Source organism: Aureimonas sp. N4 (assembly GCF_001463925.1).
In the GTDB taxonomy this organism is placed as follows: domain Bacteria; phylum Pseudomonadota; class Alphaproteobacteria; order Rhizobiales; family Rhizobiaceae; genus Aureimonas; species Aureimonas ureilytica_A.
In genome coordinates, this window is sequence record NZ_BBWS01000006.1 from 109783 (window position 1) to 221902 (window position 112120).

Sequence of the window (112120 nt, forward strand, 5' to 3'; positions counted from 1 at the left end):
CGGGTGCGAAGTCTTCGGCGACCTCCTCTTCCTCGTCCGGCACCGCGCTCATGACGGTATAGGCGATCTCGCGCGAGGTGTTGGCGTTGGCCTTATGATCCTTCAGGCGACGCTTGTAGCGACGCAGACGCTTTTCGATCTTCTCCATCGCCTCAATGTACGAGGACTCGGGATCATGCGACTCGGCCGTGGCCTGGAAATACACGCCGCTGTCGAGATGAAGCGTGACGTCCGCGCAGTAGCGGGCGGATTCCTTGGAGATGACGACGGAGCCGTTGAAATTGCCGTCGAAATATTTGGCGACCTGATCGTTCAGCCTCTCGTCGATCCGAGTGCGAAAGGCCTCGCCGACATCCATGTGACGGCCCGATACACGAATTGCCATTCGTTTCTCCTTCCTAACGTCCGGCGGCCCGTTCCTTCTCTGAACCATCGGCTCGCCGCCCTCTTCCAAGACGTTGCGATGCCTTTGGTTCCGGCCACTCGGAACCGTCATATTCCAGCGCAAAACGGAGCGGAGCGAAAGACTTGATCTGCGCCGGAAACAGGATCAGACTTCGCTCCAAATTCCCCCGACATGACGCTTGAGGACCTGTCGAACCGTACAGGGAAACCCTGCGGTTCTGGCTCGCCATGCGCCGATCATGCTCTGGCTCGACGGAGGATCGCGGTCAGCCCGCGAGGCGTCTGGCGTTGAGTTCGCGTCGGCGCTGAACCGACGACGGAAGGCCGAGGGCCTCGCGATATTTGGCGACGGTGCGGCGGGCGAGTTCGATGCCGTCTTCCCGCAACTGGGCGGCGATGTCATCGTCCGACAGGACATGATCGACGGTTTCGGAGGCGATCATGCGGCCGATTCGCAGCTTCACGCTTTCGGCCGAATGGGCGTCTCCTCCGCCCGACGCGGCGATCGCGACGGTAAAGAAAAATTTCATTTCGAACGTGCCGCGCGGCGTCGCCATGAACTTACCGGAGGTGACGCGGCTGACCGTCGATTCGTGCAGGCCCAGCGCCTCGGCAATGTCCATCAGCGTCATGGGGCGCAGACCCGCGACGCCCTCGGCCATGAACCCGTCCTGACGGCGCAGGATTTCGCCGGCGACTTTCTGGATGGTGCGGGCGCGCTGCTCCAGCGAACGCTGCAGCCAGCTGGCCGATTGCTGGCATTGGGTCAGGAAGCCGCGCTCACCGGCGCGGAATGCGCCAGCGGGCGCGATGCTGTCGGGCGCGCGCAGAACGAGGCGTGGAAAGGCGGCGGCGTTCAGCTCGGCCTGCCAAAGGCCGGTCTCGGCGTCCTCGCGCACCACGATGTCGGGCGTGACGGGCACGGCTTCGGGCTCGCCCAGCCCCGCGCCGGGGCGCGGGTCGAGCGTGCGGATTTCGCTCAGCATCTCGGCGACATCGGCTTCGTTCTCGCCCGTCAGCCGAGCGAGCGCGGCGAAGTCGCGCCGGGCCAGAAGCGGCAGATGCGCGAGCACGCAGGCGATCACCGGGTCGAAGCGCCCACGCCGACGAAGCTGAATGGCGAGGCACTCGGCCAGATCGCGCGCAAACAGCCCGGCCGGTTCGGCGGAAGCCTGAAGCCGCGCGAGAAGCGCCTCGGCTGCCTCGAGCGCTACGCCCAGCTCGGCGGCGCGCTCGGTCGGGTCGGCCGCGAGATAGCCGGCCTCCGTCAACTCGGCGAAGAGCGTTTCCGCCAGCGCACGTTCAGTGGTGTTGCCGAACGTATCGTGTATTTCGCCCAGCGCATGGTCGCGCAGGGACCCAACCCCTTCGCCGATGCGCTCGATGCCGTCGTCCTCTGCCGCGAAGCCGGACAAGACCAGCCCTTCGCCCGAAAAGGAGAGATCGTCCCGCGCGGCATCGGCATTGTCGCCGATGCGCTCGGCGGCGTCCGCGAAAACCTCGCCATCGTCGCGCGTGCCGGTCAGCGGCGCCAGATCGGCTCCCTGCGGCAGGGGAGCGAGGTCATCGGGGGCGTCGCCGCCCTCCGGGGCGCTTTGCGCCGTTCCGGCCTCGACCTCGATCAGCGGATTGGCCTCGGCCTCCCGTTCCAGAAAGGCCTGAAGCTCGGCATGTTGAAACTGGAGAAGCCGGATCGACTGGAGAAGCTGCGGCGTCATCACCAGGGACTGGCTTTGACGCATCTGGAGGTTCACAGACAGATTCATGCCTCCAGCCCTCCTTGGATACCGAAACGGCCGGCGCGGCAGGCCGGCGATGGGGTGGTCCGACCTCTCTGGATCGACCAGCGGACGGCCCCTCATGCTCGCGTCAGGAAACTGGTCCGCAACTTGCTTGTCAAGGGTGGGAGGCGATCACACGCTCAGTAGGTAAACTGCTCGCCGAGATAGATGCGGCGCACGTCGGCGTCCTCGACGATCTCCTGCGGCGCGCCATGGGTCAGCACCGCGCCGGCATGCATGATATAGGCGCGGTCGATCAGGCCCAGCGTTTCGCGCACATTGTGGTCGGTCACGAGCACGCCGATGCCCCGGCGCGTCAGATGCCGGACGAGCTCCTGAATGTCCGCCACCGCAATTGGATCGACGCCCGCGAAGGGCTCGTCCAGAAGCATGAAGGTCGGGCGCGACGCCAGCGCGCGGGCGATTTCGCAGCGCCGACGCTCGCCGCCCGACAGCGCCGTGGAAGGCTGCTTGCGCAGGTGCGCGATGCGAAACTCCTCCAGAAGCGCGGTGAGCTGGCGCTCGCGCTCCGCCTTGTCGGGCTCCACCATCTCCAGAACGGCGCGGACGTTGTCCTCCACCGACAGGCCGCGAAAGATCGAGGCTTCCTGCGGAAGATAGCCGATGCCGAGCCGCGCGCGGCGATACATGGGCATTTGCGTGATGTCGTGCCCGTCCAGCTCGATGCGCCCACCATCCACCGGCACGAGCCCGGTGATCATGTAGAAGCAGGTCGTCTTGCCCGCGCCGTTGGGGCCGAGAAGACCCACCGCCTCGCCGCGCCGTACCGCCACATCCACCGAATCCACGACACGCCGGCCGCGATAGGTCTTGGTGATGCCGCGCGCCACCAGCGTTCCCTCCGAAGGGTGACGCAAGGGGGGGTGGGAGGAGGGGGCGTTGGGATCGAGCAAGGAGGGGCGTCCAGATCAAGGCAGGGAGGGCGCTCGCGGGCCGAAGCACTGTTCGGCCCGCGAGCGGCGATTTGACGGCGAGCGGTGCCGCGTGGCGCGACAGCCGATCGCGGACCGGCCGGGCAGCTTTCGCGCGCCTTAGCGGCTCGCGCCCGGCTGCTGTCCCGCACCCGGCGACAGGAGCATGCGCACGCGACCCGCGGCGGCGCCCGGCGCGCCGCCACAGTCGCGGCTCTGAAGGCGGGCGACGCCCGTATCCATCTTGATGTTCAGAATGCAGCCCGTGGCGACGTTCTTGCCTTGGCTGAGCACCACATTGCCCCGGAGGACCGCGACCTGGGTCGCCATGTCGAAATCGGCCCGGTCGGCCGTGGCGACCTGATCGGCGGATTTGATCGTGACCTTGCCGAGCGCTTCCAGCTTGGAAATATCGTCAGAGCCGCCCGGCATGTTGGAGCGCGCGGCGGCCGGCTCGGCTTTGGCTGCCTTGCCGTTCGCCCCGTCCTGCTTGCGCACGTAATGAACCACCAGCTTCTCGGCGGTCATCGAGGTCGCGCCCTGCTGGACGCTGACATCGCCCGAAAAGGTCGCGACCGACTTGCCGTCATCGACGTCGAGCTGGTTGGATTCGATCGCGACCGGCTGGTCGCCCTGGACCTGAAGCCCACCGAACGAATTGCCGAAGCCTTGCGACTGGCTCTGGGCCAGCGCCGCGCCTGAGAGTGCGAGCGAGCCGGCCAAAGCCAGAAGCATGGCGCGGGAGCGATGGGTCGGGATCATGGTCTGGGCTCGCTGGATGGGGGCGTCGCCCCGTTGTTGGCGGTGGGCAGGAGGGTCAGTTTCACGCGGTCCCGAAACGAAACCTCGTGGCCGCGCTGGACGATCACGACGCTGCCCGCTTCGAGGGTCTGATTCGGGGTCGCGATGTTCACGGGTCCCTTGCCGGTCAGTTGCCCATCCTGAAGCGAAACGTCGGCGCTCGCCAGCTTGATGCGGATGCCGCTCGTCGTTTCCACGGTGATGTCGTCGTAAAGCCGGAGCATCTGCGTGCGCGTGTCGTAATGGCCCTTGGCGGCTTGAAGCTGGGCCTTGGTATTGTCGTCCACCGTCAGGTCGGCGCGCACGCCTTCCAGATCGACGCCCGAGCCGCCCAAGGTCTGAATGGCCCGGTTGGCCAGCATGGAATAGGGACGGTCGCGCCCGTCGACGCCCGACATGCGCGGGTCGGACATGACGAGGCGTCCGTCCTGGATCGAGGTGGACGCAAAGGCCAGATCGCCCGGCACGACGCGCGCCAGCCAGGTCACGCCGAGGCCCGCCAGCACGATCACGGTCGCGACCGTGGGAAGGCCGATCTTGAGCCAGCGCACCCAGCGCGAATGGCGGCGCGCGCGCCGGAACTCACGCTCGCGCCGCTCGTCCCCCTTCGGGTTCGTGCGACTGGCGAGCGCGGCATGGCGCGGATCCTGCGCGAACTGTGTCGAATCGATGCGAGCCTGCAATGGAATTCGATTCCTCGCCTGTCGCGGAAGAGCCTCCGAACCCGGATCGGTCGGATGCCTTCTGCGGTCAATCAACGTATCGTGTCGTATCTATAAGTGATATGGGGTTTTTGCGTGGTTAAGCGAAGGCCGGGCTGTGTCGATGCGCCCGGGACGATCGCGCCTCCGCTCCCCCGAATGGGCCGCCCGCTTGGCAGCGCCCGCGCCGCGTTCTATCGCTTGCCCGATATGGCGGGCCTCGATCCGCCCGGCAAGGAGCACTGGCGGATCATGAATGCGGACAGCCTGATCGATCGGCGGCGCTTGCGCCGCAAGCTGGGTTTCTGGCGGGTTCTTGCCGTGCTGGCGGTGATTCTGGCCGTGCTCGCGCTGACAATTGCCGGCGGTTGGCGGCCCGGCGCGACCGTCGCCACCGCCGCGCCTGAGATCGCCCGCGTGGAGGTCGCCGGCCTCATCACCGAGGATCGCGACAGGTTGGAACTTCTCGAAAAGTTGAAGACCGATCCGAACGTTCGGGCCGTCATCATCCGCGTGAACTCGCCCGGCGGCACCACGGTGGGCGGCGAAACGCTCTATCACGCCATCCGGGATCTCGCCGCCGTCAAGCCGGTGGCGGCCGAGGTCGGCACGCTGGCCGCCTCCGCCGGCTACATGGTGGCCATGGCGACGGACCGGGTCGTCGCGCATCATTCCTCCATCGTCGGCTCGATCGGCGTGATCTTCCAATATGTGGATGCCTCCGTCCTGCTCGGGCGGATCGGTGTCGAGGTGAACGCGGTGAAATCCTCACCGCTGAAAGCCGAGCCTTCGCCCTTCGCGCCGGCCGCCCCCGGCGCGCGCGAGATGATCGCAAGGCTCGTCAACAATTCCTATGACTGGTTCGTCTGGCTCGTCGCGGAGCGCCGCGCCCTGCCGGAAGAAGAAGCGCGGCGGCTGGCGGACGGCTCCGTCTTCACCGGCGAGCAGGGGCTTCAGAACAAGCTGGTGGATGCGCTCGGCGGCGAGCGCGAAATCCGTCGCTGGTTCGAGAGCGAGCGCGGCGTGCCGGCCGGGCTGAAGATCGAGGATCGCGAGCCCGAAAAGGACGGCTGGGGCCTGTTCGGCGCGGCGCGCTCGGCCTTCTGGGGGCTTCTCGGCTTCGATGCCGCGCCGGCCGATCTCATCGGCGCACTCGGCAAGGCGAGCGGGCACCTTGACGGCATGGTGTCGCTTTGGCAACCTTCGACGCCTTGACGCTGGGCCGCGAGTGATGCCGCTTTGCAATTGGAAAACAAGGGCTTGAAGGGCGGCCTCCGTGTCTTTATCCAAGACTCACGCCCGACCCGACGCCCGAGGATATCGCGTTGATCAAATCCGAACTCGTCCAGATCATCGCCAGCCGCAACCCGCATCTCTACCAGCGGGACGTCGAGACCATCGTGAACGCGATCTTCGACGAGATCACGCAGGCGCTCTGCGAAGGCAACCGCGTGGAGCTGCGCGGCTTCGGCGCGTTCTCGGTCAAGAATCGCCCGCCGCGCGCCGGCCGCAACCCGCGCACCGGCGAGTCGGTGGAGGTCGAGGAGAAGTGGGTGCCCTTCTTCAAGACCGGCAAGGAACTGCGCGAGCGGCTGAACGTCGACTGATCGAGCCGGGCGCAACGGGCTTGGCTCGTTCCCCCGACCTATGCTGCCATGATGGCCAACATGTTTGATCGGCGGCAGGCGTCGGCGGGGAGCGTTGTCACCCTTCCGGCGTGGATGCCGGCCTCGGATCGTGGCGGAAGATTCAAGACCTGTCGCGAGGCGGATTGACCTCTTCCCTCGTATGCCTCATTCCGATGGGACAGCTTGCCGGTTCGGTGCGGCGCACCATTCTCTCTGGGCGTATTCCAAGGTTCGAAGTGGCCATTCGATGATCCTGAAGATAATTTCTTTCCTCATCCTCGCGCCGCTGGCGGTCCTGCTCGTGGTGTTCTGCGTCGCCAATCGCGAGGCGATCGACGTGTCGTTCGACCCGATCGGCACCATGCCGCAATTCGCCTTCCAGGCGCCGCTCTTCGTTCTGCTCCTGTGCTCGTTGATTGTTGGCCTCCTGCTCGGCGGTTTCGGCACCTGGATGTCGCAGGGCCATCACCGCACCAAGGCGGCCAACCGCCGCCGCGAGATCGAGAATCTGCGCCACGAGCTGGAGCTTTCGAACGAGCGGATGCGCCGCCTGCGCGAAGAGCGCGACCGCGAACTGGCCGCCGCGCAAGGCCCCGCTCTCGCCGCCCCGACGCAGGGGCACGGCGCGCGCGCACTGGCCGGCCCCTCCGTCGCGGCCTGAGCTTTCTCATCCTTCCACGAAAAAGAGGCGGAGCGATCCGCCTCTTTTTTTTGCCTGATCGAGGGGCGATTAGGCCCCGGCCGGTTCGGAGACTTCCGCCGCCGTGTCGCCGGCGACGCGCGCGGCGAAACAGTCGAAGAACTGATGGGCGAATTTCTTGGCGGTGGAATCCACCAGCCGCCCGCCGAGCTGGGCGATCTTGCCGCCGACCTTGGCGTCTACCTCGTAGTGCAGGACCGTGTCCTCGCCGTCCTCCTCCAGCGACACATCGGCCCCGCCCGAGGCGAAGCCTGCGATGCCGCCCTTGCCTTCGCCCACAATGGAATAGCTGCGCGGCGCATCGATATTCTCGAGCCGCACCATGCCGTTGAAGGTCGCCTTGACCGGGCCGACCTTGGCCACCACGGTGGCCGACATCTCGTTCTCGCCGGTCATTTCCAGGCTTTGGCAGCCGGGAATGCAGCTTTTGAGGGTCTCGGGGTCGTTCAGCAAGGCCCAGACCTTCTCGCGCGGCGCGGCCAGTCGGTATTCACCCTTCAGATCCATCCTCGTCCTCCCATGGGCCGCGCCTTGTCGGATGCGAAGGCTGCGGCAATTCAGAAAGAATACGCCGGTCTCGGTGCTTGCCAAGCGGCGAGACGCGTTTCACCGTTCGGGACGTTTGCTCCAAAACGCCTCCATGCGCTATGAGCCGCCGATGACGAAGAACAGGACATCCCGGCCCGGCGCGCCCAAGCGGCCCGGCCGGCCCGCGAGCCCCGATATTGGCCCCGGCCATAGTGAGCCGCGCCGGCCCGGCCGCCGCGACGGAGCCGAGGCCGAGCGCGCCGAGCATCGCGCCGCTCCCAAGCGGCCCGAGCCGGCCGAGCGCCCGCGCGCCGCGCCCGAGGAGGCCGAGCGCCCACGCCTTTCCACCGACGAACTCGGCCGCGAAGGGCGACGCGATCGCCCGGCCGTGGAATGGCCGGCTGGCGCGCGCCCGGCCTTCCGCGCCCCGGTGATCCTCACGGTCGAGCCTGGCGCGGACTACGCGCTTCTGGATTCGGGCGACGGCGAAAAGCTGGAGCGTTACGGGCCGCTCACCATCCGCCGGCCGGAGAATCAGGCGATCTGGCCCCGCCGCACCGACGCGGCCGATTGGGACGGGGCCGACGCGATCTTCACCGGCGACACGGACGAAGAGGGCACCGGCCGCTGGCGTTTCCCGCGCGAGGCGCTGGGCGAGACCTGGCCCATGCGCCAGGATGGGCTCGCCTATCTCGGCCGCTTCACCTCCTTCCGCCATGTCGGCGTCTTTCCCGAACAGGCCGTCCACTGGCGCTTCATGACCGACCTGATCGAAGGGGCGGGGCGGCCGGTGCGCGTCCTGAACCTCTTCGGCTATACGGGCCTCGCCTCGCTTCTGGCGGCGCGCGCGGGGGCCGATGTCACGCATGTCGACGCCTCCAAGCGCGCCATCGGCTGGGCGCGGGAAAATGCCGAGATCGCTGGCGTCGCCGACAAGCCGATCCGCTGGATCTGCGAAGATGCCGTGCGCTATGCCGAGCGCGAGGTGAAGCGCGGCGCGACCTATGACATCATCCTTCTCGACCCGCCGAAATTCGGCCGGGGGCCGAAGGGCGAGGTCTGGCAGATTTTCGAGGATCTGCCCTATCTCCTGATGCTGATGCGCAAGCTCCTGTCGGCGAACCCCTTGGCGCTGGTGCTGACAGCCTATTCCATTCGTTCGTCCTTCTATTCGCTGTCGGCCCTCATGGGCGAACAATGCCGGGGCCTTGGCGGCGCGGTGGAATCGGGCGAACTCGTGATTCGCGAGGCGGGCGAGGATGCCCGTCTTCTTTCCACCTCGCTCTTTTCCAGATGGGTATCCGCTTGAGCCGTGACCGCGACGCCAATTCTTCCGCCCCGTCCGCGCGCCGGCCCGACACGGTCGCGCCCGGCCGGGTCAAGGAGGTTACGAGCGTTTCCAACCCGATCGTGAAGGACATCCGCAATCTCGCGCTGAAGAAGCATCGCGAGGAAACGGGTCTCTTTCTGGCCGAGGGGCTGAAGCTCGTTCTCGACGCGCTGGACGCGGGCTGGCGCATCGAGACGCTGGTGGCCGCCAAGACGCAGCTTCACTCCGAGCTTCTGCAAAAGGCCGCCGCGCGCACCGTCTCGCTCGGGGCCGACGTTCTGGAAGCGAGCGACAAGGTTCTGGCGGCCATCGCCCGGCGCGACAATCCGCAAAGCGCCATCGGCATCTTCCGCCAGCGCCTCTATCGCACGGACGAACTCGACGCGGGCAAGGACGGGCTTCTGGTGGCGCTCGACCGGGTGCGCGATCCCGGTAATCTCGGCACGATCCTGCGCACGGCGGATGCGGCCGGGGCCAAGGGCGTGATCCTGGTGGGCGAAAGTGTCGATCCCTTCTCGCTGGAAGCCGTGCGCGCCACGATGGGCTCGATCTTCGCCGTGCCGATCGTGCGCCTCAGCGAAGCGGAGTTTCTGCGCTGGCGCGGCACGTTCAAGGGTCTGGTGGTCGGCACCCATATGAAGGGCGCGGTGGATTATCGCGAGCCGCCCTATGGCAAGCGCCCGACCCTGCTTCTGATGGGCAACGAACAGAGCGGCCTGTCGGAGACGATGGCCGGGGCCTGCGAGACGCTGGTGCGCATTCCCCAGGTCGGCCGGGCTGACAGTCTCAATCTCGCGGTCGCCACGGGCCTCATGATCTTCGAGGCGCGGCGCGGGAGCCTCAAGCTGTGACGCGGCTTCTGAGTAGCGCGGCGCTGGTCGTGTCGTTTGCCGCGATCGACCAGATCGTGAAGCTCCTCGTCGTGCGCACCATGGGGCTGGGAGAGGCCATCGAGATCCTGCCCTTTCTGGCGCTGCTGCATGCGCGCAACGAGGGCATCGCCTTCTCGATGTTGGACGGATTCCACGATCTCGGGCTCGCTGTCATCTCGGCCCTGGTGCTCGGCTTCGTGGTCTGGCTCTGGTGGAATACGCCGGCTTCGCGCCGGCTCACCCATTGGGGCTTCGCGCTGATTGCGGGCGGTGCCGTCGGCAATCTGATCGACCGGGTGAGCCTTGGCTATGTCGTGGACTATATCTATTTCCACACGCCGGTCTGGAGCTTCGCGGTCTTCAACCTCGCCGACAGTTTCATCACGATCGGCGCGGCGCTGATCCTGATCGACGAGTTTCTGGTCGGCCGCCGACCCAAGACGTCGGGCGAGATGCCGGCTCAGGACAAGGGCTGACGCACATTCGGGAGGGAAAGCGCATGGGGAATGACAGGTTTCGGGCGATCCGTCTGACCCAAGGCGAGGGCGGGCAAACCCTGGTCGAGAACGTGACTCTCTCGGCTTCCGACCTGATGGACGGCGATGTCGATGTCGCCGTCGAGGCCACCACCATCAACTACAAGGACGCGCTGGCGCTCACGGGGCGCTCGCCCGTGGTGCGCCGCTGGCCCATGGTGCCGGGTATCGATCTCGCCGGCACGGTTCGCGCCTCGCGCTCGCCGCTCTGGCGCGAGGGCGATCAGGTTCTTCTCAATGGCTACGGGCTCGGCGAAACCCATTGGGGCGCCTATGCGGGCCTCGCCCGCGTCAAGGCCGAATGGCTGGTACCGCTCCCCGATCGCTTCTCTCCCAACGAGGCCATGGCCATTGGGACAGCCGGCTATACGGCGGCGCTCTGCGTGCTCGCGTTGGAGCGCTTCGGCCTCTCGCCCGAGCGCGGGCCGGCGGTGGTCACGGGCGCGGCCGGTGGTGTCGGCTCGATCGCGGTGGCGCTTCTGGCGAAGCGTGGCTGGCATGTCGTGGCGGTGACGGGGCGGCCGGGCGAGGCGGATTGGCTGCGCGGGCTGGGTGCGGCCGAGATTCTGGAGCGGGCGGACTTGTCCGCGCCGGGCAAGCCGCTCGGCAAGGAGCGCTGGGCAGCGGGCGTCGATTGCGTCGGTTCCCACACACTTGCCAACGTCCTCTCGCAGACGATGCGGGACGGGGCAATGGCGGCCTGCGGTCTGGCGAGCGGCATGGATTTGCCGGCTAGCGTCGCGCCCTTCATCCTGCGCGGCGTCGCGCTCCTGGGTGTCGATTCCGTCTATGCGCCGCAGGCGGAGCGCCGCCGCGCCTGGGCTCGTCTGGTCGAAGACCTCGACACTGCCGCGCAGTCGAGTCTCACCAGCCCCATCGGCTTTGCCGACATCGTGCCCACCGCGCAGCGTCTGCTGGCAGGCCACGTGCGCGGGCGCGTCGTGGTGTCGGACGTGGCGGCGGCCACTGTCATATGACCGTTTGCTTTGGTTTATGGTTTACGTCATGAAAGGGTCGCGAGTACGGCTTATGTCAATTCTTGGCAGAAGCAAGGCCCGGAGGTCGATCATATGGGTGCTTTCAAGCGTATCGACATGACGCAGGCCCAGCCTATCAGGCTCAAGCAGCCGATCGGCGTTCGCATCAAGCTCGGGCGTCCCGCGCCCTTCGATCCGCTGGCGCCGGTTCTCGGCCGCCTGTGCGAGCTGGAGGTGCGGCTGGCGCGCTCGCGCGCCGAACTGCGCGAAGCGCAGCAGCTCCGCTACCACGTGTTCTACGAAGAAATGAACGCCAAGCCCTCCGCCTTCCAGCGGATGACGCGGCGCGACCGCGATGTCTTCGACAAGTTCTGCGACCATCTGCTCGTGATCGACACGACGCGCCCGGCGGGCTCGCGGATCGTCGGCACCTATCGTCTTCTTCAGCAGGACAAGGCGGCTCTAGCCGGGGGCTTCTACACTGCCGGCGAATTCGAGATCGACGGGCTGATTAGCCGGCATCCAGGTGCGCGCTTCCTCGAACTCGGCCGCTCCTGCGTTCTCAAGAGCTATCGCGGCAAGCGCACGGTGGAACTGCTCTGGCAGGGTATCTGGGCCTATGTGAAGCAGCACCGGATCGACGTGCTCTTCGGCTGCGCTTCCTTGAGCGGTACCGACCTCACCGCGCTCGAAGCGCCGCTCGCCTTTCTGCGCGAGAACGCGCCCCCGCCGGAAGACTGGCGTGTGTCGGCCGTGGCCGGACGCCGAGCGCGGGTTGCCGGCTCCGTCTCCTGCCTCGATCCCAAGCGCGCGCTGGCCAGCCTGCCGCCGCTCCTCAAGGGTTATCTGCGCATCGGCGGCTATGTCGGCCTGGACGCGGTGGTGGATCACCAGTTCGGCACGACGGACGTGCTCGTGATCATGCCCGTCAAAAACATCAAGGCGCGTTACGTCCAGCATTTCGACACCGAGGGAACGCGCTCCGCCGCCTGACATCCTGGACGCGGACTTCAAAGCGCGTGCCTCAAAGTACGCCGTCGCCAATCTCTCGAGCCGGTCTGTAACACGCCTGTCACCGGGCTCCGGTAGCTCCTTTTCCAGCGAACGCGGCTTCTGCCGCGTTGATCCTCGGGGAAGGACATTGTCGATGCGCCGCTGCCTCCTGGCTTGCCTGATATCCATGGCCGCGATCGGCGGGGCGCGGGCCGAATATGTCATCTCGGCCTATGGCGGTTATAACTCCTCGTTCGACAGTACGGTGGATGTCGAACGCGGGCCGTCCACCCGGTCGCTCGATGTCGAATGGGATGGGCGCACCTTCGAAAGCGGCGCGCCCTATTACGGCGTGCGCGGCACGGCCTGGCTGAACGATCTCGGCCAGCCGCATTGGGGCGTCGCTCTGGATTACGCCCATGCCAAGGTCGCGGCCGATCCGTTGCCGGCGGGCGTGAAGGTTCTGGAATTCACCGACGGGCTCAACCTGTTGACGGTGAACGCGCTCTATCGCGCCGATCCGCTCATGGGCCGCGTCACGCCCTATGCGGGCCTCGGGGCCGGCATCGCCATTCCGCATGTCGAGTATCAGGAAGTCGGCGGCCCGCGCACCTTCGAATATCAGGTGACCGGGCCGGCGGTTCAGGCGCTGGCCGGCGCGGATGTCGCGCTCACGGATTTCTTGTCCGTCTTCGGCGAAGTCAAGCTGGCTTACAGCCACCACGACGCCGACCTGACGGGCGGCGGCTCGCTGAAAACCGACATCGTGACCAACCAGTTCGTCCTCGGCGCGAGCTTCCGTTTCGGCGCGCAGTAGACGCTGCATAGGGCAGGGCGATCCGGCAGCATGTGAAACGGTATGGCGGTGGAGGTGGGCCGCCTCAAAAAGGAGCGGGCGCGTCCTGAACGGCCGCTGTGACAGGAACGCAAGCCACACGTTCGTTGCGCGCGGTGGGGGCGAACGCGATGACATTTGGCCGTAAAGAAGCGAAGGGCGCGGCACCGGGCGCGCCGCGCCGCCGCAAGGCTTCGAGAAGCCGGCCCTGAAGAGGCCGACCCCTGCGAAGCCCGAAGCGTTCAGTCGATCCGCACGATGGAGCGGGTCGCCATGTCGACCAGCACCGGGCGGCCGTCATAGTAGAAATAGCCGAAATCCTTCGTGCCCTCGATGGTGGCGAGTTGCACCTGCGCAGGTACCGAGGCACCCAGCGTCGGCGCGAGGCGCAGCGTCACGTCGGGCACGGGATGGTCGACGGCATATTGATGGGCGTTCACCGGCATCTTGTCTTGCGCAAGGGCGGTCAGCGGAGCGGCGGCAAGGCCAAGGGCCACCAGCATTCCCGCAAGGCGGGCTCCGTTCCGTGTCATGGTCATTCCCGTTTCCAAAACTGTTCGCGTAGCGCATCGTCCGCGCTACCTTGCGGTGCATCATAGGCCTCACCGCCCCAGATGCCAACGCGCCAAGAGGGTAGGCCGATCGCTTCAATGAAAATAAGGGTTCGGCGCTGAACGGGCGCTGAATGGCCTGGGTTCCTGTCGGAGGGCTGATCTCATGCTGGAAAGGAGCGGAGGCTGGGTGCCGACGCGCAGTTCCATGGCATGGCTGGCGCTTCTTTCGTCATTGCCCCCCTTGCGGTGCGGTATAGGCTTTGGAGAGGGGCGCGTCTCGTGCAGCCGCCGTTGCTTAGGCCCTCATATGAGGTCGGCGTCCGCGCGCGGCTTGTGGATACCGGGTGCAAGCGCCGCCATGGTGGCTGCGTGACTTTCCTCCCCCTTATGAAAACCGATACGATCAGCGGATGCTGGACATGATCCGACCTGCCCCCGCCGTCCCTGCTGCCGCCTCGAAGGCGGAGGGTGAACCTATGCCCGAGATGCGCGGGACGGAAGCGAAAGGCGATGGCGGCGCGCCGACGCCGATGATGGCGCAGTTTCTGGAGATCAAGTCGCGCCATGCCGACTGCCTCCTGTTCTACCGCATGGGCGATTTCTACGAGCTGTTCTTCGACGACGCGGTGGAGGCCTCACGCGCGCTCGGCATCACGCTGACCCGGCGCGGCAAGCACGAGGGCGCCGATATTCCGATGGCCGGCGTGCCGGTCGTCTCCTCGGACGATTATCTGGAGAAGCTGATCGCGCAAGGGTACCGCGTCGCCGTCTGCGAGCAGGTGGAAGACCCGGCCGAGGCCAAGAAGCGCGGCGCGAAATCCGTCGTCAAGCGCGAGGTCGTGCGCCTCGTGACGCCCGGCACGATCACCGAGGAAACGCTGCTGGAGCCCGGCCGGCCGAACTTCCTCGCAGCGCTCGCGCGCCTCGGCGGGGAGGGCGGGTCCTTCGCGCTCGGCTGGACCGACCTGTCCACCGGGCAGTTTCGCATCGCGCCCTCGGCCGCTGATCGCATCTTTGCCGATGTCGTGGCGCTGGAGCCAGCCGAACTCGTGGTGGCCGACGCCCTGCGCGAGGACGAAGCCTTGCAGCCGCTTCTACGCCGCCTCGGCCGGCGCGTGCGCTTCGAGCCTGCCAGCCTGTTCGACGCGGCGACCGCCGCCGAGCGTCTGCAGAGCTTTTTCGAGGTCTCGACGCTGGACGGGTTCGGCGCGTTCGGCCGGGCCGAACTCTCGGCGGGCGCGGCGCTTCTCTCCTATCTGGAGCGCACGCAGCTGAAAGCCCGCCCGCCTTTGGAGCGGCCGGAGCGGGTCGAAGCCGGCTCCTTCATGGTGATCGACCCCGCGACGCGCGCGAGCCTCGAACTCTCGCGCACCGTCTCGGGCAAGCGGCAGGGCTCGCTTCTCGCCACGATCGACCGCTGCGTGACGGGCGCTGGCTCGCGGCTGCTGGCGAGCCGCCTCGCCTGGCCGCTGACCGATCCGCAGGCGATCGCGCGCCGGCAGGACAGCGTCGCCGCGCTTCTGGATGACCCGGAGCTTCGCGGCGAGCTGCGCGCCGCGCTGAAGGGAATGCCCGACACCGAGCGCGCGCTGTCGCGCCTCGCGCTCGACCGGGGCGGGCCGCGTGATCTCGGCGCGGTGTCCGAAGGTCTGGAGCGCGCGAGCCTGATCGGCGAGCTTCTCCAAGAAGGCGATTTCAGCTGGGAGCTAATGGAGGCCGGCCGCGCCATATCCGCGCTGCCGCAGGATCTGCGCTTCGCCTTACGCGCCACCTTGCGCGACGAGTTGCCCCTGCAAAGGCGGGACGGCGGCTTCGTGCGCGAAGGGGCCGATGCGGCGCTGGACGAGGCGCTGGCGCTGCGCGATCATTCGCGGCAGGTCGTGGCCAATCTCCAGGGGCGCTATTGTACGGAAACGGGCGTGCGCTCGCTGAAGATCCGGCACAACAATGTGCTCGGCTATTTCGTGGAAGTGCCCGAAGCCCATGGCGCGGCGCTCTTGGAGCAGGGCAGCGGCTTTTCCCATCGTCAGACGCTCGCCTCCGCCATGCGCTTCACCACGGTGGAGCTGTGCGATCTGGAAACGCGCATCGCCCAGAGCGCGGCCGAGGCGCTGCGCATCGAACTCACCCTGTTCGATCGGATGCGGGCCGAGGTTCTGGCCGCAACGGATGCGCTTCGCGCGGCCTCCGCTGCGCTGGCGCTGATCGACGCGACGGCGGCGCTCGCCGAACTCGCGCTGTCGGGCAACTGGGTGCGGCCGCTGGTGGATGCCAGCCTCGCCTTCCGGGTCGAATGCGGGCGTCATCCCGTGGTGGAAGCGGCCTTGAAGGCGGCGGGAGGCGGGCAGTTCGTGGCGAACGATTGCGATCTCTCGCCGCCGGCCGGCACGGGGACCAAGCGCGAGGCCGGGGCGATCTGGCTGATCACCGGGCCGAACATGGGCGGCAAATCCACCTTCCTGCGCCAGAACGCGCTGATCGCCGTGCTCGCGCAGATCGGCTCCTTCGTGCCGGCGACTGAGGCGCATATCGGCGTGGTGGACCGCCTGTTCAGCCGCGTCGGCGCGTCCGACGATCTGGCGGAAGGGCGCTCGACCTTCATGGTCGAGATGGTGGAAACCGCCGCGATCCTCAATCAGGCGAGCGAAAGGACGCTCGTGGTGCTGGACGAGATCGGGCGGGGCACCGCAACCTATGACGGGTTGTCCATCGCCTTTGCCGCCGTGGAGCATCTGCACGAAGTGAACCGCTGCCGCGCGCTCTTCGCGACGCATTTCCACGAAATGACGGCGCTGGCCGCGCGGCTCAAACGCCTCGCCAATGTCACCGTGCGCGTCAAGGAATGGGAAGGCGAGGTCATCTTCCTGCATGAGGTGACGGCCGGCGTCGCCGACCGCTCCTATGGCATTCAGGTGGCGCGGCTCGCCGGCCTGCCCCCTGCCGTTCTGGAGCGCGCGCGGCAGGTTCTGACCCAGTTGGAAAAGAGCGAGCAGGGCGAAAAGCGCACGGCCTTTATCGACGATCTCCCGCTCTTCGCCGCGCTGAACCGCAAGCCAGCCGAGCCCGAAGTGCCCTCGGCCTTGAAGGCGCTCAGCGAGGTGGACCCGGACGCGATGAGCCCGCGCGAGGCGCTGGAGGCGCTGTATCGGCTGAAGGCGCTGCTGCCGCGCTCGCCCAAGGCTTAGAACCGGGGACAGAACCCTTCGGGTCGATCGACCGGGTCTTGTTCCCGCCGGGCATCGTTGCCGGTGCTCGTCCATGCGCTGCATGGCCTGCGCCCGGCGCCTCGCCGACAGAAACAATCCCTCGCTCGCCCTCCGCCGAATGGTTCTGTCCCCGGTTCTTAGCGGCGGCGCTTCCACCGCAGACCTGTAGCCGGCTCACCGAAGCGAGGGCTCGGTCGGCCGCCATGCGGGAACGCATGGGCTTCCGCGTCTCTTCCCCTTTCATGAGCCGGCTGCAGCCGGCGTGCGAGAAGGGACCAGCCTCCATGTCGAATTTCCCCGCCCAGCATCAGGATCAGGAACCCGGCCGCGAGCACGAGATGAATCCTCGCCCGGACTACGAGCCGCGCTTTCCCGGATCGGGCCGGTTGAAGGGCAAGAGCGCCATCATCACGGGCGGCGATTCCGGCATCGGCCGCGCCACCGCCGTTCTCTTCGCGCGCGAGGGCGCCGATGTCGCGATCGTCTATCTCGAAGAGGACCAGGACGCCGAGGAAACCAAGGCGCTGATCGAGCGCGAAGGGCAGAAAGCGCTGCTGATCCGGGGCGATGTCCGCTCCAAGAGCTTCTGCAAACAGGCCGTGGACAAGGCTGCGGCGGAGTTCGGCAAGCTCGACATTCTCGTCAACAATGCCGCCCATCAGGAAGAAGCCGAAGACGTCCGCGATATCTCCGAAGAGCAACTCGCCAAGACCTTCGAGACCAATATCTACGGCTATTTCTACATGACGCAGGCCGCGCTCGACCATCTGAACTCCGGTTCGGCGATCGTGAACGTCACGTCGGTGAACTCCTACAAGGGCAACACGACGCTGATCGACTATTCCTCGACCAAGGGCGCGATCACGGCCTTCACGCGCTCCATGGCCTCCAATCTCGTGGAAAAGGGCATCCGCGTGAACGGCGTCGCGCCCGGCCCGATCTGGACGCCCTTCATCCCCATGTCGATGGACGAGGAAAAGGTCGCAAGCTTCGGCTCCCAGGTGCCGATGAAGCGCGCCGGCCAGCCCAACGAGGTCGCCTCCGCGCTGCTCTTCCTGGCTTCGGAGGACGGCTCCTATTTCACGGGCCAGGTCATGCACCCGAACGGGGGCACCATCGTCGGCGCCTGAAGACGCCCACGCCGGACGAGGCGCTCCGGGCGGTTAAGCTTTTGACAGATCGGGAAATGCACTATAGCGGCAACCACCCGATCAGAAGGCAGTGCCATGACCGCCCAAACGACCCTGTCCCGCCGCGAACGGTCCGGCGGCCAGCCGGCGCAAGCCCGGCAGGTCGTCGCGTCGCAAGCCGATCTGCGGCTGGGCGAGATCGTGGATGGCAAGGCGCTGCGCGATGCCATGGCCGCGCTGATTCCAGCCGGGGGCGATGCTTCCGGCTCGGATACGCGCAACGGGCTGCTGGCGCTGCTCAAGCGCGTTAACAGCGAAGGGCGAAAGGCCGCCGAGCGTCTCCTCTTCGAGGATGGCGGCGGACTTCTTTGCGCGGCCCGCATCTCGCATCTTCAGGACGAGCTGATCCGCGCCGTCCATGATTTCGCGCTGCATCATGTGTTCGGCTCGCCCAATCTCTCCAGCGGCGAGCGCATGGCGATCTGCGCCGTCGGCGGCTATGGGCGCGGGACGCTGGCGCCGGGCTCCGACATCGATCTTCTGTTCCTTCTGCCTTACAAGCAGACGGCCCTGGGCGAGCAGGTCGCCGAATATCTTCTCTATCTCCTCTGGGATCTCGGGCTGAAGGTCGGCCACGCCACGCGCTCGGTCGAGGAATGCGTGCGCCTGTCGGCCGAGGATTTCACCATCCGCACCGCGCTTCTGGAGCGCCGGCTGATCTGCGGCGAGGAGGCTCTCTTCACCGATCTCGGCCGCCGGTTCGACGCGGAGGTAACGGCCGGCACGGGCCGCGCCTTTATCGCCGCCAAGCTCGCCGAGCGTGATGTGCGCCACCGCAAGACGGGCGACACGCGCTATCTGGTCGAGCCCAATGTGAAAGAGGGTAAAGGCGGGCTCCGCGACCTTCACACGCTCTTCTGGATCGCCAAGGATCATTACCGCGTCGATACGCGAGAGGAACTGGTGGCGGCCGGCATCTTCTCGCGGCGCGAGGTGCGCCTGTTCGAGAAGGCCGAGGATTTCCTCTGGGCCGTGCGCTGCCACATGCACTTCCTGACCGGCAAGCCGGAAGAGCGCCTCTCCTTCGACCTCCAGCGCGAGATCGCCTCGCGGCTCGGCTACAACACCCATCCTGGGCTGACGGATGTCGAGCGCTTCATGAAGCACTACTTCCTGATCGCCAAGGATGTGGGCGATCTCACCGGCATTTTCTGCGCCGCGCTGGAAGAGGAAAATGCCAAGGACGCGCCGGGCTTCCGCGGCTTCGTGCGCTCCTTCCGCCGCCGCACCCGGCAGATTCCCGGCACGCTCGCCTTTCTGATCGACAACAACCGCATCACGGTGGCCAACCGCAACGTCTTCACCGACGACCCGGTCAATCTCCTGCGTCTGTTCAAGCTCGCCGCCGCGCACGATCTCGAATACCACCCCGACGCGCTGAAGCTCGTGCGCCGCTCGTTGCGCTTGGTGGACGGGGCGCTGCGCGCCAACCCGGAAGCCAACAGCCTGTTTCTGGACGTGCTGACGGATCGCAACAATCCCGAACTGCATCTGCGGCGGATGAACGAGGCGGGCGTTCTCGGCCGCTTCATCCCCGAGTTCGGCAAGATCGTGTCGATGATGCAGTTCAACATGTATCATTCCTACACGGTGGACGAGCACTTGCTGCGCACCGTCGCCGGCATGTCGCGCCTCGAACATGGGGAACTCGCCAGCGAACTGCCCATGACGAGCGGCTTCGTGGAGACGATCCGCGACCGCGTCCCCCTTTATGTCGCGCTGCTTCTGCACGACATCGCCAAGGGCCGGCCGGAGGATCACTCGGTCGCCGGCGCGGCCATTGCCGAGGAGCTTTGCCCGCGCCTCGGGCTGGACGAGCGCGAGACCGAACTCGTCGCCTGGCTGGTGCAGGAGCATCTCGTTCTCTCGATGACCGCGCAGCAGCGCGACCTGACCGACCGCAAGACGATCCGCGACTTCGCCGAGCGGGTGCAGACGCTGGATCGGCTGAAGCTTCTGACCATCCTGACCGTCTGCGACATTCGCGCGGTCGGCCCCGGCGTGTGGAACAACTGGAAGGGCCAGCTCATCCGCACGCTCTATGCGGAAACCGAGCTGCTTCTAACGGGCGGCTATTCCGAATCCTCGCGCCGCCAGCGCGCCGATTTTGCCCGTCGCGAATTGGCCGAGCGGCTGAAGGACTGGCCGGAGGAGCGCCGCGCGGCCCGCGTCGAGCAGCATTACGACAATTACATGCTGACCGTGCCGCTGGACGATCAGGTGCGCCATGCCGAGTTCATCGATGCCGCCGACGAAAAGGGCCAGAGTCTCGCCACCGTCGCGCGCACCGACAAGTTCCGGGGCGTCACCGAGATCACGGTTCTGGCGCCCGACCATCCGCGCCTTCTCTCGCTGATCGCGGGCTCGTGCGCTGCGGCCGGCGCCAACATCGCCGACGCGCAGATCTTCACCATGACCGACGGGCGCGCGCTCGACATCGTCACCATCACGCGCGACTTCGCCGAGGATGCCGACGAGCTGCGCCGCGCCGATCGCATCGCCAAGACGGTGGAGGCGCTGCTGGGCGGGCGCGAGGCCATCCCCGCGCTTCTGGCGCGCCGCCGCCCGACGCGCTCCACCCAGTCCTTCGCGGTCGCGCCGCGCGTCGAGGTGCGCAACGATCTGTCGAACCGCCTGACGGTGGTGGAGGTCGAAGGGCTGGACCGGCCGGGGCTTCTCGCCGATCTGACCGGCGCGATCTCCGATCTCTCGCTCGACATCCGCTCCGCCCACATCACCACATTCGGCGAAAAGGTGGTGGACGTCTTCTACGTCACCGATCTTCTGGGCCTCAAGATCATCGGCGAGGGCCGAGCCGAGCGCATCCGCCGCCGGCTTCTCGCCGTGTTCGACAGCCCGGAGGGCGAACTCTCCTCCGCCACCGCCAAACCCTCTCCGGTCGCCTTCGGAATCGTCTCTTGAGCCTATTGAAGAAGTTCGCCACGGTTGGTGGCGCGACGCTGATTTCCCGCGTCTTCGGTTTCACCCGCGAAATGATGATGGCCTCGGCGCTCGGCGTCGGGCCGGTGGCGGACGCGTTCAACCTCGCCTTCCGCTTTCCCAACCTGTTCCGCCGCCTCTTCGCGGAAGGGGCGTTCAACGCCGCCTTCATTCCGCTTTTCGCGCGCTCGCTGGAAGAAGAGGGCGAGGAGGGGGCCAAGCGCTTCGCGACCGAAATCTTCTCGACGCTCTTCACCGTGCTTCTGGTTGTCACGGTCGCGGCCATGGTCTTCATGCCCGCGCTGGTGAAGACGATCATCGCGCCCGGTCTTGCCGCCTGCATCGACGATCCGCAGACGCTCGGCCAGCAGATTTCCTGCGAGGACCGCTACGCGATCACCATCGCCTTCTCGCGCATCATGTTCCCCTATCTCGCCTGCATGTCGCTGATGGCGATGGTGTCGGGGATTCTGAACGCCTTCCGCCGCTTCTTCGCCGCCGCCGCCGCGCCCACCATCCTGAACTTCGCGCTGATCGGCGTTCTCGCCTGGTGCTGGTGGAACGGGTCCGACCAGCAGACGATCGGCTTCCTGATGAGCTGGGGCGTCCTGTTTGCCGGCGTCGCGCAGCTTCTGATGGTGACGGTCGCCATGCGCATGGCCGGCTTTTCCGTGGCGCTCAAGCGCCCGCGCTGGACGCCCGCGCTCAAGCGGCTTCTGATCCTCGCCGGCCCGGCCGCCCTGATCGGCGGCATCACGCAGATCAACCTCTTCGTGGGCCAAGCCATTGCCTCCTACAAGCCGGGCGCGGTGTCGATCCTGCAATATGCCGACCGGCCCTATCAGCTGCCGCTCGGCATGGTGGGCGTCGCCATCGGCGTCGTGCTCCTGCCCGAACTCGCGCGCGCCTTGAAGGCCGGCCGCGCCGAGGAAGCACAGCACACGCAGAACCGCTCGCTCGAATTCGCGCTGTTCCTCACCGTCCCGGCTGCGATCGCGCTGTATGTCATGCCGGAGCCGATCATCCGCCTCATCTACGAGCGCGGAGCCTTCCTGCCGGAGACGACGCACCAGGTCGCCGCCGTGCTCGGCCTCTACGCCCTCGGCCTGCCGGCCTTCGTGCTGATCAAGGTCTTCTCGCCCGGCTATTTCGCGCGCGAGAACACGCGCGTTCCGATGATCGTGACGGGCATTTCGGCCGCCGCCAACACCGTCCTCTCCTTCGTGCTCTTCTGGTTCTATGCCGAGCAGGGCATCGCGCTCGCCACCACGCTGGCCGGCTGGCTCAACGCGTGGCTCCTGTTCGAAGGCCTGCGCCGTCAGGGCCTTTGGCATGTGGACATGGCGCTGGTGAAGCGCTCCGTGCTGGTGATCCTGTCCGCCGGGGCGATGGGCGGCGTGGTTTGGTTCCTCCTGGAGCGCCTCGCGCCTTATCTCGCCAGCGGCACCGGCGCGCTGACGCAGGGACTCGCGATCCTCGCCATCGTGGCGGTCGCCATGATTAGCTATTTTAGTTTGGCAATCTTAACGGGTGCTGTTGACAGGAGGGTTGCAAAAAAGCTGCTTTTACGGCGGCGATAAAATGACATTTGGTATGGGCTGAATTATGAGTACGCTTTTAACGTTACCTTCCTTGAAGCGTTGGTTAATTGAATTGAATCTGGAGTTGGATCGCGTTCTATCATGTGTTTATGCTTGGGATGATCGGAAAACTTTAAATGATATCGAGTTCTATGTCGTCGTTCTGGAGGACAGGCGCTTTTTTCAGCATGACGGATTAGACCGAAAAAGTGTACTACGAGAAATTTGGCGCGCGTGTACATTGAGGCGCCATGGTGGTGCAAGCACCATAGATATGCAATTTGTTAGGACGGTAACCGGAAGATATGAAAGGACTTTAAAAAGAAAAATGAGAGAGGTGCTGATATCGAGGTTGCTCAGATATCATGTGAGTAAGCATGCTGTCCTAAGGTCGTATCTTGATATCGCTTATTTTGGGACGGGTCTAAGTGGAGTTTATTCTGTAGCTGATAGTTTATTTGATTGTGCGCCGTCGCAGTTAAGCGGAAAAGATGCGGCTTTCGTTGCTTCGATGTTGGTCAGTCCTCGGCCTCGTATGCCCAGCCAGGAATGGTTTGTTAAAGTATTGGCGCGGGCCGAGTACGCTCTAAGCGTTGGATCGGGGTTGGAAGAGAGCTTTCAAAAGATAGGTATGAGATAATATTTCGATATTTTCGATTGTCACTTCAGGACGTTGCTCAATGTATGTCTTATCTCTCTCCATAGTGCGTTGCATATCAGCTGACATATTTCGCGCTTCGGCGTTTAGGATATCTAATATTTGAACTGCTTCTTTGAGGTATATTTCATGGTTTCCTTTGGATGCTTCGATGTCCCGTCTTGCGTTTCCAAGAAGTGAGTCAACCTTGCTAAATTCTGGGGGGAAATAATGGTCAAAGTTGTAGGCTAGTTGATAGCTAAAACTCTCCTTCATTTCAGTGATGAGGGAATGGATTTTTGAATGCCATTCGTTGACGACTAATCTGTAGATTTTTCTTTCGTCACATATACTCTCCATTTTAAGCTCGCGTAACGCCCCTATATAAGTCCTGCTTGCTGTAATTCGAACGTCTATGAGTGAAAAGCTAGAAGATATTATTGATGAGCGGCGTAGATATCTTTCCTTCGTATATGTCATTTTCTGCTCGAATAACCATCCTCTACGACGCCAAGCATTCGCTACTATATTCGTGACGATTAAGCCCATTAAAAAAATAAAAGCCGCCCATAGACCATTGATTAGTGACATGATCGCTGGCCTTTCGATAACTAGGGAGACGCAATGCCGCTCAGGGAGATATAATTTAGCACATAGAACTCTCAAGAATGCATGGTTTTTAGATGGCGACGCTTCCCGCTCAGCCCGCTTGCGGCGCGGGCTTCGCTTCGCCATAAGCGCGCCAACCGGCGTTCGTCTCCGGGCCGCCGCTTTCGGAGTTTCCCCATGGCCGATTTCAAGCCCCTCGTCTTTTCCGGCATCCAGCCGACCGGCAATCTCCATCTCGGGAACTATCTCGGCGCCATCCAGAAGTTCGTCGCCTTGCAGGACACGCAGGACTGCATCTTCTGCGTCGTGGACCTTCATGCTCTGACCGCGCAGCTCGTGCAGGACGACCTCGCCCAGCAGACGCGCGAGATCGCCGCCGCCTATCTCGCGGCCGGCATCGACCCCAAGCGCCATATCGTCTTCAATCAGGCGGCCGTGCCCGGCCATTCGGAACTTGCCTGGATCTTCAACTGCGTCGCGCGCATCGGCTGGATGACGCGCATGACCCAGTTCAAGGACAAGGCCGGCAAGGATCGCGAAAACGCTTCGCTGGGACTCCTCGCCTATCCCAGCCTCATGGCCGCCGACATCCTTCTCTACCGCGCGACGCATGTGCCCGTCGGCGACGACCAGAAGCAGCATCTCGAACTCACCCGCGACATCGCGACCAAGTTCAATCACGACTTCTCCGCCCGCATCGAGGCCAAGGGGCTCGGCGTGCCCATGGCGATGGGCGACGAAACCGTCAACGGCTATTTCCCGCTGGCCGAGCCCCTGATCGAAGGGCCGGCGACGCGCGTCATGAGCCTCAAGGACGGCTCCAAGAAAATGTCGAAGTCGGACCCCTCCGACCTCTCGCGCATCAACCTCACCGACGACGACGAGACCATCGCCAAGAAAATCCGCAAGGCCAAGACCGACCCGGACGCGCTGCCCTCCGAACCCGCCGGCCTCGCCGGGCGGCCCGAAGCCGACAATCTCGTCGGCATATATGCCGCGCTCTCCGGTCGCTCGAAGGCCGACATCCTCACCGAATTCGGCGGTCGGCCCTTCTCCGAGTTCAAGCCGGCTCTCGCCGATCTCGCCGTCGACAAGCTCGCGCCCATCGCCGGCGACATGCGCCGCGTCCTCTCCGACCCCGCCGAGATCGACCGCACCCTCAAGGATGGCGCCGAACGCGCCCGCGCCCTCGCGGACCGGACGCTCGCCGACGTCAAGTCCATCCTCGGCCTCTTGGGCTGAGCTGGTAGGACGACGCGGGGGCGCTGCCCCCGCACCCCCGTCAGGGGAAATGATTTCCCCTGAACCCCTCATTCGTTTGGCATGTGTCCGAGATTGGGGAGGGCCAGCGGCCCTCCCCAATCTCGGAAAAGTCCCAAAAGAAGGGAATGGTCCGGGAAGTCTTTCCCGGACGGGGTTCGGGGCGGTAGCCCCGCCATCAACCCACCCGCTTGCCGGAGCCCAAGCAGGCTGGCATGGTCCGGCCATGGTATCCAAGCGACTCGGGCGCGACGCCGGTGGGCGGCGCAAATTTCTGGCGGTGGTCGATGAGACGCCCGAATGCGGGCGGGCGGCGGCCTATGCGGCGCGGCGCGCCAAGGCGAGCGGCGGCGCGGTCGTGTTTCTCTATGTGATTGACGCGGCGGATTTCACGCAATGGCTCGGCGTCGGCGACATCATGCGCGCCGAGGCCGAGGAAGAGGCGCAGACGCGCCTGTCTCGCCTGGCGGAGGACATCCGCACGGCGGTCGGCATTGAGGCCGAGACGATCCTGCGCGAGGGCAAGACGGCGGACGAAATCCGCACGCTGATCGAGGCGGACCGCGAAATCGCGATCCTGGTTCTGGCGGCGAGCGATGCCTCGGACGGACCGGGGCCGCTGGTCTCGGCGGTGGCGGGCTCCGGCTCGGCCTTCCCGATTCCGGTGACGATCGTGCCGGCGACCTTGAGCGACGAGGAAATCGAAAGCCTCTGCTGACGGATTTGCCCGGTGGGGAGCGGCGATGATCAGTCGCTCTGCTCTTCGATACGCCGGGCGCGCTCGGCGAAGGTGCGGTGCGTCTGCGGCTTGACGAAGAGAGTCGTGATCTCGGGATGCGCGGCGCGGATGGCCGCTTCGATGCGGTGAACGCTCGCCTCGATCTCGGGCGCGGTCATGGCGTCCTCGAACTCGGCGCTGAGGGCCGCGACGATCTGCGTCGGGCCGAGATGCACGGTGACGACGCCATTGGCGCTCTGTACGCCGGGATCGCTCTCCGCGATCGCCAAGATCGCGGCCTGCGTGGCGGGCGCGGCGGCTTCGCCGATGAGGAGCCCCTTGCTTTCGCGGGCTAGGAAAATGGCCGTGGCGGCAAGAACGAGGCCGATGCCGATCGAGGCCGCGCCGTCGAGTTCCGGCCTATCCAGCGCCTGCGCTAGAAAGATGCCGACGAAGGCGATGGCCAGGCCGATCAGCGCCGCGCTGTCCTCGAACAGGACGGTGAAGGTCGTCGGGTCCTTGGAGCGCTTCACCGCCTCGATATAGCCGAGCCGGCCCTTGGTAACGCGAAACTCCTTGAGCGCTACGACCCAGGAAAAGCCTTCGAACAGGAAGGACAGGCCGAGCACGACATAGGTGATGGTCGGGTCCTCGATCGGCTCGGGGGCCAGCATGTGCGAGATGCCCTCGTAGATCGAGACGCCGGCCCCCAGCGCGAAGACCAGAAGCGCGACGATGAAGGTCCAGAAATAGAGCTCGCGCCCGTGGCCGAGCGGGTGCGTGCGATCCGCCGGGCGGGCGGCGCGGCGCGTGCCGTAAAGAAGCAGGACCTCGTTGCCGGTATCCACCAGCGAATGGACGCCCTCGCTGACCATCGCCGAGGAGCCGGAATAGGCCGCCGCCACGAATTTGGTGATGGCGATCAGAAGATTTCCGGCGAGCGCGGCATAGATGACCTTTTGCGAGCCTCCGGACTGCGCCCCCGAATGTGATGCCATGACCTGTCCCCTCGATACTGTAGGCAGGGCGGAAATGGCGAGAGGGCCGCATCGTTGCGTCCGGCCGGTCTCTCTTCTGCGGAACTGTGGACGGAGCGGACACGGCTCTTGTGCTTGCGGGCGCGGGCGCAGGGGCTTATCTCGGGGTAAAGCCTTGTCCCGGAGGACAAAGCGTCAAATCCTCTTGGCGGACACAGCCCATGTTCATCCAGACCGAATCCACTCCCAATCCGCAGACCCTCAAGTTCCTGCCCGGCCGGGTGGTTCTGGAAAACGGCACGGCCGAGTTTCTGGAAGCCGCCGAGGCCGGCGCGCGCTCGCGCCTTGCCGGTAAGCTCATGGCGATCCAGGGCGTGACGGGCGTCTTCTTCGGCTACGACTTCATCACCGTATCCAAGGACGCGACCGACTGGGCGCATTTGAAGCCCGCGATTCTTGCCTCCATCATGGAGCATTTCCTGTCGGGCGAGCCGGTCATGGCGCCGAGCGCCAGCGGTATGGCGGCGTCGGATTCCGGCGAGGAATTCTTCGACGAGTCGGACGAGGGCATCGTCTCCACGATCAAGGAACTGCTCGACACCCGCGTTCGCCCGGCAGTGGCGCAGGATGGCGGCGACATCACCTTCCGCGGTTTCCGCGATGGCGTCGTCTTCCTCAACATGCGCGGCTCCTGCGCGGGTTGCCCGTCCTCCACCGCGACGTTGAAGCACGGCATCGAAAACCTCCTGCGCCATTTCGTGCCCGAGGTCGAAGCCGTCGAGGCGATGGAAGCGGCCTGATCGGAGCCGCTTTCGTGCCTGACAACAAGGACCTGCTGCTCGCGGTCGATACGGCGAACGAGCGCTGCTCGGCGGCGCTCCTGCGCCTGTCCGATGGCGGCTTCGCGGCCCTGCGCGAGGACGAGATCGGGCGCGGCCATGCTGAGCGGCTGATGGACCTGCTGCAATCCGTGCTGGCTGACGCCGGCGCGGACTGGAGCGAGGTGGCCAAGCTCGCGGTCTGCATCGGGCCGGGCTCCTTCACGGGCATTCGCGTGGGCGTCGCCGCCGCGCGGGGCCTCGAGATTTCGCTGGGCGTGCCCTCGGTCGGCATTTCCACGCTGGAAGCCTTGGCCGAGCCGGAATGGGGCGAAGGCCCGGTTCTGGCGGTTCACGACGCCAAGCGGGGCGAGGTCTATGCCGCGCTCTTCGCGCGCGGCGGCGAGATGTTGCACAAGCCGGAAGCGCTCGCGCCGGACGCCTTGCCCGCCTTCGTCGCCCAGTCGGGCGCGGGATTGCGCGTCGTCGGCACGGGCGTGGGAATCGCGGCGGGCGTATTGGGCGAGGGCGTGGCGCTGTTTTTAACCGAGCGGCGCTTCGCCTCGATCGGTGCCTTGGCGCGACTGGGCGCGGAGCGCGCGCCGGACGGGCCGCCGCTGCCGCTTTACCTGCGCGGGGCCGACGCGAAGGCGCAAGTGCCGCTCGGACTACGGGCCGCGCCCCTGTGATCAACATTTTCTAGAGCCCTCCCGCCAACATCGATCCGGCGGACTGGGCTCAGAGCGTTCACGGAAAGGCTCTAGCCCAAATGCCTGAGCCGGCGTCATAATGATGCGGAAAGGGGCAGCGCGCAGAATGGGCGCCTGAACCCTTCGCGGAGAGAAGCATGTACTGGTATCTCCCCCTTGCTTGGACCCTTTCGTTTTGGGACGGCCTCCTAGGCCCCTCGGGCTATGTCGCGGTGCCGCTCGGCCTCGACGATCTCGACGAAGCGGCCGAGATTCATTCCGAGGCCTTCACGCAGGCCTGGTCGGGAGACGAGTTCGCCTCGCTGCTCGGGCAGGGCGGCACGTTCGGCTTCGTCGTGCGCGCCGAGAGCGGGCACAAGGCGGTCGGCGTCGTGCTGGCGCGCCTGACCGTGGACGAGGCGGAAATCCTCACCATCGCCGTTGACAAGAGCGTGCGCGGCAAGGGCATCGGCCGTCTCCTGATGGACAATGTCCTGCAATATCTCCATGCCGAGCGCGCCGCCTCGCTGTTTCTGGAGGTCGAGGAAACCAACGCGCCCGCGCTCGCGCTCTATCGCAAGCTGCGCTTCGAGGAGGTCGGCCGCCGCCCGGCCTATTATGCGGGGGCGGACGGCACGCGCAAAAGCGCCCTGATCCTGAAGCGGAACCTGCGTGACTGAGGTGAGCCTTCCCGCTGGTGCAGACGCCCCACGTCGCCGCGACCCTCTGGGCACGGCGCGGATGCTCGGCATCGGGCTGGCGCTGGCGTTGATGACGCTCGTGCTGATGCCGCTTCAGCTGCTTGCGATCCGCTTGCGCTGGCCGCTCGCGCGCCGTCTGCCCTTTGTTTGGCACAGTGTCGCCGCGCGGCTCATCGGTCTTCGCCTGCATCTGAAGGGCCAGCCCGTCACGGAGCGGCCGCTGCTTCTCGTCGCCAATCATCAGTCCTGGGCCGATATCGTGGCGCTCGGCGCGGTCATGCCGCTGTCCTTCATCGCCAAGAGCGAGGTCGCCGGCTGGCCGATCTTCGGCCTGCTCGCCAAGCTCCAGCGCACCACCTTCGTGGAGCGCGAGGCGCGCGGGCGCACGGGGCAGCAGGCGGACGCGATCGGCGAGCGGCTGAACGCGGGCGACGCCATGGTGCTCTTTGCCGAGGGCACGACCTCGGACGGAAACCGCGTCCTGCCCTTCAAGACGGCCTTGTTCGGCGCGGCGCAGGCGTCGCTTCGCCGCTCGCAGGCCGAGGCGGTCTGGGTTCAGCCCGTTTGCGTCGCCTATACCAAGGTCAACGGAATGCCGATGGGCCATTACGGCCGCCCGCTCGCCGCCTGGCCGGGCGATGTCGAACTGATGCCCCATCTCCTGGCCTTCCTGCGCGAAGGCGCGGTGGATGCCGAAATCCGCTTCGGCGAGCCCATTCGCTTCGATGCGGCAAGTGACCGCAAGGCCGTGGCGCGGCGCTGCGAAAGCGTCGTCGCCGCCCTGATGGCGCGCAGCCTGCGCGGGGATGACGACCGCGCAGGCTGACTTCGGCAGCGCTCGGTTGAGGCGTTGTTTCGCTCTACCCCAAAGTCTCGGGCCGTTTCGCGGGAATGCCCGCTTGCGCGTTCCCCCCAACCGCCTGATATAGATAGGCCAGGAGCAACGATGGCCGTGGCGTTTTTCGAAAAGGACGTGCGGCTTTCGCGGGCGCCGGATCGACCCTGCCGGACATGATCTCGCCGGACGCAACCAGCGAGCATGAGGGATCGGCGGGGCCGCGATGGAAGTCTTTTCCGGCAGAAGCCGAAAAAGACGCTATGAAGGACGCATGAGCGAGACGATCGACGAACGAGGCGACGAGCAGGGCGACAACCGGCGCAAGGTCTTTATCAAGACCTATGGTTGCCAGATGAACGTCTATGACAGCCAGCGCATGGGCGATGCCCTCGCCAAGGACGGCTATCGGCCGACCGACAGCGTCGAGGAGGCCGACCTCGTGCTCCTCAACACTTGCCATATTCGCGAGCGGGCTGCCGAGAAGATCTATTCCGAACTCGGGCGTCTGCGCGTCCTGAAGGCCGAGCGCGCCGCGCTGGGGCAGGAGATGCGCATCGGCGTCACCGGCTGCGTGGCGCAGGCCGAAGGGCCGGAGATCATCGCCCGCGCGCCCGTGGTCGATCTCGTGGTCGGCCCGCAGACCTATCACCGCCTGCCGGACATGCTGGCCCGCGTCGCCAAGGGCGAGCGCGTGGTCGAGACCGACTATGCGGTGGAGGACAAGTTCGAGCATCTGCCGAACCCCTCCAATAAAGAGATTCGCCAGCGCGGCGTCGCCGCCTTTCTCACCGTGCAGGAAGGCTGCGACAAGTTCTGCACCTTCTGCGTCGTGCCCTATACGCGCGGCGCGGAGGTCTCGCGCCCGCGCGCGGCCATTTTGGAAGAAGCGCGGCGTCTGGCCGGGGCCGGCGTGCGCGAGCTGACGCTGCTCGGGCAGAACGTCAATGCCTGGGGGCCGGGCGAAGGGGGGCTTGCCTCGCTCCTGCGCGATCTCGCCGAGATTCCGGGCATCGCCCGCCTGCGCTACACGACCTCGCACCCGCGCGACATGGACGAGGCCTTGATCGAGGCGCATCGCGATTTGCGGGCGCTGATGCCCTATCTGCATCTGCCGGTTCAGTCGGGCTCCGACCGCATCCTGAAGGCGATGAACCGGCGTCACAAGGCCGCCGACTATCTCCAGCTTCTGGAGCGCATCCGGCAGGCCCGGCCCGATATCGCCCTCTCGGGCGATTTCATCGTCGGCTTTCCCGGCGAGAGCGACGAGGATTTCGAGGCGACGCTCGCGCTGGTGCGCGAGGTCCGCTACGCCGCCGCCTACACGTTCAAATATTCGCCCCGCCCCGGCACGCCGGGCGCGACGATGGACGGCCATGTGCCCGAGGACGTGAAGACCGAACGGTTGGAGCGGCTCCAGGCGCTGATCCGCGAACAACAGGTGGCTTTTCAGGAAAGCTTCGTCGGCCAGGATACGGATGTCCTGATCGAGAAGCCCGGCCGCCATCCCGGCCAGATGATCGGTCGCTCGCCTTTCCTTCTGCCGGTCGTGGTTCCCGCCTCGGCGGGGGCGGTCGGCGATATCGTTTCGGTTCGCGTCACCGCGAGCCTTGCCAATTCTCTCATGGCCGCCGGCGCCGAGCCGGCTGACGCTCCCCACGCGACCCTCCGGGCGCAGGAGCTTCTCGCAAGGAAGATCGCATGAAGGCAGCACGCGGCATGTCACCGGCTTCCGGCGCTTCCGACATGGCCCATCTCGTTCTGACCTTCGACGACAACCGGCTGGCCGGTGCCCTGTTCGGGCAGTTCGACGAGCATCTGGCCCTGATCGAGCAGAAGCTGCATGTCGATGCGCGCGCGCGCGGCAACAAGGTGGAGCTTCGCGGCGACCCCACCGCCAGCGAACAGGCCCGCCGGGCGCTGGACTTCCTCTATGGCCGGCTGCAGGGCGGGGCCGAGATCGGCGCGTCCGATGTCGAGGGCGCCATTCGCATGGCGGTCGCGGCCGACGACCAGCTCGTCCTGCCGACCCTGGAAAAGAAGGGCCGCATCTCGCTTGCCCAGATTTCCACCCGCAAGAAGACCATCCACGCCCGCACGCCGACGCAGGATGCCTATATGCGCGCGATGGACCGGGCGGAGCTCGTCTTCGGTGTCGGCCCCGCCGGCACGGGCAAGACCTATCTCGCCGTGGCGCACGCCGCCCAGCTTCTGGAGCGCGGTCAGGTCGAGCGCATCATCCTGTCGCGCCCCGCCGTGGAAGCGGGCGAGCGCCTCGGCTTTCTGCCGGGCGACATGAAGGACAAGGTCGATCCCTATCTGCGTCCGCTCTACGACGCGCTTTATGATATGATCCCGGCCGAGAAGGTGGAGCGGGCGCTCGCCGCCGGCGCCATCGAAATCGCGCCGCTCGCCTTCATGCGCGGGCGCACGCTCACCAATGCGGCGGTGATTCTGGACGAGGCGCAGAACACGACCTCGATGCAGATGAAGATGTTCCTGACGCGCCTGGGCGAGAATGCCCGCATGGTGGTGACGGGCGATCCCTCGCAGATCGATCTTCCGCCCGGCCAGACCTCCGGTCTCGTGGAAGCATTGCGCATTCTCGACGGCGTGTCCAACATCGTCTCCGTGCGCTTCGAATCCAAGGACGTGGTGCGCCATCGCCTCGTGCAGTCGATCGTCGAAGCCTACGAGGGCGACGCGAGCGAGAAGCGCGCGCAGCAGGCCAAGCGCACGTGACGGACGGGCGACAACGCTCCGCGCCGCGCATCCTCCTCTCGGAGGACAGCGATCTCTGGCGCGAGCTCCTGAAGGGCGACCCGGAACCTCTCGTGCGCGAGGCGATTTTCGCCGTAGCGGATGATCAAGGCTTTGCCGTCGATCTCGACACCGAAGTCTCCGTCACGCTGACGGACGACGCCGAGGTTCGGGAGGTCAACAAGGAATGGCGCGGCAAGGACAAGCCGACCAATGTCCTGTCCTTTCCCATGGCCGAGTTGGAGCCGGGCGAAAAGCCCGGACCGCTTCTGGGCGACCTCGTTCTGGCGGCCGAAACCTGCGGGCGCGAAGCGGCCGAGGAGGGGAAGACGCCCTCCGATCATGTGCGTCATCTGATTGTGCATGGCATGTTGCATCTTCTGGGCTTCGACCACGAGACGGACGAGGACGCGGAGGACATGGAAAGCACCGAGATCCGCATTCTGGCGGGGCTCGGGATCGCCGACCCCTATGCGGAATCCGAGCTATCGGTCGCGACCGACAGCAACGCCCAAGACTGACGGCAACGCCCGAGACTGACCAAAACGAAAGACACGCTTTATGAGCATGACCCATCACCAGGACGAGACGGCTTCGGGCGAGCGCCACGCTCCCGAAGCGCCTGATGTCCGAAGTCGGCGGCGGCCGCGGGAAGACGAGCCCGGTTTCTTCGAGCAGCTCGTCACCTTCCTGAGGCCCCGCGTTCCGCCCTCGCTGCGCGAGGAACTGGTGGACGCCCTGATGGGCGAGGGAACGGAAGCGACCGGCTTCTCTCCCGGTGAGCGGCTCATGCTCACCAATATTCTGGAACTCCACGACATGCGCGTGGAAGACGTCATGGTGTCGCGCACCGAGATCGACGCCGTGCCGGTCACCGCGACGCTCGCCGAACTCATGGCCCGTTTCGAGGAAACCGGCCGCTCGCGGATGCCCGTCTATGGCGACGGGCTCGATGATCCGCTGGGCATGGTCCATATCCGCGACATGGTCGGCCACATCACCCGCGCCGCCCTTTGCTTCGGCCACGACAAGGAGCAGGAAGGCGCGCCGGTTCGCTCCACGCTCGATCTCGCCCGCGTCGATCTCGACCATACGATCGCCGATCTCGGGCTCCTGCGTCAGGTTCTCTTCGTGCCGCCGTCCATGCACGCGGCCGAGCTGATGGCGCGGATGCAGGCGAGCCATATCCAGATGGCGCTGGTGATCGATGAATATGGCGGCACGGACGGTCTCGTCTCGCTGGAAGACATCCTGGAAATGGTCGTCGGCGACATCGAGGACGAGCATGACGACGAGGAAATCCTTGTCACCCATGCCGGCGACGGCGTTTACTACGCGGACGCGCGCGCCGAGCTGGAGGACGTCTGCAAGCTCGTCGGCCCCGATTTCGACGTCAGCGCTCATGAGGACGAAGCCGACACGATCGGCGGTCTCGTGGTGCAAGCCCATGGTGGCCTGCCTGAGATCGGCACGGTGATCGAGGCCGTGCCCGGCTTCGAGATCGAAGTGCTGGACGCCGATCCGCGCCGTGTGAAGCGCCTGCGCATCGTGCGCTTTCCAGAAGGCCCGTCGCCGGAACTGGCGTAGGAACGTATGAACTCGCCTTGCTGATCGCGGCCGCGACGGGCTCGGCTCTTGGCCGGCGCGTCTGGCTGGCGGGCCTCGAGGCGGCCCGCCTGTCCGCCGCGCGCGCATCCGCTTCGGTCTCGACGGATCGGTGCGGGCGGCGCAAGGCTCGTGCTCGCTTCATGACGGCCTCTGGACGTGGCGCGCCGACATCTTTATCGGCGCGGCAGGGACCGGGCCGGTCATGAAGGGGAAGCGGTTTGCAAACAGGACTTCAGCGTCTGGCGGGGCGCATCATTCTGTCGGACGGCTGGACGCGCGCCCTGATCGCCTTTCTGGCCGGCGCCGTCCTGGTGCTGGGCTTGGCTCCCTTCAACGTGCCGGCCGTCGGCTTCGTCTCCTTTCCGCTGCTCGTCTGGCTTCTGGATGGCGCGAGCGGAAAGCCGGGCGCGGGCCTGATCCGGCGCTCCTGCCCCGCTTTCCGCATCGGCTGGTGCTTCGGCTTCGGATATTTCGTGGCCGGTCTCTGGTGGCTGGGCGCGGCGATCCTGGTGGACGGGGCGGAGTTCTGGTGGGCGCTGCCGCTCGCCGTGTTCGCACTGCCCATGGCGCTCGCGATCTACTGGGGTTTGGCGGCCGCACTCGCGCGCTTGTTCTGGAGCGATGGCGCCCTGCGCCTGTTCGCCCTCGCGGCCTCGATCGCCCTGTTCGAGGACCTGCGCGGAATGCTCCTCACCGGCTTCACCTGGAACACGGTCGGCGCCATCGCCGCGCCCGTGCCGCTGCTCATGGGCTCGGTTTCGGTGGTTGGTCTCAACGGGCTGACGCTGCTGTCCGTTTTCGTGTTCTCGCTGCCGGCGCTCCTGGCGACCCCGGCGCGCGGGCGTGCCTTGGCGTCGGTGTTCGGCGTTGTGCTCGTTGGCGCCCATGTTGCCTATGGCTGGTGGCATGTTTCGAATGCGCCCGCCGGCCATGTCGCCGGCGTCACCCTGCGCCTCGTTCAGCCCAATATCCTGCAGGGCCAGAAATGGGACCCGGCCGAGGCCGAGCGCATCTTTTCGCGCCAGCTGGAACTGACCCAAGCGCCCATGCCGCCCGCGCCGATTCTCCAGGGCGATGGGAGCGCCCAGACGCCCTCCACGGAGCCCGGCCGACGCCTCGTGGTCTGGCCGGAATCCTCCTTCCCCTTCATTCTCACCCAGCGGCCGGACGCGGTGGCGAGCCTTGCCGAGGCGCTGGGCCCAGGCGACACGCTGATCGCAGGGGCGACGCGCATGGAAGGGGAGGGCGCCAAGGCCCGCTTCTTCAATTCGGTCTATGTGATCGGCGAGGACGGGACGATCCTCGACGCGCAGGACAAGCTGCATCTCGTGCCCTTCGGCGAATATCTGCCGTTTCAGGCGCTGCTCGAAAGCTGGGGCATCAATCAGTTGACGCATCTGCCAGGCGGCTTCTCGCCCGGTGCCTCGCGTCGCGATCTGGAGGCGGGGCCGGGCGGCCCGCGCTTCCTGCCGCTCATCTGCTACGAGATCATCTTTCCCGGCGAGATCGGCACGCGGGCCACGCGCCCTGACTTCATCCTCAACGTGACGAACGATGCCTGGTACGGCCGCACGCCCGGCCCCTACCAGCATCTGCGCCAAGCCCAACTGACGGCGGTGGCTTTCGGCCTGCCGCTCGTGCGCGCCGCCAATACGGGCATTTCGATCGTCACCGATTCGGTCGGGCGGCCCGTGGCCGGCTTGGCGCTTGGGCAAGGAGGGACGGTGGATGCCGACCTGCCCCTGCCCGGCGCGCCGACGCCCTATGCGCGATGGGGCGAAAAGGTCTTCTACGGGCTTCTGGCGCTGTTCGGCCTTGCGGCTGTTATCGGCTATGTCCGATTTCGCCGCTCCGCCGATTGACGCGCGCACGGGCACTCCCTAACGAAACCTCTGTAGGAATACATACAGATCAATCGTAGCGCCCGCCGACCGGACGTCATGCCGCTGCGGTCTGCGACGGCGGGGGCGGAAGGCACGGCGATGGTGGAAGCGAAGAAGACGCCGAACCCTGTGGATGTTCATGTGGGCTCGCGGCTTCGCCTGCGCCGCACGAGTCTGGGCATGAGCCAGGAGAAGCTCGGCGAGCATCTCGGCATCACCTTCCAGCAGATCCAGAAATACGAAAAGGGCACCAACCGCATCGGCGCGAGCCGGTTGCAGAACATCTCCGCCGTGCTCTCGACGCCGGTGTCCTTCTTCTTCGATGGGCTGGACTCCCAGCCCTCCGGGCTGACAGAGCTGAACGAGCCGGCCAGCGATTTCGTGCATGACGCACCGCACTCGGCCGAAATGCTCCAGCTGACACGCGCCTTCCAGCGCATTGCCGATCCCAAGGTCCGCCGGCGCGTGCTCGACCTCGTGCGAGCCTTGTCCTCCGCAGACGATGACGGCGAAAACGACTGAAACTGGTCGATTTTGGCGCGATCCGGCGGTTTCGCGCTGGAAATTTCGCTTGCGCGAAGAGCCCTCATTTCCTAACCCCGGCGAGCCCGCGACCGAAGTGGGCTGAAGCGGCAAGTCGGACCCTCTCCGACGGCACGGGAGAGTTCCAGGCACATGGCGCGCAGCGACTACCTCTTCACCTCGGAAAGCGTTTCCGAAGGACATCCCGACAAGGTTTGCGACCGCATCTCCGACGAGATCGTGGATCTTCTCTACAAGGAAGCGCGCAAGAGCGGCATGGACGCCTCGCTTCTGCGCGTCGCCTGCGAAACGCTGGCGACCACGAACCGCATCATCATCGCCGGTGAAGTGCGCTGCTCGGTCGAGGCGGGCCGGCTGAAGTCGAAGGTCCGCTCGGCGGCGCGCAAGGCCGTGAAGGCGATCGGCTACGAGCAGGACGGCTTCCACTGGAAGACCGCCAAGATCGACGTTCTCCTGCACGAGCAGTCCGCCGACATCGCCCAGGGCGTGGATGTGGGCGGTGAGAAGAACACCGAAGGCGCGGGCGACCAGGGCATCATGTTCGGCTATGCCTGCCGCGAAACGGCGGAGCTGATGCCGGCCCCGATCTTCTACGCGCAGAAGATTCTGGAGCGTCTGGCGACGGCCCGCAAGGCGGCCGAGGGCGACGCCGGCAAGCTCGGCCCCGATGCCAAGACGCAGGTGACGGTTCGTTACAAGGACGGCAAGCCGTCCGAGATCGTGTCGATCGTGCTCTCGACCCAGCATCTGGACGAGTCGCTGAATTCCAAGGACGTGCGCGCCATCGTCGAGCCCTTCGTGCGCGAGGCCGTCGCCGAACTGCCGATCGCGGCCGATTGCGTCTGGCACGTCAACCCGACCGGCAAGTTCGTGATCGGCGGACCGGATGGCGACGCGGGCCTCACGGGCCGCAAGATCATCGTGGACACCTATGGCGGCGCGGCCCCTCATGGCGGCGGCGCCTTCTCGGGCAAGGACCCGACCAAGGTCGACCGCTCGGCCGCCTATGCCGCGCGCTATCTCGCCAAGAACGTGGTGGCCGCCAAGCTTGCCGATCGCTGCACGATCCAGCTGTCCTACGCGATCGGCGTCGCCGAGCCGCTGTCGGTCTATGTCGATCTGCACGGCACCGGCACGGTGGACGAGGCGGCCGTCGAGACGGCGCTGCGCGAGGTCATGGACCTGACGCCGCGCGGCATTCGCGAGCATCTCCAGCTCACCCGCCCGATCTACGCCAAGACCTCCGCCTATGGCCATTTCGGCCGCAAGCCCGGCCGTGACGGTTCCTTCTCCTGGGAGCGCACCGACCTCATCTCCAAGCTGAAGTCTGCTCTTGGCCGCTGAACGACGCATCAACGGCACCAAGGCTCGAGTCCGCGAGAACTTCTTCGGCCGTTCTCGCGGCAAGACCCTGCGCCCTCTCCAGGCCGATCTCCTGGACGAGCGGATGCCCGTGCTCGGCCTCGACCTGTCGCAGCCCGCGCCGGGGAATCTCACGTCGCTGTTCGAGGCCGAGGTCTCAGGCGTCCGGCTGGAGATCGGGTTCGGCGGGGGCGAGCATCTTCACATGGAGTCCGGCCGTCATGCCGGCACGGGTTTCATCGGCGTCGAGCCGTTCCGCAACTCCATGGCCAAGATGCTGGTCGCGCTCGAAGAAGAGCCGCGCCCCAACCTGCGCCTGTTCGGCGACGACGCGACGCTGCTTCTGGATTGGCTGCCGGATGCATGTTTGAGCGGCATCGATCTGTTCTATCCCGACCCCTGGCCCAAGAAGAAGCACTGGAAGCGCCGCTTCGTGAACGAGCGCACGCTGCGCCGCTTCGCCCGCGTGATGAAGCCCGGCGCGCTGTTCCGCTTCGCCTCGGACATCGAGACCTATGTGGACTGGACGCTGACGCATCTGCGCGATCACGAGGCCTTCGAATGGCTGGCGCAGTCCCCGGCCGACTGGCATACGCCCTATGAGGGCTGGCCCGGCACGCGCTACGAGGCCAAGGCGCATCGCGAGGGGCGCAAGGGCGCCTATCTCACCTTCCGCCGGATCTGAGCTTGCGACCCTCCCGCCGCCCCGCGACATAGCGTGGGGCGAGGGCAGCGTCGTTCAGCGCTTGGTCCAGCTCTGCGTCTTGCAGAAGACCTTGAGGGCGCAGCCCGTCAGCTTCAGCAACGCGCCCGCCACCTCGGCCTTGCCGGCATAGGTGCGCTCCGCTTGCGGATCGGTGATCTCGCCCTCATAGGTTCCCGCCGAGCCGCTCATGCGCCCGATCTGGCGTCCCTTGAACTTGCCGGTGGTGAGGCTGATGCAGAAGGCGTCGCCGCAGGGCGCGATGCTGGCAATCTCGCCCGATGCCGTTCGCCAGTTGCCGACAACGGGTTCGGCCGCGCTCGCCGAACCGAAGGTCGCGATCAGCAGCCCGCTCGCGGCGATCAGGCGTGTCATCTGGTGTCTCATGCGCTTGGTCCTCCCGGCCTGTGGAACGGGCAGGTTGACCTGTTCCGCGACGTCTGTCGAATGGCGGCGATCTTGGATCAACAGCTTTGGCGAAAGTCCGGGACGGCGGGCGCTCGCCAGCGCGGCGCAAGGCTTGCCAGGAAGCGCGTTGAAGCGTATAGGAAACTCAAATTCTCTGCGATGCGATCGTGAGAGTGGGTCCACCCGGTCCCGCTCTTTTTTGTTACAAGGGGTCGGCGTCGCGACCGGGGCAGGGATCGGACGACACCGATCCGATCGCCTCGTGAACCATTCGGAGACTTCGTGACGGATCGCATCATCATCGAACAAGGCATCGAGGCGCGTGTCGCCGCGATCGTGGAGCCAGTGATCGAACAGATCGGATACCGGCTCGTGCGGGTGCGCGTGTCGGCGATGAACGGCGCGACGCTGCAGATCATGGCCGAGCGGCCGGACGGTTCGATGACGGTCGAGGATTGCGAAGCCGTCAGCCGGGCCGTGTCGCCGGTGCTGGACGTCGAAGACCCGATGGACCGCGCCTATCATCTGGAAGTTTCCTCGCCCGGCATCGATCGTCCGCTGGTGCGCAAGGGCGATTTCGAGACCTGGACAGGTCAGCTTTTGAAACTCGAGACCAACCGGCTCGTTTCAGGTCGCAAGCGCTTTCGCGGCCGCGTCACCGAGGTGAGTGCCGAGGGTATCCGTCTGGAGCGCGACGGCGTTGCCTCGGAGGGCGGCGAGGCGGTTGTCGAAATCGCGTTCGACGCGCTGGCCGAGGCGCGCTTGATCCTGACCGACGATCTTCTGGCCGCTTCGCTGAAAGCCGACAAGGACGCCCGCCGCGCGCGGGGCCAGCCGGTGGACGAGGACGAGGACGGCGACGCCGCCCTGAACTGACGGGCGAGCCCATCCCAGCCGGACAGCGACCCAAGGGCCGCCCGGCCCATGAAACGAAGTCCCGCTCCGTGCGGGCGCGAGCCGAGAGCGGAAAGCCTTCGGGCCTTCCCCGGTTCACGACGAGGAGACGAACATGGCAGTCAGTGCGAACAGACTCGAGCTTCTGCAGATCGCGGATGCCGTCGCGCGGGAAAAGTCGATCGATCGTGAGATCGTCATCGCCGCCATGGCCGACGCCATCCAGAAGGCGGCGCGTTCGCGGTACGGCCAGGAAACCAATATCCGCGTCGACATCAACACCAAGACCGGCGAAATGAAGCTCCAGCGCTTGCTGGAAGTGGTGGAGCAGGTCGAGGACCCCGCGACCCAGATCTATCTGGAACTGGCGCGAGACAAGAATCCCGATGCCGAGCCGGGCGACTTCATCGCCGAGCAACTCCCGCCCATGGAGTTCGGCCGCATCGCCGCGCAGTCGGCCAAGCAGGTTATCGTGCAGAAGGTGCGCGAGGCCGAGCGCGACAAGCAGTATGAAGAGTTCATCGGCCGCGTCGGCGAGATCATCAACGGCACGGTGAAGCGCGTCGAATACGGCAATGTCATTGTCGATCTCGGCAAGGGCGAAGGCATCATCCGCCGCGACGAGCAGATCCCGCGCGAGCTGTTCCGCTACGGCGACCGCGTGCGCGCCTTCGTCTACGACGTGCGCCGCGAGCCGCGCGGACCGCAGATCTTCCTGTCGCGCACTCATCCGCAGTTCATGGCGAAGCTCTTCACCATGGAAGTGCCTGAGATCTACGACGGCATCATCGAGATCAAGGCCGTGGCGCGCGATCCCGGCTCCCGCGCCAAGATCGCCGTGATCTCGCGCGATTCCTCGGTGGATCCGGTCGGCGCCTGCGTCGGTATGCGCGGCTCGCGCGTTCAGGCCGTCGTCGCCGAGCTTCAGGGCGAAAAGATCGACATTATTCCCTGGTCGCCGGAGGCTGCCTCCTTCCTCGTCAACGCGCTTCAGCCGGCCAAGGTCGCCAAGGTCGTTCTGGATGAGGACGCCGAGCGTATTGAAGTCGTCGTTCCCGATGACCAATTGTCTCTTGCGATCGGCCGTCGTGGCCAGAACGTGCGCCTTGCCTCGCAGTTGACGGGCTGGGACATCGACATCCTGACCGAGCAGGAAGAATCCGAGCGCCGCCAGAAGGAATTCGCCGAGCGCTCCGCCCTGTTCATGGACGCCCTCAATGTCGACGAAATGGTCGGCCAGTTGCTCGCGTCCGAAGGCTTCGCCTCGGTCGAGGAAGTGGCCTATGTCGATGTGGACGACGTGGCCGCGATCGAGGGCTTCGACGAGGATACGGCGGCCGAGATCCAGAACCGCGCCAAGGAATATCTGGATCGCCGCGAGGCCGAACTGGACGACAAGCGCCGCGCGCTGGGCGTTGCCGACGAGCTTCGCGAGATCGACGGCCTGACGACGCCGATGCTGGTGGCGCTGGGCGAAGACGGTGTGAAGACGATGGAAGACTTCGCCGGCTGCGCGGCAGACGACCTGATCGGCTGGAGCGAGCGCAAGGACGGCGAAACCAAGCGGTTCCAAGGCGCGTTGTCGGGCTTCGATGTCAGCCGCACCGATGCCGAGGCCATGATCATGCAGGCCCGCGTGAAGGCCGGCTGGGTCGAGGAAGAGCCCGAAGAGGTTGAGGTCGCCGAAGACGAAGACGTCTGAGGCGGACTGACGAACGAATAACGGATTGACGAAGGCGGATATGGACGAAGCGTTGGACGACGGACTGGAGGAGGCGGTGATGAACGGACGTATGTGCATCGTGTCGCGCCGCTCTCTCGAGCCCGACGCCCTCGTGCGCTTCGTGGCCGCGCCGGATGGCCGGGTCGTCCCCGATCTCAAGCGCCGGCTGCCGGGTCGGGGCGCGCATGTCGAGGCGCGGCGCGAGACCGTGGAACTGGCCGTGAAGCGCCGGCTCTTCTCGCGCGCGCTGAAGCGCGAAGTCTCCGGCCTCGAAACGCTGGCGGCGGATCTCGACTCGCTGCTCCTGCGTGCCGCGCTCGGCTCGCTCTCCATGGCGCGCAAGGCGGGGCAGATCATCACCGGGTCGGCCAAGGTCGACGCGGCTCTGCGCACCGGCAAGGCGGCCGCGACGCTTCATGCCAGCGACGCGGCGCCCGACGGCATCCGCAAGCTGGACGGCGCGCGCCATGCCGGAGAGGTCTCCGGGCGGGCGAGCCCGACGGTTTCGTTCCGTTTATTCACGGCAGACGAAATGAGCTTGGCCTTGGGCGGCGAAAATGTGGTACACGCGGCCATCTTGCCCGGCATGGCCGGGGTGGCGCTCGTCCAGCGCCTCGAAGCGCTTTGCGCGTATCGAGGCGAAGAGGCCGGTCAGGACACTTTTCTCCCGGCCGATCCATGAGGCCGCATCAATGTTCAACAACAAAGCTTGGTTGCGAAATGCTCTAGGCACGGATAATGGGCGCGAGGACACGATCCCGCGCAGGAAGCGGAAATACACATGAGCGACACGAAATCCGGCGACGACAAGACGCTGAGCGTCACCCCGAAGAAGACCTTGAGCCTCAAGCCCGGCGGCAACGCCTCGCCGGCGACCGTCCGCCAGAGTTTCTCGCATGGGCGTACGAACAACGTCGTCGTCGAAACGAAGAAGCGCAAGTTCTCCAAGCCCGAGGACGCGGCCAAGCCCGCAGCTCCCGCCGCTGGAGCTGCAGCGCCGGCCGGTGCGACCGCGCGCCCCGCGCTGACGCCCGCCCAGCAGGCGGCGCTGGCTCGTGCCGCTGAAAACCCGCAGGCGCCCGTTCCCCCGGATGTGCCGCTCGCCGCCAAGCCGGCCGCTCCGGTGGCGGAAGCCGCCGCGCCGGCGCCCGCCCCTGTTGCAGAAGCCCCCGCGCCGGCCCCGGCTGCAAGTGCGCCCGCGCCTGAACCCGTCAAGGCCGAAGCGCCCGTCGCTCCGGCTCCGCAAGCCGAACCCGTGGCTCCGGCCGCGCCGGTGGCAGAGGCTCCGTCCGAGCCGGTTGCCGCCGCCGCTGCGCCTGCGACCACTCCCGTTTCCCCGCCCGAACCGCCAAGAGCCGACACCCTGAAGCCGACCGCCCCCGAATCCACCAAGGCCGCACAGGCCCCTGCCGCTCCGGCTCCCACCGGCGCCGCGCGCCCGGCTACGGGTGCCCCCGCGCGCCCCGGCCAGCCCGCGGGCCGCACCGACGGCCATCGTCCGGCCGGATCGCAGGGCGCAGCGCGCCCCGGCCAGCCTGCCGGTGCTCGTCCCGGCCAGTCCGGCGCTTACGGCCAGCAACGCCCCGGCCAGGGCCCGGCCGGTCAGCAGCGCCCCGGTCAGTCGGGGCGTCCCGGCCAGCCGCAGGGCAGCCGTCCGGGTGCTCCGGCGCAGAACGCGGCCCCCGGCGCGAAGCAGCCGCGCGGCGCGGTCCTGTCGGACCTGTCGTCCAAGGAAATGGATGCCCGCCGCCGCGCGCTGATTCTCGCGCAGCAGCGCGAGGTCGAAGACCGTCGCCTGTTCCAGATCGAAGAAGCGCGCCGCGTCGCCGAAGACGAGCGTCGCCGCGCCGAGCGTGAGGAATCCGAGCGCCGTCAGGCCGAGGAACTCGCGCGCGTCGAGATGGAAGCCGCTGCCCGCAAGAAGGCCGAGGAGGACGCCGCTCGCCGCGCCGCCGCCCGGCCGCAGACCACGGGCCGCGCCAAGCCGGCCGAAGTCATCCCCGGCCCGCCGCCGGTAGACGATGGCCTGGGCCTGCGCCCGGCCGGCCGCACCGACCTCACCAAGAAGACCCGTGCGGACGACGAGGACGATCGTCGCGGCCCCGCTGGCGCGCGCCGTGGCCCTCCGGGCCGCACGCCCGTCGTCGAGGCGCCCAAGCCGACGCGTTCGCGCACCGGCGACGACCGTCGCGGCGCCGGCCGCGTCAATGTCGAGCGCGCCCTGTCGGACGAGGATGCGCGCGGCCGCTCGCTCTCCTCGATGCGTCGCCGTCAGGAGAAGTTCAAGCGTTCGCAGCAGAACCAGCAACGTGAGAAGATTTCCCGCGAAGTGATCATCCCCGAGACCATCACCATCCAGGAACTCGCCAACCGCATGTCCGAGCGGGCGGTGGACGTCATCAAGTATCTGATGGCGCAGGGCCAGATGATGAAGCCCGGCGACGTGATCGACGCCGATCTGGCCGAGATCATCGCGACCGAATTCGGCCACACGCCCCGTCGCGTGGCGGAGTCGGACGTCGAAACCGGCATCTTCGACGTCGCCAGCAATCCCGAGAAGCTCGTCTCGCGTCCCCCGGTCGTCACGATCATGGGTCACGTCGATCACGGCAAGACCTCGCTGCTCGACGCGATCCGCAAGACCAGCGTCGTTTCGGGCGAAGCCGGCGGCATCACGCAGCATATCGGCGCCTATCAGGTCGAGCGGGACGGTCACCTGATCTCCTTCATCGACACGCCGGGCCACGAGGCGTTCACCGCCATGCGTGCTCGCGGCGCTCAGGCGACCGACATCGCGATCCTCGTGGTGGCGGCCGACGACAGCGTCATGCCGCAGACGATCGAGTCGATCAGCCATGCCAAGGCGGCCGGTGTGCCGATCATCGTGGCGATCAACAAGATCGACAAGCCCGGCGCCGACGCCCAGAAGGTGCGCACGAACCTCCTCCAGCATGAGGTGTTCGTGGAATCCATGGGTGGCGAAGTGCTCGACGTCGAGGTTTCGGCCAAGGCCGGCACCAATCTCGACAAGCTGCTCGAAGCCATTCTCCTTCAGGCCGAAATCCTTGATCTCAAGGCCGATCCCGAGCGCACCGCCGAAGGCGTCGTCATCGAAGCGCAGCTCGATCGTGGCCGTGGCCCGGTTGCGACCGCGCTGGTCCAGGCCGGTACGCTCAAGCAGGGCGATATCGTGGTGGCCGGCGACCAGTGGGGCCGCGTGCGCGCCCTGGTGGACGACAAGGGTCGCCAGCTGAAGACGGCCGGTCCTTCGACCCCGGTCGAGATCCTCGGCATGCAGGGCACGCCGCTGGCGGGCGACCGCTTCGCCGTGGTCAAGGACGAGGCGCAGGCCCGCGAGATCACCGAGTACCGCCAGCGTCTGACGCGCGACAAGGCCGTGGCCAAGTCCGCCGGCCAGCGCGGCTCGCTCGAGCAGATGATGATGACGCTGCAGGATTCGGGTCTCAAGACCTTCCCGCTGCTCATCAAGGGCGACGTGCAGGGTTCGGTCGAGGCCATCAACGTGGCGCTCGAAAAGCTTGGCACCGACGAAGTGCAGGCTCGCATCGTCCATTCGGGCGCCGGTGCCATCACCGAGTCCGACGTTCAGCTGGCCGCGACCTCCAAGGCCGCGATCATCGGCTTCAACGTCCGCGCCAATGCGCAGGCCCGTCAGGCCGCCGAGCGCGAGGGCATCGAGATCCGCTACTACAACATCATCTACGATCTGGTGGATGACGTGAAGCAGGCGATGTCGGGCCTTCTCTCGCCGGAGCGCCGCGAGACGTTCCTCGGCAATGCCGAGATCCTGGAAGTCTTCCAGATCACCAAAGTCGGCAAGGTCGCGGGTTGCCGCGTCACGGAAGGCAAGGTCGAGCGTGGTGCGGGCGTGCGCCTCATCCGCGACGGCGTGGTCATCCACGAAGGCACGCTCAAGACGCTCAAGCGCTTCAAGGACGAAGTCGCCGAAGTGCCGGGCGGTCAGGAATGCGGTATGGCCTTCCAGAACTACGACGATATCCGCGTCGGCGATATCATCGAAAACTTCCGCGTGGAGCACATCGCCCGCTCGCTGTAAGGCGAGGGCGATCGGGGGCCGGTTCGCCGGCCCCGCTTCCCGGCGAGTCCGCCCTGCGCCCGAATGGCGCGCGGTGCGGTCGGCGGGATCGATACGGAAACCGGCGCGCCCAAGGGCGGCCATAGTTTCCAGCGAAGGATGATGAGGCCCGGCGGTGACGCCGGGCCGTTCTCTTCGTGTGGATCGAAACGGCCGGTCTCCGAGCGAGACGGCCAGGACGTCGCTGAGCTCGAAACTCTCCGTTCGAACCGGTGCGGTCGCTCCCCTTGGGCGCGGCCGATGGCGCAGCGTTGCAAGAGGCAAACATGGCTAAGCATGCCAATACCCCCAAGGGGCCGTCGCAGCGTCAGCTGTCGGTCGGCGAAAAGGTTCGCCACGCGCTGACCGAGGCGCTTCAGCGCGGCGATCTGCGCGATCCGCTTCTGGAGCGCGCCGTCGTGACCGTGTCGGAAGTGCGCATGTCGCCCGACCTCAAGCTCGCGACCGCCTACGTCACGGTTCTCGGCCAAGCCGAGCTGAAGCCCTTCGTGGACGCCTTGAACGGCCACGCGAAGTATCTGAGGGGGCGGCTCTCTCCGGCCCTTCGGCAGATGAAGTACATGCCCGAGGTTCGCTTCCGCGAGGACGACAGTTTCGACAATTACGCCCGGATCGACGCGCTTCTGCGCTCGCCCGACGTGATGCGAGACCTGGAGGAAACCGAGGGCCGGGACGATAACGAGGAAGAACGCTGATGGCACGGCGCGGCAAGAAGCCGAAGGGGCGCCCGATTTCGGGCTGGGTGATCTTCGACAAGCCGGTGGGCATGGGCTCCACCGAGGCGGTCGCCAAGATCAAGTGGTTGTATTTCGCGCAGAAGGCGGGTCACGCCGGAACGCTCGATCCGCTGGCGTCTGGCATGCTGCCGATCGCGCTGGGCGACGCCACCAAGACCGTTCCCTTCGTGATGGACGGTCGCAAGACCTATCGCTTCGCGGTGACCTGGGGCGCGGAAACCACGACCGACGACACGGAAGGCCCGGTGACGAACACGTCCGACCGCCGTCCGACGCGTGCCGAGGTGGAATCGCGCCTTCCCGCCTATATCGGCGAGATTTCGCAGGTTCCCCCGGCCTTCTCCGCCATCAAGATCGATGGCGAGCGGGCCTATGATCTCGCCCGCGCCGGCGAGGCCGTGGAGATCGCAGCCCGCACCGTGACGGTCCACAAGCTGGACATCGTCTCGATGGACGAGACGACCACCGTGTTCGAGGCCGATTGCGGCAAGGGCACCTATGTCCGCTCGATCGCGCGCGATCTCGGCCGCGATCTCGGCTGCTTCGGCCACGTCACGGAACTGCGCCGCATCCGCGTCGGCGCGTTCGACGAAGACGATCTGATCACGCTGGACGATCTGATGGACGCCGCCGAGGACGGGCTGGAAGAGCTCGACCAGGAAGCGATCGATTCGGGTGCACGCCCGCGCGTCGTGCGCTTCCAGGCGCTGGACGAGTTCGTGCTGGATGCCGCGACCGCGCTGTCGGACCTCTACGAAGTGGCGCTCAGCGACGATCAGGCCGGGCGCGTCCTGTCGGGCAATCCCGTGCTTCTGCGCGGGCGTGATGCGCCGGCCTTCTGCGAGGAAGCCTATGCGACCGGCCATGGCCGCCTCGTCGCGCTCGGCTCGATCGATCAAGGCGCCTTCCATCCCAAGCGCGTCTTCGGCGGGCGCGGCTGAACGCCGCCACGCCACGGAGGCAACCATGCTCCGCCCGGTCGCTTTAAAAGCGGCCGGGCTTTTTGTGGCCTGGGCGTTGGAGAAAAGGAACCGGGCATGAGAATCGACCCGCAGGCGCAGGCGGTGCTGGACGAGATCGCGGCCAGATCGAAAGGCCAGCCGATGCCGCGCAACGCAGCCGAAAAGCTGGCGCAGGCGCGCGCCGACACGGCCTCGCTCGCGCGCTTTTCGGCCCCGCCTCCTGCCGGCGTCGAGGTCGAGCACGGCGAAGCGCAAGGGCGGAGCGGACATACCATCCCGTTGCGCCTGTATCGCCCTTCCGGCGCGTCCCGCGTGCTTCTGTGGTTTCACGGCGGCGGTGCGATCGCGGGCTCGCTCGACACGCACGAGGCCTCGCTCATGGCGCTCGCCGAGCGCACCGGGCGGATCGTCGTGTCGGTCGGCTACCGCCTCGCTCCCGAAGCGCGCTACCCCGCTCAACACGAAGACTGCTTCGACGCTGCGCGTTATGTCGCCGAGGGCGGTCTCGGCTTGCCAACTGAGAACTGGGCAATCGGCGGAGACTCGATCGGCGGTCTTTACGCGACGGCCACGGCCCATGCGCTGCGCGAGGAGGGCGTTCGCCCGCTGCCGCAGGCGCAGATCCTGCTCTACCCCAACACGGATCTTCGCGACACGCGCACCCATGCGTCACTGGAGGAGAACGAGGGGCGGATCATGACGCGCGCCTCGCTCCATTACGAAGCCGATCAATCCGTGCCGCGTCATGCCGACCGGCTGAAGCCCGATGTCTCGCCCCTCGTGGCGGACGATCTCGCCGGTCTGCCGCCCTGCTTTTTGGCCATCTGCGAGGCGGACCCGCTGCGCGACGAGGGCGACGCCTATGGCGACGCGCTGGAGACTGCGGGCGTACCGCTGGAGCGCCGTCGCTATGCCGGCATGATCCACGCCTTCCTTCAGATGAACGACCGGATCGATCGGGCCGGTCAACTCCTGGGCGATATCGCGGCCTTCCTGAAGCCGCTCTGAATGCGTCCGACAGGCCTGCGGTTTGAGGACGGGCGCTGGGTGCCTGCCCGTCCTTATGGAGGAGAACCGCGCCGATGAATGGGGATCGGCGAGCCCTCGCGCCGATTCGAGGGCGGACGACAAACCGACCGCCAAGGCCTTTCGATAGGCCCTACAAACGCCCGCCGACCTCATCGAGATGGGCCAGCATATCGGCGGGGTCTTCATAAACGCGATAGGCGCCGGCGCGCTCCAACTCGCCCGCGCCATAGCCGCCACACAGGAGGCCGACGCCAAGGGCGCGGCAGCGCTGGGCGGCCAGCATGTCCCAGATGGAATCGCCCACCACCATGGCCGTTTCGATGGGGCGGTTCAGGCGCTCGGCGGCGGCCAGAAACAGGTCGGGGTCGGGTTTGGCGTATTTGACGAGATCGCGCGTGATGACGGGAACCTCGTTCGGATCGACATCCAGCGCCGCGAGATTGTGAGCCGCCGTCTCCATCCTTCCGCTGGTCGCGATGGCCCATGCGATGCCGGCCTCGGTCAGCGTGCGCAGCAACGCGCGCGCGCCGGGCAGGGGGCGGATACGCGGCGCCTGCCGGCCATAGGCGTCGGCATGGCGATGGCGGAGGCGCTCCAGAAGCTCTGGGCTGATGTCGGTGTTGGTCTCGCGCAGGAGCTGGTTGGTGAAGAGCCCGCCGCTCATGCCGATCTTGCGATGGATGCGCCAGACCGACAGGTCGATGCCCTCGGCGTCCAGCGCCTCCTGCCAAGCGAGAACATGATGATAGACGCTGTCCACCAGCGTTCCGTCGAGATCGAAAAGGAAGGTCGGCTCGATCCGCATGGCAGGGCCTTTCGCTCGGGGGCTGGAGCCTCGCGGCAAGGTGAGGCGCGCGAGCCTAGTCCTGGCTCCATCGAGCCAGAGAAAGTGCGGGAGCGGGCTGGGTCAAGCGTCGGGCTGGGCTGGAAAAAGGTGGATGGCCTCTCTTCTGCAGGAAGAGCCCCGGAGGCCGAGGCCATTTCCCCCCATTCCGATGGCCGTCCCGCGCCCTTGCTGGTCCGCTCGAAGACGCCATTTCGCGTGATGTCGATGGGACCGACTTTTCATCGCGCGGAAAGGAATTTAGGAACGTGCGATCGCGCTCGGCGCCTGATGGGACATCGATGGTCAAGGACGTGTCACCCGGAGACTCGTTGGAGCCGAGCGAGCGCGAACGAGCTCGGCTTGCGGCGCTGGCCGCCTATGGCATTCTCGACACACCGCCCGAAGAAGGGTTCGACGACATCGTTCTTCTGGCGCGCAGCCTGTGCAGCGCGCCCGTGGCGCTGGTCAGCCTCGTGGACCGGGACCGCCAATGGTTCAAGGCGCGCTCGGGGTTCGAGCCGCAGCAGACGCCGCTCAGCCAATCCGTCTGTATCCATGCGCTCGGCGGCGAAGGGCTGCTGGTCATTCCCGACCTGACGAAGGATGCGCGCACGGCGGCCAACACGCTGGTGACGCAGGACCCATTCCTGCGTTTCTATGCCGGCGCGCCCTTGATCACGCCATCGGGCGAAGTGCTCGGCTCGCTATGCGTCATCGACCATGCGCCACGGCCCGAAGGCTTGCGCGAGGACGAGGCGAGCGCGCTTCTGGCGCTGGCCCGGCAGGTGATGAGCGAGATGGAACTGCGGCGGGCTGTGCAGGAGCGGGATCGCGCGCTTCTGCAGAAGCGCCAGGGCGATCTTCGCCACCGGCAGATTCTGGACAGTGCGCTCGACCACGCGATCCTGTCGCTCGATCTCGGTGGCCGGATCACGGCCTGGAGTCGGGGGGCGGAGGCGCTCTGGGGTTGGGGTGAAGACGAGGCGTTGGGCCGGGAGGCCGATTTCGTCTTTCGCCAAGCCGGTCTGTCGCTCCCCATGCCCCCGATCTCCGTTGTTCTGGATGGCGCCAGCACGGGAGCCTTGTCGGAAGGCTGGCGTCAGCGCGCGGACGGCACCCGCTTCTTCGCCTCCAGTCGCATCACCCCGCTTCTGGACGATGGCGGGGTGCGCACAGGCTGGGTCGTCATCGTCAGCGAGCGGACGGTGGAGCGTCGGCGTGAGGATCGGCTGACGCTTCTGGCGGAAGCCTCCTCGGCGCTCCTGTCCAGCCAGGAGCCGAGCGAGACGCTGGCCTCGGTTCTGGGCGCCGGCGCGGGCCCGATCGGCTTCGATGAATGCTACCTGTTCGAGGTGGCGGAAGACGGGTGCCATCTTCATCTGGCGCAGGGCATCGGCCTCGACCCTTCCTTACGCGAAAGCCTCAGCCATGTGCCGCGAGAGCGCCCGCTCTGCGGGATCGTGGCCGAGACGGGAGAGCCGCTCATCCTGTCGGGCCTCTTGGGCGATGGCGAGCCGCGTCATGCGATCGCGCGCGAAGTCGGCTTCGACACCTATGCCGGCTTTCCGATCATCAGCAAGAAGCGGGTGCGCGGCGTCATCTCCTTCAGCCGGCGGGACGCTGCACCGTTCGACGCCGAAACGCTGGTCTTCTTCGCAACGCTCGCGCGCTTTGCCTCCGTGGTGTACGAGCGCATCGACGCCGAGCGCGAGCTGCGTGCGAGCGAAGCCAAATGGCGCGGCCTGTTCGAGGAGTTGAACGATGGTTTCGCGGTGGGGCGCATCGTGCGCGATGCGGGCGGCCGGATGCTGGATCTGCGCTACGAGGCGGTGAACCGCGCCTGGTGCCAGATGGCCGACCGCCCGCCGGGCGAGGTGGCAGGCCGGACGCTGCGCCAGATCTTTCCCCAGTTCGCGGCCGAATGGATGCTGGATTTCGTGCGTGCCGAAGAAACCGGCAACGCCGCGCGGTTCACCCGCTCGATCGAAGCGCTCGGCCGCTCCTATGACGGCGTGATGCAGATCACGGAAGGCGACGGTTTCGCCATTCTCCTGACCGAGGTCACGCACCGGGCCAAGGCCGAGGCGCATCGCGACGCGCTCGCCCGGATCGGCGATCTCCTGCTTCTGGTCGAGGACGAAGCGGAGATGCTGGACTGTGTGACGGGGCTTCTCGGCCGCACGCTGGATGTGGCCGCCGTCGCCTATGCCCATCCATCGGACAACGGAACGGCCCTGCTCATTCTGCGCCAATGGCGAAGGGAGGCGGAAGCGGGCGCCATCGAACCCCAGGGCGCTCTGGTCGAGCCGGAGGCGCTGGAACGGCTCCGTCGAGGGGAGGTGCTGGTCTTCCAGGAGGCGGAGAGTGGCTCCACCATCGATCATCCGGTGATGGAGGACGGACGTCTGGCGGCGGTGCTGCATGTCGGCGATATCAGCGCGCGCCGCTGGAGCGAAGAGGAAATCGCCTTCGTGCGCGATGCGGCCACGCGCATTCGCGCCGCGCTGGAACGCCGGCGCGTGGAAAGCCTCTTGCGCGACAATGAGAAGCGCCTTCTGACCCTCGTCCAGACCATGCCGGTCGGCGTGCTTCTGGCCGAGGCGCGCAGCGGGCGGCTGATCGCCAGCAACCGGCGCATGGAGGATATTCTGGGCCGGCCGGTCGCCAGTATTCTGCCAGCGGCCGATCTCGGCTTCGTTGCCTTCGACGGCGAAGGTCTGAAGATCGGCGTCGAGCGCTTTCCGCTTTGGCGCATGTTGAACGGCGAGGCCGATCGCGCCACGCTTGAAGCGCATCTGGAACGCCCCGACGGCAGCCGGGTGTGGATCGAGTTCCTGGGCGAGGCCATCCATGATGCGACGGGGCGGCTGCGCGGCGCGGTTCTCTGCGCCACCGACATCGAAGACCGCAAGCGCGCCGAAGCGCAGCAGCGGGTTCTGGCGCGCGAGCTGTCGCACCGTTTGAAGAACACACTGGCCGTGGTGCAATCGATCGCTTCGCAGACGCTGCGTTCGGCGCCCGACATCGAGACCGCGCGCGGCACCCTGTCCCAGCGCATCCAAGCCCTGTCAAAGGCGCATGAGATTCTGCTGATCGGCCAGCGCGACGCCGGCTCAGTGGAAGCAATTCTGCGCAGCGCCCTGGAGATCCACGACGCGGCCGGGCAGATCGCGCTGTCCGGGCCCGACCTTTTCGTGGGTCCGAATGCCGCGTTGTCACTGGCGCTGATCACCCATGAACTGGCGACCAACGCGGTCAAGTACGGCGCCTTGTCCGTCCCCGAAGGTCGCGTGGACGTCGTCTGGCGCAGGATCGACGGCGATGAAACGCGCGAGCCGAGCTTCGAGCTGCTCTGGCGCGAGCGAGGGGGGCCACCTGTCACGCCGCCCGCCCGCAAGGGCTTCGGCACGCGGCTCGTCGGCATCGGCCTGTCGCGTACCGGGCCGGGCCAAGTCGAACTCGACTATGATCCGGCCGGGCTCAGGTGCCGGATCACGGCCGCCCTCTCCGAACTTGCCGCCGATCAGGAGATGTGAGGCATGAGCCAGCGTCTTCTCGCCGATCCGGCCGCAGCCGTCGTGCTACGCATTTGCCGCTCGTCGCCGGGCTTCATTCCAATCGTTGCGCGTGGGCAGGTCTATCCCGTGCGCGAGAGCGATATCGGAAACTATCCCGTTCATTCCGATCTGTCGGTCGAGGATTTCGTTCTGGGGCTCGAAGCCCTGGGATGCCACTTCTTTCGCGACGGGATGGACGATGTTTGCGTGCGCGAGCCCGAAAGCTTCCGCTCTCCCGTTTGGGCCACGCGCGCCCGGCAAATCCAGGCTTTGATGACCGATACGTGGGAGGGGCGCCGCACCGCCCTGTCGGATTATCTGCACGAGCAGGATGGGCTATCCGACGCAGATTGAAAGGGTGACGTTCAATGGCGGACAGCCTCGCGCCTATGACGCAGGCTAAGCATCCCAGCCGCCAAGACCAGCTCGCGCCATACGATCGCTGGCCAATGCAGCGCCGCCGGAAAATCAAACTGATCCGCCGATGTTCGATTTCGAAGATGGAGAAGAGCGGGCTTCCCGGACTTGTCCGGTGAATTGGTGCCCAGGAAAGGAAAAGGCCTTTCGGGCGCAAAGATCAGACAAAACAGCTACTTACGAGTGCCTAGCTTTCGACGTTTGTATCACCACGGCGTATCGCCCGCAATGCGGCTTGCGCTGGGGGTATGACCTGCAATTTGAATGTCCACCTTGCGCTGGTAGTGTTGAAAAAGTCGTCGAGCAGTAATCTGCGGCTTCGGCGTGTGAGTGGATTTGCGACAATCCGCTTTTGACGAGACCAAGCGCCAATTCGACATCCAAGGGCTACCTCATTCGAAATTTCATTCTACCCCATGCTCGCCCTACCGGACCGCGAGACCAAGCGCCCGACTTTTTCAATGTTATCCGCGCGAAGCTGTCAGAATACGCAAACTGCTGACGTTTGATGTCAATAAGCTTCGGACTCTCAATTATACACTACACAGAGCGTCAATCAGCCGAACTCAAAACAACGAATTCACTCTAGCCAAAGATAAAACTCCAGAGAGCAGGCAAATTTGGCGTAATCGTCTTGCTTAGGAGGGGCGCGAAGACGGCGGTATAAAGACTTATGATAAACGGTGTTATTAGTAGTATTAAAATAGCCACTGTTAACCCAGACTTAAACCGGCCTCCTTCGAGCTTCGCAAGCCGCTGGGCCTGATCGTTGATCTGTTGTTGAAGAAGAAAAGAAGATGGATAAGACCCAACAAGGTTCTGTATCAAGCTCCTAGGTATCGCTTCGTAGCCTTTGGTAACCTTTTCCTCCGTTGTGCCGTCGTAATCAACAATCCAGAGGCGGAAGATCCGATCTCTACGTGATAGGCAGATTGCACGAGGGCCAGCATTAAAAACTCCGAAAACTAGTTTCCCGCAGTATCCCGGATCTGCATGAAAGCCAGACACGTTAATTAGGCCTTCAAGCTTCAAATCAGTTCTGACGTTGATTAACCCGATCGAATTAAGCGGCATGTGCAACCGCTCTAGAGTAATCAAATAGGCAAACTGACCTGGATCTAGCGTCAGAACGCTTTGCTTCTCGAAGTCGTGACGTAAATCCTTGGCGTTTGCGCAGGAGGTGTAAGCTTCATCCCCTAGGCTCAGTCGAAAACAGCCATCTTTAAATTCAACCTCATGGTTGCCCGGCGACTCGACTATGTTGGGAGCTTCGCTTTGCCATCTGGAAAGGGACCAAAAAGACATTTGCGAACACCTAAGATTCGGAATAAAAAGCGCGAATGCGCAGTTCAGCCCGGCGCTCCTCTAAAGCGCTACCGAGTTCCAGTTCAAGGCGCGCGAATTCTCCAATTAAAAGCATGAGAAGATCGCGGTTCGCTTGAACTACGATCTCTCTAAACGACTCAAGATGATCGATCTTCTCGCATCCGTCACAAAAACGGCCTGATGCATCGCAGAGGCGGCGAAAAGCCGATTCATCATCGTCAACTAACACCGTGGCCAGATGAACATCGGCAAGATTGTCCTGCAGCGCTATAGAGGCGCTCAATGCAACTAGCATCCAGTCGATTATCGTCTTGTGGTAGCTGTGGCTCCCGCTGCCACGCGCTAGACGTCCGCAATATTTACCGTAATGCAAACCGTAATGCTTTAGCCGATCTGTCCTAGACAGGCAGTGGATATCTTGATGATTAGCCGCATCGTGCGCGAACTGCATCTTTTGTTGGCTGGCAAGTTTGTCCATCATTACTAATCCGGCACCTAGAGCGTCACCAACGTCTTAACTCGTAGTCCATGTCACCGCAACGCGAGCGGGTCGTCTGGCCCGGGAGGATGCATCCCATTCGTGACGGTGGACGGAAACGAATGATACCAAAAGGGAGTAGCCTGCGCGATGTCTGGAAACTTGTCTTCAGCGTTTGTGGCTTTCGAAGGAGGAGGAGCGAAGGGGCTGCTTCATGTAGGAGCGCTAGCAGCACTGGAAGACCGCAATATCAAAGTGCGTGGCTATTCCGGTACCTCGGCAGGCTCAATCGTCGCAGCTCTCGCTGCAGCTGGATTTCGGTCGGATGAGATCGTTAATTCAACCGGGCGGTTGACGTTGATCGATCACATGGCCGAAATTGACCCGACGATCAGATCAGGACGCGATCTTTTCGGGATTGGCGGTTGGAGACGTGTCCAAAAGCTTCGATTCATTACGAGGCACGCCAAAGTCATCGGAGGTCTCAGTCTCGCCATCCTTGCAAGCAGTTGCTTTGGGGTAGGTTGGAGCGCGGCTCGCTCTTCGTGGTTGCTTTGCATGTTTTCGTCCGTCGTTTTTTTCGCCACAATAACTACTGGGGGGTACTTCTTCTGGCGAGCGTGGCAAGGTCTAAACCGCGTTGATACCGTTCGTCGGCTGTTTGGCATACTGCTCCAACAGAAAATGTTTCCCAACGATGTCGGGCGCGTAGTCCGTATGGGGGACATGGGAAAGAACGGTGGTCCCTCCTTAAAGATAGTAAGCGCTGACATCGACATGCGTGATATCCGGCTTTTCTCTGCTGAGGAAACTCCAGATGTTCCTGTTGCCGACGCGGTAGCTGCTTCGAGCTGTCTGCCAATTATCTTCAAACCTCATGTCATTCAGGACCGACGTCACGTGGACGGAGGAATTGTATCGAATCTTCCCGCGTGGCCATTCGATGAGGAGCGCGAGTTAGCATCCAATACGATTACCATCGCGGTCCAGGTTGTAAGCGTTCCGAGCAAATCAGATACGAATTGGCTCGAAGCGCTGACGATGACTGCGCTCTTTGGTGCGGGGCGACTAAGCTTGCGCGCGCTGGGTCGAGCAGAGTTCCTCAAGCTTCCAACCAAGGTGGAAACGCTTGAATTCGATATGTCTCTTGATAGAGCCTGCGAAGTGGTTGCAGATGCCCGAACGGCTGCTGGTGTCGCACTCGATGACCGCCTAGTGGAGACGCCGAGGAACTACCGGAATGCCTGCGGCTTGGTGCAGGCGATTGCCGAAGAGGCAATCGAAGAAGTGCTTGGCATCGAAGGAAGTCGTGTTCGCGCGGCCGTGGCTCTTCAAGACCTAGACTACCATCACTCCCTACGTCTTCGTTACGCGCAGGGCTTCAAGGCAGATTATGATGCTGATCTGCTTTTACCGATTAACGGTACGGCTGCGGGGCAGGCTTGGAAGACGAGACAGGCGGTGTTTGAAACACACCCGTTCACACCACATATCATGATGCACGGCGACGACCATGTTGCGCGTCGTGAGGCAATTTGGGCGAATCGGCGCTGGATCATGGCTGTACCTGTGGCGACTGATTTGGGAGACGGACCGCTGGTTGTGCAGATTGACGGCGACGCGGACTTCTCACAAGATCGTGTCGCTGCAGCGGACGTGCTCGCTGAATTGGAAAACATTGTAAAAGGGTTCTTCGAGAGGATCGAAGCCGCACGTAAAATTGGAGAATCGGCCGATGTCGAATGATATCAACGAGGACCTAGTAGCGCTTAAGCGTCGCGAGCGGGTACGCGCGATTGCGGAAAAGAGGCGGGAGGATATGCAGCGAGTGACAGAGGATTTCGCCGTCAGTTTACGAAGAAAGCAGGAGGCTGTTAGTCATATCTACGACGATGCCTTGCGTCGCGCTGTAAGCAAGTGAAAGCCCCTCTGTCGCGATCGAACCATAATCGCGATTGGAATGGATCTGATGCGCTTATCCAAAGCCGATGTTCTTTACGGCGATCCTAGAGATTGGCAAGGCGTTTTCACTCCTAACGAGTGTACGGCGGCCGATAGAAATAAGGATCCGATCCGTTACCTAACGTCTGTTTGGGCATTACGCGAGGCCGTTGTTAAAGTTTTAGGTGGCTTTCAGGATGGCCTTGCGCCAACGGACTTGGAAATATGTGATGCGCTATTGAACTATCCAAGTCTCAAAGCAACAGGCGGTGCCGCTATAGAGCTTCGTCGCAAGGGCATCGATCAAATCCTATTAGCTGGTCTATCGAACGCAGATCTCGTATTCGGTATCGCAATTGGGCTGAGCGCGCCGACAGGTTAGTCGAACAAGTCGTTTGGTAGCAGCGTTGATGGCGGTATGTGAAGTTGCACCCCCCATTTCGGGGGATAGTTTAGGGTTAATCTGTCGCGGACTGGCTGAAAGACTTGTTTGATCCGTGTGCGCCCACTTACTCCTTGAATCTCAGGGTGTGCAACCCGGGCGTACTTTGAAATTTCACAGAAGAGATTTTGGCAGTCGATTGACTTCAAACGACGACCTCCAAGGTCTCTGAACGCAAGCCCCAGCCGCTCAAACTCTGCTTCTTGCCGATCACGCATCATCTCAATGATGTCTCTGGCCTGAGCGGGTTTTGCCCGTGCGAAGCATTTCGCGATCCCGTCGTGAGCGCCGGGACCGGCGACGACAAAGTCATCTTCGTCAAAATTGAAGGCATTCGAATAATTGAGATCGATTGTAAGTTGAAAGGCCAGGAACGGACCTAGGGAGGGCACTGACCGCAGATTGCGATACAGGTCAGCTAGACCATCTGCCTGTTCCAGTTGGTGGCTAAAATCTCTATCCAGAAGGTCGGCGATCAATCTTAGATGGCCAACATGCTTCGGCTGCGGGCGAGAGCTTGCCACTGGCGGGATAATATATGCGGATGAGTAGATGCGCCGCCCCTGCTCCTTCGCATTCGTAAGGGTCTTTTCGTATTCTGTGGGATTGAATCCACTGACCGTAATGGGGCCATGCTTCGCTTCGATCAGAGCCCAAGTTTGAGATTTGTTGAATAAGCGGAACAAAATAGTCCGAAGAAAAATCTCCTTAGCGTCTTGCGACTGATCGTTATAAAGAACTTTACCTATGAGGTATTGACTTACCCGATCAGACGCCCGGTAGGCGTTGGTAAATCGGTAGTTTCTAAGAATGGGATCGGCGGACCACGGAGCTGAATCGCCGTTCATCCGGCGGTAGAAAATTTCCTGTCGTTCGGCTGCGAAGCGCCAGTAGCTGTCAAAAACACGCGTCGGCTCAAGAGCACGAAGGAAATTGTGCCCGGGGCCTGAGCGGCTAAATTCGTTTTGAGGAGGCTCGTTCTTCGGCAAGGGTAGAATGCACTCGATGATTGGATAACGCTAAGCGCTCCTCCAACAATGCTGGCAAGTCCGCAAGGGTTGGATCGCTCTTTTTTATGTTCTCAGCCTTGGCCGTTCCAACATATACGCTGATGCCGGCGAAGCCTCTGGCTACGTCGTTTATTGTCATTTGGCTTCCCAAAAACCGACCAAGCTGCATCAGCCCGAGATAATTCCCGTACCCGCGCGCCGCAATTTGTTGGGTTGCATAAAACGCATGTAGCACAACCCTCTGATCACTTGTGAATGATACGCTGATCTGCTGAAGACAAGGAAATTGAAGCTGCGCACTATCGCTATGGTCCCGGTGCGGATCAAAGGTACTCATCTGCCACATCGACTGTCGAGCTGTTGGATGGCTGTCATGTTTGCTCAAAAGTCGCTCTAATTGATTGGGTCCTTTGCCGTCCCCGTCAAAATCGACAAGGCGCTGAAAATATGTGCCTCGTCCATTATGCTTGCGATTCATCTCTTGAGCGCGACCGACAGCTTCGATGGCCTCTTCGAGAAAGGCGCTTCTGTCGTTTTGCATAATGCTCCAATGACGCTGGGGAAAGATCGTCCAAGCAGCCGTTTCAACACTTTGTCCATCGACTGCTTCGATGATCTTATCTGCCTGTGCTCGAATCTCGCCATCTTCAGCGATGGCATCGCCGCCAACATCTTCGATGGTAACTGTAAGAGGAGAAATTTTTGTTCGTCCAGGCTGGAGGAGAGCGCAGGCAATTTCAGCCCAAACAAATGATACGTTATCCCCTGATACGCTGTGAACTTTTGGGAAATCAGTCATCGTCGTTGTCCTCTAGGGCTCGGTATCTCGCGTCGCCATCGAAGTCAGTCTGCCAGACGTTGATCTGCGTTTGACGCCCCCCTCGCGTGATGGTGCTTCGTCCCCTTGCAACTGCCCGATAGAGGCGTCCACCGGCTGTGACCTTTTCGAACAGCAACGCGGAGCCATGATGGTCGTGCGGACCTGTCACTAGAAGCCCACCGCCCACCTCAAGCTCTACTGATGTTGTTCGGAAGTGACAGTCAAGCCACGTCAGACTTTTGAGATTGTTGTCGCCAATTAGGGTAGCGCGAATAGCCTTCGGCTGACTCCTGAGTAGGACTTTTGCCGTATCTTCGCCGAACTCGCTGAGACCCCATCTCAAATGCTGAACAAGCGTGGCGTAGCCTACACCATAGTCCGAAGCGATCGCAAAAATCTCCAGCGGCGAGGGGGCCGACCGATTGATTCCCCGCACGTGGAGTGCTTGGCGAATGCCAAAGGCTGGCATCAGAAGGTGACCGGCGAAGGCATCCGCCAAATCTTCTTCCACTGGTCGTCCAGCTTGATAGGCATTCTCTTGAGCGTCAATAGACATACCGTGGCCGAAGACGTGATGGCCGAGTTCGTGAGCGACCGTGAACGTTCGTCGAGGCATGGGTCGTAAAGAGGAGAGGACGATACGCGGACGTGGCTCGGGTACGTATGTGCCTTCCATGTCGAGCGCCTTTACGCGTATGCGAACTCCGAGGCGTTCCGCCACGCAGTAGGGAGAGATTGGATCGCTGTCGTCGAGGTTGAGGTTATCTCGACACTGCGCAGCTTCGCGGCTGCCATCCTGAAAAAGCGAGCGACGACTCGTCATTTAGAGTCCTTGTTGCCGCTGCTTGGTTCTTGAAATGACGCAATTATCTTGAGTAGCCCTTCGAGTGCTTCAGGCTTTAATTTGTTAAGTTCTCTTGCTGCGAAGCGCACACGAGGGTCGTCAGCTTCCAATGTTGTTGGAGTGCGACCTAATAAATAGTCAGGACTGGCGTCATAGAGATCGCTGAACCGCAAAAGCTCCTCGGCAGAAACTTTTCTCTGTCCAGCTTCGATCTGGCTAATTGTGGGCCGATGCATGCTCAGCAACTTGGCAACTTGACCCTGAGACAGACCTGCGAGTTCGCGTGCCTGTCGAAGGCGTGTTGCTAAAATTTCCGATCGGTCCTGTGACTTATCTATATTCATTCCGCAGCCTGAAGGAATTGTGGCTTCGGCTGTGCAGCCTTACAAATTTTGCGAGCGCTTTCGGCTATCGTTATGCCCGCTCCATTCCGGCGACCAAACACAGCTACATCCTTTGGTATTGATACGCTTAGAGTACGGGCTATGCGCGTTATGGCTACTGTCCACATCTTAGAGTCGAACTCCACGCACTTCTCTTCCGGAACGTCTGCTGAACCTAAGACTGGCGGCGCATGCCCGAACGATGCCTCCATTTTGGAAATCACATCGATAATGGCTTTCGTTACGGTCTTCTCGTCCACGACCAGATCCTCCGAAATCGCCTTACGGGTTGTAAGATAATATTACGGGTGTGCTTGTCAAGCGGGTGCCGTTCTCGAAAATGGTGCCAGCGGCCGAGCATCGCTGCACCCATGTTCGCTTTCGAACGAAGGGGCATCATGGAAAAGCATAGGCAGTCATGCCTGCGGCCTCTCAAGCTGGCTATTCGGCCTTCGATCAATATGTCGCTGTAGGGGGCCAATAATAGAGACGCTTTGCGTTCTTTTGATGATATATCATATAGCATAGATTCGTTAGTCATATAGGAGTACAGCCGATTGACCCATTCTCTAAGAAATGAACGCTGTCCCTGCAGCGCTCAATGTCACTATGCGGCACACCTTGATGCTACGCACGCCGGCATCGGGGAAGCTATGTAACCTCCGGGTTGACGCTTGCTATTTGTGACCTGCTACGCCTCAGGCCTAAACCCTGAGGTGACCTATGACACGCATCGGCTACGCCCGCGTCAGCACGGCTGATCAAGACCTCGAACTGCAAATCGCCAAGCTCGAAGCCGAAGGCTGTGCCATCGTTCGATCCGAAAAGGTCTCTGGCGCCAGCCGGGACGGTCGGATCGAACTTGCCACCGTACTTCAATTCCTTCGGCCGGGTGACGAACTGGTCGTGACCCGCATCGATCGGCTTGGGCGCGACACGCGGGACGTTTTGAATCTCGTGCATGAATGTGAAGCGCGAGGGGCCTTCGTCACCGTGCTTGATCCTCACATCTCGACGCGAGGGGAGATGGGGCACGTCATCATCACGGTGCTGGGCATGGTCGCTCAAATGGAACGTCGCTTTATCAAGGAGCGCCAGCGGGAAGGTATCGAACGGGCCAAGGCCCGTGGAATCTATCGAGGCGGTCGGCAGCGCCTCGATCGCCAACAGATTGCCGAACTTCATGCCGAAGGCTTCGGCCCAGCCGCCATCGCGAAGGCGATCGGGTGCTCGCGTATGCAGGTCTACCGAATTCTGCGATCGGTCTGAGGATGCATTTTTCGCCGCATGCTTGCTGCTAGCGTCAAGGGCGAAATTTTTTGAAGTCAGCGACAGCTGCCTGCCATTCTGGAGCGGAGGCACGGCTGAGATGCGCGATTGCGATTGCGCAGGCGTGACCCGAGGGGGTTTTATAGTCTTTCCGTTCGAACAGCTCGCCGCCTAGATTGAGCGGCATTGTTTCGCGGTCCGACCTCGGCATATTGGACCATAGAAAGCTGCGGCCGGTCACAACGAGATGAGTTGGATCGTATTCACGTAGCATCTCGCGAAAGGCATCGTACGAGGCTCGGGCTTGGTCGCCAGTTGGCCTAACGTAAAGGTTTGGCATCGTGATTTGAATGAAATTGTAGAAGCCGACATCATCAAAGGCGGACTGCTTGTCGATTTCCCATGCTTTTTGTCCGGTTAGGACGCGCGCAGCAATGGTGAGAAAACGAACGGCCCACTCTCCGCTGCGCCATTTTTGCACGACGGCCCGAGTGTATTCGAGTGGGTTATCATCGGGTTCGCCATAGTGGCTTTCCCCAACGAGCATAAGCCTCACACTGCTATCTCTGTAGCGTGGTCCAATGTATGGCTCGAAAGCAATCGAACTCAGCCGGTCTCCTCTTGTCTTAATCGTGGTGACTGAATTTGTACCAGACTGTTCGTTCGGCTGCGCTTTCGGATTAGACCTCTCGGCCACCTTTCCAGCCAACTCGTCGTTCAAGCTCCGGCCGTCATAGCCCAAATGGATGTTGCGATGGCAATTTGGGCAGATGGCAGCCATGTTCGCAACTTCATCATGTCCACCTACACTCAGAGCTGAAACATGATGAACCTCAAGGTAAGGGTAGCCGCTAGGCGTGATAAAGCTCGCCTCTTCCTCGCAGAGTTCACAGATGCCATCCGCCAGTTGCAATACGCGTGCTCGAATGAGCATGTTGCGCCGAAAGCGCGTTGATTTCGCTGTTATCCTTTCGGGAGGACCAAATCCGTTGATTTCCTGGTCAATGTCAGCGGCTGGTCGCTCAGTCTGGTCAAACGCCTGTGTGAGGATAATAGCCTCATTCCCATCCTTATCGTCCTCCGGAACTGGTTCTTCGGACGGAAAATCGCCGGCGTTTAGAGGCAGCCCGGTCTTGCGGTCTAGAATCTCAAAACCCCAGTTACCGACAACGCGAGTTACACCATTACTACTCTTGTAGCCGCCGATAAGGCGTCGGCGTTCTAAGATGCGTCCATGGTCCGCTTCAAACAGTTTCACTGTTTCTAGGAAGATAGACTTAGGCGTGAACTCCTCGCCTTGGTAGATTAGCGGATAGCGTGAAGGGGCATCTTTGCCATAGGATGCATCAAAAGCGACTCGTCCTTGCTTACGACAGTTTTCAATGGCACGTATGACATATTCGCGAGGAATTTCATTGAGAGATTTCATCTTCAACCTACAATCGACGCGGTGTGAATTTTGTCGAAAATTTCTAGCGATTAAAATCAATTAGATATTGCTGAGATAACAAGTCGGAATAGCTCTACTGGACTGTTCGTAGATCCAAAAGCTCCTGCCTTTCGCGCCTCCACCCGCAGGTCTACGCTATCCGATGCTCTATAAAAGACTACGGGAACACGATTCCCAGACGATCTTATTTTTTCCAACAACTGGAATCCGGCATGATCACTTTCAGGGCGTTGCATGTCAGAGATGACCAGAACGAAATGAGTCTGGCGAAGCGCCTGAACAGCTTCATCAGTCGAAATTGCTGCCTGAACGGTGAAGCCTAATGCTTCGATGGCTGTCCGTTCAAGCTCATTGTTGTGAGGGTTGTCATCTACCCAGAGGATTGCAGAATTCCGAGCTTTAGCTGCCACCGCGCCCGTCACAAGGGATTGCACCGTCGAGAATGCTACTTTAGCAACTTCTGCGACTGCACTCGGGGCAGTAGCGGCGTCTTCCGTTTTGACTATCGCTGCCGTTGACAGCGCGTCCTGAATCTTACTGATCGTAGCCTCGACACCAAAACCGCGGATGGCAACAGACCGGCGGTTGTCGAGAATAATCGGGAGTGAAGGCGCGACCTTCCATACGGCGTATGCAGCCAAACTAGGCCAAGCGATCGCTTTCAAAAGAGCCGCGAGTGCTTCGACGTTTTCAGAGAAAATGCTCAACGGAATTTGCCTAGTTTGCCATGCAAACGAGGACGATAGATCACTACTTTGGATTGCGCCAGATGCTTCAGTCGTTCGAATAGGGCAATCGCCATCAACACGGCTGGGCACTTCCAAGTCGCTATAAGCTACCCATCAACCCTGACACAGAACCTCCGCAGCGTTTGGAACTCCCCGGCCCGTATGTTGACGCTGGCGGTGATCTGATCGGTGGTTCGCGCATCGATGATGTCGAGGGTTGGCCCTGCCGAGAAGGCCAGCGCAGGCAGCGGGCTTGTGGTATCGTAGGCGATGAACTGGACGGTCGGCAGGCGCGGCTTGGCGGAACGGTTGACGAGGCTGAACGAGAGTTCGGCATAGGGGCGACGCGACAGAACGCCGGTGTCCTCCCTCAGGCTGAAGTTGTTCAGCGTCAGGCCGTCGATCGTCACCGTGAGGGTAGCCAGTTCCTCGAACGGGAACACGCATTTCCAAGACAAGCGCGACGAACGCAACTGGGTCGGCTGGGCGCGATCGTCATCCTCGGTTCGCATGCCGTCATCGTTGAAGAAGCCTTCGAAGCCCTTCGCGAAGCCGGGCATACCCAACTGCGGCGTGGGATCTGTCTGCGCCATGGCTGGGGCTGGCTGGGCGAGAGCAAGGCTGCCGACCATTGAGGTTGCAAGAACCAACCTGATGAAGCGGCCAGTGCGAGGCTTGGTGGGCTCGGTGGCTGGCATGGTGGCCACCCGAGCTTCGGCCTGCCTCACAAACGGCCATAGCGGTCCGCTGGCGGCCGTTCCGGTTCGCGTCGCTGTGTCGGGTGCGCTGCATAGCGGACGGCGCTTGGCGAGGCCGGCGATCATGCCCGTCCCCCGTCGCCGTTCGACGGGCCGCCCAAGGTCGGCTCCCGGCGCTCGGCCGATGTCGGATTGGCGGGTGCCGGGGCATCAGTTGTTGCTCCACCCTTCTCGCCCGGGCGCAGCGGCTTCCACGCCAAACGGGCCATACCGGCGAGGGCAAAGGCCACCACGGCCCAGATGCCCATGTCAGGGAAGTGCTCCATGACCATGAGCGTGAACAGGCCGGCGATCACGAGAAGAACAGCGCTGACCTGCGGCAGGGCAAAGGCGAAGGCACCGGCCACGAAGAACAGAAGTCCGACAAGCAGGCCGACCGATCCAGCCTGCTGGAAGGTGGCGTTCTTGCTGAGCCCCGCCGTCGAGGCGATGACGCAGGATTGCATGAGAACGATCAGTCCCAGAAACAGGGACAGAATGCCGGCAGCGATCTTCACGGGAAGGGGTCTCCATACGAGGGGTTGGGTAGGGGGTGGGAAGGCATGAGGGTGGGGTGGCCGATCCACGCGCGGGCACGTGGCGGCGAATACTTTCGCCCGATCTGGACCCGAGGCGGGTCTGTCGCGGCCCGCGACGCGCGGCTGTGTCGGCTCCTGCCGGCCAGTGCACGGCCGGGTCAGCCTTTGCGCGGCCATGGGCGATCGTGACCGGCCACGCCCGCCTTCGTCCTAGCGGGTGCGCACGCAGTCCGATGTGGTCTGGTTGACGGGCTGGCCGTTGCGGTCGAGGTCGAAGAAGGCGACGGTGTCGCTGTCCGGTGCCAGCAGCATGTAGCGGGGTTTGTCGCCCATCGTCTGGACCGTCACGTCCCGCGCCCAGCCCATCATGAAGTTGAAGGCGTCCGTCTGCTGCTCGCTCAGCCCCATCACGGGCGCGCGCTCGCCTTGCCGGCCCATGGACGCGCGCAGAACGTCCTGCGCCGAATAGACCGCCGAGGCCAAGCCCGATGCCCCGCCCTTGGTGCGGATCGGCTTCAGCGTCTCGCCGTTCACCTGCGCTCCGCCGTCGGTCAGCATCGTGATCGTCATCTGGCCGGTCTTGCTTCCAATGACGGCCGGTGGCAGGCCCGTGACCTCCGCGCCCGACAGGATGCAGCGGAACTGCGCGACCGGCGACGATCCTCCCCCCGTCATGCCGTCCAGCGCCCGGCCCAGCGCGTCAGCATCGCCGCGCGTATCGCCGCCCGATCCGCCGGAAGCCTGTTGCCTATTGCGCGCCGCAGCGGCAGCCTCTGCCATGTCGCCTTCGGCTTCGAGCGCGGCTTCCTCCTCGTCTGCGGCCGTTGATCGGTTCAAGTTCGAAGCCGACCCTTTGTCGCTGGTGCCGTCGCTGTCGCCCGTGACATAGGCCGGCAACTGTCCTTTGTTCATGTCGCACTGGCTCAGAAGGTCCGTGGCCCGTTTGGTGCCGGCCAGTGTGAAGGTCGATCGCACGTCGCCGGTCTGCACCACAGCGCGCTGGCCATTCTCCACCGCAGCCAGCAGGCTCCCCGCTTGGCGGCCAGCCACCTTGCTCACCATCGTCACGGAGGTCGCATCCAAAGCCTCCGTCGAGCCAAGCCCAACCGGCTGGCCGTCCACGAGCACTTCGACTTCGACCTGCTGGCCCTGCCGCCATGGCATTCCGTCCTTGGCATAGGCGAACCGGATCACGCCGAACGGCACGACATAGGCCACCAGCATCGCGCCGTGCTCGTCGCTCGGGTTGACGGCGATGCACTGGGCCGGGAGGCTCCCCTTGTAGGTCCCCAGATGCCATGCGCCGACGCGGATGTTGCGGGCATGACCGGGCGCGGCTCCAAGCGACAGAACTCCGATGCCGAGCGCCGCGACAGCAGCCGCATGGGCCACGGGGCGAGCTGGGCGGTGGGCTGTCCGAAGAACAGCACGACCGGCGATCAAAGGAAGGGGGGCAGGCGTCGGTAAAGGCATCGAACGGCTCTTGAGTTGCTGCGCCAAGGACGGCGCAGGGGGAGGGGCGAGTCAGGCGGTGCCCTTGAGGGCTGGGGGCGATGGGGCGGCAGGCATGACGGCAAGTGCGACGACATCGGCGCGGAGGCGGGGCCGACGCAGATGGTTGTGTCAAGCAATCAGGGACTGTCAGTCCGTCGATTGTCAAGCCGCAGATAGGCTTTTGTCGCGACCGCATGGAAGTTCGCGAACTCATCGGCTGGAACCTGCGCAAGCTGCGCGTCGAGCGAGGCCTCAGCCAGGAGCGGCTGGCCTTGGCCGCCGAGATCGATCGCTCGTATGTCGGCCGGGTCGAGCGGGGCTCCGAGAACGTCACGGTCTCGACGCTAGAGGCCTTCGCCAAGGTGTTGGAGGTTCCTGTGGCTGCGCTGTTCGAGGCGCCAGCCGAACCGGTCAGCTGGCCGCTGCCGCTGAAGGCTGGCCGTAAATTCAAGGCGGGCGGCGAATGAGACGGGCGCGCCTTCATCTCAATACTCGTCGGCGCGCATGATGGTCAGGACCCGACAGGTGACGGCCGGGTCGGCGGGGTCGGGCGAGGCATAGGCGTAGTCCCGGTCGTAGGCGTCGATCTTCCAGAAGTACCGGGTGCCCGCCACCTCGACGGCACCGAACTCGTGTTCGCCATAGGGATCGCAGCCAGCCGTGAAGGCGTCGAAGCCGCGCACAGCATCGAGCACGGCAAGGCGCTCGGGCGGGTCCAGCGCGGCAACCCCGCCGGTCAGCATGACCTGTCCGCCGGTGAAACTCCGGCGAAAGGCGTCGTTAAGGGCGGCTGAGGGCGACAGGCCTGCCTCGGTGCGGGCATGGCGGGTTTGATCGGCGAGTGGGGTGAGGCGCGTCATGGCGGCCTCCTTCACGAGCGCAGCGGTGGCAGGAGGCCAAGTTGGTGACGTTTGCGCGTGAAGCGGGGCAGGTCGGGCCAATCGCGCCACCGCAGCAGCATAACATCGCCCTTGCGAACGCTTTCCACGATCGACTCGTACCAACCGTCGTCACCGCCCTCTGTCGCGAGCACGAGGCTACCGACCGCGATGCGCGACCAGTCGGCCGGGCGATGCCCCTCGGGCCGCGTGGCTTCGGCCTCGCCGCCATCGCCGTTACCGGCGCTCTCGCCGGTCTCCTCGTCGCCCTCGCTGCCGATCTCGTCTTCGCCAGCGTGACCGTCGTCGTCCGTGTCGCCCGAACCAGCCTCGTCGGCCTTCGCATCGGTGGCATCGTCTCCGGCCGCCTCGAACGCACCCTCCGGGAGATGGGTGGCCAAGGCCTCGAAGGTCTCTTCCTTGACGAAGGGCACGAAGGCCTTGCCGCTGGCGAACAGCCGGCCGTGCGGCAATCGGTTGGCGAGAACCATCTGAGCCTCGCCCGACACTGCCAGCGCGGCCATTCCCATCACGCGAGCGGCGGCGGTTGCGGCCTTAACCTCAGTCTCATCGAACCACGAAGCGTGAGGCCTGCCGCGATCGTCGCGGCCGAGCACGACGAGGGCGGGCTGATGGAAGAGGCTCGGGCACGGTGCACGGCGGGCGGGCTTGGCGTCGGCGTCCAGCGGGGCGAGCAAGGAGCGCGGCGAAGCAGAGCGCGTGGGTGGCGAGGCAGGATGCGAGGTTCGCCCGTTCGTCGGCGCGGCGGGCCGGTGGGTGGTCTCGATCAATGTCATGGCGGTCATGGGTTGCTCCAAAAAGAAAGGGCCCCGGAGAGGGGCCCTTGGATCGATGCTCGTGACGGATGCTGCAGCGCTGGCCGGTTCGATGACCATGGCCTCGGCCCGAGCCGGTGCGCACGGTGCGACCAAGGTCGCTGGGCCGGCGAACCGGGCCGATCGGCGTCGGCAATGAGGGCTAAAGCGATGGTCATGAAATGATTTGCTCCTGGCGACCAACAGTGGGCGCGGCGGCAGGTATGAAGTTGCCGGCCAGCTCGATAATACAGGACGAATTTACCAATTCCCAGCCCAGCCGGTTTTGATAGAATATATGAATCAATGAGTTAGGATGCATGGGGGCTAATCCACGGTGGTTAGGGTGGAGAGCCTTCACGGACAGAACGAGGGCTAGATGCGACGGATGCGCTCGCTGCGACCTTCTTCACTCAAGGGATAGCGCTGGTGACGTTGAGGCCAGCGCAACTTCCTGTCCTCTCGCACAAACAAAAAGGGCTGATTGCCATGCGCGTCATCCTCGTTCCAGCTTCGCTCTCCTGCAACACTGCGCTATGACTCATTAAACGTCGCCTTGAGGCGACATTTCGATGACCCGACTTCTCGACTATCGGAAGCTGTTAGTAAGTCACTGAAAGATGCGCATGAACGCTGATGTCCTGCGAGCATGTTGAATTTCGAGCCTTTGCTTCGCGCGCCGCGTTACTTCTTCAAGAAGCCCGACTCCCTCACCGCCCGCGATGCAAAGGTCTTCGATATTTACGCCTTGAAAAACCCGCAGCGCTTTCGCGGCCTCTCCCGAACGAAGGTCCCGCTTCTTTTGACCCCAGCCAGCGGTCGCTCCTCCCTTCAACGGGAATCCTCGATAGTCGGCCATCAACGGTTTCAAAAAGTACGCTAACTTCGAACGTACTCTCTTGATTGACCGTAGTGTATCTGCCTTAAAGCACAGTCTGCCGGGGAGTAAAGCGGGGACCTTTTGATTTACCCGGAGTTCGATTTCCCTCAAATCCTGTCGTTTTACACCCCATGCGATAACGTGAGCGTGAAAATGGCATATAGGTTCTCTGCATCGGGGGACTGGATGAGAGGTATAATAGCTCACTTCAACTATCCCGAAGTAGTTTATGCCTTGGAGAGTGTGGTCGCACCATAACTGCAACTGCGACCAATCAAATTCAAGGGCTTCCGAAAACGGTAGCGCGAACTGTCGAGGGGTGAGGGTTACCATAAATGCCGGCGTATATCTTGAAACCTTCAGCCTTTCGGTAGCAACCTTTCGAGCGAAGCTGGTGAACGAAATCCTCGCTGGAATGTATGCGCTTCTCAGTTCAGTGCCACTCACTCCAAACATGTCGCTGACAAGAGCGTCTGAAAGCTTATTGTGACTGCCCTTGCGGATGGCAAACTTACGAAGGCGCTTATCAAAACGCCTCGCAGTTGCCTTCCGCTCTTTCCAAGTAGGTTCAAAGCGACGTTTCATAGTTCTACCCATCGCAATGTTAAAAATAGCAAAAAGGTTCGGCACGGTTGTCGAAGCCGTGCCGAACTGAGCTTATTAGGGGTGATATTGAGTTGGCCGAATTGCGTATAACACCAAGCGGCTGCTAGCGCTTCTTCGCCAGCTTGATGTCCTTTTCTGCAATGTAGTGAGTCGTTCCGCCGATGTTGACCTCCAGATAATTATCGCCGGAGTTGTAACGATGAAACCCGATAACGTGCGCACTGTAGACGGGGAGCCGAGTCGGAAAAGAAGTCACACTCTTCTGCGATGCGCTGCCGTGTTCGTCGTTCGTTACCGGTTGCGTGCGGCGACGGAGCTTGAAGGCGTCCCGCAGGCCAGCAACACCCTTCTCGGCACTCTGCAGGACCGCGAGTGCTTCGTTGGGCTTCGTTCCTCGCGCCAGCAGTTCGCGTCCTGCGGAGAATTTGGTGTAGAGTTGCTTGCGTGCCCTCTCCTGAGGCAGGTGACGAAGGCTGAACTGGAACAGCCCTCGCAAAATCGCTTCGGTATCACCTTTAGACGGCTTCTTGGGTCTTCCCTCCCAGAAGGGATGTCGAAGGAATTCCGTCAAGGCCTCAGGGCAGTGAGAGGCAACAAAGGCCTGCTTATAGATCTCAACAAACAACCTGTCGGCGATACCGTCATGCCGCATTTCTTCCAGGTGTGACGCCTGACTCAGAACTTCCATCGTCGCGAGAAACTCTCCCGACTTCGGTGGGCCGGTCACCTCGATATCCACTGCGGCTTCAATAAGCTTATTGAAGTCGGGTTGCTTGATCTGGGCCGGACTTTTGTCTTTCATTATGGTCTCCACTTCGATGTGCGTGAAGATGGAGACGCTCTTTTTGATCCCAAGCCATCTCCACCGCCAAGCGCCTTGCTTTACGGGGATGGCTGCCTCGGCATAGGCCGGGGGGTCGCTCCAAAGAACGGACTCTTACAGTGATGTCTCGTCACTGCTCGTTGCCAAAATTGATTCTAGCCTAAACAAAGGCTAGTTCAAGTCCGTCGATAGAGAAGGCCTGTTTTAAGCGATTGCAAATCGAACGACGGTAATCGGGCTATCGCGTTTGCTTTTGCGCGAATTGTCACGTCGCCATAATGTTCGGCAACGTTGCGAGCGGCATGCCCCTGGATTGCGTTGTAGACGCGCCCTTCGATCTCGGCATCGATGCACAGAGTCGTGAAAAGATGCCGCCAGCCGTGATTCGGCTGCACTTTGGGATCGGGCACAATGGGTCGAACGAACTCCCGCATACGGTTCAGCAGGCCGGCCAACGGCCCTAGAACATCTCCATTCTCGGCGGGTACGAGGAATAGGTGGCCTTTCTCGCTAGCGGTGACGAACTTCGGAAAACCCAACTCGACCAACTGAGGGTGCAGAACTACGTCTCGCGCCTCATTGGTTTTGACGGTGCCAGCCTCTGGTGTAATCCGAATGACCCACCAATCACCCTCACGACGCATGTCCTGTCGCCGCAACTGCGCAATCTCGCCAACTCGCGCGCCGCTGAACGCGCATAGCCAAGGAATCCAGCGTTTGGCAGCAGCCGTCTTCCGATGCTCCCGAGGCCCGGCCTCATAGCTAAGGGCTGCGGAAAGGATCGCATGCGCTTCTGATTCGATGAAGCCCTTTGGGCGCACCTGCGCCTTCCGGCCAATTTTGATCGTCAGGCCAGCGGCCGGGTTCGCCAGCAGCTTCCGGTTCATGACGGCCCAACCGAATAGGGTCTTCAGCGCGGATAGGTCACTGTCCTTCACCGTCTTCGCACTCGGGACCTTGCCAGTGCGCGGTGAGGGCGTGGTGAGGCGATGGTCCTTGTAAGCGACGATGTCCTCGGCCGTGATTCTTTCGGCATCGTCATGCTTCAGAAACGACACGAGGCTTCTGACGGTGTTGGAATAGCTCTCGTACGTGCTCGGTTTGCGCCCAGCCGCCTGTGCCTCTCTCCACCAAGCGTCAAAGAGGCCCGTCATCGTTACAGCAGGCGTCTGGCCCTCGGCAGAGATGCTGCGATCTAGAGAGTGCGGGGCATGCGACGCCGTGGGGACGCCCGCAGTCTTCCTGGAACTCGATAAAGCCGGAATGTCTTCGGGGAATAGTTTGCCGGCGGCCAGATCCGCAATCGTCAAGCTGGCACGCTGAAACGCGGCGCCTATGGCCTTGGCAAGCTTCAGGCGGCTGAATTCGTCAACGGCCATACCGTGGTGCGCAAGGGCGTTGTCGGCCTGCGCGAAGCAGAGCTTGCGCATCGCAGTCACGAGCAGGTTATCGACTGGCAGGGAGCCTTCGGGCCATTTCTTCACCGGAGGCGACTGAAGCCAGAGGTGCCGGTACAAACGAGGCGTCCACGCGAATTGCTCGCTGGGCTCGTCCTGATGCCATTCGAGCCACGTGTCGTACGCGGTGCGTGCGATCTCATGGGCTTCTCGCTCCGTCAGTGTACGCTGCCCGCTGCGCAGGTTCGCCCAACGCGCCTCGACCTCCGCCAGCACCTGCGCGTACTTCACACGCGCGAGCTTGGGGTCCTTGGTGCCGAGCGAAACGAGTTCCTCGCGCTTGCCTACGGCCTCACGAAGATCGGCAGGAACAGCCCGCCGAAACCAGAACATACCTGTCTTAGGATGCGACCACGGTTGAGCCATTCGAAGGGCCATTTGTATCACCCGCTTGTATCACTCGGGCGACCCTAAGTTGGTGTTTTGGCTTAACTCTTTGGCTTCCCTGACGAATCAGATGGAATGGTGCCCAGGAAAGGACTCGAACCTTCACGCCTCGCGGCACACGGACCTGAACCGTGCGCGTCTACCAATTCCGCCACCTGGGCACGGGCGGACCAATAGGGGGCGCGGATCGTCTTGTCAATCCCGTCTCGATGCGTGGGAGAGGGCCATGCAAGACGCCAGCATTCGCGCTCGAAATGGCGGAGTATCCGCCAGACAATGAACAGCCGAACGCCGACGAACCGGCTTCGCATCATACCGAATTTTGGTGGGAAACCTCTCTGGCCTATAGCTCTTGAGAGGATTGGTGCCCAGGAAAGGACTCGAACCTTCACGCCTCGCGGCACACGGACCTGAACCGTGCGCGTCTACCAATTCCGCCACCTGGGCACGGGCGGACCAATAGGGGGCGGGCTTCGTGCTGTCAATCGTCTTTACGACAGATCGGTGAAAGGACGTGCAGCTTGCGATGAGCCGGGCAGTGATGCCGCAGGGCAGCGGGTTTTGCGTCCTGTCTTCTTTTCCGATTCACGCATTGCCGCTAAAGCAGTTCGCGACAGATGAGCGAGGCGCGGACGAGGCTCCGGCTCCCCCTGAAGCGAGGCTATGCGGTCATGGAAGTCGATACGAAGAAGCAGATCACGGTGTTCGGGGGATCCGGCTTCCTCGGACGCTATGTCGTCCACGCGCTCGCCAAGCGCGGGCACCGCATCCGCGTCGCGTGCCGCCGCCCGGATCTCGCCTATCATCTCCAGATTGCCGGCCGTCTTGGCCAGATTCAAGCCGTGCAGGCCAATCTGCGCTATCCCTGGTCGATCGACCGTGTGGTAGAAGGCTCCGACCATGTCGTGAATCTGGTCGGCATTCTCGCAGAGGTCGGCAAGCAGAACTTCACGCAGCTTCAGGCCGAAGGCGCGGGTCACATCGCGCAAGCCGCCGCCAATCGCGGCATCGGCATGGTGCAGATGTCGGCGATCGGCGCGGATGCGCAGTCGCGCTCCGAATATGCGCGCACCAAGGCCGAGGGCGAAGCGCGTGTCTTCGCCGCGCGGCCGGACGCCGTGGTGCTGCGGCCCTCCATCATCTTCGGTGCGGAAGACCAGTTCTTCAACCGCTTCGCCAACATGGCGCGCCTGTCGCCCTTCCTGCCGCTGATCGGCGGTGGCAAGACGTTGTTCCAGCCGGTCTTCGTCAACGATGTCGCGCTGGCCGTGGCCGATGCGGTGGACGGTCTCGTGCCGGGCGGCAAGGTCTATGAGCTGGGCGGGCCGAATGTCCTGTCCTACCGCCAGATGATGGAGGAGATGCTGCGCATCATCGAGCGCCGCCGCCGCTTCATCGATCTGTCCTTCAGCACTGCCGCTTCGCTGGCCAAGACGCTCGGCAAGCTGCCCGGCGCGCCGCTCACCACCGATCAGGTCGAGCAGCTCCAGCACGACAATATCGTCTCGGACGCGGCCAAGCGCGAAGGTCGCACCTTCGAGACTTTCGGCATCGCGCCGACCACGCTCGACGCCGTGCTGCCGAGCTATCTCGTGCGCTTCCGGCCGCAGGGCCAGTTCTCCAAGCCCCAGCCCCATGACGACCGTCCGGCCGAGGACGAGTCGCTGCCGGGCGACAAGGGCGTCGCCAAGGCTTGATGTCCGGCGAAGAAGATCGCGGATATGAAAAAGGAGGGCGGGAGCCCTCCTTTTTTGTGTGTCTGATGTGGTGGTTGCTGCGTCTCAGCGCAGCGCCAGGAGGACGCCAATGCCGATCGAGCCGACGACGATGCGCCACCAAGCGAAGGGCGCGAAGCCGTAGCGCGAGACGAAGGCGAGGAGCGAGCGCACGACCACCAGCGCCGACAGGAAGGCCATGACGAAGCCGACGCCGATCGTCACGGCATCGGCCGAATTCAGCGACTTGTAGTTCTTGAGAAGATCGAAGGCGAAGGCGCCCGCCATGGTGGGCATCGCGAGGAAGAACGAGAATTCGGCCGCCGAGCGTTTGTCCGTGCCGAGCAGGAGCGCGCCCGCGATGGTCGAGCCCGAGCGCGAGGTGCCGGGAATCATGGCAAGGCACTGGAACAGGCCGATCTTCAGGCAGAGCGACAGCGGATAGGATTCGATGTCCGTGTAGCGCGGCTGGCTGGGAATACGATCGATGATCAGAAGCGCGATGCCGCCGAGCAGCAGCGCCACGCAGATCACCATCGGCGTTTCGAACAGAACCTCCTTGATGAAATCATGCGCGATCACGCCGATCACCACGGCGGGCAGGAAGGCCACCAGAATGCCGGTGATGAAATGGCGCGAGCGCGGCGAGGAGGGCAGGGTCGTGACGAGATGCCAGAGCTTGCCGAAATAGACCGAGAGAACGGCGAGCACGGCGCCCAATTGAATGAGCACTTCGAATGTATTGCCGGTGGACTTGAAGCCCATCAAATCTCGGGCGAGAATCAGATGCCCTGTCGAGGACACGGGGATGAATTCGGTCAAGCCTTCGATCACGCCGAGGATCATGGCTTCGAAAATCTGGATAGTGTCCATCAAGGGTCCTGAAAGGCGGTCTGCGAGGCAGCGGCTGGGCCGGAATTCCGTCTGGGCGGGGCGGTCGGCAGGGCGCGCGACGAAGCTTTCGGCGCGATGACACCGCATCCCCCGTCTTGCGCATTCGAACGATTCGATTATGTGCTCGCCAAGATGCGGATCGCAACGATCCTTCACGATCCGCCAACGATTTCAGCCGTAGGGTTGCAGCCTTGCGGCGGTGCCGTCGTCCTTTTGGTCCGATCTGCCCGGAAGCATCGAGTTCCTCACCCTTCATGTTGACCCTCCATCATCATCCCATGTCCGCCGCCTCCCGCTTCGTTCGGCTGATTCTCGGCGAGTACGGCGAGCGCGCGGAGCTGGTGGACGAGCGTCCCTGGGAGCGGCGGCCGGAATTTCTGGCGCTGAACCCGGCGGCGACCGTGCCCGTTCTCGTCGAAGACAGCGGCCCCGGTATCGTCGGAGGTATGGTCGCGGCCGAATATCTCGATGAGACGCGCGGCGCGTTTCAGCGCGAGCGCCGGCTGCTCGCCGAAAAGCCCGCCGAGCGCGCCGAGATCCGCCGGCTGACCGAATGGTTCCTCGGCAAAATGGATTCGGAAGTGACGCGCTATCTCGTGCGCGAGCGCATCTTCAAGCTGGAGATGCGTGCCAACGAGGGCGGCGGGTCGCCCGACGCCTCGGCGATCCGGGCCGCCCGCGCCAATCTGAAGAATCACATGCGCTATATCGGCTGGCTGGCGGAAAGCCGGAACTGGCTGTCCGGCCCCAAGCTCTCCTATGCCGATCTTGCCGCCGCCTCGGCGGTCTCGATTCTCGACTATCTCGGCGAAGTCTCCTGGGAAGAAGAGCCGGCGGCCAAGGACTGGTACATGCGCATGAAGTCGCGGCCCGCCTTCCGGCCTTTCCTGGCCGAGCGCGTGCGCGGTCTGCCGCCCGCCGCCCATTATCCCGAACTCGACTTTTGACGCGTCGCAGAGGTTCGAAGCGCCTCCAGCGGATGTCGATGATCTTCCCGCTCTGGCAAGGCGAGGCACTGGGAGCGTGACGCCCTTCGGGTGAGGTCGCGTTCAGGCCCGACGCTCTCGTTACGGGTTTTGCCCGCTGCCCATTCGGCGCGCGATCACCTATATCGACGCCATGGCCGATCCGCTTTCCCTTTCCGCGCTCAGGCGCTTTCTGGACGAGGACGCGCGCCGTCTGGGCTTCTCCTCGCTCGGCGTCGCGCCGGCCTTTGATGAGGGCGTGAGCGGGGCGCGCTTGGAGGCTTTCATCGCGTCGGGCTTCCACGGCACGATGGGCTGGCTGCCCGAAACGGCCGAGCGCCGCCGCTCCGTCAACGCGCTCTGGCCGGAAGCGCGCGCCGTCATCGTGTTGGGGCTGAATTACGGGCCGGACGAGAATCCGCTCGATCTACTCCACCGCCCCGACCGGGGCGCGATCTCCGTGTATGCGCGCCATCGCGACTATCACGACGTCATCAAAGGCAAGCTGAAGGAACTGGCGGGCCGCCTTGTGGCGCGCGCGGGCATGCAGGCGAACGGGCGGCCGCATGATGTAAAGGTCTTCGTGGATACCGCCCCGCTCATGGAAAAGCCGCTGGGGCAGGCGGCGGGCCTCGGCTGGCAGGGAAAGCACACCAATCTCGTCTCGCGCACTTTCGGCTCCTGGCTGTTCTTGGGATCGATCGCGACCACCATTCCCCTGGAGCCCGATCGGGCGGGGCAGGATCTCTGCGGCTCCTGCCGCGCCTGTCAGGATGCCTGCCCGACGCAGGCCTTCCCCGAGCCCTACCGGCTCGATGCCCGCCGCTGCATCTCCTATCTCACCATCGAGACGCGCCGCCCGATCCCGCGCGAGTTTCGCGCCGCCATGGGCAACCGCATCTATGGATGCGACGATTGCCTGGCCGTCTGCCCCTGGAACAAGTTCGCGCAGGAGGCAGCCGAGGCCAAGCTGCGGGCGCGCGAGGACTTGAAGGCGCCGTCGCTCGCCAGCCTTCTGGCGCTGGACGACGCCGGCTTTCGCGCGCTCTTCGCCGGCTCTCCGGTGAAACGGATCGGGCGGGACAAATTCGTGTCCAACTGCCTCATCGCGGCCGGCAACAGCGGCGACCTCGCGTTCGTGCCGCTCGTGACCCCGCATTTGAGCGATGCCGCTCCGCTGGTACGCGCCATGGCCGTCTGGGCGCTTGCCCGCCTCGGCGCGCCCGATCTCGCCTCCATGCGCGAAGCCGCGCGGACGCGCGAGGACGACCCGCTCGTGCGCGAGGAATGGGCCGCCACGATCGCGCTCCCGTCCGACATCTCTTCGCCTGCCTCTTCCGGAGACCTCACTCGATGATGCCAGCCGCCTCGACCCAGCCGCTCCGCGCCCGCCCCACGCGGCTCTTCGTCTTCGGCTGCGGCTACAGCGCCAAGCGCTTCGTGGAAGGGTTGGCGCGCGAGGACGTGTCGGGTGTCACCACCCGCTCGCCCGACAAGGCCCGGCATTTCGCGAGCGAGGGTCTGGTGCCCTTCCTGTTCGACGGCACGGGGCCGGGGGAGGGGATCGATGCCGCGCTGGCCGAGACGACGCATCTTCTCATCTCGATCGCGCCCGGCCCCGAGGGCGATCCTGTGCTGCGCCATCATGGCGATGCGATCCGCTCGATGATGCCGGAGCTCGAATGGATCGGCTATCTGTCGACCGTCGGCGTTTACGGCGATCATGGCGGGGCGTGGGTGGACGAGACGACGCAGCTTCGCCCGGTCTCGCAGCGCTCGCGCGAGCGCGTCGAGGCCGAGGCGGACTGGCTGCGGCTGGCGCGAGGGCGCGGCGTGCCACTCTCGATCCTGCGCCTGTCGGGCATCTACGGGCCGGGGCGCAACGCGTTCGAGAATCTGAAATCGGGCAAGGCGCGGCGGCTGGTGAAACCGGGCCAGGTCTTCAACCGCATCCACGTAGACGACATCGCGGGCGCGCTGCGTCTGCTGGCCGCCCGCAACGAAAACGCCATCGTCAACGTGACCGATGACGAGCCCGCGCCGCCGCAGGATGTGGTCGCCTTCGCGGCCGAAATTGGCGGCTTCGACCTGCCGCCGGAGGTGGATTTCGAATCAGCCGATCTCACGCCGATGGCACGTTCTTTCTATGGAGAGAACAAGAGAGTGCGAAATCAAAGGCTCAAATCGCTCGGATACGAATTTTTTTTCCCGACCTTTCGTGAAGGCCTGGGGGCGCTGAAGCCCTGAGTCTCCGGGGATTCGATCACGGAGTATTTCGTAAAGATTTCAGTAATTTATTTTTCGTGATGGAACCGTCCCTTTTTGGCCTTTTCCGGCCTTCATTCCCACCGGATCGAACGGCGGGGGCCACGAGGGGATTTCGTTAAGGAATTCAATAGGCTCGGCCCGCGCGCGTATGAAACGGATCGGGTGCGGACTTTTGCACATACGAACGCTGGCTGTGACGGCCTCTGCCTTGACCTCGCTTTTCCTCCTCGCAACGCCTCATGCCGCCGAGGCGGCGGGCGTCAGAACCACCTGCGGAGGCGCGTCCTGGTACGCCCTCCATTCGCGGACGGCCTCGGGCGAGCGCATGAATCCTTCCGCTCTCACGGCTGCGCACAAGACGCTGCCGCTGGGCTCCAAGGTCAAGGTGACGAACCTCAACAATAAGCGTTCCGTCGTGGTGCGCATCAACGATCGCGGCCCCTTCATCAAGGGGCGGATGATCGATCTCTCAAAAGCGGCGGCCTCCAAGCTCGGCTTCGTGTCGGCCGGCCATGCGCGCGTGCAGATCGAACCGGCGGACGGCTCGGGCGCGGAAAGCTGCGGCTGAGTGGATCGGGTCTCATGGCTTGCGCCATGATCGCCTTTCCGCCGAACCGGGCGGCCTTGCGCCGCCCGTTCTTTTCTCAAGATGGATTCGCGCCGGCTTGCGAACTCAGGCCACGGCCGCCAGCGCCCGATCGCTCCGCTTCGGCTCCGCCGCCGGACCGCCGATCATCGCGGGATCGATTCGCGCAAGGCCGGCCTTCAGCGCTTTGACGCAGGTCGCATCCACCGCCGTGCCGGTCTCCGCATCCAGAATACCCAGCGCCTTCGACACGGGCATGGCCGCGCGATAGGGCCTGTCGGCCGTCAGCGCGTCGAAGATATCGGCCACCGTCACGATGCGCGTTTCCAGGCTGATGGCTTCGCCCTTCAATCCCTCCGGGTAGCCCTTGCCGTCGAGCCGCTCATGATGCGCGCCGCCGACCTCTGCGAGGCTCGCGAAGGCGCCGATCTGGGACAGGATGGTTCGGCTGTGGCTCGCATGGAGTCGCATCAGGGCGACCTCGTCGTCCGTCAGCGGGCCGGGCTTGTCGAGAATCATGTTGGACACGCCGAGCTTGCCGATATCGTGCAGAAGCGCCGCGCGCTTCATCCAACGGCGCTTTTCGGGCGTGAAGCCCAGCGTTTCGCCGATCAGGTCGGTGAACAGGGCGACCCGCTTGCAATGGCCCGAGGTGAAAGGACTCTTGGAGTCCACCACATCGGCGAAGGCCTCGGCGATCTCGTCGAGATAGTCTTCATCCACGAAACCCTCGTCCTCTTCACAGGCGGGAAAGAGATCGGCCTCCGGCCCTTCGAGCCGGCTCCAGAAACCCGGCCGGGCGCTCGCACGGCGAAAGGCGGACACCAGCGCCGGATCGAACCAGCGGCCGTTGCGTGCCGCGACCTCGTTCAAGGCCGCTTCCGCGCCCTCGCCGCGATGAAACACATCCACGACCTGCGACAGAAGCGCGATGCGGGCAAAGAGCGGGATCGCCTCGCCCGCGAGACCGTGCGGGCGGCCCTTGCCGTCCCAATGTTCGTCCAAGGCCAGAATGGCCCCCGCCACCCGCTCGGAAAAGCGCAGACGGCGCGCGATGCCCGCGCCCCGGTCGCAGCGCGTTTCGATCAGCTCCCGGCTGATGTCGCCGCCATGGCGGAAGATGTGGGCGATGGCGCGAAACCGCTCGGCCAGACCCGCCGTCAGGCCCGTCTGTTCGATCACGAAGCGCAGCACCTGCGGCAGCCCGTCGTCCAGACGTTTGAAGCTTCGCTTGAAGGTGAGATCGTCGGCCAGATAGAGCTGGCAAAGCCGCGCGGCGTTGGAGGAACAGCCGAGATCCTTGAGGGTGATGGCATAGCGCAAATCCGCCAGCGCGCCCGCGTCGAGCCCCAGTTCCCGGCCGATCCACGTTCCGATAAAGGCCGAGCGGACGCAATGGCCCGCCGGCTGGCCCTCCGTGAGATCCAATGCGTGGCTGAGGGCGCCCAGAAGCTCCGTCAGCCGAACAGGAGCAGGTGGGGCAAGCGGGAGAAGGGACATCGGCACCGGCGATCGCAAATCTTGATGTGTCATACATCAGGCAGATTAAGCTCGGTTTGACGCCGCCATTCGAAATCGCTCGTCACGTCTGAGCGCCTGGGAAGCTGTGTGGGACGCTGACGCGAAAGCGCCCCCGCCAGCAGGGCCAGCGGGAGCGCGAATGGCGAAATCGGGCAGATGCCGCTTCGATCAGGCTTCGGTGTCGGCCGTTGCCTTCTTGCGCGGGCCGCGGCGCTTGCCGGCGTTGTCCGCCGCGCTTTCCGGGGCGCTCGCTTCGGGCTCCGGCATCTCGGCCTCCGGCGCCGCAATTTTCCGGCCGAGGCCGATGCTCTTGGCAAGCTCGGAGCGCTTGGCCGCATAATTGGCTGCGACCATGGGATAATCAGCCGGCAGGTTCCACTTCTGACGGTAGGCTTCCGGCGTCAGATTGTAATGCGTCATCAGATGGCGCTTGAGCGACTTGAACTGCTTTCCGTCTTCCAAGCAGACGATATAGTCCGGTGTGATGGACTTCTTGACGGGGACGGCCGGCACGAGCGGCTGCGCTTCGACTTGCTGCGCCTCGGTCGGCGTGTCGAACTGCAGGGCGTCGAAGACGATCGCGATCAGGCTGGGAAGATCGTCGCGCGGAACATGGTTGTTGCTGACATAGGCTTTGACGATCTGCGCCGCGAGATAGCGACGGGACGAAACCTGGTCCGAATGATCTTCCATGCCCTTTCAGACTCCTCATTACGCTGGAGTGATACCGCGATCACCGCTGTCTAATAATTGCCCGTGTATTTGCCTGTGACGGCGTTCTATTTCAAGTCGAAATAGCGCAGGGGCGAGACATTCCATCGGTTCCGGGTGTTTCACACTCGAATTGGGTGACGCGATTTGCCTGTCTTGCAGCGCAATAATTCAAATTGCATGCAAATTTCATCTGCATGGCGCCGTCATTTCCATCGTCGAATCACCCGTGCCACTTGTTTCATACTGGCGAAATCGGAGATTGTGGCAGGCTATCAATAGGCTTCGCTCGATTGGGCGAGGCCATCTTCGTTTCTGCTCCGAACCTGTCTTGAAGTTCATGAGACAATGTCGGGTTGTTTTGCTTTGCAAAGGAATTTTCTGGCGACGCAACTTGGCTGATACTGGCCTTTATTCCTCAAGGGAATGCGGGGCGTCCCATGTCTAGGACTGGATGGCGCGATGGTGGATGATGGGCAGCGCTGGCGAGGGATTTATAAAATTCAGGATCTATAGAAGACTGGAAAACACATATTTTACGGTCAATGAATGGCGGGCGGAAAGCCGGTCCATTCATTTGGCGCAGGACGTCGATCGAAACAAATGCCTCCTCGAAATCCTATGCCTGATTTGAAGGAAGGCGGCCAGCGGGCGAGCCGCCTCTTGCCGGACCCATGCGAACCTGCGCCGGTAGACCTGAAAGCCAAGGCCGGTTCGAGGCTGCGCTTCCAGTGCGAGGCTGCGCTGGAAGAGGGGAACTTCTAATTCTAGATCGTTAGGCTCATCTGCCAGAAATCCGCTTCCAGGCGACAGGCCTCGCCGAAGAGTCCCGCCAGTTCCCCGAAGCGCCGCTCCGTCAGGGCGCGCTCCGCCAAGCCGTTCAGATGCAGGCGTGCTGCGGCCACCACCTCTTGATAGGCCGGACCCGCATATTCCTCGATCCATTCGCGGTACGGATGTCCGGCCAGATGGGCCGGTCCCAGCGAATCGGCCAGCCGCGCGCCGATCTCGCCATAGCCGATGACGCACGGGGCGAGAGCCGTGTGCAGATCGAGAAGGTCGCCCGACGCTCCACAGTCCAGGACGAAGCGCGTGTAGGCGGTTGTCGCCGGCTCCTCGCGCGCTTGTTCCAGATCGCCGGAGCTGAGGCCCCAGCGTTCCGACAGGCGGATATGAAGGTTCAGCTCCACATCCAGAATGGCTGACAGCGCCGCCTTCGCCCGGCGCATATCCGTGAGGGTCCGGCTCTTGTAGATGGCCAGCGCATTGGCCCGCGCGAACTGGATGAGAAAGAGATAGTCCTGCACGAGGTATCGCTGGAAGGCCGCTTCCGGCAGCGCGCCGATGCCCATGCGAAAGACGAACATGTGGTTCACATAGGCGTCCCAGTCCTCTTGGGCCGCCGATTTCAAGCGCTCGAACACATCGCTCATGAAGCCTCCGCCCTATAGGCCGCTTCGAAAAAAGCGCGCTCCAGCGCGACGGCCCGGCGAAACAGATCCTCACAGAGCGCGTGATGCTCCGGGCCGACCCGGTCGAGTTCGGAGCGCAGGAAGGCGACGAAATCGCGAAAGCCGGGATTGTCGTGCAGCGTGATCCATTCGCGGTGCACGAAATCGCCGGGAAGCGGCTGGGGTGCTCGTGAGGCCCAGTCGAGATAGAGCCATTCGGCGACGGTGAGTACGCTGAGCGCCGCCGCATAGGAGCGCCGCTCGACCGCCTCACGCATGATCGCCTGGAAGCCGGCGGTTGCTGCCGTGTCAGGCGTGGCCTCGCGCTCGGCAGGGGAGACGCCCAACGCCTCGAAGGCGCGCTCGAAATAGGTGTTCTCCTCGCCCGCCACGAGGCCGGCGAAGCGGGCGAGCCGTAGGCGCGATTCGAATCGGTCGCTGGTCGCCATGGCCGCGCCGAGCAGCATCAGGAACGGATCGAGAAAGCGATGATCCTGAACGAGATAACGCGTCATGACATCGGGCGCGAGCGTGCCGGACATGAGTTCGCGCGTGAAGCGATGCGTGACGGCTGCCGTCCAGTCCGGCTCGGCGGCAGCGCGCAGCCGCTCGCTGAAGCGCTCGCAATCCGTAATGCTCGCTGGCTCAGCGACGCCTTGCGGCTCAGGCGCGCCTGCGCTCACGATGCGCGCTCCCCTGCGATCGCAGGCCAAAGGGCATGGAAATGATGCACCGGCCCGCGCCCACCGCCCAGTCGCCAATCCTTCGCGGATTGCAGCGCGCCTTGCAGATAGGTCCGTGCCTCGCGCACGGCCTCGTCCAGCTGATGGCCCTTGGCGAGTTCCGCCGCGATGGCGGCGGCCAGCGTGCAGCCGGTGCCATGGTCGTTGACCGTTTCGACGCGGGGAAAGGCGAGGCGCAGCTCGCCGGCATCCGACAGGAGCCAGTCCACGCTTTCGGCGTCCTGACGGTGTCCGCCCTTCATCAGGACGGCGCGCGGCCCGAGGGCGCGGAGGCGCTGGCCCTGTTCGCGCATCTCCGCTTCCGTCTCGGCCACGCGCTCGCCCAGAAGCAGCGCGGCTTCCGGCAGGTTCGGCGTCAGAACCTCGGCCAGCGGCAGAAGCTCCTCTTTCAAGGCACCCAGCGCATCCTCGTCGATCAGCCGGTCGCCCGAGGTCGCGATCATCACGGGGTCCACAACCGCGCGCCTTCCATGGGCGCGCAGGCGCCCGGCAATGGCGCGGATCACCGCCTCGCTCGACACCATGCCGATCTTGATAGCCCCGACATGGAAATCCCCGAGCACGGCGTCGATCTGCGCCGCGACGATGGCGGGTTTCAGCGTTTCGACCGCCGTCACGCCGCGCGTGTTCTGCGCGGTGACGGCGGTGAGAACGCTGGTGCCGAAGGTGCCGAGCGCCGAGAAGGTCTTGAGATCGGCCTGAATGCCGGCACCGCCGCCTGAATCCGAGCCCGCAATGGTGAGCGCGACCGGGATCATCGCTTCAGCTCCACCGCATAATCCGAGACAGGGGGAACGGCGGTGATGACGCCCTTGTCCTTCAGGAACGCGGCGAAACGCTCCATGCGCGCCGTGTCCAGCGCGCCGGGGCGCTTGGCGAAGCGCGGCAGCGTGTCGGCGAAGGCGGTGCGGTTCAATTCGTCGTTCAGATCGGGATAGGCCTTCAGGAAGAGCTGAAGCGCCTCGTCCGGATGGTTGGTGAGGTAGAGCGTCGCCTCCTCCACAGCGTCGAGGAAGCGCGGCAGGCGGGCATCGTTCAGGAGATCGCGGCGCGTGACATAGACCAGCTCGTCATAGGCCGGGACGCCGTTTTCCTCGGGGTAGAAGAAGCGGCCCTCATGCTTCTCGAGGCGCATCTGCGTCGCCTCGAAATTGCGATAGGAGCCAATCGTGGCGTCCACATTGCCGGAGGCGAGCGAGGCGGTCAGCGCGAAATTGACATTGATGAGCGTGACGTCGGCAAGCGTCAGCCCGGCCGAGCCCAGCATGGCGGAGAGAAGCGCTTCCTCGACGCCCGCCACGGAATAGCCGATGCGCTTGCCCTTGAGATCGGCCAGGCTCTTCACCGGACCGTTGGCGAGAACCGCGACCGTGTTGAGCGGCGTTTCGACCAGTGTGCCGAAGCGCACCAGCGGCAGGCCGCCGGCCTGATCCAGCATGAGATTGGGCTGGTAGTGCAGGGCGACATCCGCCTGCCCGGCGGCCACGAGGCGCGGCGGCGCGGAGGGGTCGGCCGGGGGCACCAGATCGACATCGAGCCCGTGCTTTTCGAAAATGCCCTTTTCCTTGGCGATCACCAGTGGCGCGTGGTCGGGGTTGACGAACCATTCCAGAAGCACGGTCAGCTTGTCGGCGGCGAGCGCGGGGCTTGCCAGAAGCGAGGCCGCAAGGGCGGCGGCCGCGAAGAGGGAACGCATCAGGACGATTTCCTTCGAAGGAGGGAGGGAAAGGGTGAGGGGCCGCTTTCGGCCGCCCAGGGGGCGAGACGCGGCGCGAACTCGTCCACCAGCGCGCGCAGCGCCAGCGTCATGGCGGCCAGAAGCGCGAGGGCGGCGAACATGAGATCGGTCTGCATCCGGGCATTGGCCTGGATCATCACGAAGCCGAGCCCGCCCGACGCGCCGACCCATTCGCCGATCACCGCGCCGAGCGGGGCGAGCGGGGCGGCGACGCGAAGGCCCGTGACGAGGGCCGGCAGGGCGAGGGGAATGCGAACGAAGCGCAGCGTCTGCCAATGGGTGGCGGTGGTCAGGGCTGCGGCGTCCAGAAGCTCGGGCTCGGTGCGACGCAGCCCGTCGGCAAAGGCGGAGGCGACGGGAAAGAAGATAACAAGCGCCGCCATCACGACCTTGGACACGAGCCCGAAGCCGAACCAGAGCACCAGAAGCGGCGCGAGAGCGAAGACGGGCATGGCCTGAAGCACGAGGAGCAGCGGCCAAGCGACACGGCCGAGACGCGGCCAGAGCACGGTGCCGAGCCCCGCCAGCGCGCCGGCACAAGCGCCGAAAACGAGCCCGAGGATCGTCTCCACTAGCGTCAGCCAGCCCTGCGCCAGAAGAAAGCCGGAGCGCGCCCAAAGCGTTGTGGCGACGCGCGCGGGCGAGGGCAGCATATAGGGCGGCGGCGCGGCCAGCGCGACGAAGCCCGCCCAGATCAGAAGAACCGCCAGAAGTCCGAACAGCGTGGCGCGAAGCGCGCGCATGGCCTCAGGCCTCGCGAGGCGGGTGGCAAGACAAGGAACTGTGGGAGGCCCAGAGCAGGAAGGCGCGGAGACGAAGCGCCGACTGTACCGCGCCATGGCCTCGCGGACTGTCTGGGTCCCTGCGCCGAGGGACCCGCGCCCTCGGCTTCGCGCAAGCGCTAGAACCTGCATCGGCACTCGGCCGCGAGGGCGGTTCAGTGGCGTTCAGTCGAATGAAACCCATGCGATCTCCTCAGGCCCGAACGGGCCGCAAGAGATCCGGAGCGAAGCGAAGAAGGTGCCAAGACGACTGAAGCGTCGCCCATTCCCGTTCCTACGCCGGTATGACCCGGATCAGGTTCAAGGGTTCGGCTTTCGCCATCTCAGCGCCATCAGGCGCACCCCTCGGAATGGCATGAGTGATGCCGGCCTCTCCCGGCTTTGTCAACCGGCCCGCCATGACGGGCCGGATGTGGGGCAGGGATGGTCAGGCCGGCAGAAGCTCGGGCGCGGGCACGCTCGCGCGGCCGATCGAGATATAGCCCAGCCCGGCGGCCGCAGCCTCGGCCGGCGAGAAGACATTGCGGAAATCGACGATCATGGGCACGGCGAGCACGCGCTTGTAATCGGCGAGCGGGCGCTCGGAGAATTCCCGCCACTCGGTCGCGATCACGCAGAGATCGGCACGCTCCAGCGCGGCGTCCATGCTCGGCGCATAGTGGACGGCCTCGCCCAGAAGCTCGCGGGCATGGCCCATCCCCTGCGGGTCGTAGGCGCGCACGATCGCCCCCTCGGCGGCGAGCTGTTCGGCCACCAGAACGGCCACGCTGTCGCGCACGTCGTCGGTCTCGGGTTTGAAGGTGAGGCCAAGCAGCGCTACGGTCTTGCCGCGCACATCGCCGCCCGCCGCCGCCACGACCTTGGCCACCATGCGGTGCGGCCGGGCGCGGTTAACCGCGATGACCGCTTCGACGATCGTCGCCGGGCTCAGCGCCTTTTCGCCGATATGCACCATCGCGAGCGTGTCCTTCGGGAAGCAGGAGCCCCCATAGCCCGGCCCCGGCTGAAGGAAGGCGCGCCCGATGCGCTTGTCGGACCCCATGCCGCGCGAAATGTCGGCGATGTTGCCGCCGACCTTCTCGCAGATGTCGGCCATTTCGTTGATGAAGGAGACCTTGGTGGCAAGGAACGTGTTGGCGGCATATTTGATAAGTTCGGCCGAAACGATGTCGGTCGAGATCAGCTCGAAGCCCTGGGCGGTGAAGGGCTTGTAAAGCGCCTCCATCACGTCTCTCGCGCGCGCCGACTCCGTGCCGACGACGATGCGGTCCGGCTTCATGAAGTCTGAAATGGCGTTGCCTTCGCGCAGGAACTCGGGGTTCGAGGCGATGTCGAAATCGAGCGAGGGGTTCTCGCGCTCGATGATGCGCCGGATCTCGCGCCCCGTGCCGGCCGGCACGGTGGACTTGGTGACGATGACGGCGGGATGGGTCAGGGCGCGGGCGATGTCACGGCTGGCGGCGAAGACATATTGAAGGTCGGCATTGCCGTCGAGCTTGCGAGTGGGGGTGCCCACCGCGATCATGACGATCTGCGCGTCCGCCACGGCTTCCGCCAGATCGGTGGTGAAGCGCAGGCGACCCGCCTCGACATTGCGCCGAACCACCTCATCCAGCCCCGGCTCGTAGATCGGGATGGCACCGGCGCGCAGCATGTCGATCTTCGCCTGCAGCTGATCGACGCAGACGACGTGATGCCCGGCTTCGGCGAGACAAGCGCCGGACACGAGGCCGACATAGCCGGTTCCGATCACAGCGAGGTTCGAAGCGGTGCTTTCGAGCGGCGGCACGTTGCCCATCGTCTTGGGTCCATTCTTGGCGCTGTCGTCGTCAGGGTCCCTGCCGCGTTGCGGTGCAGCATGGGTAGGGCTTTGTACGTTGGGTGATGCAAGGCGGCAACCGACTCGCGGCAAAAGTTTATCCTTTATTGTCTACATTCTCTCATTTGCGGATTTTTGACGTCGCTTCCGTCAATTGGGCGCAATTTGAGCGATTGCCGCAAGCTTCCTTTCAAGCACTGCTTTTAATGTCTTGCAGACAAGACGCCGGATCGGCCCTTCGCGCGAGATGCGAGGGGCGGGTCGATGGCGGATAGCAGCGAGATATCGAAATGATCCCTTTCCAGGCTGAACTGGTGACCGGCACGATCGATCTGTCGCAACGCGATGTCTCGGATGCGCGCGAACGCCTGGCGCCGGCGCGCGGCATTCTCCTCGGTCTTGCCATCTCGTCCAGCTTCTGGGCGGGCCTTGCGGTCTGGGCGTTGGCCTGACGCTCGCCGTAATTTTGGTCGATCGAACCCTCGACCCGGCGTGCCCGCCGCAGCTGGGATGCGCTAGCGCAAAAGCGTCAGAAGCGCGGGGTCTCCCACCGCGATGAAATCGCCATTGGCAAAATGCTGGTCGCGCTTGCCGTAGCGCAGGGGCTCTCCCTCCGGTGTCGTGACGAGGCCGCCTGCTCCTTGCAGGATCGCGTGTCCGGCCGCGATGTCCCATTCCATCGTCCGACCGAAGCGCGGATAGAGGTCGGCCTCCCCGGCGGCGAGCAGGCAGAATTTCAGGGAGGAGCCCCGACAGGCGACATGCCGGATGGCATGACGCGTCAGCCAGCGCGCGGTTTCGGGCGTTGCATGAGAGCGGCTGGCGACGGTGACGGGCTCGGCCGGTGCGGCTCGGACCCGCATGGCGCGGCGCTCTACGATGGCGCCATCCAAGACCTCGCCCTGCCAGCACGACGCGCCATCGGCTGCAAAAACGCGGCCGAGGCAAGGGGCATAGATGACGCCAAGGCGCGGCGCGCCCGCCTCGATCAGCCCGACATTGACCGTGAACTCGCCATTGCGTCCGATGAACTCGCGCGTTCCATCCAGCGGGTCCACCAGAAAGAAGCGCTCGCCGACATCGGGAATGCGCCCGGCCGCCGCCTCTTCTTCCGCGATCACCGGGATATCCGGAAAGTCGGCCCCGAGAGCTTCCAGAAGAATCGCTTCCGCCAGCCGATCCGCTTGCGTCACGGGAGAGCCGTCGCTCTTGGTCTCAGCTTCGATGCAGCCGTCATAGATCGTCATGATGGCCGCGCCGGCGCGAAGGGCGGCGGAAACGATGCGATCGAGACGGTCGGACATGAAAAAACGGGCCTTGAGTGCGCTCAAGACCCGTTTCACATGCTGGCCCGCGGAGGTGCAAGCCTTATCGAGAATGCTGCGGCGGGCCGAAGCCCACCGTCCGGTCTCAGTAGCTGCCGTCGCGCTTCAGAACCACGCCGACGGTCTTGAACAGAATGCGCAGGTCCAGAAGCACGGACCAGTTGCGCACATAGTAGCTGTCGAACTTGACGCGGGCGGCATAGCTGGTGTCCGAGCGTCCGTTGACCTGCCACATGCCGGTGACGCCGGGGCGAACGCGCTTGTAGGCGGAGATGCGGTGCGAGTAGCGCGGAATCTCGTCGTCCACGATCGGGCGCGGGCCGACGAGGCTCATGTCGCCCTTCAGAACGTTGAACAGCTGCGGCAGCTCGTCCAGGCTCGTCTCGCGGAGGATGCGGCCGATTCGCGTGACACGCGGGTCGTTGCGCAGCTTCTGCGAGGCTTCCCACTCGGCCTTCGCTATGGGATCGCTCTGGAGAAGCTTCTGAAGAAGCTCGGCCGAGTTCGTCGCCATGGAGCGGAACTTGTAGCAAGGGAAATGCTGTCCGTCGAAGCCGACCCGCTTGTGTCCGAAGAAGATCGGACCGGGATCGGTGATCTTCATCAGAACGATGATGAAAAGCATCAGCGGGCTGAGAAGGATCAACGCCGTGACGGCGATCAGGATGTCCAGGCTGCGCTTGGCGTGGCCGCCCACGGGGGCGTAGCCGAGCGCTGGGACGTCCTTGCTGATCTCAGCCAGGGAAGAAAGCTTCGTCATGACCTAGGGCCTCGATACCGGGGGCGGTGATAGGGAAGCTTTATGGCCAAGTCTGTCGTTACGGCAAGCAAGCTGCCTCGAATCCGAATCGCGGCATTAAGGATTGGATAACCTTGATCATCCGTCAATTTTCCCTGTCGAGTGCGCGCCGAATCTACGCCTTTCGGTTGCATTCTTGGGATTTGCTTTTTGAGGCGCGTGGGTCGATCGAGCTACGCCAAATATTATCGAATAATGCTACTGTTGTTTTTGTGATTTTTCGTTTTTCGTATTTGATGATGGGATCTCGATGGATAACTTATGCAAGGAACCGAGATATTTTCTTTTCCTGCGGTCTTACGCCAAGCTTACGGCAGGGAACTCAGAAATTTTCTGCGTCGACATGCTTGGAAATAATAAGATGAAAACTGCAAAAATCTATTCGACGTGGTCTTGTGGTCGTTCTTTTTCTCGTAGTTTTGTTGTTCCGCATGGTGAAAACGCGAACGTAACGGACGTGCTTGGGCGTCTTGTTTTGTGCGACGCATTCCGCGTCGTTGTGCTTTGCAGCAAATCGTGATCTCTGAAATATAAGGTGATCGATTTTTTCTCATTAAGGGGATGTCAAAAATCAAGAAATGTGACGCCCTAGCGTCTGAAACGATTTAGCAAGGGAATTTCGAGCTGACGGATGAAAAAAAGATAAGTCAGGTTAATGTAATCGTTCCAATTTTACGGTTTTGATTCGCTGGAATCAAGTCATCATGTTGCGGCGCTGCCACTGAGCAGATGCAAAAAAGCCTCAATTTGCCCCAGAGCGCCGGAGCGCTGGAAAGGCTGCGGCCTGCGCCCGCCAGAACCTGGGTTGAATGAATTTTATAAGAAATGTGGGCATTGATGGAAGCAGCGACGTTCGCTTCTGCTTTGGCCATCTGCCATATGGAGCCGCGTCGGAGCACATGCTTCGACTATCAATTTGCGCGCGAGGGGATTGTTTTCCGCGTTGTCCCGGCGCAAACGCCGCCTCGGCTTTCGTTGGAAAGGCCCTGGCGCCAGCGATTCGTGTCGCGCGTTCGAGAGCGTATGCCTTGCCCGTCCTTCACCGACGCGTCGGTGGGCCTTGCGGGCACAAACCGCTGGCGGCCCAGCCGCCAGCCATGCAACGGTCGCCCGGAGCATGAGCGCAATGGCTTGCGTATCGCATGACGTAAGCCAACGAAGCCTTTAGAAAAAGTCGACCTCGCCCGACTCGGCGGCGGTCTCGCTCTCGCCCAGCAGCCGCGACCGCAGGCTCGACAGGGTCATCGCCTCGAAACAGGCCGCCGGCACGGCCGCTCCGCCCGCCGAGGCGGCGACGCATGTCAAAAGCGCCGAGAGTTCACCAAGATGCTGGGAGGTCGTGTCGATCGTCTGTGCGGTGACCATGGTGGCATGGGCGGTTTGCCCGCCTTCCACGAGGGCATGGAGATCGCGCACCTTGGCCGCCTCGGCGGAGAGTTCGTGGCCGATCCGCTCGAGAAGGGCGGACAGGAGGGGGGAGGGCGAATGGGGCATGGAAACCTTTCTGCCGGGACTGCGCGTGGCTTTCAGCAGGTCGGGTATCGAAACCCAAACGCGGCATCAAGAAGGCGGCCAGCGCGGATTTCAGCGCGAGCGGGCCGGATAGGCGATTTCGCATCGCCTGGCCACCAGAGCGGGAGGCAATGGTCGATCCATTCGCTCGTCGCTCGGCCACTGGCTCGAGGAAACCCTTGCCGCCGGCTCGACATCTTGCGCGGAAGATCGCGGCAGCCCGGTGGCGGACGCGCCTCGTGGAGCGATGGGGTCTAGAAAAACTCGACCTGGCCCAAGGCCGAAGGCTCGGGCGCGGGGGGCGGAGCGGGCTCCGGCGCGTCGATATAGAGCTGGCGCGCGCGGCCGCTGCAGGGCCAGAACTCCACCCGGCGAACTCGCAATCCGCCGAGGCTGACGCTCACGAGAGGAATGTTCTCCATCGCCAGGAAGCGCTTGGCGAAGGCGGCATTGGCCGCGCCGATCTCGCCGCGCCCGGTCGTGGTTTTGGCACCTCCGAACAGTTTGCCCAGAAGCCTCTGACGCTCGGCGCCCTTCTCCAGAAGCCCGTTGACCAGCACTTCCATGAGATAGACGCCGTAGCGCTCGGCCGCCCCGCTTTGATGCTGGGTGTCGCCGGGAAGGATGAAGTGGTTCATCCCTCCCGTCCGCGCGATCGGATCGAAGATGCAGGCCGCCACGCAGGAGCCGAGAATCGTCGTCAGGCAGACATCCGAGCGGGTTTCCACGCGGATCTCGCCTTGCGCGACGTGAGCTCGGCCGCCTGCCAGCGTCATCAGGCCAGATTGCCTGTGACGGCCTGAATGGCCTTCTGAAGGGCGGCGGGCTGCACAGGCTTGGGCAGGTAGTTGTTGACGCCGAGCTTCACCGCGCGCTGGAGCACTTCGCGATCGCCCGAACCGGTCAGGAGGATGAAGGGCGTGATGCGGGTTGCCGGATAGGTGCGGATCGCCTGAAGCAGCTGAAGCCCGTTGAGCTTGGGCATGTTGTAGTCGGACACGACGATATGCGCCGGGCTCGACATCATCATCTTGAGCGCTTCTTCGCCGTCCTTGGCGAACGGAATATTGGCAAATCCGATCTGCTGCAGCGCGTCGCGCATCAGGAGACGGCTCGTGGTCTGGTCGTCCACGATCAGGATCTTAATCGTCTGCTTTGTGAGCGACATCGGCGTTAGGCTTTCGTTTCAGGCACCGAACACGGCGCGGTGTATGGATTCGAGCGGGTGTTCCTCGTCGATGGCACCGAGCGAGAAAGCGGCACGTGGCATTCCGTAGACGAGGGAGGATTCCTCATTCTGGCCTATTGTCCTCCCTCCAGCTTTACGAATCTCCAATGCGCCCTGCGCTCCGTCGCTGCCCATGCCGGTTAAAATGACGGCAAGGCTTTTTTTTCCGAAACGACGGGCGACGGAGTGAAAGAGAACGTCAACGGACGGGCGATGCCCGCTCACCGTCGCCGCTTCCACGAGGGAGCACATGGGCTCGGAGCCCAGCGCCATGAGGTGGCGCTGGCCGCCGGGCGCGATGTAGATATGACCGCGCTCGATCGGCATCGCGTCTTCCGCTTCCACGACCTGGGCCGGGGACAGGCGGGCGAGCCGCTGGGCGAAGCCACGCGTGAAGCCGGCCGGCAGATGCTGCACGACGAGCGTCGGCGGCCCATCCGCCGGCCAGGTGGAGAACAATGTCGTCAAGGCCTCAATGCCGCCGGTGGAGGCGCCGATGGCAATGACGCTCGGCTCGTCGCGCGAGATACGCGGGCGGATGCCGAGAGGGGCTCCGGCGGCCTGTGCTGCGATGGCCGCATTGGCGCGCCGGGCCGAAATCCCGATCAGCCCTTTCTTGGACGCCGCTGCCTGGCGCAGCGTCTCGCCCAGATGCGCAAAGGCGGGATCGCCCGCCCGCTGCGGCTTGGCCAGGCAGTCGAAGGCGCCGATCGACAGGGCCTCGATCGCGGTCGCCGTGCCCGGGCCGGTCTGGTTCGACACCATGACCACCGGCATCGGGCGCAGGCGCATGATCTTTTCCAGGAACTCGATGCCCGGCATCCCCGGCATCTCGACATCCAGCGTCACCACATCCGGGTCGAGCGCCTTGATGGCGGAGCGTGCTTCAACGGCGGTGCCCGCTTCCCCGATCACCTGGATGTCGGCTTCCTCCCGCAGCGCGTTCTTGATCAACATGCGCATGGTGGGGGAATCATCGATCACCAGCACCCGCACGGGCGTCATTTGGAGTGCCTCCGGTAGGTGGTGGTGGCTTCATGGCTGAAGAGCTGGGCGGCCGCGCCGGTGATGCGCTCCGAATGGCCGGCATACATCCAGCCTCCCGCCGGAATCTGCTGGGCCATGCGGACCCAGAGCGCCTCGCGCAGCGGCTGGTCGAAATAGATCGCCACGTTGCGGAAGAAGACGATGTCGAAACCGCCGCGCATCGGCCAGTCGTCGAGAAGGTTCAACTCCCGGAACGTGATCAACTCGCGCATCTGGGGCCGCACCACGGAATGTCCGTCCGGGCCGGCCGGCAGGAAACCGCGCTCGCGATCGGCCTTGGGTAGCGCGGCCAGCGTCGCCTCGTCGTAGCGCCCCGCGCGCGCGGTGGCGAGCACGTTGCGATCGATGTCGGTCGCCAGAATCTTCACGTCGCAGCGCGCGATCTCGGGCTCCACCGCCAGCAGCGACAGGGCGATCGAATAGGTCTCGTGACCCATCGAGCAGCCCGCGCTCCAGATGCGCACGCGCCGGCCCTTGGCCGCCTGGGCGAGGAGATCGGGCAGGACTTGGCGGCGCAGATGCTCGAAATGATGGGGCTCGCGCAGAAAGAACGTATAGTTGGTGGTCAGCGCCTCCACCATCTTCTTCAGTTCGACCGCGCCGCCCGCCGATTCCACGAGATCGCAATAGGCGGCAAAAGACGAGATGCCGACATTGCGCAGACGCTTGATCAAGCGCGAATAGACGAGCGACGTCTTGGCATCGCCGAGATAGATGCCCGCTTCCTTGCGGATGATCTTGGCGACGCGGTCGAAATCCCTCGGGGAAAGGACCGGGTCGTCGCTGGCGACAGAGGCGAGAAGACGCGCGGCCTCCATGTCAGTTCAGCCTGAGGCGCTCGGGCAGCATCCGCTCGGGAATGACGCGGGCGATCATGCGATCTTCCAGCGCGATCACCGAAGACACGAAGGCCTTGGCCGAGTCCTGCGCGAGGTCGGGCGCTCCCTGCATCAGCTCGGGCGAGACCGAGAGGATGTCCGACACGGCATCGACCAGGAGGCCGAAGGTCTGGTCCTCGGCCTGAACGACGATGATGACGTGACGCGGCGTCGGCTCGTCCACATGCAGGCCGAGCCGGGCCGCCAGATTGACCACGGGCAGCACCGTGCCGCGCAGGTTGATGACGCCCATGATGTAATGGGGGGCGTGGGGGAGGGTGGTGGCTGGCGTCCAGCCCCGGATTTCGCGCACCGCCTTGATGTCGACGCAGAATTCCTGAGGACCGACGCGGAAGGCCACCATCTCGACGCCGTAGCCGATGGATTTGCGGGCCGTGTTCGACATGAATGCTTACTCCGCCGCGACGTTGTCGATACCGAAGATGAAATTGTCGAGCGTCCGGTCACCCGCGATGGCATCGACATCGACGATCAGCGCCACGCGCCCCTCGCCGGAGATCGTCGCGGCCGAGATACCCGGCACGGGACGGTAGTTCTTTTCCAGGCTCTTGATCACGACCTGCCGCTGGCCCCGGATGTCGTCCACCAGGAGCGCCACCCGCCGGTTGTTGTCGCAATCCACAAGGATGGCGACGGAGGTCAGCGGATCCACCGGCTCCGTGCGGTAGCCGAGCGCAACGCCCACATCGATCAGGGGGACGATCTGGTCACGCACGTGAACCGCGCGGCCCTGGCCGACCAGCTGAAGGTCTTCCGGCTGGGGCCGGAAGGTGAAGACGATGGCGCTCAGCGGCACCACCAGCGTTTCGTCCTCCACCCGCACGATCATGCCGTCGAGCACGGCCAGCGTCAGCGGCAGGCTCATGGTGAAGGAGGAGCCGAGGCCGGGGCGCGAGGAGATGGACAAGCGTCCGCCCAGCGCCTCGATCGAGGACTTCACGACGTCCATGCCGACGCCGCGGCCGGAAATCGCCGAAACGGTGGTGGCCGTGGAGAAGCCCGGCAGCATCACGAGTTGGTCCGTTTCCTCGTCCGACAGAACCGCGTCGGCCGGGATGAGGCCCTTGTCGATCGCGATCTGGCGCACCTTGGGGCGGTTGATGCCGCCGCCATTGTCGGAGATCTCGATGATGATGCGGCCCGAGCGATGGGCGGCCGAGAGCGTCACCGTGCCTTCGGCCGGCTTGCCCTTGGCCACGCGATCCTCGGGCTTTTCCAAGCCATGGTCGATCGCGTTGCGGATCATGTGCGTCAGCGGGTCGGACAGGCGTTCCACCACGGTCTTGTCGACCTCGGTGTTCTCGCCATGGGTGATGAAGTTGACCTTCTTGCCTGTGGCGGAGGCGGTTTCGCGCACGAGGCGTGGCATCCGCTGGAAGACCGACTTCACCGGCTGGGCGCGCACGGCCATCACGCTGTCCTGCAGCGTTCGGGTCAGGCGGTCCAGTTCCTCGATCGAGCTGACGACCTCGGAGCCGGTGGGAAGCCCGGCTTCCTCGACCTTCTGGGCCAGCATGGTCTGAGTGGTGACGAGTTCGCCCACGAGGTCGATCAGCTTGTCGACCCGGTGCAATTCGACGCGAATGACGACGGCGGGCGCTTCGGCCTCGCCCTTGTTGCCGGCCTTGTCCTTTTCCTCCTTGCCCTCGGCTTTCGCGGGCTCAGAGGCTTCGGGGGCCGGCTTCAGAGAGGGGAGGGGGGAGCCCTCCGCCTGACCGGTGGTCTGACCCTCGGCGGGCTCGGTCGAAATCTCGCTCTGGAGACGCGCCAGGAGATCGGCGACCGACAGGCCGCCCGCATCGTCATCGCCCATTGCCGAAAAATCAGGCATCGCGCCGCCGCGCGCCTTGATCTCGAGATCGCAGTCCCATTCGGCGAATTCGAAGATTTCGCGAACCTTCGCCTCGCTGGCATTCTCGCCGTCGAGTTCGATCTCGAAGGCGAGATAGGCGCCCTCGGGGTCGATCGTGTCGAGCATCGGCACATCCGACGTGTCGCAGCGCACGACGGCCTCGCCGAGTGCCGCGACTTCGCGCAGGAGCACGGCGGCCTCGTTGGCCTTGGCGTAGAGATCCTTGCGCGGGCGGAAGGAGATGCGAACCGCCGGGCCGCCTTCGTCGGCGTCCAGGGCCGGCGCGTCGCCGAAGCCCATCGCGCTCCAGTCCATCGCCACCGGCGTGAACTCGAAATCCGCCAAGCTCAGGCCGCCGTCTTCGTCCGCGCCGTCCTCGGCCGCCGAATGGCCGCCCTTGGGGCCGCCGATCAGCGTTTCGAGTTCGACGATCAGCTCCTTAGAGCGCTCCTGGTCGCCATCGCCGCCGTCGCGGCCGGCGGCCACGAGATCGCGCAGATGGTCGGCCGAGCGGAGCATGACCGGCATGACCGTGTCGTCGGCCGCCAGACGGTGCGAGCGGACCTCGTCGAGAACGGTTTCGAACGTGTGGGCGAACTTGACCAGCTTGTGCAGGTCGAACGCGCCCGCGCCGCCCTTGATCGAGTGCACCGCGCGGAAGACGCGGTTCACCGTGTCGTCGTCGGTCTCGCCGCCTTCCATGGCGGTGAGGCCGTCTTCCAGCTCCTGAAGCTGGTCGTCGCATTCCTGAAAGAAGACGACTCTGATTTCGTCGAGTGCGCTCATGGGCGGATGGTCCTCAGGCGACGACGCGATTGATGGCGGCGATCAGCCGGGCGGGATCGAACGGCTTGACGATCCAGCCCGTGGCGCCGGCGTTGCGGGCGCGGTCCTTCTTGGCTGTGTCGCTTTCCGTGGTGAGGACGATGATCGGGATCGCCCGTTTGGTGGCATCGACGCGCACGGCCTCGATGAATTCCAGCCCGTTCATCCGGGGCATGTTGATGTCGGTGATGATGGCGTCGGGCTCGCTTGCGCCCAACACCTCCAGCCCGTGCAGCCCGTCCTCGGCCTGGATGACGGTGAAGCCGGCCGGCTCCAGGGCCGAGCGCAGCAGCTCGCGCATGGTGCGCGAGTCGTCGATGGTCAGGATGGTCTTGCCCATCACGCGGCCTCCCTTTCAAACAACTCGTCGCAGCTGAGGCCCATGAGGGCGAGATCGCGCTGGAAGGCCTCGGAACTGTCCGACAGACGAATGGGAACGCCGTCCGCGCCCCAGGTGCGCCCAGCCGAGATCAGGAGCTGGAGACACTGGCCGCCCAGGCGCTTCACGGCGCTGGCGTCGAGAGCCAGCGGCGCGCCGCGATGGGCGAGAAGCGTGCCGTGCAGGCCGCTCGCCGCCGTGATGTCGAGCACCGCCGGCAGGGCGCAGACGACCTCGCCTTCCACCGGCGCGCTCGCCTCGGCCATCATGGCCAGGACGAAGTCGGGCAGCGCGTCTCCGGCCGTGGCCGGCTCGTCGCGGGCTTCGGGCTCGTCGCCGGTCTCCGGCTCGGCGTTCTCGGCGCTTGCGGCGCTGGCCGCCAGCGTCTCGTCGGCCGTCTCGTCGTCGCTCCCGCCGTCTTCGGCCATATCAGCCATGGCGAGCGGCTCGATCTCGGCAGCGGCGTTCGGCTCGTCTTCGAGGGCTTCGGTCTCGCCGAGTTCCAGGGTCGCGGGCTCGAGCGACACGATCTCGCTTTCGCTCTCCACCGCTTCAATCTCGTCCGCTTCGCTCTCGTTCGCCGCATTCTCGGCGGACTCAGCGCTCGGCTCGGCCATCTCGGGCGGGGCGAGGTCGGCGGGCTCAGGCTCGCCTGTCTCGTCCGTGTCGGCCATCGCCGCTTCGCTCGCCGCCATCATGGCGAGGATTTCAGGCGGCAGGGCGACCACGAGTTCGTCCTGGGGAGCCGGCGCGGCGGCCTTCGGTCCGGTGTTCGTCTGGTTCGAACCCATCAAAATTCCTCCCAACCCATATCTTCGGCCGCAGCTGCGGCGGCGGGCGCTGCGGCGACTGCCGAGGCGGCCATGGCGACAAGCGCGGGCTTGGCCACCGGCGCGGCTTCAACCGGGCGCGACGCGGGCGCGGCGTGCGCCTTCGGCGCGGTCTTCATGGCGGCGGAGAGCGAGCGAAGCTGGGCGACAGCGCCATTGGTTCCATCGACGCGGAACGAGGACACGAGGCGGCCGAGCTCTTCGGTCTCGCTGCGCAGCGACAGCGTGGCGGCGGTGGTTTCCTCCACCATCGCGGCGTTCTGCTGCGTCACGCGGTCCATCTTGTTCACGGCGTCGTTGACGTCGGCGATACCGATCGACTGTTCGCGCGCCGAGCCGGCGATCTCCTGCACCAGCGCGTCGATCTGCGTGACCTGCGCGGCGATGCGGGTGAGCACCTCGCCCGAGCGGTTGACGAGATCCACGCCGTTGCCGACATGGCCGGACGAGGCGCTGATCAGCGTCTTGATTTCCTTGGCCGCTTCCGACGAGCGCTGGGCGAGCGCGCGCACTTCGAGCGCCACCACCGCAAAGCCACGGCCGGCGTCGCCCGCGCGGGCCGCCTCGACGCCGGCGTTCAGCGCCAGAAGGTTGGTCTGGAAGGCGATCTCGTCGATCACGCCGATGATGCGGGCGATCTGCTGCGAGGACTTCTGGATGGAGTTCATCGCCTCCACCGCCTCGCGCATGACCTCGCCCGAGCGCTCCGTATCCTGGCGGGCGACCGCCACGGAGGAGGCGACGGAGGCCGCGTTTTCGGCCGCGTGCTTCACGGTCGCGGTGATCTCGTCCAGCGCCGAAGCCGTCTTGTCGAGGCTGGCGGCCTGCTGCTCGGTGCGGCGCGACAGGTCGTCGGCCGCATGGCCGATCTCGCTCGTGCCGTTGGAGATGGAGGAGACGGACTGCGTGACGCGGCCCACCATGTCGTGCAGGTGGTTGACGGCGGCGTTGAACTCGTCGCGCAGCTTGATGTAGCGCGAGGGGAACTCGCCTTCGATGCGGCAGGTGAGGTCGCCGGCCGACAGGCGCGTCAGCGCGTCCTGCAACGTGCCGGTCACGAGGGTTTGTTCATCGACGATGCGCTGGCGCTCGGCCGTCGCTTCCGAGGCCTTGGTCTCGGCCTCCGCGCGCACCGAGCCGATCTGGGTTTCGAGCGTGGCGGCCTTCTGGCGTACGCCGCGCAGCGTTTCGCCGAGCTGGGCGATCGTGCCGATCTCGTCGCCGCGCGAGGCCGCGCCGATCACGACATCCGTTTCGCCATCGGCGAGGCGCTTCATCTCGTCGGCCGTGCGGCGCAGCGGCGAGGCGACGCCACGCATGAGGAGACCGCAGGACAGCGCGGCGAGCGCGAGCGGCAGGCCGAGCGCGAAGGGGAAGGTCAGGCCATAGGTGGCGCGCGCTTCCTCGCGGCGCGTTCCGGCGGCGCTCAGCGCCGCATCGTCGCCGTCGCTCAGCGTGCGGGCGAGGGCGATCATCGGGGCGGCGTCGGGCGCGGTCTGCACGGCCGGCAAGGCCAGCTCCGCGCGCGTCTTGGGCGAAACCGCAGCCGGGGCCGGAGCCGCAGACAGGGCGTGTTCCACATCGGCGCGGAAGTCGGCGTCGAGCGTCTTCAGGCGTTCCAGACGGGCCGCGTCGGTCGCGCTTTCGAATCGGCCCTGAAGCGCGCCGACCGCGCTGCCGAGCTCGACACCCGCGCTCTTGAAGGCGGTGGCCGCCTCATTGCCGGGCTGCTGGAGAAGCGTGAGTGCCGCGGTGCTGCGCGCCAGAACGGCGCGTTCCAGAGCGTCGGTGGCACGGGCGCGGTCCAGCAGAGCGTCGTAGGCGGCATTTGCGGCCTGCGAGTCCTTCACGCTCTGATGAATGGCCGCGCCGCCCATGCCGAAGCCCGCCGTCGTCACAGCGAAGGCAAGAAGGAGCTTGCGCGAGGTGGGGAAGTTCTTGAACGCGAGCATGACGTCTCCGGAGCAGGCGCGTGCGGCGACCGCGATTGGCGAAACGGGCTGAACGAACGGAGCGGTGCTGAACCTGGCATCGGCGACCCGTCACCTGGGAAAGGTGGAGGAGGCCGAGCGTCCGGGCGCCGGCCGGTTCGCCGATCGCATCCAGCACGGACCGATCGTCTTCGCTCGATTTGTAACGAGTGAAACGATAAGATTGTGTTGAGTAGCAAATGGATATCGAAGCAAGCATTTATTAATATTGATGCATCGGTAACCTCCGGCACCCTCCCTTGGTCTGCGATGGGAAGGTTTGGTTGCGGTGCTCCCTAGAGTCTCTTTGTCATGAAGGCTTCGAGTGCGGGTGAAAAATGCTTTGTTCACCTTGTGGACTCAGTTGTCAGGCTGGCCGATGGATTTAACGGCTGCGAAATCTGTTTCAGACATTTTGTTCTTGTCCGAAAGCGAGGTCGTGTCGCGATGTCTTCTTCTGAAAATGCCTTCGCCCTGTCAGGCTCTTGTGAGTTGTCTCGTCTTGGCGAGTTGCAAGGAGAGCTTCTCGATTTCGCCCGTCGCCATCCCGAAGGTCCGGTTCATCTCGACCTGACGGCGGTGGATCGGGGGGACGTGGGTCTGGTTCAGTTCCTTGTGAGCTTCCAGGCTTCGATGTCCGCCAAGGGGCGCAGCTTGACGCTCGCCCTGTCCGACTCGGTCGAGCAGCTGTTTCAGCGCGCCGGGGTCGTCGTGCCAGGCCGTTGAGCCGGCATTCTCCTTTCCTCCCGAACGTTCAATCCCGTACCCAGAAAGGTGCAGTCCGTGACCAAGTCCGTCCTTTGCGTCGATGACTCCGCCAGTATCCGTCAGATGGTGTCCTTCACCCTCGAAAGTGCAGGCTACGCGCCCGACACGGCCGTGGATGGCGCCGACGCGCTGACGAAGCTGGACCAGAACAAGTATCAGCTCATCATCACCGACCTGAACATGCCCAATCTCGATGGGATCGGCATGATCAAGAAAGTGCGCGAAATGCCCCAGCACGCCGGCGTTCCGATCGTGATGCTCACGACCGAATCCGACGAGGGCAAGAAGCAGGAAGGCAAAGCGGCCGGCGCCACCGGCTGGATCGTCAAGCCGTTCGACCAGACGAAGCTCGTCGCCGTCGTCAACAAGCTGATCGGAGCCTGATGTCCATGGGCGGCGATATGCTCGAAGTATTCCTCAATGAAGCGCGTGATCTTCTGGAACAGCTCGAAGCAGCGCTGCTCGATCTGGAAAGCAGGCCCACCGACCGCGAGCTGATCAACACCACTTTCCGCGCCCTTCACACGCTGAAGGGTTCGGGTGGCATGTTCGGCCCGCCGGCCATGGCGGCGTTTGCGCATGAGCTGGAAAACGCCTTCGAGAAGGTGCGTCAGGACAAGGCTCCGGTCACCCCGCAGCTCGTCAGCCTCCTTCTTCAGTCGGCCGACCAGATCCGCAAGCTCTTGTTCGAAAGCGACGGCGACCATTCGGCCGAAAGCCGTCGCCTCGCCGACGCGCTGCTGGCGGAAGTCGCTGAAGCGCCGGGCGCGGGCGCTGTGTCCGCTGCCGCCCCCCAGGCCGCAGCCCCGGTGGCCGCCAGCGCCAAGGCGATGCAGCGCTTCCGCATCCGTCTTCAGTTCGAGCGCAACGCGCTGGCCTTCGGCACCAATCCGCTGGCGCTTCTCGATGAGCTGCGCGATCTCGGCGAGCTGAAGGTGACGGGCGTTCTGTCCGGCGTGCCCGTGCTCGAAGAGCTGGTGCCGACCGACCTCTACATCAGCTGGGAGATGGAGCTGGTCACCTCGCAAGGCCGCTCGGCGATCGACGACGTGTTCATCTTCGTGGACGGCCCGGACGCGGTTCGTGTCGACGAGCTGAGCGACGAAGCGCAGAGCGTCGAGCCGGTTGCCGCTCCGGCCGCCGCGCCCGTAGTCGCGGCTGCGCCGGCTCCGGTTGTCGCCGCGCCGCCGCCTGCCGCCGCCCCTGCGGCTCCCAAAGCCGCCGTCGCGCCCGCTGCCAAGCCCGCCAAGGCGGACGAAGCCAAGGCCGCTGTGGCGGAAGCCAATGTGCGTGTTTCGGCTTCGCGCCTCGACATGCTTCTCGATCAGGTCGGCGAACTCGTGATCGCCCAGGCCCGCCTGTCGGCCTTGGCGCGCAACCGCCACGATCCCGTTCTCACCACCGTTGCCGAAGAAATCGAACGCTTGTCCTCGGACCTGCGCGACTCGGCCATGGGCATGCGCATGGTGCCGATCGAAACCCTGTTCGGCCGCTATCGCCGCGTCGTGCGCGATATCTCGTCGGATCTGGGCAAGGATATCGACCTTCAGTTCTCCGGCGAGGAGACCGAGCTGGACAAGACCGTGCTCGACCGCCTCGGCGATCCCATGGTCCACATCATCCGCAATAGCTGCGACCACGGCATCGAGTCGGCCGAGCGCCGCGAGGCGGCCGGCAAGACCAAGCGCGGCCTCCTGCGCCTGTCGGCCCGCCAGGCAGGCACCGAAGTCGTGATCACGATCGAGGATGACGGCGCCGGCCTCAACCGCACGCGCATCCTGGAAAAGGCGCATGCGGCCGGCATCGTGCCGGAAGGCGTGATCCCGCCCGATCGTGAGATCGACGAGCTGATCTTCCATCCCGGCCTCTCCACGGCCGCCGCCGTCTCCAACCTGTCGGGCCGGGGCGTGGGCATGGACGTGGTGCGACGCACAATCAACGAGCTGCACGGCACGATCGAGATCGACTCGCGGCCGGGCGAGGGCACGCGCTTCATGCTGCGCCTGCCGCTGACGCTCGCCATCATCGACGGCCTCCAGGTCGCGATCGGCGATGCCCAGTGCATCCTGCCGCTGACCAGCGTCGAGGAATGCGTGGAACTCGCCGCCGTCGAATCGCGGGCCTCGGGTGGTCGCAACTTCGTCGACATTCGCGGAACGCTCGTTCCGCTTCTGTGGATGAACGAAGTGTTCGGCACGAGCGAGCGTGGCTCGATCGTGGTCGTCACCGAAAACGACTCCGGCAAGCTCGGCGTCGTCGTGGATCAGGTCGTGGGCCAGCACCAGACGGTTATCAAGCCGCTCTCGCCGCTCCATGCCAAGACGCCCGGCCTTGTCGGCGCGACGATCCTGGGTGACGGCGCCGTGGCGCTCATCCTCGACGTGAATCCCCTTGCCCGGTTCGTGGCCCAGCCCCGCGCCGACCGCATCGCCGCCTGACGGAGCGCTCCCATGTCGCAGATCACCGAATCCGCCGATCCGTCCCTGCAGGACTATCTGACCGTCGCCCTCGGCAACGATCTCTTCGGGATCAAGGTTGCCCTGGTGCACGAGGTCCTCGATCCCCCCGCCATGACGCGCGTTCCCAACGCGCCGTCCTTTGCGCCGGGCCTCATCAACGTGCGCGGCAATGTCCTGCCGCTCATCGATCTTCGCAACCGCTTCGGCATGGAGCCCACCGAAGACACCGAGACGAGCCGCGTGATCGTCTCGGAGGTCTCCTCCTCGGGCGAGACCTTCCATGTCGGCATCAAGACCGACGCGGTGTTCGAGGTCATTCATGTGCGCACCGGCGAGGTGGAAGCCATGCCGGAGTACGGCACGCGCTGGCCGAGCCGCTATCTCGACGGCGTGGTGCGCCAGGATGACCGCTTCGTGGTGCTGCTCGATGTCGAGCGGCTTCTCGAAGACGCCTGAACCCGCCCCACCCCTTCCATCCAGCGCCGAGCCGAACCTACAGGGATGAGAGCATGAACACGCCCTTCCAGTCCTCCCGTTTCGAAGACGAGGATGTCGACGGCAACAACGAGATGCTGACCTTCCAGCTCGGCTCGGCGGCCTTTGCCGTCAACGTGCGCCAGGTCCGCGAGGTTCTCGATCACAAGCCGATCCAGCGCATGGCCAATGCGCCGGCGAGCCTTCTGGGCATGATCGACGTGCGCGGCGTCGGCGTGCCGGTGGTCGATCTCAAGCGGCGGCTCGCCATGCCGCCGAGCGAGGATCGCGAGGTCGGACCCGAAACCCGCATCGTCGTTCTCGAGTTCGAGACCGACGAACATCTGCACACGCTGGCCGTCATCGCGGACGCCGTGCATGAAGTCGCCGATATGTCGGACCAGACGCTGGAAGCGCCGCCCCATGTCGGCGAAGCCTGGAGCAACGATTTCGTTCAAGGGCTCGGGCGTCGGGGCGACTCGTTCCTGACCCTTCTCAAGGTCGAAAAGCTCTTTGGCGCCTCCGATCGTGCTCTCCTCATGGCACAGGCGGCCTGACCCCATGCAAGGCGCTGCTCGTAATCAAAACTTTCTCGATCCGGCGCCTGAAGCGATTCCCCAGTGGACTCGCGTCGAGCTGGGCGATCGTGCCTTCGAAGCCCTGGTCCGCCTCGTTCACGAGCATTGCGGCATCACGCTTTCGACCGTGAAGAAGACCATGCTGGAGACCCGGCTGCGCCGGCGCCTCCATGCCAATGGCCTCGACAATTTCGACGATTACGTCGCGCTTCTGCGCTCGCCCACCGAGCGCGCCAAGGAGTTGCAGAACTTCGTCGATACGGTGGTCACCAACGAGACCTCGTTCTTTCGCGAACGGGCGCATTTCGACCATCTCGACGCCGCCGAACTGGACCGGCTCTTGGCCAATGCCGGTACGCGCCAGCTGCGCGCCTGGAGCGCGGCCTGCTCGTCGGGGCAGGAGGTCTACACGCTCGCCATGGTTCTGGACGCAGCGTCCGACGGGGCGACCAAGTGGGACTGGCAGATCCTGGCGACCGACATCTCGGTCAAGGTTCTGACCGCCGCGCGCGAGGCGATCTACCGCGCCGAGGACGTCGCCAGCGTGCCGCCGGCCCTGCGGGACCGCTATGTCCTGCGCGCCCGCGATCCGCAGAGCGAAGCCGTGCGCATGGCCCCGGAACTGCGCTCGCGCGTTCAGTTCGGCCAGCTCAACCTGATGCATAGCGAATACCACGTGAAGACGAAGATGGACCTCATCTTCCTTCGCAACGTGCTCATCTATTTCGAGCCGAAGACCCAGGAAGCGGTGGTGGCGAAGCTGTGCCGCCACTTGCGCCCCGGCGGCCTTCTGTTCCTGGGCCATTCCGACACGACCCGTTCGGGCAGCCTGCCGCTGCGGCTCATTCGCGGCAATATCTATCAGCGTCTGGAGGACTGATTGCCATGAAGCCTATTCGCGTCCTCATCGTCGATGACAGCGCCAGCGTCCGTCAGGTCCTCTCCGAGATCGTCGCGGCCGAGCCCGACATGGAGGTTCTGGGCACCGCCTCCAACCCCTATTTCGCCGCCGAGCGGATGCGCGACGAAGTGCCCGATGTCATCATCTGCGACATCGAAATGCCCCGCATGGACGGCATCACCTTCGTCCAGAAGCTGATGAGCCAGCGGCCGATCCCGGTCGTGATCTGCTCCTCGCTGGCCGAGGCGGGCTCCAAGATGGCGCTTCAGGCGCTGGAAGCGGGCGCCGTCGAGATCATCGCCAAGCCCAAGATGGGCACGCCGCAATTCCTTCTGGAATCGCGCACCCGCATCGCCGACGCCGTGCGCGCCGCCTCGCACGCCACGGTTCGCTCGCGCCGCGCGCCGGCCAAGCCGCTCGTCCCGCAGGAGAAGCTGACGGCCGACGCCGTGCTGCCGCCCTCCAATGGCCGCCCGATCGACCGCACGACCGACAAGGTCGTGGTGATCGGCGCCTCCACCGGGGGAACCGAGGCGCTGCGCCGCATTCTGGAAGCGCTGCCGGCCGACGCGCCGGGCATCGCCATCGTTCAGCATATGCCGGCCGGCTTCACCTCCGCCTTCGCCAAGCGTCTCGACGGCCTGTGCCAGATCGAGGTGCGCGAAGCGGTGACGGGCGATCGTCTCATGCCCGGCCTCGCGCTGATCGCGCCTGGCAACCAGCATCTTCTGCTTCAGCGCTCGGGCGCGCAGTACCATGTCGAGGTGCGCGACGGCCCGCTCGTGACGCGCCATCGCCCGTCGGTGGACGTCCTGTTCCGATCCGCCGCCCGCTCGGCCGGCGCCAACGCGCTCGGCATCATCATGACGGGCATGGGCGACGACGGCGCCAAGGGGCTTCTGGAACTGCGCCAGACCGGCGCGCACACGCTCGGCCAGGACGAAGCCACCTGCATCGTCTACGGCATGCCCAAGGAGGCCATGAAGGCCGGCGCGGTGGAGCACGAGCTTCCGCTCGATCGCATCCCCTCCGAGATCGTGCGCTTCGGCCATGATCAGATGTCCCGTCCGGCGGCTCGCGCCGCTCAAGGACGGTGAGCCGATCATGGCTCGCACCGCCCCGTCCCCCGCCTCTCGCGATCTCGATGAAGCCATGTTGACCGAAACTCAAACCTCTTCGCTCCGCGAGCTTCTCGCCCTCGTTCACCAGTGGAACGTCTCGTCGGAAGCCGTGTATCTCGGTGCCGGCAACGATCTCCAGACGCTGCACCGGCGCATCGGCACCGTGCGCGACTCGATCCGTCAGGCCACCGAAGCCGTGTCCTCCAACGAGGGCGATAAGGTCGAGACGCTGCTCGGCGAGGCCGCGTCTTCGGCGGGTCAGCTCGAGACCCTGGCCGGCGAGCGCTCGCGCGTGCTGCGCGTTCTGGCCGAAGGCGTCACGCGCGCCTCGGAAGGGGCGTCCGCCGTCGCGCTCGTGTTCCGCCTTCTCGACTATGTCGTGCTCGTCGCGCGCACCCATGTCGAGGGCATGACGCAGGCGCGCGACGTGCTCGTGCCCTTCACCGAGCATGTTCATGAACTCGTCGGATCGGGCCAGACGGTCGCCCGCGCGCTCGACGCGCGCGTTCGCACCGTGCAGGGCCATATCGCCGAAAGCCGCGCCATCGACGCGCGCGTCGGCGGCCGGGCCATGCTGGGCGAGGCGAGCCTCGCCTTCCAGTTCCGCTCGCTGAACCGCCGCCTGTCGCAGGAGCGCGACTCGGCCGCCACCAGCCGCGAGGCGGCGCACCGCTCCTTCTCGGTCATCCGAGACGCGGTCGGCGGTATCGTCATGGGTTTGCAGTTCCACGACATCGCGCGCCAGCGTCTGGAGCACACGATCACCAATCTGGAGCGCCTGTTCCTTCTGGCCGAAACCGGGCAGCTGACGCATGACAGCGCGCCGATGGAAGGCCGCTCGCGCACCACGGCGCTGCGTCGCATCGCGGAGCTGGAAATCGCCCAGCTGTCGAGCCTGACCGAACTCTACGACACCAAGATGGGCGAGGTTCACGCCAATCTGGACGTTCTCGCCGGCGAAATCGTCGAGAGCGACCGCATCCTGTCCTCGCTCTTCTCCGAGGATGTCGGCAAGGCGGGCAAAAGCGCCATCGCGGTTCTGGAAGCGGAAGCCACCAAGGTGCGCGAGCGCTTCGAGCGCGGCGAGGACGACCGGCGCCAGCTCGACGCTTCGCTGCACGAATGCGTCGAAGCCGCCGGCCCGCTGATCTCGATGACGGACGAGCTGGCCTCGCTGGAGCACACGCTGCGCCTGGCCGGCTTCAATGCCGCCGTGCGCGCCGCCCATGTGGACTCCGGCGACGAGACGATCGGCTATATCGCCCGCGAAATCCGCGAACAGGCGACCGTCGCCAAGACACAGGCCGATCTCGTACGCGAAGGCATCGAGATGGCCGTTTCGGCGACGGGCGAGCTGGAAGGCACGATCCTGCCGCAGATCGCGGGTTTCGAGACCCAGATCGCGCAAGGCTTCGACACGGCGTCCGAAATCCTGGCGCGCATTGAGGCGGCCTGCCTTGATCGTCTGCGCGAGGCCGCGCTGAACGCGCGCGGGCTGGACGAGCGCATCCGCGCCATCGCCAGCATGATGACGCCCCATGTCGAAGGCTGCGCCCTGATGCGCCGCACGATCGCTCAGCTTCAGGCGATGCTGGTCAATCTGCCGGACGATCCGATCACGCCGGAAGAGGCGCTGCGCCTCCACTCGCTGCTCGCTGGCCAGTATACGATGGCCGAGGAGCGCGCGATCTTCGAAGCGTCCTTCCGCGGCATCGGCCTGCCCGCCTCCGCCATCTCCGCGCCTGCGCCTGCCGCCAGCGACGACATCGACGATCTTCTTTTCTGATCGCCGCCAACTGATCGCAGCGGCCGGAGGGACATCCCCTCCGGCCGTTTTCGTTTGAGCCGGAAATTATCAGCCAAAGATCGCCTTTTCCCGCTGCACGGTTTCGGCGATGAAATCGGCGACGGCCCGGATGCGGGACATTTCGCGCGCCGTCTCGTGCGTCACCAGCCAATAGTCGCGCCGGATCGTGCGCTCGGGCAGGACGCGCTCCAGCGCGGGCCGGCCGGCCGCGATGAAGCCGTGCAGAATGCCGATGCCCGCGCCCGCCGCAACTGCCTCCGTCTGGCCGAGCGCGGAGGAAATCTCGAAGCGGCTCTGCCAGTCGGGCGCCATCTCGCCGGTATAGTGAAGCGAGGAGGAGTAGACGAGATCGTCCACATGGCCGACGAGCCGGTGGCGCTTTAGATCTTCGACGCTCGAAGGCCGCCCGAACCGATCGAGATAAGACGCCGCGCCGTAAAGCCCGAGCGCGTAGGAGACGAGCCGGCGCGCGACGAGCCGCCCCTGCGCCGGCCGCTCCACGGTGATGGCGATATCGGCCTCGCGCCGCGACAGCGAGAAGGCGCGGGGCACGGGCACGAGCTGGATCGTCAGGCCCGGATGGCGCTCGGCGAGCGAGCCCAGGCGCGGCGCCAGAAAGGCGGTGCCGAAGCCATCCGGCGCGCCGATGCGCACGGTGCCGGAGAGATGCGCTTCCGCCCCTTCCAGCGCGGCGCGCGCGCCTTGCATCTCGGCCTCCATCCGCTCGGCCGCCGCCAGGAAGCCCGCGCCCTCGCGCGTCACCTCGCAGCCCGTCGGGCGGCGGTCGAAGAGCTTCACCCCGAGCGCGTCCTCCAGCGCATCCAGCCGCCGGCCGACCGTCGCATGGTTCAGCCCCAGCCGGCGGGAAGCGGCCAGAATCTGCCCCGCTCGCGCCACGGCCAGAAAGATTCGCACATCGTCCCAGTTCATCGCCGCCCCGACGTGCATCAATCCACGCACAATGGATGCGCATGGGTTTTGCTTGATTTCAAGTCTGGCCTGCGGCCTTCTCTCGGCAGAACATCAGGGAGAGACGCCATGAACGAGATCGGTCATTTCATCGACGGCGCGCGCGTCGCCGGCACCTCGGGCCGCACGGCCGATGTCTTCAACCCCGCCACGGGGCAGGTGACGGCGCGCGTCGCGCTGGCGAGCCGCGAAGAGCTTCAGCAGGCTGTGGACGCGGCCAAGGCCGCGCAGGCGAAGTGGGCACTGGTCAACCCGCAGCGCCGCGCCCGCGTCTTCATCAAATTCGTGGAGCTTCTCAACGCCAACATGCAGGAGCTGGCCGAGCTTCTTTCCTCCGAGCACGGCAAGACGGTCGAGGATTCCAAGGGCGACATCGTGCGCGGGCTGGAAGTCTGCGAATTCGTCATCGGCATTCCGCATCTGGCCAAGGGCGAGTTCACGGAAGGGGCGGGCCCCGGCATCGACATGTATTCGATCCGCCAGCCGGTCGGCATCGGGGCGGGCATCACGCCCTTCAACTTTCCCGGCATGATCCCGATGTGGATGTTCGCGCCCGCCATCGCCTGCGGCAACGCCTTCATCCTGAAGCCCTCCGAGCGCGACCCGTCCCTGCCAATGCGCCTCGCCGAACTCATGATGGAAGCCGGCCTGCCCAAGGGTGTGCTCCAGGTCGTCAACGGCGACAAGGATGCGGTGGACGGCATTCTGGAGCATCCCGAGATCGGAGCCGTCTCCTTTGTCGGTTCGACGCCGATCGCGGCCTATGTCTATGCCGGCGCGACGGCGCGCGGCAAACGCGCCCAGTGCTTCGGCGGCGCCAAGAACCACATGATCATCATGCCGGACGCCGATCTCGATCAGGCGGCGGACGCGCTGATCGGCGCGGGCTACGGCTCGGCCGGCGAGCGCTGCATGGCGATCTCGGTCGCGGTGCCGGTCGGCGAGGCGACGGCCAATGCGCTGGTCGAGAAGCTGATCCCGAAGGTCGAGGCGCTCAAGATCGGCCCCTATACCGACAGCGCGGCGGATTTCGGCCCGGTCGTCACCAAGGCCTCGCAGCAGAAGATTCTCGGCCTCGTGGAGAAGGGCGTGGCCGAGGGCGCGACGCTCGCTGTCGATGGGCGCGGCTTCACCATGCAAGGCTACGAGGACGGTTTCTTCGTCGGCGCCTGCCTGTTCGATCATGTCACGCCCGACATGGACATCTACAAGGAAGAAATTTTCGGCCCGGTTCTCTCGGTCGTGCGCGCCAAGGATTACGAAGAGGCGCTGTCGCTGCCGACGCAGCACGAATATGGCAATGGCGTCGCCATCTTCACGCGGGATGGCGATGCGGCCCGCGACTTCGCCTCGCGCGTGCCGATCGGCATGATCGGCATCAACGTGCCGATCCCGACGCCGCTTGCCTACCACTCCTTCGGCGGCTGGAAGCGCTCCTCCTTCGGCGATCTCAACCAGCACGGCCCGGACTCGATCAAGTTCTGGACCCGCACCAAGACGATCACCAGCCGCTGGCCCTCGGGCATCAAGTCGGGCGCGGAATTCTCCATGCCGGTCATGAAATAAGGTCGGGGTTTCGGAGCGACCGGCCGGGGGAAGGGCTCGCCCAAAGCGAGCCCGGACGCCCGGCTCAAGACCGAGGTCGAAACCTACGGCCGGAGGATGGTCGAGAGGTTTTTATTCGATCGCGAGGAGCGAAGCGCGATCGGTGCGAGGCTGGCAGGACCAAACCTTCGCGCCGGTCCTTGCGGTCGGGCGAGCCGCGTAGCTCATTCTGACGAGCGGTGGAAAAAGTTGGCCAGATGATTCCGCGAGGTTTGGGTCTGGCTCAGGGCAGCGGCCGCTGCAGAGTTGCGTCGGCGGTCAAACCTCCAACTCGAACCGCTGACAGCCCAGTTCCGCGCATTCGGGGCGACACTTCTATGCCAAGGGCATAGCCGGCTCACCAAGCCGGCGCCCCGGTTCGGCTCCCGCCGCTTCTCATCGCTCCCCAAACCTGCCAAAGGCCGGCGGTATTCCCGCCGGCCTTCGCCGTTCTTCCCATCCGCCAAGCGATCCGCTCTCATGCTCCAGACGCTCGTTTCCGTGCTGACGCCGGTCTTCTTCATGCTGGGGCTGGGCTTCGTGTCCGGCAAACGGCATTGGGTCAATCCGCATGGAACGGAGATGCTCGGCGCCTTCATCGCCAAGTTCGCGCTGCCCGTGTCGCTGTTTCTGGCGATCGTCACCGCGCCGCGCCATTTGCTGGCGCCCGAACTCGTGCCGACCATCGCCTATGCCGCCGCGCTCCTGTCGGGCTTCGCCGTGGCGCTTCTCTATGCGCGCCGGGCCGGCTTCTCGCCCATTACCGCCGCGCTTTATTCGCTGACGGTTGGAATGCCCAATCTGGGCGGCATCGGCATCGCCCTGTTCCAAGCGCTGGAAGGCGTAGAGGCGACCGTTTCGCTCGCCGTCGCCAATCTCGTCGGCACGCTGACGGTGATCCTCGCCTGTTTCATCCGGCTGGAAATGCAGGGCGGCGGGCATCCTCTGCGCGCCGTTTCGGCCGCGCTTCTGAAGCCGATGACGATCGTGCCAACGCTCGGCTTCGTGGTCGCCTTTCTGGATGTGCCTTT

108 protein-coding genes, 2 tRNA genes, 1 pseudogene and 1 riboswitch (2 of these 112 running past the window's edge) are annotated in these 112120 nt (G+C 64.4%); of the genes and pseudogenes, 58 read left to right on the top strand and 53 right to left on the bottom strand.

The window, feature by feature from the left end; genetic code table 11:
• The 5 genes from hpf to lptC all read right to left on the bottom strand — a co-directional run.
• Positions 1 to 385, bottom strand: partial view of a ribosome hibernation-promoting factor, HPF/YfiA family gene (gene hpf / locus AUL28_RS01950; protein ID WP_058599512.1) — the 5' portion only. The gene continues 191 nt to the left of window position 1, outside the view; 385 of the gene's 576 nt are visible here — the first part of the coding sequence; it begins with the start codon at positions 383 to 385; the stop codon falls past the left edge of the window.
• A 286-nt stretch (positions 386 to 671) separates the two neighbouring features.
• Entirely contained in the window at positions 672 to 2171 is a 1500-nt protein-coding gene (rpoN, locus tag AUL28_RS01955; protein ID WP_062230469.1) for an RNA polymerase factor sigma-54, read from the bottom strand.
• Between the two features lie 155 nt (positions 2172 to 2326).
• On the bottom strand, positions 2327 to 3100 hold the full coding sequence (lptB, locus tag AUL28_RS01960) for an LPS export ABC transporter ATP-binding protein (RefSeq protein WP_062230470.1): 774 nt from the start codon (positions 3098 to 3100) through the stop codon (positions 2327 to 2329).
• A 138-nt stretch (positions 3101 to 3238) separates the two neighbouring features.
• Positions 3239 to 3880, bottom strand: a complete 642-nt coding sequence (locus tag AUL28_RS01965; RefSeq protein WP_062230471.1) for an LptA/OstA family protein — start codon at positions 3878 to 3880, stop codon at positions 3239 to 3241.
• Complete coding sequence (gene lptC / locus AUL28_RS01970) at positions 3877 to 4602, bottom strand: LPS export ABC transporter periplasmic protein LptC (RefSeq protein WP_062230472.1); 726 nt, start codon at positions 4600 to 4602, stop codon at positions 3877 to 3879. The genes AUL28_RS01965 and lptC overlap by 4 nt, the downstream gene beginning before the upstream one ends.
• A gap of 228 nt (positions 4603 to 4830) precedes the next feature.
• On the opposite strand from lptC, the gene sppA reads away from it, so the two are divergent.
• The 3 genes from sppA to AUL28_RS01985 all read left to right on the top strand — a co-directional run bounded on the left by sppA (position 4831) and on the right by AUL28_RS01985 (position 6909).
• Positions 4831 to 5835 (top strand): signal peptide peptidase SppA, encoded by a 1005-nt coding sequence (gene sppA, locus AUL28_RS01975; protein WP_374701402.1) that lies wholly within the window; start codon positions 4831 to 4833, stop codon positions 5833 to 5835.
• 110 nt (positions 5836 to 5945) lie between these two features.
• Positions 5946 to 6227 carry an integration host factor subunit beta gene (locus AUL28_RS01980; RefSeq protein WP_058635804.1) on the top strand — a complete coding sequence of 94 codons (282 nt, stop codon included), beginning with the start codon at positions 5946 to 5948 and terminating at the stop codon, positions 6225 to 6227.
• A gap of 268 nt (positions 6228 to 6495) precedes the next feature.
• Positions 6496 to 6909: a LapA family protein gene (locus tag AUL28_RS01985; protein WP_058602046.1), complete on the top strand. Its 414-nt coding sequence runs from the start codon at positions 6496 to 6498 to the stop codon at positions 6907 to 6909.
• Positions 6910 to 6978: 69 nt separating this feature from the next.
• On the opposite strand, the gene AUL28_RS01990 is transcribed toward AUL28_RS01985, so the two are convergent.
• A complete protein-coding gene (locus tag AUL28_RS01990) occupies positions 6979 to 7455 on the bottom strand; it encodes a CoxG family protein (protein WP_062230473.1) in 477 nt (158 codons plus the stop codon).
• A 151-nt stretch (positions 7456 to 7606) separates the two neighbouring features.
• Here AUL28_RS01990 and AUL28_RS01995 point away from each other — a divergent pair, with 151 nt between their 5' ends.
• From AUL28_RS01995 to AUL28_RS02020, 6 genes are all read left to right on the top strand, one after another.
• A complete protein-coding gene (locus tag AUL28_RS01995; protein WP_062230548.1) occupies positions 7607 to 8785 on the top strand; it encodes a class I SAM-dependent methyltransferase in 1179 nt (392 codons plus the stop codon).
• Entirely contained in the window at positions 8782 to 9657 is an 876-nt protein-coding gene (locus AUL28_RS02000) for a TrmH family RNA methyltransferase (protein ID WP_062221976.1), read from the top strand. Before AUL28_RS01995 ends, AUL28_RS02000 begins: the two co-directional genes overlap by 4 nt.
• Positions 9654 to 10154 carry a signal peptidase II gene (lspA, locus tag AUL28_RS02005; protein WP_058602043.1) on the top strand — a complete coding sequence of 167 codons (501 nt, stop codon included), beginning with the start codon at positions 9654 to 9656 and terminating at the stop codon, positions 10152 to 10154. The genes AUL28_RS02000 and lspA overlap by 4 nt, the downstream gene beginning before the upstream one ends.
• Before the next feature lie 23 nt (positions 10155 to 10177).
• The gene (acuI, locus tag AUL28_RS02010; RefSeq protein ID WP_062230474.1) at positions 10178 to 11191 is read left to right on the top strand and encodes an acrylyl-CoA reductase (NADPH); all 1014 of its coding nucleotides are present in this window, start codon (positions 10178 to 10180) and stop codon (positions 11189 to 11191) included.
• A 93-nt stretch (positions 11192 to 11284) separates the two neighbouring features.
• A complete protein-coding gene (locus AUL28_RS02015) occupies positions 11285 to 12184 on the top strand; it encodes a GNAT family N-acetyltransferase (RefSeq protein ID WP_062230475.1) in 900 nt (299 codons plus the stop codon).
• Positions 12185 to 12338: 154 nt separating this feature from the next.
• A complete protein-coding gene (locus tag AUL28_RS02020; protein ID WP_058635809.1) occupies positions 12339 to 13001 on the top strand; it encodes an outer membrane protein in 663 nt (220 codons plus the stop codon).
• Between the two features lie 260 nt (positions 13002 to 13261).
• Here AUL28_RS02020 and AUL28_RS02025 read toward each other — a convergent pair whose 3' ends face one another.
• The gene (locus AUL28_RS02025) at positions 13262 to 13552 is read right to left on the bottom strand and encodes a DUF1236 domain-containing protein (RefSeq protein WP_192843378.1); all 291 of its coding nucleotides are present in this window, start codon (positions 13550 to 13552) and stop codon (positions 13262 to 13264) included.
• A 497-nt stretch (positions 13553 to 14049) separates the two neighbouring features.
• Between AUL28_RS02025 and mutS the strand changes: the two genes are divergently transcribed.
• The 5 genes from mutS to AUL28_RS23650 all read left to right on the top strand — a co-directional run bounded on the left by mutS (position 14050) and on the right by AUL28_RS23650 (position 23129).
• Positions 14050 to 16758: a DNA mismatch repair protein MutS gene (gene mutS, locus AUL28_RS02030; protein ID WP_062230477.1), complete on the top strand. Its 2709-nt coding sequence runs from the start codon at positions 14050 to 14052 to the stop codon at positions 16756 to 16758.
• A gap of 305 nt (positions 16759 to 17063) precedes the next feature.
• A complete protein-coding gene (locus AUL28_RS02035; RefSeq protein WP_062230478.1) occupies positions 17064 to 17909 on the top strand; it encodes an SDR family oxidoreductase in 846 nt (281 codons plus the stop codon).
• A gap of 96 nt (positions 17910 to 18005) precedes the next feature.
• Positions 18006 to 20891, top strand: a complete 2886-nt coding sequence (locus AUL28_RS02040; RefSeq protein WP_156419858.1) for a [protein-PII] uridylyltransferase — start codon at positions 18006 to 18008, stop codon at positions 20889 to 20891.
• On the top strand, positions 20888 to 22489 hold the full coding sequence (murJ, locus tag AUL28_RS02045; RefSeq protein WP_062230479.1) for a murein biosynthesis integral membrane protein MurJ: 1602 nt from the start codon (positions 20888 to 20890) through the stop codon (positions 22487 to 22489). The genes AUL28_RS02040 and murJ overlap by 4 nt, the downstream gene beginning before the upstream one ends.
• 25 nt (positions 22490 to 22514) lie before the next feature.
• A complete protein-coding gene (locus AUL28_RS23650; RefSeq protein ID WP_082640182.1) occupies positions 22515 to 23129 on the top strand; it encodes a biosynthetic peptidoglycan transglycosylase in 615 nt (204 codons plus the stop codon).
• Here the strand turns inward: AUL28_RS23650 and AUL28_RS22465 are convergent.
• A complete protein-coding gene (locus AUL28_RS22465) occupies positions 23076 to 23717 on the bottom strand; it encodes a hypothetical protein (RefSeq protein ID WP_156419859.1) in 642 nt (213 codons plus the stop codon). The genes AUL28_RS23650 and AUL28_RS22465 overlap by 54 nt on opposite strands.
• A 195-nt stretch (positions 23718 to 23912) precedes the next feature.
• Between AUL28_RS22465 and trpS the strand changes: the two genes are divergently transcribed.
• Both trpS and AUL28_RS02055 read left to right on the top strand, forming a co-directional pair.
• Complete coding sequence (trpS, locus tag AUL28_RS02050) at positions 23913 to 24977, top strand: tryptophan--tRNA ligase (RefSeq protein WP_058633333.1); 1065 nt, start codon at positions 23913 to 23915, stop codon at positions 24975 to 24977.
• A 244-nt stretch (positions 24978 to 25221) separates the two neighbouring features.
• Positions 25222 to 25713 carry a universal stress protein gene (locus AUL28_RS02055; RefSeq protein WP_058602034.1) on the top strand — a complete coding sequence of 164 codons (492 nt, stop codon included), beginning with the start codon at positions 25222 to 25224 and terminating at the stop codon, positions 25711 to 25713.
• 29 nt (positions 25714 to 25742) lie between these two features.
• On the opposite strand, the gene AUL28_RS02060 is transcribed toward AUL28_RS02055, so the two are convergent.
• Positions 25743 to 26711 carry a cation diffusion facilitator family transporter gene (locus tag AUL28_RS02060; RefSeq protein WP_058633319.1) on the bottom strand — a complete coding sequence of 323 codons (969 nt, stop codon included), beginning with the start codon at positions 26709 to 26711 and terminating at the stop codon, positions 25743 to 25745.
• A 200-nt stretch (positions 26712 to 26911) separates the two neighbouring features.
• Between AUL28_RS02060 and AUL28_RS02065 the strand changes: the two genes are divergently transcribed.
• From AUL28_RS02065 to trmB, 12 genes are all read left to right on the top strand, one after another.
• Positions 26912 to 27490, top strand: coding sequence for a NifU family protein (locus AUL28_RS02065; protein WP_058633318.1), 579 nt, complete (start codon positions 26912 to 26914; stop codon positions 27488 to 27490).
• A gap of 14 nt (positions 27491 to 27504) precedes the next feature.
• Positions 27505 to 28197 (top strand): tRNA (adenosine(37)-N6)-threonylcarbamoyltransferase complex dimerization subunit type 1 TsaB, encoded by a 693-nt coding sequence (tsaB, locus tag AUL28_RS02070; RefSeq protein WP_062230480.1) that lies wholly within the window; start codon positions 27505 to 27507, stop codon positions 28195 to 28197.
• Positions 28198 to 28355: 158 nt separating this feature from the next.
• Positions 28356 to 28877: a ribosomal protein S18-alanine N-acetyltransferase gene (gene rimI / locus AUL28_RS02075; RefSeq protein ID WP_062230481.1), complete on the top strand. Its 522-nt coding sequence runs from the start codon at positions 28356 to 28358 to the stop codon at positions 28875 to 28877.
• Positions 28878 to 28938: 61 nt separating this feature from the next.
• A complete protein-coding gene (locus AUL28_RS02080; protein WP_062230482.1) occupies positions 28939 to 29724 on the top strand; it encodes a lysophospholipid acyltransferase family protein in 786 nt (261 codons plus the stop codon).
• Between the two features lie 283 nt (positions 29725 to 30007).
• Positions 30008 to 31438, top strand: a complete 1431-nt coding sequence (gene miaB / locus AUL28_RS02085) for a tRNA (N6-isopentenyl adenosine(37)-C2)-methylthiotransferase MiaB (protein WP_058633316.1) — start codon at positions 30008 to 30010, stop codon at positions 31436 to 31438.
• A complete protein-coding gene (locus AUL28_RS02090) occupies positions 31435 to 32475 on the top strand; it encodes a PhoH family protein (protein WP_058602028.1) in 1041 nt (346 codons plus the stop codon). The genes miaB and AUL28_RS02090 overlap by 4 nt, the downstream gene beginning before the upstream one ends.
• The gene (gene ybeY, locus AUL28_RS02095; protein ID WP_082640183.1) at positions 32472 to 33014 is read left to right on the top strand and encodes an rRNA maturation RNase YbeY; all 543 of its coding nucleotides are present in this window, start codon (positions 32472 to 32474) and stop codon (positions 33012 to 33014) included. The genes AUL28_RS02090 and ybeY overlap by 4 nt, the downstream gene beginning before the upstream one ends.
• A gap of 40 nt (positions 33015 to 33054) precedes the next feature.
• Positions 33055 to 34080: a hemolysin family protein gene (locus AUL28_RS02100; RefSeq protein WP_058602027.1), complete on the top strand. Its 1026-nt coding sequence runs from the start codon at positions 33055 to 33057 to the stop codon at positions 34078 to 34080.
• A gap of 239 nt (positions 34081 to 34319) precedes the next feature.
• The gene (lnt, locus tag AUL28_RS02105) at positions 34320 to 35963 is read left to right on the top strand and encodes an apolipoprotein N-acyltransferase (RefSeq protein WP_062230483.1); all 1644 of its coding nucleotides are present in this window, start codon (positions 34320 to 34322) and stop codon (positions 35961 to 35963) included.
• 120 nt (positions 35964 to 36083) lie between these two features.
• The gene (locus AUL28_RS02110) at positions 36084 to 36506 is read left to right on the top strand and encodes a helix-turn-helix domain-containing protein (RefSeq protein ID WP_062230484.1); all 423 of its coding nucleotides are present in this window, start codon (positions 36084 to 36086) and stop codon (positions 36504 to 36506) included.
• A gap of 153 nt (positions 36507 to 36659) precedes the next feature.
• Positions 36660 to 37871 carry a methionine adenosyltransferase gene (gene metK, locus AUL28_RS02115; RefSeq protein ID WP_062230485.1) on the top strand — a complete coding sequence of 404 codons (1212 nt, stop codon included), beginning with the start codon at positions 36660 to 36662 and terminating at the stop codon, positions 37869 to 37871.
• Positions 37861 to 38574 (top strand): tRNA (guanine(46)-N(7))-methyltransferase TrmB, encoded by a 714-nt coding sequence (trmB, locus tag AUL28_RS02120; RefSeq protein ID WP_374701399.1) that lies wholly within the window; start codon positions 37861 to 37863, stop codon positions 38572 to 38574. The genes metK and trmB overlap by 11 nt, the downstream gene beginning before the upstream one ends.
• A gap of 54 nt (positions 38575 to 38628) precedes the next feature.
• On the opposite strand, the gene AUL28_RS02125 is transcribed toward trmB, so the two are convergent.
• Positions 38629 to 38979: a DUF2147 domain-containing protein gene (locus AUL28_RS02125; protein WP_082640184.1), complete on the bottom strand. Its 351-nt coding sequence runs from the start codon at positions 38977 to 38979 to the stop codon at positions 38629 to 38631.
• Between the two features lie 303 nt (positions 38980 to 39282).
• On the opposite strand from AUL28_RS02125, the gene rimP reads away from it, so the two are divergent.
• The 8 genes and pseudogenes from rimP to AUL28_RS02160 all read left to right on the top strand — a co-directional run bounded on the left by rimP (position 39283) and on the right by AUL28_RS02160 (position 48441).
• Positions 39283 to 39876, top strand: coding sequence for a ribosome maturation factor RimP (gene rimP / locus AUL28_RS02130; protein WP_058602022.1), 594 nt, complete (start codon positions 39283 to 39285; stop codon positions 39874 to 39876).
• A gap of 133 nt (positions 39877 to 40009) precedes the next feature.
• The gene (nusA, locus tag AUL28_RS02135) at positions 40010 to 41596 is read left to right on the top strand and encodes a transcription termination factor NusA (protein ID WP_062221904.1); all 1587 of its coding nucleotides are present in this window, start codon (positions 40010 to 40012) and stop codon (positions 41594 to 41596) included.
• Positions 41597 to 41636: 40 nt separating this feature from the next.
• Entirely contained in the window at positions 41637 to 42299 is a 663-nt protein-coding gene (locus AUL28_RS02140; protein WP_082640185.1) for an RNA-binding protein, read from the top strand.
• Positions 42300 to 42398: 99 nt separating this feature from the next.
• Positions 42399 to 42545, top strand: a pseudogene (locus tag AUL28_RS23615) (translation initiation factor IF-2 associated domain-containing protein); the annotation flags it as partial.
• Positions 42546 to 42740: 195 nt separating this feature from the next.
• Complete coding sequence (gene infB, locus AUL28_RS02145; protein WP_441294087.1) at positions 42741 to 45695, top strand: translation initiation factor IF-2; 2955 nt, start codon at positions 42741 to 42743, stop codon at positions 45693 to 45695.
• Positions 45696 to 46000: 305 nt separating this feature from the next.
• Positions 46001 to 46429 carry a 30S ribosome-binding factor RbfA gene (rbfA, locus tag AUL28_RS02150; protein ID WP_062230488.1) on the top strand — a complete coding sequence of 143 codons (429 nt, stop codon included), beginning with the start codon at positions 46001 to 46003 and terminating at the stop codon, positions 46427 to 46429.
• Positions 46429 to 47412 carry a tRNA pseudouridine(55) synthase TruB gene (gene truB, locus AUL28_RS02155; RefSeq protein ID WP_062230489.1) on the top strand — a complete coding sequence of 328 codons (984 nt, stop codon included), beginning with the start codon at positions 46429 to 46431 and terminating at the stop codon, positions 47410 to 47412. The genes rbfA and truB overlap by 1 nt, the downstream gene beginning before the upstream one ends.
• 96 nt (positions 47413 to 47508) lie before the next feature.
• Entirely contained in the window at positions 47509 to 48441 is a 933-nt protein-coding gene (locus AUL28_RS02160; RefSeq protein WP_062230490.1) for an alpha/beta hydrolase, read from the top strand.
• A 151-nt stretch (positions 48442 to 48592) separates the two neighbouring features.
• Here the strand turns inward: AUL28_RS02160 and AUL28_RS02165 are convergent, their stop codons facing one another.
• Positions 48593 to 49267 carry an HAD family hydrolase gene (locus tag AUL28_RS02165; RefSeq protein WP_058602016.1) on the bottom strand — a complete coding sequence of 225 codons (675 nt, stop codon included), beginning with the start codon at positions 49265 to 49267 and terminating at the stop codon, positions 48593 to 48595.
• Positions 49268 to 49554: 287 nt separating this feature from the next.
• On the opposite strand from AUL28_RS02165, the gene AUL28_RS02170 reads away from it, so the two are divergent.
• Positions 49555 to 52824 (top strand): GAF domain-containing protein, encoded by a 3270-nt coding sequence (locus AUL28_RS02170; RefSeq protein WP_192843379.1) that lies wholly within the window; start codon positions 49555 to 49557, stop codon positions 52822 to 52824.
• A gap of 3 nt (positions 52825 to 52827) precedes the next feature.
• Positions 52828 to 53199, top strand: a complete 372-nt coding sequence (locus tag AUL28_RS02175) for a hypothetical protein (RefSeq protein ID WP_058602014.1) — start codon at positions 52828 to 52830, stop codon at positions 53197 to 53199.
• Between the two features lie 648 nt (positions 53200 to 53847).
• Here AUL28_RS02175 and AUL28_RS22470 read toward each other — a convergent pair.
• Both AUL28_RS22470 and AUL28_RS02180 read right to left on the bottom strand, forming a co-directional pair.
• Positions 53848 to 54567: a dCTP deaminase domain-containing protein gene (locus AUL28_RS22470; RefSeq protein ID WP_156419860.1), complete on the bottom strand. Its 720-nt coding sequence runs from the start codon at positions 54565 to 54567 to the stop codon at positions 53848 to 53850.
• Between the two features lie 10 nt (positions 54568 to 54577).
• Positions 54578 to 55069: a hypothetical protein gene (locus AUL28_RS02180; protein ID WP_062230492.1), complete on the bottom strand. Its 492-nt coding sequence runs from the start codon at positions 55067 to 55069 to the stop codon at positions 54578 to 54580.
• A gap of 147 nt (positions 55070 to 55216) precedes the next feature.
• Between AUL28_RS02180 and AUL28_RS02185 the strand changes: the two genes are divergently transcribed.
• Both AUL28_RS02185 and AUL28_RS21935 read left to right on the top strand, forming a co-directional pair.
• Positions 55217 to 56812, top strand: coding sequence for a patatin-like phospholipase family protein (locus AUL28_RS02185; protein ID WP_082640187.1), 1596 nt, complete (start codon positions 55217 to 55219; stop codon positions 56810 to 56812).
• A 214-nt stretch (positions 56813 to 57026) separates the two neighbouring features.
• The gene (locus tag AUL28_RS21935) at positions 57027 to 57389 is read left to right on the top strand and encodes a 4'-phosphopantetheinyl transferase superfamily protein (RefSeq protein ID WP_082640188.1); all 363 of its coding nucleotides are present in this window, start codon (positions 57027 to 57029) and stop codon (positions 57387 to 57389) included.
• On the opposite strand, the gene AUL28_RS21940 is transcribed toward AUL28_RS21935, so the two are convergent.
• The 5 genes from AUL28_RS21940 to AUL28_RS22480 are packed head-to-tail and all read right to left on the bottom strand — an operon-like array spanning position 57386 to position 60766.
• The gene (locus AUL28_RS21940; RefSeq protein ID WP_156419861.1) at positions 57386 to 58438 is read right to left on the bottom strand and encodes a nucleotide kinase domain-containing protein; all 1053 of its coding nucleotides are present in this window, start codon (positions 58436 to 58438) and stop codon (positions 57386 to 57388) included. The two genes, AUL28_RS21935 and AUL28_RS21940, sit on opposite strands and share 4 nt — an antisense overlap.
• Positions 58404 to 59258, bottom strand: coding sequence for a thymidylate synthase (locus AUL28_RS22475; protein WP_156419862.1), 855 nt, complete (start codon positions 59256 to 59258; stop codon positions 58404 to 58406). The genes AUL28_RS21940 and AUL28_RS22475 overlap by 35 nt, the downstream gene beginning before the upstream one ends.
• On the bottom strand, positions 59251 to 60102 hold the full coding sequence (locus AUL28_RS21945; protein ID WP_082640189.1) for an ImmA/IrrE family metallo-endopeptidase: 852 nt from the start codon (positions 60100 to 60102) through the stop codon (positions 59251 to 59253). The genes AUL28_RS22475 and AUL28_RS21945 overlap by 8 nt, the downstream gene beginning before the upstream one ends.
• On the bottom strand, positions 60099 to 60467 hold the full coding sequence (locus AUL28_RS21950) for a helix-turn-helix domain-containing protein (protein ID WP_082640190.1): 369 nt from the start codon (positions 60465 to 60467) through the stop codon (positions 60099 to 60101). Before AUL28_RS21950 ends, AUL28_RS21945 begins: the two co-directional genes overlap by 4 nt.
• Entirely contained in the window at positions 60464 to 60766 is a 303-nt protein-coding gene (locus tag AUL28_RS22480) for a hypothetical protein (RefSeq protein WP_156419863.1), read from the bottom strand. Before AUL28_RS22480 ends, AUL28_RS21950 begins: the two co-directional genes overlap by 4 nt.
• Positions 60767 to 61229: 463 nt before the next feature.
• Here AUL28_RS22480 and AUL28_RS02205 point away from each other — a divergent pair, with 463 nt between their 5' ends.
• Positions 61230 to 61775: a recombinase family protein gene (locus AUL28_RS02205; RefSeq protein WP_062230497.1), complete on the top strand. Its 546-nt coding sequence runs from the start codon at positions 61230 to 61232 to the stop codon at positions 61773 to 61775.
• A 34-nt stretch (positions 61776 to 61809) separates the two neighbouring features.
• Here the strand turns inward: AUL28_RS02205 and AUL28_RS21955 are convergent, their stop codons facing one another.
• From AUL28_RS21955 to AUL28_RS02225, 5 genes are all read right to left on the bottom strand, one after another.
• Entirely contained in the window at positions 61810 to 63204 is a 1395-nt protein-coding gene (locus tag AUL28_RS21955) for an HNH endonuclease (RefSeq protein WP_082640191.1), read from the bottom strand.
• 56 nt (positions 63205 to 63260) lie between these two features.
• Entirely contained in the window at positions 63261 to 63932 is a 672-nt protein-coding gene (locus AUL28_RS21960; RefSeq protein WP_192843380.1) for a response regulator, read from the bottom strand.
• Between the two features lie 128 nt (positions 63933 to 64060).
• Positions 64061 to 64777: a hypothetical protein gene (locus AUL28_RS02215; RefSeq protein ID WP_156419864.1), complete on the bottom strand. Its 717-nt coding sequence runs from the start codon at positions 64775 to 64777 to the stop codon at positions 64061 to 64063.
• Positions 64774 to 65208: a hypothetical protein gene (locus AUL28_RS02220; RefSeq protein ID WP_062230500.1), complete on the bottom strand. Its 435-nt coding sequence runs from the start codon at positions 65206 to 65208 to the stop codon at positions 64774 to 64776. Before AUL28_RS02220 ends, AUL28_RS02215 begins: the two co-directional genes overlap by 4 nt.
• Positions 65209 to 65439: 231 nt before the next feature.
• Positions 65440 to 66621 (bottom strand): hypothetical protein, encoded by a 1182-nt coding sequence (locus AUL28_RS02225; protein WP_062230501.1) that lies wholly within the window; start codon positions 66619 to 66621, stop codon positions 65440 to 65442.
• Between the two features lie 296 nt (positions 66622 to 66917).
• On the opposite strand from AUL28_RS02225, the gene AUL28_RS02230 reads away from it, so the two are divergent.
• On the top strand, positions 66918 to 67190 hold the full coding sequence (locus AUL28_RS02230) for a helix-turn-helix domain-containing protein (RefSeq protein ID WP_062230502.1): 273 nt from the start codon (positions 66918 to 66920) through the stop codon (positions 67188 to 67190).
• Between the two features lie 18 nt (positions 67191 to 67208).
• Here AUL28_RS02230 and AUL28_RS02235 read toward each other — a convergent pair whose 3' ends face one another.
• The 7 genes from AUL28_RS02235 to AUL28_RS02265 form a co-directional block, all read right to left on the bottom strand.
• Entirely contained in the window at positions 67209 to 67583 is a 375-nt protein-coding gene (locus tag AUL28_RS02235) for a DUF3768 domain-containing protein (RefSeq protein ID WP_062230553.1), read from the bottom strand.
• An 11-nt stretch (positions 67584 to 67594) separates the two neighbouring features.
• The gene (locus tag AUL28_RS02240; RefSeq protein ID WP_062230503.1) at positions 67595 to 68407 is read right to left on the bottom strand and encodes a hypothetical protein; all 813 of its coding nucleotides are present in this window, start codon (positions 68405 to 68407) and stop codon (positions 67595 to 67597) included.
• A gap of 619 nt (positions 68408 to 69026) precedes the next feature.
• The gene (locus tag AUL28_RS22485; RefSeq protein WP_156419865.1) at positions 69027 to 69881 is read right to left on the bottom strand and encodes a hypothetical protein; all 855 of its coding nucleotides are present in this window, start codon (positions 69879 to 69881) and stop codon (positions 69027 to 69029) included.
• A gap of 124 nt (positions 69882 to 70005) precedes the next feature.
• Positions 70006 to 70704 (bottom strand): hypothetical protein, encoded by a 699-nt coding sequence (locus AUL28_RS02250; protein ID WP_062230505.1) that lies wholly within the window; start codon positions 70702 to 70704, stop codon positions 70006 to 70008.
• Between the two features lie 197 nt (positions 70705 to 70901).
• A complete protein-coding gene (locus tag AUL28_RS02255) occupies positions 70902 to 72515 on the bottom strand; it encodes a DUF6538 domain-containing protein (protein WP_062230506.1) in 1614 nt (537 codons plus the stop codon).
• Positions 72516 to 72645: 130 nt separating this feature from the next.
• Positions 72646 to 72730: transfer RNA gene (locus tag AUL28_RS02260), tRNA-Leu, on the bottom strand.
• Between the two features lie 201 nt (positions 72731 to 72931).
• Positions 72932 to 73016, bottom strand: a tRNA-Leu gene (locus tag AUL28_RS02265).
• Positions 73017 to 73240: 224 nt separating this feature from the next.
• On the opposite strand from AUL28_RS02265, the gene AUL28_RS02270 reads away from it, so the two are divergent.
• The gene (locus AUL28_RS02270) at positions 73241 to 74266 is read left to right on the top strand and encodes a complex I NDUFA9 subunit family protein (RefSeq protein WP_062230507.1); all 1026 of its coding nucleotides are present in this window, start codon (positions 73241 to 73243) and stop codon (positions 74264 to 74266) included.
• An 84-nt stretch (positions 74267 to 74350) separates the two neighbouring features.
• Here the strand turns inward: AUL28_RS02270 and AUL28_RS02275 are convergent, their stop codons facing one another.
• Positions 74351 to 75157 carry an undecaprenyl-diphosphate phosphatase gene (locus AUL28_RS02275; protein ID WP_058633328.1) on the bottom strand — a complete coding sequence of 269 codons (807 nt, stop codon included), beginning with the start codon at positions 75155 to 75157 and terminating at the stop codon, positions 74351 to 74353.
• Between the two features lie 275 nt (positions 75158 to 75432).
• Here AUL28_RS02275 and AUL28_RS02280 point away from each other — a divergent pair, with 275 nt between their 5' ends.
• The 4 genes from AUL28_RS02280 to AUL28_RS02295 all read left to right on the top strand — a co-directional run bounded on the left by AUL28_RS02280 (position 75433) and on the right by AUL28_RS02295 (position 78979).
• Positions 75433 to 76125: a glutathione S-transferase family protein gene (locus tag AUL28_RS02280; RefSeq protein ID WP_058602012.1), complete on the top strand. Its 693-nt coding sequence runs from the start codon at positions 75433 to 75435 to the stop codon at positions 76123 to 76125.
• 172 nt (positions 76126 to 76297) lie between these two features.
• Positions 76298 to 77500: a tRNA epoxyqueuosine(34) reductase QueG gene (gene queG / locus AUL28_RS02285; RefSeq protein WP_062230508.1), complete on the top strand. Its 1203-nt coding sequence runs from the start codon at positions 76298 to 76300 to the stop codon at positions 77498 to 77500.
• Complete coding sequence (locus AUL28_RS02290) at positions 77497 to 78390, top strand: SDR family oxidoreductase (protein WP_062230509.1); 894 nt, start codon at positions 77497 to 77499, stop codon at positions 78388 to 78390. The genes queG and AUL28_RS02290 overlap by 4 nt, the downstream gene beginning before the upstream one ends.
• Before the next feature lie 193 nt (positions 78391 to 78583).
• Complete coding sequence (locus AUL28_RS02295; protein ID WP_058598549.1) at positions 78584 to 78979, top strand: septal ring lytic transglycosylase RlpA family protein; 396 nt, start codon at positions 78584 to 78586, stop codon at positions 78977 to 78979.
• Positions 78980 to 79084: 105 nt separating this feature from the next.
• Here the strand turns inward: AUL28_RS02295 and AUL28_RS02300 are convergent, their stop codons facing one another.
• The 8 genes from AUL28_RS02300 to AUL28_RS02335 form a co-directional block, all read right to left on the bottom strand.
• On the bottom strand, positions 79085 to 80497 hold the full coding sequence (locus tag AUL28_RS02300) for an HD-GYP domain-containing protein (protein WP_062230510.1): 1413 nt from the start codon (positions 80495 to 80497) through the stop codon (positions 79085 to 79087).
• Positions 80498 to 80686: 189 nt separating this feature from the next.
• Positions 80687 to 81211 carry a MucR family transcriptional regulator gene (locus AUL28_RS02305; protein ID WP_062230511.1) on the bottom strand — a complete coding sequence of 175 codons (525 nt, stop codon included), beginning with the start codon at positions 81209 to 81211 and terminating at the stop codon, positions 80687 to 80689.
• A gap of 785 nt (positions 81212 to 81996) precedes the next feature.
• Positions 81997 to 82662, bottom strand: a complete 666-nt coding sequence (tenA, locus tag AUL28_RS02310; RefSeq protein WP_062230512.1) for a thiaminase II — start codon at positions 82660 to 82662, stop codon at positions 81997 to 81999.
• Entirely contained in the window at positions 82659 to 83363 is a 705-nt protein-coding gene (locus AUL28_RS02315) for a TenA family protein (protein WP_062230513.1), read from the bottom strand. Before AUL28_RS02315 ends, tenA begins: the two co-directional genes overlap by 4 nt.
• Positions 83360 to 84181, bottom strand: coding sequence for a bifunctional hydroxymethylpyrimidine kinase/phosphomethylpyrimidine kinase (thiD, locus tag AUL28_RS02320; protein ID WP_062230514.1), 822 nt, complete (start codon positions 84179 to 84181; stop codon positions 83360 to 83362). The genes AUL28_RS02315 and thiD overlap by 4 nt, the downstream gene beginning before the upstream one ends.
• Positions 84178 to 85119 carry an ABC transporter substrate-binding protein gene (locus AUL28_RS02325; RefSeq protein WP_156419866.1) on the bottom strand — a complete coding sequence of 314 codons (942 nt, stop codon included), beginning with the start codon at positions 85117 to 85119 and terminating at the stop codon, positions 84178 to 84180. Before AUL28_RS02325 ends, thiD begins: the two co-directional genes overlap by 4 nt.
• Positions 85119 to 85904 (bottom strand): ABC transporter permease, encoded by a 786-nt coding sequence (locus AUL28_RS02330; RefSeq protein WP_062221884.1) that lies wholly within the window; start codon positions 85902 to 85904, stop codon positions 85119 to 85121. The genes AUL28_RS02325 and AUL28_RS02330 overlap by 1 nt, the downstream gene beginning before the upstream one ends.
• 293 nt (positions 85905 to 86197) lie before the next feature.
• A riboswitch (TPP riboswitch) is annotated at positions 86198 to 86299 on the bottom strand.
• 71 nt (positions 86300 to 86370) lie between these two features.
• Positions 86371 to 87741, bottom strand: coding sequence for a UDP-glucose dehydrogenase family protein (locus AUL28_RS02335; RefSeq protein WP_062230515.1), 1371 nt, complete (start codon positions 87739 to 87741; stop codon positions 86371 to 86373).
• A 311-nt stretch (positions 87742 to 88052) separates the two neighbouring features.
• On the opposite strand from AUL28_RS02335, the gene AUL28_RS22490 reads away from it, so the two are divergent.
• Positions 88053 to 88214, top strand: coding sequence for a hypothetical protein (locus tag AUL28_RS22490; RefSeq protein ID WP_156418401.1), 162 nt, complete (start codon positions 88053 to 88055; stop codon positions 88212 to 88214).
• Between the two features lie 63 nt (positions 88215 to 88277).
• Here the strand turns inward: AUL28_RS22490 and cysQ are convergent, their stop codons facing one another.
• The 13 genes from cysQ to AUL28_RS02395 form a co-directional block, all read right to left on the bottom strand.
• Positions 88278 to 89066, bottom strand: a complete 789-nt coding sequence (cysQ, locus tag AUL28_RS02340) for a 3'(2'),5'-bisphosphate nucleotidase CysQ (RefSeq protein ID WP_062230555.1) — start codon at positions 89064 to 89066, stop codon at positions 88278 to 88280.
• Between the two features lie 106 nt (positions 89067 to 89172).
• On the bottom strand, positions 89173 to 89847 hold the full coding sequence (locus AUL28_RS02345; RefSeq protein ID WP_062230516.1) for an exopolysaccharide biosynthesis polyprenyl glycosylphosphotransferase: 675 nt from the start codon (positions 89845 to 89847) through the stop codon (positions 89173 to 89175).
• Positions 89848 to 90533: 686 nt separating this feature from the next.
• Positions 90534 to 90758 carry a hypothetical protein gene (locus tag AUL28_RS22495; protein WP_156419867.1) on the bottom strand — a complete coding sequence of 75 codons (225 nt, stop codon included), beginning with the start codon at positions 90756 to 90758 and terminating at the stop codon, positions 90534 to 90536.
• 292 nt (positions 90759 to 91050) lie between these two features.
• On the bottom strand, positions 91051 to 91380 hold the full coding sequence (locus AUL28_RS02350; protein WP_058598559.1) for a hypothetical protein: 330 nt from the start codon (positions 91378 to 91380) through the stop codon (positions 91051 to 91053).
• A 272-nt stretch (positions 91381 to 91652) separates the two neighbouring features.
• Positions 91653 to 92177 carry a chemotaxis protein CheD gene (locus tag AUL28_RS02355; RefSeq protein ID WP_062230517.1) on the bottom strand — a complete coding sequence of 175 codons (525 nt, stop codon included), beginning with the start codon at positions 92175 to 92177 and terminating at the stop codon, positions 91653 to 91655.
• Entirely contained in the window at positions 92174 to 92566 is a 393-nt protein-coding gene (locus tag AUL28_RS02360) for a response regulator (RefSeq protein WP_058598561.1), read from the bottom strand. Before AUL28_RS02360 ends, AUL28_RS02355 begins: the two co-directional genes overlap by 4 nt.
• Positions 92567 to 92584: 18 nt before the next feature.
• Complete coding sequence (locus tag AUL28_RS02365) at positions 92585 to 93631, bottom strand: protein-glutamate methylesterase/protein-glutamine glutaminase (RefSeq protein ID WP_058598562.1); 1047 nt, start codon at positions 93629 to 93631, stop codon at positions 92585 to 92587.
• Complete coding sequence (locus AUL28_RS02370) at positions 93628 to 94491, bottom strand: CheR family methyltransferase (RefSeq protein WP_062230518.1); 864 nt, start codon at positions 94489 to 94491, stop codon at positions 93628 to 93630. Before AUL28_RS02370 ends, AUL28_RS02365 begins: the two co-directional genes overlap by 4 nt.
• A 1-nt stretch (position 94492) precedes the next feature.
• Positions 94493 to 94957, bottom strand: a complete 465-nt coding sequence (locus tag AUL28_RS02375) for a chemotaxis protein CheW (RefSeq protein ID WP_058598564.1) — start codon at positions 94955 to 94957, stop codon at positions 94493 to 94495.
• 6 nt (positions 94958 to 94963) lie between these two features.
• A complete protein-coding gene (locus tag AUL28_RS02380) occupies positions 94964 to 97210 on the bottom strand; it encodes a chemotaxis protein CheA (RefSeq protein WP_062230519.1) in 2247 nt (748 codons plus the stop codon).
• Positions 97211 to 97223: 13 nt separating this feature from the next.
• On the bottom strand, positions 97224 to 97589 hold the full coding sequence (locus tag AUL28_RS02385) for a response regulator (RefSeq protein WP_058598566.1): 366 nt from the start codon (positions 97587 to 97589) through the stop codon (positions 97224 to 97226).
• Positions 97589 to 98419 carry an STAS domain-containing protein gene (locus AUL28_RS23235; RefSeq protein ID WP_244493384.1) on the bottom strand — a complete coding sequence of 277 codons (831 nt, stop codon included), beginning with the start codon at positions 98417 to 98419 and terminating at the stop codon, positions 97589 to 97591. Before AUL28_RS23235 ends, AUL28_RS02385 begins: the two co-directional genes overlap by 1 nt.
• Complete coding sequence (locus tag AUL28_RS02395) at positions 98419 to 100410, bottom strand: methyl-accepting chemotaxis protein (protein ID WP_062230520.1); 1992 nt, start codon at positions 100408 to 100410, stop codon at positions 98419 to 98421. Before AUL28_RS02395 ends, AUL28_RS23235 begins: the two co-directional genes overlap by 1 nt.
• 330 nt (positions 100411 to 100740) lie before the next feature.
• On the opposite strand from AUL28_RS02395, the gene AUL28_RS21965 reads away from it, so the two are divergent.
• The 8 genes from AUL28_RS21965 to AUL28_RS02435 are packed head-to-tail and all read left to right on the top strand — an operon-like array spanning position 100741 to position 108515.
• Positions 100741 to 101154, top strand: coding sequence for an STAS domain-containing protein (locus AUL28_RS21965; protein WP_082640195.1), 414 nt, complete (start codon positions 100741 to 100743; stop codon positions 101152 to 101154).
• Between the two features lie 57 nt (positions 101155 to 101211).
• Entirely contained in the window at positions 101212 to 101580 is a 369-nt protein-coding gene (locus tag AUL28_RS02405; RefSeq protein ID WP_026358289.1) for a response regulator, read from the top strand.
• 17 nt (positions 101581 to 101597) lie between these two features.
• Positions 101598 to 103634, top strand: coding sequence for a chemotaxis protein CheA (locus AUL28_RS02410; protein ID WP_306302747.1), 2037 nt, complete (start codon positions 101598 to 101600; stop codon positions 103632 to 103634).
• Positions 103635 to 103646: 12 nt separating this feature from the next.
• Positions 103647 to 104111 carry a chemotaxis protein CheW gene (locus AUL28_RS02415; RefSeq protein WP_058598570.1) on the top strand — a complete coding sequence of 155 codons (465 nt, stop codon included), beginning with the start codon at positions 103647 to 103649 and terminating at the stop codon, positions 104109 to 104111.
• A gap of 53 nt (positions 104112 to 104164) precedes the next feature.
• Positions 104165 to 104686, top strand: coding sequence for a chemotaxis protein CheW (locus AUL28_RS02420; RefSeq protein ID WP_058598571.1), 522 nt, complete (start codon positions 104165 to 104167; stop codon positions 104684 to 104686).
• A 4-nt stretch (positions 104687 to 104690) separates the two neighbouring features.
• Positions 104691 to 105587, top strand: coding sequence for a CheR family methyltransferase (locus AUL28_RS02425; RefSeq protein WP_058598572.1), 897 nt, complete (start codon positions 104691 to 104693; stop codon positions 105585 to 105587).
• A 5-nt stretch (positions 105588 to 105592) separates the two neighbouring features.
• On the top strand, positions 105593 to 106705 hold the full coding sequence (locus AUL28_RS02430) for a protein-glutamate methylesterase/protein-glutamine glutaminase (protein ID WP_058598573.1): 1113 nt from the start codon (positions 105593 to 105595) through the stop codon (positions 106703 to 106705).
• Between the two features lie 7 nt (positions 106706 to 106712).
• A complete protein-coding gene (locus tag AUL28_RS02435) occupies positions 106713 to 108515 on the top strand; it encodes a hypothetical protein (RefSeq protein ID WP_156418399.1) in 1803 nt (600 codons plus the stop codon).
• Between the two features lie 69 nt (positions 108516 to 108584).
• On the opposite strand, the gene AUL28_RS02440 is transcribed toward AUL28_RS02435, so the two are convergent.
• Positions 108585 to 109466, bottom strand: coding sequence for a LysR family transcriptional regulator (locus AUL28_RS02440; protein WP_062230556.1), 882 nt, complete (start codon positions 109464 to 109466; stop codon positions 108585 to 108587).
• A gap of 108 nt (positions 109467 to 109574) precedes the next feature.
• Between AUL28_RS02440 and AUL28_RS02445 the strand changes: the two genes are divergently transcribed.
• Positions 109575 to 111071, top strand: a complete 1497-nt coding sequence (locus AUL28_RS02445; protein WP_062230522.1) for a CoA-acylating methylmalonate-semialdehyde dehydrogenase — start codon at positions 109575 to 109577, stop codon at positions 111069 to 111071.
• Positions 111072 to 111569: 498 nt separating this feature from the next.
• Positions 111570 to 112120: the 5' portion of an AEC family transporter gene (locus AUL28_RS02450; protein ID WP_062230523.1), read on the top strand. Its footprint extends 376 nt past the window's final position; the window shows 551 of its 927 coding nt (coding positions 1–551); the start codon lies at positions 111570 to 111572; the stop codon falls past the right edge of the window.

Bases quoted from the DNA above. Each gene is read 5' to 3' on its own strand.
- rpoN (WP_062230469.1), bottom strand. From the start codon at position 2,171: ATGAATCTGTCTGTGAACCTCCAGATGCGTCAAAGCCAGTCCCTGGTG.
- AUL28_RS01965 (WP_062230471.1), bottom strand. From the start codon at position 3,880: ATGATCCCGACCCATCGCTCCCGCGCCATGCTTCTGGCTTTGGCCGGC.
- sppA (WP_374701402.1), top strand. From the start codon at position 4,831: ATGGCGGGCCTCGATCCGCCCGGCAAGGAGCACTGGCGGATCATGAAT.
- AUL28_RS01985 (WP_058602046.1), top strand. From the start codon at position 6,496: ATGATCCTGAAGATAATTTCTTTCCTCATCCTCGCGCCGCTGGCGGTC.
- AUL28_RS01990 (WP_062230473.1), bottom strand. From the start codon at position 7,455: ATGGATCTGAAGGGTGAATACCGACTGGCCGCGCCGCGCGAGAAGGTC.
- AUL28_RS01995 (WP_062230548.1), top strand. From the start codon at position 7,607: ATGACGAAGAACAGGACATCCCGGCCCGGCGCGCCCAAGCGGCCCGGC.
- acuI (WP_062230474.1), top strand. From the start codon at position 10,178: ATGGGGAATGACAGGTTTCGGGCGATCCGTCTGACCCAAGGCGAGGGC.
- AUL28_RS02015 (WP_062230475.1), top strand. From the start codon at position 11,285: ATGGGTGCTTTCAAGCGTATCGACATGACGCAGGCCCAGCCTATCAGG.
- AUL28_RS02020 (WP_058635809.1), top strand. From the start codon at position 12,339: ATGCGCCGCTGCCTCCTGGCTTGCCTGATATCCATGGCCGCGATCGGC.
- AUL28_RS02025 (WP_192843378.1), bottom strand. From the start codon at position 13,552: ATGACACGGAACGGAGCCCGCCTTGCGGGAATGCTGGTGGCCCTTGGC.
- mutS (WP_062230477.1), top strand. From the start codon at position 14,050: ATGCCCGAGATGCGCGGGACGGAAGCGAAAGGCGATGGCGGCGCGCCG.
- AUL28_RS02035 (WP_062230478.1), top strand. From the start codon at position 17,064: ATGTCGAATTTCCCCGCCCAGCATCAGGATCAGGAACCCGGCCGCGAG.
- AUL28_RS02040 (WP_156419858.1), top strand. From the start codon at position 18,006: ATGACCGCCCAAACGACCCTGTCCCGCCGCGAACGGTCCGGCGGCCAG.
- AUL28_RS23650 (WP_082640182.1), top strand. From the start codon at position 22,515: ATGAGTACGCTTTTAACGTTACCTTCCTTGAAGCGTTGGTTAATTGAA.
- AUL28_RS22465 (WP_156419859.1), bottom strand. From the start codon at position 23,717: ATGTCACTAATCAATGGTCTATGGGCGGCTTTTATTTTTTTAATGGGC.
- trpS (WP_058633333.1), top strand. From the start codon at position 23,913: ATGGCCGATTTCAAGCCCCTCGTCTTTTCCGGCATCCAGCCGACCGGC.
- AUL28_RS02055 (WP_058602034.1), top strand. From the start codon at position 25,222: ATGGTATCCAAGCGACTCGGGCGCGACGCCGGTGGGCGGCGCAAATTT.
- AUL28_RS02060 (WP_058633319.1), bottom strand. From the start codon at position 26,711: ATGGCATCACATTCGGGGGCGCAGTCCGGAGGCTCGCAAAAGGTCATC.
- AUL28_RS02065 (WP_058633318.1), top strand. From the start codon at position 26,912: ATGTTCATCCAGACCGAATCCACTCCCAATCCGCAGACCCTCAAGTTC.
- rimI (WP_062230481.1), top strand. From the start codon at position 28,356: ATGTACTGGTATCTCCCCCTTGCTTGGACCCTTTCGTTTTGGGACGGC.
- AUL28_RS02080 (WP_062230482.1), top strand. From the start codon at position 28,939: ATGCTCGGCATCGGGCTGGCGCTGGCGTTGATGACGCTCGTGCTGATG.
- miaB (WP_058633316.1), top strand. From the start codon at position 30,008: ATGAGCGAGACGATCGACGAACGAGGCGACGAGCAGGGCGACAACCGG.
- AUL28_RS02090 (WP_058602028.1), top strand. From the start codon at position 31,435: ATGAAGGCAGCACGCGGCATGTCACCGGCTTCCGGCGCTTCCGACATG.
- AUL28_RS02100 (WP_058602027.1), top strand. From the start codon at position 33,055: ATGAGCATGACCCATCACCAGGACGAGACGGCTTCGGGCGAGCGCCAC.
- AUL28_RS02110 (WP_062230484.1), top strand. From the start codon at position 36,084: ATGGTGGAAGCGAAGAAGACGCCGAACCCTGTGGATGTTCATGTGGGC.
- metK (WP_062230485.1), top strand. From the start codon at position 36,660: ATGGCGCGCAGCGACTACCTCTTCACCTCGGAAAGCGTTTCCGAAGGA.
- AUL28_RS02125 (WP_082640184.1), bottom strand. From the start codon at position 38,979: ATGAGACACCAGATGACACGCCTGATCGCCGCGAGCGGGCTGCTGATC.
- nusA (WP_062221904.1), top strand. From the start codon at position 40,010: ATGGCAGTCAGTGCGAACAGACTCGAGCTTCTGCAGATCGCGGATGCC.
- AUL28_RS02140 (WP_082640185.1), top strand. From the start codon at position 41,637: ATGGACGAAGCGTTGGACGACGGACTGGAGGAGGCGGTGATGAACGGA.
- rbfA (WP_062230488.1), top strand. From the start codon at position 46,001: ATGGCTAAGCATGCCAATACCCCCAAGGGGCCGTCGCAGCGTCAGCTG.
- truB (WP_062230489.1), top strand. From the start codon at position 46,429: ATGGCACGGCGCGGCAAGAAGCCGAAGGGGCGCCCGATTTCGGGCTGG.
- AUL28_RS02160 (WP_062230490.1), top strand. From the start codon at position 47,509: ATGAGAATCGACCCGCAGGCGCAGGCGGTGCTGGACGAGATCGCGGCC.
- AUL28_RS02165 (WP_058602016.1), bottom strand. From the start codon at position 49,267: ATGCGGATCGAGCCGACCTTCCTTTTCGATCTCGACGGAACGCTGGTG.
- AUL28_RS02175 (WP_058602014.1), top strand. From the start codon at position 52,828: ATGAGCCAGCGTCTTCTCGCCGATCCGGCCGCAGCCGTCGTGCTACGC.
- AUL28_RS22470 (WP_156419860.1), bottom strand. From the start codon at position 54,567: ATGTCTTTTTGGTCCCTTTCCAGATGGCAAAGCGAAGCTCCCAACATA.
- AUL28_RS02180 (WP_062230492.1), bottom strand. From the start codon at position 55,069: ATGATGGACAAACTTGCCAGCCAACAAAAGATGCAGTTCGCGCACGAT.
- AUL28_RS02185 (WP_082640187.1), top strand. From the start codon at position 55,217: ATGTCTGGAAACTTGTCTTCAGCGTTTGTGGCTTTCGAAGGAGGAGGA.
- AUL28_RS21935 (WP_082640188.1), top strand. From the start codon at position 57,027: ATGGATCTGATGCGCTTATCCAAAGCCGATGTTCTTTACGGCGATCCT.
- AUL28_RS22475 (WP_156419862.1), bottom strand. From the start codon at position 59,258: ATGACTGATTTCCCAAAAGTTCACAGCGTATCAGGGGATAACGTATCA.
- AUL28_RS21945 (WP_082640189.1), bottom strand. From the start codon at position 60,102: ATGACGAGTCGTCGCTCGCTTTTTCAGGATGGCAGCCGCGAAGCTGCG.
- AUL28_RS21950 (WP_082640190.1), bottom strand. From the start codon at position 60,467: ATGAATATAGATAAGTCACAGGACCGATCGGAAATTTTAGCAACACGC.
- AUL28_RS02205 (WP_062230497.1), top strand. From the start codon at position 61,230: ATGACACGCATCGGCTACGCCCGCGTCAGCACGGCTGATCAAGACCTC.
- AUL28_RS21955 (WP_082640191.1), bottom strand. From the start codon at position 63,204: ATGAAATCTCTCAATGAAATTCCTCGCGAATATGTCATACGTGCCATT.
- AUL28_RS02215 (WP_156419864.1), bottom strand. From the start codon at position 64,777: ATGATCGCCGGCCTCGCCAAGCGCCGTCCGCTATGCAGCGCACCCGAC.
- AUL28_RS02230 (WP_062230502.1), top strand. From the start codon at position 66,918: ATGGAAGTTCGCGAACTCATCGGCTGGAACCTGCGCAAGCTGCGCGTC.
- AUL28_RS02235 (WP_062230553.1), bottom strand. From the start codon at position 67,583: ATGACGCGCCTCACCCCACTCGCCGATCAAACCCGCCATGCCCGCACC.
- AUL28_RS02240 (WP_062230503.1), bottom strand. From the start codon at position 68,407: ATGACCGCCATGACATTGATCGAGACCACCCACCGGCCCGCCGCGCCG.
- AUL28_RS22485 (WP_156419865.1), bottom strand. From the start codon at position 69,881: ATGAAACGTCGCTTTGAACCTACTTGGAAAGAGCGGAAGGCAACTGCG.
- AUL28_RS02250 (WP_062230505.1), bottom strand. From the start codon at position 70,704: ATGAAAGACAAAAGTCCGGCCCAGATCAAGCAACCCGACTTCAATAAG.
- AUL28_RS02255 (WP_062230506.1), bottom strand. From the start codon at position 72,515: ATGTTCTGGTTTCGGCGGGCTGTTCCTGCCGATCTTCGTGAGGCCGTA.
- AUL28_RS02270 (WP_062230507.1), top strand. From the start codon at position 73,241: ATGGAAGTCGATACGAAGAAGCAGATCACGGTGTTCGGGGGATCCGGC.
- AUL28_RS02275 (WP_058633328.1), bottom strand. From the start codon at position 75,157: ATGGACACTATCCAGATTTTCGAAGCCATGATCCTCGGCGTGATCGAA.
- AUL28_RS02280 (WP_058602012.1), top strand. From the start codon at position 75,433: ATGTTGACCCTCCATCATCATCCCATGTCCGCCGCCTCCCGCTTCGTT.
- queG (WP_062230508.1), top strand. From the start codon at position 76,298: ATGGCCGATCCGCTTTCCCTTTCCGCGCTCAGGCGCTTTCTGGACGAG.
- AUL28_RS02290 (WP_062230509.1), top strand. From the start codon at position 77,497: ATGATGCCAGCCGCCTCGACCCAGCCGCTCCGCGCCCGCCCCACGCGG.
- AUL28_RS02300 (WP_062230510.1), bottom strand. From the start codon at position 80,497: ATGTCCCTTCTCCCGCTTGCCCCACCTGCTCCTGTTCGGCTGACGGAG.
- AUL28_RS02305 (WP_062230511.1), bottom strand. From the start codon at position 81,211: ATGGAAGATCATTCGGACCAGGTTTCGTCCCGTCGCTATCTCGCGGCG.
- tenA (WP_062230512.1), bottom strand. From the start codon at position 82,662: ATGAGCGATGTGTTCGAGCGCTTGAAATCGGCGGCCCAAGAGGACTGG.
- thiD (WP_062230514.1), bottom strand. From the start codon at position 84,181: ATGATCCCGGTCGCGCTCACCATTGCGGGCTCGGATTCAGGCGGCGGT.
- AUL28_RS02325 (WP_156419866.1), bottom strand. From the start codon at position 85,119: ATGCGTTCCCTCTTCGCGGCCGCCGCCCTTGCGGCCTCGCTTCTGGCA.
- AUL28_RS02330 (WP_062221884.1), bottom strand. From the start codon at position 85,904: ATGCGCGCGCTTCGCGCCACGCTGTTCGGACTTCTGGCGGTTCTTCTG.
- AUL28_RS02335 (WP_062230515.1), bottom strand. From the start codon at position 87,741: ATGGGCAACGTGCCGCCGCTCGAAAGCACCGCTTCGAACCTCGCTGTG.
- AUL28_RS22490 (WP_156418401.1), top strand. From the start codon at position 88,053: ATGATCCCTTTCCAGGCTGAACTGGTGACCGGCACGATCGATCTGTCG.
- cysQ (WP_062230555.1), bottom strand. From the start codon at position 89,066: ATGTCCGACCGTCTCGATCGCATCGTTTCCGCCGCCCTTCGCGCCGGC.
- AUL28_RS02345 (WP_062230516.1), bottom strand. From the start codon at position 89,847: ATGACGAAGCTTTCTTCCCTGGCTGAGATCAGCAAGGACGTCCCAGCG.
- AUL28_RS22495 (WP_156419867.1), bottom strand. From the start codon at position 90,758: ATGGCCAAAGCAGAAGCGAACGTCGCTGCTTCCATCAATGCCCACATT.
- AUL28_RS02350 (WP_058598559.1), bottom strand. From the start codon at position 91,380: ATGCCCCATTCGCCCTCCCCCCTCCTGTCCGCCCTTCTCGAGCGGATC.
- AUL28_RS02360 (WP_058598561.1), bottom strand. From the start codon at position 92,566: ATGTCGCTCACAAAGCAGACGATTAAGATCCTGATCGTGGACGACCAG.
- AUL28_RS02365 (WP_058598562.1), bottom strand. From the start codon at position 93,631: ATGACGCCCGTGCGGGTGCTGGTGATCGATGATTCCCCCACCATGCGC.
- AUL28_RS02370 (WP_062230518.1), bottom strand. From the start codon at position 94,491: ATGGAGGCCGCGCGTCTTCTCGCCTCTGTCGCCAGCGACGACCCGGTC.
- AUL28_RS02375 (WP_058598564.1), bottom strand. From the start codon at position 94,957: ATGTCGAACACGGCCCGCAAATCCATCGGCTACGGCGTCGAGATGGTG.
- AUL28_RS02380 (WP_062230519.1), bottom strand. From the start codon at position 97,210: ATGAGCGCACTCGACGAAATCAGAGTCGTCTTCTTTCAGGAATGCGAC.
- AUL28_RS02385 (WP_058598566.1), bottom strand. From the start codon at position 97,589: ATGGGCAAGACCATCCTGACCATCGACGACTCGCGCACCATGCGCGAG.
- AUL28_RS23235 (WP_244493384.1), bottom strand. From the start codon at position 98,419: ATGGGTTCGAACCAGACGAACACCGGACCGAAGGCCGCCGCGCCGGCT.
- AUL28_RS02395 (WP_062230520.1), bottom strand. From the start codon at position 100,410: ATGCTCGCGTTCAAGAACTTCCCCACCTCGCGCAAGCTCCTTCTTGCC.
- AUL28_RS21965 (WP_082640195.1), top strand. From the start codon at position 100,741: ATGAAGGCTTCGAGTGCGGGTGAAAAATGCTTTGTTCACCTTGTGGAC.
- AUL28_RS02410 (WP_306302747.1), top strand. From the start codon at position 101,598: ATGCTCGAAGTATTCCTCAATGAAGCGCGTGATCTTCTGGAACAGCTC.
- AUL28_RS02415 (WP_058598570.1), top strand. From the start codon at position 103,647: ATGTCGCAGATCACCGAATCCGCCGATCCGTCCCTGCAGGACTATCTG.
- AUL28_RS02420 (WP_058598571.1), top strand. From the start codon at position 104,165: ATGAACACGCCCTTCCAGTCCTCCCGTTTCGAAGACGAGGATGTCGAC.
- AUL28_RS02425 (WP_058598572.1), top strand. From the start codon at position 104,691: ATGCAAGGCGCTGCTCGTAATCAAAACTTTCTCGATCCGGCGCCTGAA.
- AUL28_RS02430 (WP_058598573.1), top strand. From the start codon at position 105,593: ATGAAGCCTATTCGCGTCCTCATCGTCGATGACAGCGCCAGCGTCCGT.
- AUL28_RS02435 (WP_156418399.1), top strand. From the start codon at position 106,713: ATGGCTCGCACCGCCCCGTCCCCCGCCTCTCGCGATCTCGATGAAGCC.
- AUL28_RS02440 (WP_062230556.1), bottom strand. From the start codon at position 109,466: ATGAACTGGGACGATGTGCGAATCTTTCTGGCCGTGGCGCGAGCGGGG.
- AUL28_RS02445 (WP_062230522.1), top strand. From the start codon at position 109,575: ATGAACGAGATCGGTCATTTCATCGACGGCGCGCGCGTCGCCGGCACC.